Genomic DNA, 115,343 nt, shown 5'->3' with positions numbered 1-115,343 from the left:
CCTTCGCGAGAGCGGCACTGTCCCCAAATGGCGACATCGCGGCGAGAGGTGCGACTGATGGACCGGGCGATCGAACAGAAGCTGATTTCCGCCATCCACAAAGGCGTGGTGGATGCGGCGCAATGGCAGAATTTCGTTGACGGTCTGCGGGATGCGCTGGGCGTGATCCATGCCAACCTCACCTTTCGGCGGACTGACGCGCCACGGTCGGAACTGACGTCCTATGCCAGTGGTGGCCCGATGGAGCACATGAGCGAGTTCTATCTCGGCAGCTATTACCGCAACGATCCGCTGCCCTATTACCGCCTCTTTCCCGGCACGCTGTACACCCTGCAGGATCTGTTCGATCCGGCGGACCATTCGGTCTGGCTGCAGCTTCGGCAGCTGCTTGCGCCATTCGAGGGTACCGACATGCTGATCATGCGAATCTCCGAGCCGGATGGTGCCAATGCCTGGCTCACTGTGATCGGAGCGGAAGGCCCGTTCGAATGCCAGGATCGCGAACTGTTGCAGACGCTTGGTGTTCACCTCCAGATCGCGCTGACAGCCTATGCCAAGCTCGCCGAGGCAGAAGCCCGACTTGCCGCCTATTCGAACGCGATGGACAGGTTGAACGTTGGCATCGTCACCCTTGCCGCGGACGGGCGGATCATCAACGCCGACCCGCTGGTCAACCGCCTGTTGCAAGATGGGCAGATCATCTCGCGTGATCCCCAAGGGCGGTTGGTCATTGCCAATGGCAATGCCGCGCGGTCGTTGACCCTCGCACTCAGGGACTTTGCGCAGGAGCCACGCGGGCGGCCCCGGGCAGTACGGTTGAGCGAGGCGCAGCAGGCCGACATGATGCTGGTGCCGGTGGCGGACAGGCCCGTCACCGGCCGGTTCACGCCGGTCCTGCGCGCCTATGTTCACACCGACCATCTCCCGGCGGCCGACAGCATCGACGGGCTGATGGAAATGTTCCGCTTGACCCGTTCGGAAGCGAAACTTGCCCTGGCCCTGAGCGACGGCCTGACCCTCGCCGAAGCGGCGGAAAGGCTTGGCGTCACGCTGCAAACCGTGCGGACCTACTCCAAGCGCGTGTTCCAGAAGACCGGGACGCGGCGGCAGGCCGAACTGGTCAGGGCCTTGCTGACCAGCACCCTCAGCCTCGCCTGAAATCGCGCCCGGTTCCCCGCGCGCTGCGCTCAGAGCATGCCGCGTTCTTCGGCAGTCTGGGTCTGGGTGTCGAGCCCCAGTTCGCGCAGCACTTCGACGATTGCCGTCGTCGCGCTGGCCACCGCCGGGAACCCGACATAGGGCAGAGTCTGGATCAATGCCTCCTCGATCTCGCGGACGGTAAGGCCATTGGTAATCCCGATGCGGATATGGTTCTTCAGCTCCAGGATCTGGCGCTGAGCGATCAGCACGCCGATCACGACCAGGCTGCGCTGCTTGCGCTCCAGCCCATCGCGCGCCCACACCGAGCCGAAGGCATAGTCGGTGGCAAGCTTGCCGATGGCCGCACCGAACCCGGTGGACTGAATGCCGAGGCGCATCTGCTCCGCGCGTTCCTCACCCATGATTTCGGCAAACAGCTGCAGCCCGCGTTCGGTCACGTCGCTCATGGGACTCTCCCTCGTTGCGCGGGTCAGCCTTGGCTACCCGCCTTGTTCGTTGTCAGGCCAAATAGTCGTGGAAGAAGGCAGCCGCAGCGCCGATGGTCTGCTCGCGGAAGCCCGGCTTGTAGCAATCGAGCTGGTCCATCTTCAGCGAGACCATCCGCTTTGGCTCCCCTGCTTCACGGAAGGCCGTCTGGATCGGCTCGTTGGGATGGTAGACGTCGTGCCCGGTCAGCTGGACGATGCAATAGGCCCGTGGCGCGATCTTGCGCGCGGTATAGCTGGCATCGAACTGCATCACGTGCTCGAAGCTCTCGATCGTCATTTCGGGCGCTGAATGCATCAGCATGTCGCCAGTCTTGGCGTACCATCCCATCACGTCCTCGATCATCGCCGGATCGGCGGGCATCGGGGTGAAGCCATCTTCCGGCGGGGCCGACATCGGCATGGTCGGATCGCCACCCTCCCTGGCCCGCTTGCGCCGGGCCTCGAGCAGGTACTTGCGCACGCCGAGATAGTCGGTCTCGCGGTTCAGGGAGCGGATCCAGTTGTCGCCATCGAGGATCGGTGCTTGGGCCACGCAGGCTCGCACCCGGATATCGTGTGCTGCCACATGCGTCACGATGCCGCCGCCGAAGCTGGTGCCCCAGATCCCGATCCGGCCGGGATCGACACCGGGCTGGGTTTCCAGCCAGTCAATCGCGGCGCGGAAGTCTTCCACTTCCTGCAGCGGGTAGAGCCGACCGCGCGGTTCACCGCCCGAGGTGCCGAAATGCCGGTAGTCGATCGCCAGTGTTACGAAACCGGCCTCGGCAAACAGGCGTCCCTCCTCGACGAGGCTGGTCCGCGCCACGGTAAAGCCATGGCCGATGACGAGCGCGGGATAGCTGCCCGCCGGATCGAAATCTGCGGGCAGGTAAAGGTCACCTTCGCAGGTGATGCCCTTGCTGGTGAACTGGATGGTGCTTGCGGTCATTGTGGAACTCCCGGTGATTGCGATCTTGGCTGGCCACATGGGGCCCGGCCTGAGCGTTCAGGTTCGGATCAGGGCTTGCTGGTGATGCTGGCGAGCTCGGCCTCGTCCATGCCGCCCCAGAACGGCGCCCAGGTCGGAAAGTCCTTTGGCAGGTCGGGCAGTCGGTCCGCCCATTTCTCCCATTGCTGAAAAGGCGGGGCAGGGCGTTCGAGCACGTCGGTCGAATACCAGTGCTTTTCGTGCCGCCGTTCGAAGAACCACTGGCCGTTTCGGCGGACGTAGCGGTCAAAGTAGATGATCGCCATGACCACCCACTTGTCGCCATCCTCATGCTCGGCGCGGCAATAGACGGTACCTGTCGCCGTATCGTCATCGATGAAATCGACGACATGGCCGCAAATCTGGTGGATGGAACGGTAGAACGTGCGCACGCTGGGTTCGATGAAGGTCCTGAGCGCCTCTCGCCCGATGCCCCGGCGGCCGCAGTTCACATCCTCGACGAACAGACTGACCCACGTGTCGATATCGCGCGAGTCGACCGCCAGGGCATAGCGGCACGGCAGTTCGCCAATCGCGATGCGCGCTTCCATCCGCTCCAGTCGGCGTGCGAGTTCGGAAGTGTCGATCATCTGCTGTCTTGTCCCAACAATTATCGGGCGACAGGTAACGCGCGCAAGTGGGGCGCGGCAACCATGACCGGGCATTCCGGACGACAATCGCGTAAGCGATATGCGCAGCGCTTCAGGCCGCCCCCCGGTCGAGGCAGGCCTCCAGTTCATTGAGCCGGAATGCGTAACGCTTGGCCAGCATATCGCGGGCCTTGTCCGGCTCGATCGTCGGCGTCCCGAAGACCGACCATGCGATTGCCGTTCTCCCATCGTCCAGCGCCGCCAGCTGCATCGTGGCGAAAAAGCCTTCGAATGGCAGGGAGGAGCCGCTGATCGGGCGGTAACGGAGGAAGCGGGCAGTGTGGTCAATCGCCTCCAACCGCTCGCGGATTTCGGCCTCTCCGACCATGACGGTCCGCAACGCGCCAGCCTCATTTCCGTCTGCCGAACAGGCGGTGATCGCTTCGCTCCACCGGGACAGGCCGCCGAAATCGCTGATCACCGACCACACCTGATCGGGATCGGCGGTGAGTTCGCGCCGCGCGACGTAAAAGGGTGCGCCGTCGGTCACAGCACGATCCACGCCCGCAGCAGGTGGCGGCGCCGCGCCGGATCGCCTTCATCCTCCCAGCTGGTGCGGGAATGAAGGGTATGGTTGTTGTTGATGAACTGCAGTTCGCCATCGGCAAAGTACATGTCGAGGTGGAATTGCGGATCTTCCGCGATCTCCTCGATCAGGGCCACCATATCGGCCTGTTCGCCGGTCAACTTCGGGGCCATGCCGCGCTTCTGGGCAGCGTCGATCGTATCGGCCTGGAACGACACCCGCAGGTCCGAACCGCGCCAGCGGCAGATCGGCACGTCACGCCAGGGCTTGCCGGTCGCGTCGATCATGTCGAGCGCATCGAACGGGATCGGGGTGAACAGGGCCGCTTCGAGATCAGGCCGGCGGCGCAAGACCTCGGCGATGACCGAGTGCGAGGACACGATTCGCGACAGCCCGCCCCTGGCCACGTTGTGACGGCACAGGAGGCCGACGACATCACCCAGGTCGACATGGAAACGGATCTTGTTGTTGGTCTCGTTGATCCGGATCCTGGGATTGTCGAGGTCCATCGGCACGCCTTCGTCGCGCACGTGGCCAATGATCGTCCCGCGCGAGTTCTGGACCCGCAGCGTGCCCATGTGGGTGCAGATCGTCATGTAGGCGATCATGCTCTCCTCCTCGGTCCATTCCTCCACCGGCAGCCGCTGGACCAGCAGGAACCCGCGCTCGCGGTCGATCAGCTGGCGCCATTCGGCGATGCGCGGCTCCATCAGTGGCATGGGAAGGTCTGCGGCGGTCAGCTGCTCCGCGGTCTTGCCGGGGGGCAGGCCGCGGCGGACCACTTCACGGAACTCGTCGATCTCCGCCGAGGAAAGCACCTCTTGCCAAACCGCGCTGCCCGCCATCTTCGCACCCATCCAGGCAGACGACTGGGCCGACAACCAATCGCGCAGCGCCGCACCGACAGGAGGGATGAAAGCGGAGGTTGCAACATTCATGGTGGAGTGGCCCTCATCCCGAGGTGAACGCGGTAGACGCGGTACCGGCATGCATAGCAGATATGCGCGATTACCGGTTCAAGCGACTCCGCAAGGCCGGATCGGGGCGCTAATCGAGTATCCGATGGCGCCAGACAGGGACTTCCTCACGTGCATACGGTGCTGACATATGCACGCTATTGACGGGCGTGGAGACCAGGCGATGGGCGGGCAGCAGGATGTAATCGTGATCGGCGGCGGGATGGCCGGCTGCGCGGCCGCGCTCGGCGCGGTGGAAGCTGGCGCAACCGTACTGATGCTGGAAAAAGCCACGTCCGGAAAAGGCAGCACCTGGCAGTCGGCCGGCTCTTTCGCCTTTGCCGGGACCGACCTGCAGCGGGCAACCGGGCACGAGGACAGCGCCGACCAGTTGGCGCGCGATCTGATCAAGGCGGGCGGTGGCCGCAACGATTCCGCGCTGGTCAACCGTTTTGCCGAACGGCAGCTGGACACCTACGAATGGCTGCGGCGGCATGGCGTCGATTTTCAGCGCGTGCAGTTGAGCGGCGGGCAGGGCGTACCGCGCAGCCATGCCTGCGATCCCGGTCTCGCCATGGCCGCGCTCGAAGCCAGCCTTGCCGCCCACCCGTCGTTCCGCCGGATCGACAACTGCGGTGCGGAACGGCTTTCCCGCCAGGAAGAAGGCTGGACCGTGACGGCGGACGGCGTGGATTACCGGGCCGCGCAGGTGATCATCGCCAGCGGCGGCTTCTCCCGCTCGCAGCAGCTGATCCAGACCTTTTGCCCCGATCTGCTCGCGGGCACCCCGCTGGGAGGTTTCGCCAATACCGGCGACGGGTTGCTGATGGCGATGGCGGCAGGCTGCGGGCTGGTCGACATGGGCTATGTCAAAGGGACCTTCGGCATGCCCCTGTCGAACTACCCCGAACCCACCCTCACCGCACCGGATGGCATGTTCCTGCTGATGGCGATCTACCGCGGGGCCATGGCGGTCAATCTTGAGGCCAGACGCTTTGTGAACGAGTCGCTGTCCTACAAGGAGATCGGCGGCGCTTGCCTCGCCCAGCCCGGCGGCGTGGCGTTCCAGGTCTTCGATGAAGGCGTGATGGAGCAGGCGCAGCCGATCCCGTCGAACATGAACTTCCGCGAAGCTCTGGCACGGGGCATCGTCAAGACCGCCGATAGCGTGGCCGGACTGGCTGCAACCGTCGGCCTTGACCCCGCCGCGCTCGAGGCATCCGTTGCCCGCTACAACGCCATGGTGGAACAGGGCGAGGATACGGACTTCGGTCGCGCCACGATGGCTGGCAATGTCGGCAAGCCCGCCGCGCTCACCCGCGCGCCATACTATATCCTGCCCTGCGCCGTGGCGGTCACTGGCACATTCTGCGGCATACGGGTTGACGCCGATGGCCGGGTTTTGGATCCTTACGGCGATATACTGTCCGGCCTATTCGCAGCTGGCGAAGTGACCGGGGGGTTTCACGGCGAGAGCTACATGAGCGGCAGCGCACTCGCCAAAGCTGCCGTCTTTGGACGCATCACCGGACAGACAGCTGCGGGCCGAGGGTAACATGCCAAGTTATCTGTCCTGACGGCGCGGTTCCTACTTTATAATGCGAAGCTCATTGCCCTGATGCGCTTTTGCCATGGCGCCTCACCCCTACCAAGAGGCCTTGCGGCAAAGGCTAAGGCGCGACGCAAATGAAGGGTTTGCGCGTATCACGTTGCGGAGAGGTGCGCGGCGGCTTCCGCCTCGGAAATCACTTCGGCATATTTGGCCTGAAGGTCAAATAGGTTGGCTTCGTGCGGGGCGCTGTGGCGGTCGCCGCAGGCATCGCGCACGACAAAGGGCAGGAAGCCGTGCTGGCAGGCATCGAGTGCGGTGGCGCGGATGCAGCCCGAGGTGGAGGTGCCGCAGATCAGCACGGTATCGACGCCGAGCGAGGTGAGCGTGGCGGCGAGGTGCGTGCCGAAGAAGGCCGAGGCATAGCGTTTGGTAATGACCAGATCGTCGCCTTCGGGACTGAGCGAAGGGGGAAACGCGCCGAGCGGGCTGCCGCGCTCGAAGACCCTGAGCGCGGGAACCTTGCGGTAGAACACACCGCCGTCGGCGCCGGCTGGGGCATATTCGACGTTTGTGAAAATCACCGGGATGCGCGCGGTGTGGGCCGCCTCGCGCAGGCGCACTGCGCTGGCGAGGGCGGTTTCGATGCCGGCATAGAGGGGGGAATCGGGCTGCAGGTAGGCTTCGACCAGATCGACGATGACGAGCGCGGGGCGCTGGCCGAAGGGCAGGCGGCCATCGAAGGCGCCTTTGTAGTTCTCGGCGAGATCGTCTGCCCCGCTTCCCATCAGATCACGCCCTTGTCCGCCATCGCAGCGAGCTCCTCGGCGGAAAGGCCGAGCAGCTCGCCATAGATCTCCGCATTGTGCTGCCCGACCACCGCAGGGGCAGGCCGGCGCACGCTGCCGGGCGTGGCGGAGAAGCGCGGGAATGTCGACTGCATCTTGAGCGGGCCGAAGCGTTCGGTCTCCACTTCGATGATTGCGCCGCGCGCCTGGAAGTGCGGATCGGCCAGCATGTCGGGCGCGCGATAGACGCGGCCTGCCGGGATCGAGTGTTCGATCATCAGCGCATCGACCTCGTCCATCGTCAGGGTGCGGGTCCAGGCGTCGATCAGGGCATCGAGCTCGTCCTGGTTCTCGCCGCGGGCGAGGTGGGTGGCATAGCGCGGATCGTCGCCCAGTTCGGGCTGGCCCATGGCGACGGCAAGCCGCTTCCACAGCGAATCCTTGTTTGCGCCGATCATGAATTCGCCATCCTTGCAGCGATAGACGTTGCTGGGGGCGATGCCCTTCAACACCGAGCCCGACCGTTCGCGGATCAGGCCCATGCGGTCGTATTCGGGGACGAGGCCTTCCATCACCTGCAGCACGGATTCATAGAGCGCGGTGTCGATCACCTGGCCTTTGCCGGTGCGTTCGCGCACGTGCAGCGCGGCGAGCACGCCCATGCAGCCATAGGTGGCGGTGAGGGTATCGCCGATGGAGATGCCCATGCGGCTGGGCGGGCGATCGGGTTCGCCGACAATGTACCGCCAGCCGCCCATCGCCTCCCCAATGCCGCCGAAACCGGCGCGGTCGGAATAGGGGCCATCCTGCCCGTAGCCGGACATGCGGGCAATGATCAGGCCGGGGTTTTCCGCCAGCAGCACGTCGGGCCCGAGGCCCCACTTTTCCAGCGTGCCGGGCTTGAAGTTCTCCACCAGAACATCGGCGTGGGCGATCAGGCGCTTCACCAGCGCCTGCCCTTCGGCCACGCGCAGGTTGGCGCTGACCGAGCGCTTGTTGCGCGCGATGACCTCCCACTGGACCTTTTCCGCGCCCTGGCCCCAATCGCGCATGGGATCGCCGGTTACGGGCGGCTCGACCTTGATCACGTCGGCGCCCATGTCGCCCAGCAGCTGGCCGCAGAACGGGCCGGCCAGCAGCTGGCCCAGTTCGACGACGCGGATATCCTTCAATGCACCGTTGTTCACGATCTACTCCGCAGCTTCCTGGGCCGCCAGCACATGCGGCCATTCGGGCTGGATAGGGGCGGGGAGGCCGGTCTCGGCCTCGCACGCCGCGCGCAATGCGACGATCCCGGGGCCGAAGTCAAACAAGGGCAGCGCGCCGCGGCCGTCACGCAGTTTCGCGCGCAGCGCCTCGGTTGCCGCCGGATCGACCACGCCCGTTGAGTCGGCGACAACGCCATAGGCGCGCGCACCTTCGGCAGTGACGAGACGCTGGACAATCTCCTTGCCCACCAGCGCGGGATCGCGATCGAGCGGATCGCCCCAGCCTCCGCCCCCCCAGGTGATGAAATGGAGCTGGTCACCTGCCTCCACAGCGACCTCCTCCACCTTGTTGCCGACAATGGTGGACGTGCCATCGGCTTTCTCCAGCACCTTGCGCGCGCGGGCGCCGGGGTGGCCACCGTTGACGCCCCACGGCGGCACGAACCAGCGATCGTCGTGAATGGAGATGGTGCCGGCGGAGAGGAAGCGGTAGGTCATGTGGATGCCGTTGCCGCCGCGGTGGAGGCCCGCCCCGCCGCTGTCAGGCGCGGTTTCGTAGCGTTCGATGCGCATGGGGAAATAGCGTTCGAGGAATTCGTTGGGCACGTTGGTGAAACCGGGCCACAGTGAGTGCCCATCGGGACCATCGCCCAGCGGACGCCCGGGGATGCCGCCGAAGCCGATCTGGAACAGCTGGAACCACTGGTTGCCCTTGCCCGGGCGCGTGTCGTTGCCTGCATAGAACAAGTGCGGCGAGGAAGAGAAACCGGCAGCGTTGAGAAATTCCGGCGTCTTCTGCCCGAGCAGGCCACCCAGGATATCGAAGATGCGGCCCAGCGCATGGGTGCGGCCCGAAAGCGCGGCGGGGAAGCGCGGCTTCAGCAACGAACCTTCGGGAATGCGCACATCGATCAGATCATAAAAACCGTCATTGAACAGGATCTGCGGATCGAAGACCATGATCATGTAGATGCCGAAGAACATCTTGAACATGTTTTCGTTGAGATAGAAGTTGATCGAGGCCGCCGATTGCGGGTCCGTGCCCGCGAAATCGAGCACAACGCGATCGCCTTCGCGCCACATGGTGCAGCGGATGCGATAAGGGCCATAGCCCATGCCATCGTCGCAGATGTAGTCCTCGAAGCTCACTGGCTCCTCGCTTACCGCCTGGCCGAGCAGCGTCTTCATCGCGCGGTGGTTGCGGGCGAGCAGCTCCTGCGTGGCGGAGTAGTAGACGTCGTCGCCAAAGCGGGTCGCGATCTCGATCACCCGGCGCGCGGCGACGCGGCACGAGGCGATCAGCGCGTTGAGATCCGCCGCGCACCAATCGGGCTTGCGCGTCTGGTGCATGACAAGACGGACGAGGTCTTCGTTGTATTCGCCCTTCTTCCAGATCTTCACGGGCGGGATGCGCACGCCCTCTTCGAAGATCGAATGCGCGTTGATCGGCATCGAGCCGACGACCTTGCCGCCGATGTCGCTTTGGTGCCCGAACATCGAGGTGTAGGCGATCAGGCGCCCGTCCTTGAACACTGGCAGCAACACGAGCCAATCGTTGGAATGGCTGATCGCGCCGCCGACCGAATAGGGATCGGACAGGAAGATCATGTCGCCGTCTTCCAGGGTGCCGTCCCAGTTCTGCAGGAAGCCGTCGATGAAGCTGCCGAACTGGCCGACGATCATCTTGCCCGCAGGATCCGCAATCAGGGGGAAGGCATCACCCTGTTCACGGATGCCGGGCGACATCGCAGTACGCACCAGCGTGGCGTCCATTTCGATGCGCGCATTGCGCAGCGCGTTCTCGATAATGTCGAGCGTGACCGGATCGATTTCGACCCGGGCAAAGGGGACGGCATTGGTCTGGACGATGGTTGCAGGCATGTCGCGTCCTCTCTCAGGCCAGGTCGATCAGGATGTTGCCGACGCGGTCGACCGTGCCGACGCATCCGGATTCGATGAGCGTGGTCGAGTCCATCTCGCAGACGATGGCGGGACCGGGGATCACGTCGCCCGCCAGCAGCTTCGCCCGATCGTAGATGACGGCGGGCATCAGGCGCCCTTCCATCCACACTTCGTGATCGCGGATCCTGGCCGCAGACGGATCGCCGGTGCCGGCGGGCAGTTCCGCCGCGGGCAGATCGAGCGCACGACCGAGCGCGACGGCGCGCAGGTTCACGATCTCGTGCGGGGTGTCCATGTTGAAGGTGAACAGCCGCTTGTGCTCTTCATCGAAGCGGGCGAGGATTCCGGCAATGCCATCGGCGCGCAGAACATCGGGGGTGATGGTCAGCGGCACTTCGAAGGCCTGACCGGCATAGCGCACGTCGACTTCGAATTCGGACGCGATCTCGGCCTCGGGCACGCCATCGGCGATCAGTTCGGCCCGGGTCTGCGCCGCCATTTCATCGAGCACGGCGATGAGTTCTTCGGGAACCGTTTCGGTTGCCAATCGGCTGAACGAACGTGCCGTTTCGGTTCTCATCCGCGTGGTCGCGTCACCCAGCGCGCAGAGCACGCCAGGGCTGACCGGTGACACGGCGGGCCAGGAGCCCATCAGCCGCGCCACGGCGTTGACATGCAGCGGACCCGCGCCGCCGAAGCCCATCAGCGCGAAATCGCGCGGGTCATAGCCCTGCTGGACCGAGATCATCCGCAGGGCGCCGAACATGTTCTCGTTGACGATATCGATGATGCCGCGCGCGGCGGCCATCAAGTCGATGCCCAGCGCATCGGCGACGGTCTGCACCGCCGCCTTGGCGCCTTCGCGATCGAGCTGGAAGGTGCCGCCGAGCAGGTTTTCCGGCAGGTAGCCCAGCACGACATTGGCATCGGTTACGGTGGGGGCCGTGCCGCCTTTTCCATAGGCGACCGGCCCCGGCACCGCCCCTGCGCTCTGCGGCCCGACCCGAAGGGCTCTTGTCAGCTCAGGGACATAGGCGATCGAACCGCCGCCCGCGCCGACCGTCTTCACATCGAGCGCGGAGGCCCGGACGGAGAGGTGGCCCACTTCGGTGGTGCGCTGGCGGCGTGGTTCGAGATTTTCGATCAGCGCGACGTCGGTGCTGGTGCCGCCGACGTCGAGCGTGAGGATGTTGCGGATACCGGCATTGCGGCCCACCCAGATGGCGCCGGTGACGCCGCCGGCGGGGCCGGACATGAGGATGTTGACCGGGTGCTCCTCCGCCTTCTGCGCGCTCATCAGCCCGCCGTCGGACCGCAGCAGCGAAAGCTTGCCGACCATGCCTTCGCCGGCAAGGCGGTTGCGCAGGTTGGCGACGTAGCGGCCGACGACCGGGCGCACCGCGGCGTTGGCGACGGTGGTGAGGGTGCGTTCGTACTCCTGCATTTCGGGCAGGACTTCGTGGCTGAGCGAGACGGGCACGCCGGGCAGGGCTTCGGCGGCGATCTGGCCGATGCGCGCTTCGTGCGCGCCGTTGGCATAGGCGTTGATCAGGCTGACGGTGACGGCTTCGACCCCGTTGCCCTTGAGCACGCCAAGCTGCGCGCGCACGTCAGCCTCGTCGAGCGGGCGCACTTCCTCGCCCTCCGCGCTCATGCGGCCCTTGACGGTCACGGTGTCCTCCAGCGCGGCGAGCGGCTGGGGCTTGGGCCAGATGATCCAGCCGGCAAGGCCACCGGGCACGAAGCTGCGCGCGATCTGCATCACGTCGCGGAAGCCTTCGGTGGTGACGAGGCCGACGCGCGCTCCTTTGCCTTCGAGTACGGCGTTGGTGGCGACGGTGGTGCCGTGTAGGAAGAAATCGATCTGCGATGCGGCGATCCCGGCCTTGCCGCAGATGGCGGTCACGCCGTTGAGGATGCCCTCGGAACTGTCATGCGGGGTGCTGGGCGTCTTGTGCCGCCAGAACGCGCCGGTTTCGGTGTCGAACAGCAGGAGGTCGGTGAAGGTGCCACCCACATCCACGCCCAAACGATAGCCCATCGAACGAAAGCCCCTTCTTTCAAGCCTGCTTCGGGAAGGGCGGCGCCTTGGCCACCATGCCCGGCAATTGCCGATCCATCACGCCGCCCAGCCAGTGATTGGCGGCAACCAGTTCGCTCAACGAAAGCCCGGTGGAAATGCCGGCCCTTTCAAGCATGTAGACGACATCCTCGGTGGAAACGTTGCCCGCCGCGCCCGGGGCAAAGGGGCAGCCGCCCAGGCCACCGATCGCGGCATCGACCGTGCGCGCGCCAGCCGCCACCGCGACCCACACGTTGGCAAGCCCGGTGCCACGGGTGTTGTGGAAATGGACGCGCACCGGGATCGGCGCGATCAGATCACGCACCTTGCCGACCATGCTGGCGACCTGCGCCGGATTGGCGACGCCGATCGTGTCGGCAAGGCCGATCTCGGCCGGCGCGTCGGCGGCCAGCGCCTCGGCCATGGCCAGCACGCGCGCTTCGGCCACTTCGCCTTCGAACGGGCAGCCAAAGGCGGCGGCGATCGTGACCTGCGCGGAAAGTCCGGCCTCGCGCGCGGCGGCAAAGATGCCGCGCGCGGCATCGACCGAGCCGTCGCTGGTCTGACCCTGGTTGGCCATGGCGAAGGTGTCGGTCGCCACGGAAACCGCACCGAGCTGTGCGACGCGGCCGGTGGCAATGGCGCGATCGGCACCGCGCCGGTTCATGACAAGGCCGATGAAGGTAACGTCGTCGCGCGCGGGCAGGCCCGCGCAGACGTCCTCGGCATCGGCCATCTGCGGCACTGCGCGCGGATTGACGAAGCTCGTCGCCTCGATCCGCCGGGCCCCTGCGGCAATCGCCCGCTCGATCAGCGCAAGCTTGTCTGCCGTGGCGATAAGCGCCTTTTCGTTCTGCAACCCGTCCCGAGGGGCAACTTCGACGATCTCGACCGAATTTGTATACATCATTCCGCTGCCTTCGCTTCGTCGACCAAGCCGATGCCGCGGTGTGCGTCGGCATAGGCGTGGTAGGCGCGCAGGATATGGCTGCTCATGATCGCCTCAGCCCAGGCGCCATCGCGCCGCGCGAAGGCTGCAGCCAGTTCCTCATGCTCGCTGTGCGAACGGTGCAAAGCCTCGCGGCTGTAATGATGTGCCGTGCGCCAGACCACCGGCTGTTCAATCAGGGTGCCGAGCAGTGCGGCCAGGCGGCGCGAACCCGCCGTGTCGAGGATCGCGGCGTGAAATTCGCGATTTGCCTCAAGAAAGCCCTCGATATCCGGCTGGGGGCGACGGATTGCGACTTCCAGCGCCCGATTCGATGCGCGGATGCGGTCCAGCGCCTCGGGCGTCATGCGCTCTGCCGCGCGGCGCGCCGCCATCGATTCCAGCCTGGCGCGCAGGTCGAAGGCGTCGGCCACATCGTCGATCGACCAGTCCGCCACGAAGCTGCGCTGGGTATCGGTGCGCAGCACCAGAAGGTCGGTTTCCAGCCGCCGCAAGGCTTCACGCACGGGGGTGCGGGACACGCCGCAGCGCTCGGCCAGGGCCTCCTCGCCCAGCTGCGCCCCGGCCGGCAGTTCGCCGGACAGGATCATGCTGCGGATGGCAGCATAGGCGCGGTCGGAGGCACGCGACATCAAAACACTCCAAGGAACTTGACCAACCCGATTTGTATACAATAGTCTCTCGCCTCATCAAGTCGCATCTCTGCGTTGAGGGCAACAAGGGCGGCGACCGAAGGGGTAAGGCGGCAACGGGACCGGCATCAGGACCCGATCGATCCGCCGTGAACAGGGAGCATACCGATGCGCGTTTCCCAATGGCTTGTTTCGGCATCCGCGGGCGTTCTCGCCCTTTCCGCCATCCCGGCGCTGGCGCAGGAAGCGCCGCAGGCCGACGCCGCAGGCGCTGCCGCGGGCGAGGACACGATCATCGTGACCGCGCGCCGCCAGAACGAGCGGCTGCAGGACGTGCCGGCCTCGGTATCGGTGCTGACGGCGCAGGCGCTGGCCAACACCGGCGCGACGGCGGCGGCGGACTTCGTCAACCTGACCCCCGGCGTAACCATCGTGACCGGCACGGCCGAAGCGGGTGACACGCAGATCAACATCCGCGGCATCAACGGTGCGCGCGACGCGGAAAGCTCGGTCGCGCTGGTGGTGGACGGCATCCTCAAGACCAACACCGCGCAGCTCAACCAGCCGCAGGGCACGCTGCAGCAGGTTGAAATGCTGAAGGGCCCGCAGGGCGCGCTCTATGGCCGCAACGCCGCCGCCGGCGCGATCGTGCTGCAGACGCTGAAGCCGACCGATACGCTGACCGGCGCGGTCAAGGCCTCATACGGCATGTACAACACCATCGAAGGCACGGCGCATGTCGCAGGCCCGCTGGGTGGCGGCGCCGGCTTCGTGCTCTCGGGCTATTACTACAAGACCGACGGCTTCTATCACAACGAGTTCACCAACAATTCCAAGACCATCGACGACAAGGAGAACTGGGCGCTGGATGGCCGGGTGATGTTCGGCCAGGGCAGCCCGACGCAGGTCGACATCAAGGCGCGCTATGCCGAATTCCATGGCGCCTCGCTGCCGTTCAACGCCGCGTTCGCGCTGCCCAACTTCGCGGGCGTGAACCCCGCGTTCTACGAGGACGTGAACAAGCACCAGTTCCACTTCTATAACAACATCCGCGCCACCAATGACCAGAAGAGCTTCGACGCCTCGATCAAGCTGGACCAGGAACTGGGCGACAACCTGAAGCTGGTGGGCTGGGCCCTCTATTCGAACGTCAACCAGGACCTGGTGGCAGACGGCACCTCGGCCGACTTCGCGCGCTATATCAGCGCGGCGGACCCGCGCGTGGCCGGCGCGGTCAATTCCTGCTTCGCCAGCACGGCGGCGCTGACCGGCTATCCCGTCAACCAGCCGGGGTTCATCGGCCAGATCCCAGTGCCGTTCATCTTCGCGCCGGCGACCGGCTCCACCTTCGGGCCCTATAGCCCCACCACCTGCGACGGCACGCAGTACCAGCTGCGCAAGCAGCAGGACTTCTCCACCGAATGGCGCCTGATCGGCGACATGGGGGACATCAACTGGCAGGTCGGTGCCTATTACCTGCACATCAAGCGCACCGTGGGCGTCAGCCTTGGTGCGGATACCGGCAATGGCGTGATCAAGCAGCTCTACAACGCGCCCGACAGCACCAATCCCACCTCGCTGCTGCTGGCGGACCGCTTCAAGACCGACGTGTTCGCCGGGTTCGGCTCGCTCGAGTACAAGCCCAGCCCGCAGTTCGACCTCGGCCTCGCGCTCCGTTATGACGTGGAAAAGCGCAAGAGTTCGTCACTGGTGCCGACCGTGCTCGATCCGTTCACGGGCGGTCCGATCAACCCCGGCCAGGCCTTCGGCACGCTGCAGCCGCAGAAGGCGACGTTCAAGCAGTGGGAGCCCAAGGTCTCGATCAGCTGGAAGCCCACCGACACCCTGAATCTCTACGGCAACTGGGGCATCGGCTTCAAGTCGGGCGGGTTCAACAACCAGGGGTCGGCGGCGCTGATCAAGGCCAACTTCGTGGACTTCATCAACGCCAACGTGAACATCACCGACCGCTACAACAAGGAATGGTCGAGCGCGTTCGAGGCGGGGATCAAGGGCAGCCTGCTGGACGGCAAACTGACCTTCGACCTCGCCGGGTACTACACCCAGGTCCACAACATGCAGTTCTTCGAATTCTTCGTCGGCAGCTTCGGCCTGCTGCGCGTGGTTTCGAACATCGACAAGGTGGACATCAAGGGCGTGGAGCTGAACGTCACCGCCAAGCCCGTGCGCGGGGTAAAGCTGTTCGGATCGTTCAACGTGACCGACAGCGAGATCAAGAAGAACAGTGCGCGTCCCAACACGATCGGCAACAAGAGCCCCTATACCGCAGACTACACGATCAACGCCGGGATCGAGATCGAGCAGCCGCTCAACGACAGCCTGCGCTTCTTCACCCGCACCGATTATCGCCTGACCGGGCCGACATGGTTTTCGAGTGTGCAGAACCAGAGCGGACCCACGCTGTTTTCGGGCCTGCTGCCGATCTCGGCGCTGGGGCTGCCAGCCTTTGTGGGTGATGGGAAGTTCGACCGCACACGCCGCGCCGCCTTTGGCATCGTGAACATGCGCGCAGGAGTGCAGGGTGACCGCTTCTCGGTTTCGGTCTTTGCGGACAACCTGCTCGACAAGGCCTACCTCGCCGAAGTGATCCCGGCGATCGAGTTCGGCGGATCATTCATTTCGCCCGGCGGGCGCCGCCTGGTGGGCGTAGAAATGGGTGCGAAGTTCTGACAGCGGAGGAGTGCGGCATCGGGCTGGCGATGCCGCACTCTTCGCTCAGACCAGGCGGTAGACCTGGATCAGGCGCCCGTTCTCGCCCGGCTTGAGCTGCGCGTTGTATTCGGGCGGCACAGGATAGGTGAGTGTGGCGACGAACACGCCTTCGCGCAGCCAGCCATACTTCTTGCCCGAGACGTTGAAGGTGGGCAGCAGGCGGAACTTGTCCTCGGTGTAGGACAGGCCGACATTGTGGATGATTATCTGCGCGCCGTCGTCGGTCTTGAGGCGATAAAGTGCATCGACCACCCAGACACCATCGGGACGGACCACCGGGAAGTCACCGCCACCCGGAATGACGGTCCCCTTGATGTCGCGCCCGGTGAAGTAGCCGCCGGTGATCGGCCAGACGACATCGCGCTTGCCATCTGCGGCAGTCAGATCGTCCTGCGGGCCCATCGGTTCCGGCTCAGAGCAGACCGGCACGATATCCATCACCCACTCCACGCCAGGCTTGTCATAAAGCCGGGGCTGGCCAGGCGCGGGTGCAGCCGGTCCGGCGGCACCCGCGCCTGACGCGGCGAGGGGAACTGATGCGCCGATCAGACCGAGCGCGTTGCGGCGGGAAATCGTCATGCGGGGGGTCTCCTCTCCATCGTAGCCCACAGTGCCATAGCGGGTTTTGAACTTCCTATCCCATTTGGGATATGCGTGACCTGTGATCACGGGTCTACCCCAAAGTGCCAGATCAGGCTGCGAGCCACTGCGACGGTCTGGCAGGGCAAAAAAAGAACATGAGGAAACAATGACAAAGCCGATCATCTCGCTTGCAGCGACCACCGCTTCAATGGCCATTGCATTGGCGACAGCGCCATCTGCAACCGCGCAGGAAGCCAGCCAGACTGCCGCTGACCGCCCGGTCGACAATGGCGTGGCGATCGGCGAAATCGTGGTGACGGCGACCCGCCGCGCGGAAACGCTGAGCAAAGTTCCGGCATCGGTGACCGCACTGGGGCAGGTTTCGCTCGACCAGCGCGGGATCAAGGACATCTCGGGCGTGGTGCGCCAGACGCCGGGCATCCAGTTCGACCCCAACGGTTTTGGCAACCAGTCCAATATCGCCATCCGCGGCGTCAGCTCCACGGTGGGTGCAGCAACCACCGGCGTCTATATCGACGACACCCCGATCCAGAGCCGCCAGGTTGGCTATTCCACCACCAACGTGTTCCCTGCGGTATTCGACCTGCAGCGCGTGGAAGTGCTGCGCGGCCCGCAGGGCACGCTGTTCGGCGCCGGCTCGCAGGGTGGTACGGTGCGCTTCATCACCACGCAGCCGAGCCTGACCGACACGCGCATCTATGCCCGCGCCGAGGCTTCGAGCACGGACGGCGGCGCGATGTCGGGCGAGTTCGGCGTTTCTGCCACGACGGCGCTGGTGCCGGGCGAGCTGGGCCTGGCGGCCAGCGTGTGGTTCCGCCGCGATGGCGGCTGGGTGGACCGGACCAACGGCAACCCGGCGCTGACCGGCAGCAAGCTGTACGAGAACGTCAACCGCAACGAAACGCAGGTGGGCCGCTTCGCGCTCAAGTGGGCGCCCGTCGACGGCCTCGAGATCACGCCGTCGCTGTTCTACCAGCGCAAGGTGACCAGCGACAGCGACGTGTTCTGGGAAAGCCTGTCCAACCCCGACGAGGGCAGGTTCATCAGCGGCGCACCGCAGGCCAACCCGGACAATGACCGGTTCTACCTGCCGGCGCTCAACATCTCCTATGAGTTCGGCGGTGCGCAGCTGATCAGCAACACGTCGTACTATGTGCGCGACCAGCATGCCGAGATCGACTATTCGACGCTGTGGCCGGCAGTGTTCGGCGGATCGTCGTTCATCGATCCGGCCTATCGCTCCACCGCGTTCATGCGCAACGACCAGCGCACCTTCACGCAGGAAGTGCGCCTGCAATCGACCGCGAAGGACGCGCGACTGAGTTGGGTGGTGGGCGCCTTCTTCTCGAAGTCGGTCCAGCATTTCGAGGAAGACGTGCTCGATCCGGACTTCTCCTCGATCTTCGGCGGCGTCCCGCCCGAACTGATCTTCGGCGTGCCACTGGTGCAGGGCAAGTACTCCCTGTCGGGCTTCGGCCGCGGCTCGGACGAGCAGCTGGCCGGGTTTGCCGAAGGGACCTTCGCCATCACGCCGACGCTGAAGCTGACTGGCGGCCTGCGCGTTTCGCACACCAAGTTCGAGGGCAGCTCGCTGTTCGACGGGCCGGTTTCCGGCTTCCAGCTGCAGACCCCGCAGAAGGTGACCGAAAGCCCGGTGACGCCGAAGGTCTCGGTCAACTGGCAGGCGACGCCGGACATGCTGTTCTATGCCACGGCGGCCAAGGGCTATCGCATCGGCGGCACCAACGCGCCGGTGCCGCTGTCGGTATGCGGGGCCAACCTCAACGGCTATGGCTTCAGCGACGTGCCCGGAACCTACAAGTCGGACACGCTGTGGAGCTATGAAGCGGGGGCCAAGGGCCGGGTGGGCAGCGCGGTGAGCTTTGCCGCAAGCGTGTTCATGATCGACTGGAAGGACATCCAGCAGAACGTGTACCTGCAGAACTGCGGCGCGCAGTTCACCGCCAACCTGGGCAAGGCGAAGAGCAAGGGCTTTGACCTGCAGGGGACGGTGAAGGTGGCGCGCGGCCTGACGCTCGACGGCACGCTCGCCTACACCAATGCGTACCTGACGCAGAACCTTGCCGGCGGCGCTCTGGCAGCGGCGGGCGATCACCTGGAAACGCATCCGTGGACGGCAACCGTTGGTGGCATCTACGAAGCACCGGTGGGCGACAGCTCGACTGTCTATTTCCGTGGGGACTACCAGTACAAGAGCCGGGGCAAGATCACCACGATCACCGACCCGCGCACCAACTCCTATGATCCGAACGCGCTGCGCACGGCACCGCTCAACTTCGCCAGCCTGCGCGCGGGCCTGCGCACCGGCCCGGCGGACATTTCGGTGTTCGTCGACAACCTGACCAACGACCGCGCGATCCTTTCGCGCACGATCGAGGTGACAGGGGTGGGATCGTATCGCAACATCGCATTGCGCCCGCGCACCTTCGGCATCACGCTGCTGGTCCGCCAATAAGAATGACCCGTTCGAGAGAGGTTTTCCCGATGATCCGACGTTCGATCTTCCTGCTGGCGGCCGCGGCCGCAGCGATCACGCAGCCCATGGCACAGGCGGGTGCGCAGACGGCCGCCCCGCACGTGCTGCCCGACGGCAGCGTTCCGCCCGGGGTGAAGGCGGTGCGCCAGCACATGCTGGAGCAGCCGCAGAACATGCTGATCTTCCACAGCATCGACCAGCTGTTCCAGGCGCGACCGGTGCCACGCAGCGGACCGGTGGCGCCCCTGGCACGAACTGACATGGCGCTGCCGGATGCGACCATCGATGGCAAGCCGATGGGGGTGGATGCATGGGAAGACCGAACCTACACCAACGCTTTCCTCGTCATGCGCGATGGCAAGATCCTGCGCGAAAGCTATCGCAACAACACGGACGAGCGCACCCATTACATCTCGTTCTCGATGGCGAAGTCGATCACCTCGATGCTGGTTGGCGCGGCGGTGGCCGAAGGGGCGATCAAGTCCATCGACCAGAAGGCGACAGACTACGTGCCCGAGCTCAAGGGCACCGGCTATGACGGCGTGACCATCCGCCAACTGCTGCAGATGCGGTCTGGTGCGGATTTCGAGGAGCGCTATGACTTCGGCAGCAACCCGAGCCCGGCGGCGAAGATCTTCCTGAACGCGATCGTTGCCAATACCGAGCGGTTTGCCGACACCGCCTTGCACGTGGGTCGCAAGTGGACGCCGGGCAGCCACTTCAACTACTCCACGCTCGATACCTCGATCCTCGGCTGGATCCTGGAGCGTGCAACAAAGGAGCCGCTGGCCACCTTTACCACGCGCGCGCTGTGGCAGCCGATGGGCATGGAATCCTATGGCTTCTGGATGGCCGACGGATCACCGGGCACGGGACGCGAACTGAACGGCATGGGTTATAACGCCACGCTGCGCGACTATGCGCGACTGGGCCAGATGATGCTGGACAACGGCCGCTTCAATGGCCGCCAGATCCTGCCTGCGGACTGGGTGCAGCAGGCGACGACGATCACCTCCAATGCCGACGCCGGGTCCCCGCCGCCACCGGCATCGGTGACCGACCCATTTGCGCGGTCGGGCTATGGCTTCCAATTCTGGACGCTGGACGACACCGGCGCCTACATGGCGCTGGGGCTGCAGGGACAATTCATCTACATCCACCCCGCCACACGCACCGTGATCGTGAAACTAAGCTATTTCCCGCAGGAAGGATCGCCTGAAAGCGGCCGCGCGCTGGACGAGACATTGGCCTACTTCAAGACGCTGGTAAACTGGAAGGGGTGACCTTTCGGAAAGGCCGCGCCGGTCCGTTCAGGATTGGCGCGGCCTTGCCGCGCGCAGGCGCGCGGCAGCCTGTTCGGGCGTGAGATCGCGCTGCGGTTCGGCCAGTAGTTCAAAGCCGACCATGTGCTTGCGCACCGTGGCCGAGCGCAGCAGGGGTGGCAGGATGTGGGCGTGGAGCCGCCAGTGCGCCGTGTCATCCGCCAGTCCGTGCGGCGCGCCGTGCCAGCCCATCGAATAGGGAAAGTCCGTGTCGAACAGCGCATCACAGGTGCGCAGCAGGAGCGGCAGGATTTCGGACAGCGCGCTCCGCTGTGCCGCGTCAAGCTGTTCCAGCCGGCGCACGTTGGCACGAGGCATGAGCAAGGTTTCAAAGGGCCAGACCGCCCAGAACGGCACGAAAGCGACCCAGTGTTCGTTATCGACAATTACGCGGCTTCCATGCTCCAGTTCGGCCTGAAGCACATCGTGGAGCAGCGTGCGCCCGGTGGCGGCATGGTGTGCGCGCTGGCGCTCGTCTTCCCGCAAAACGATCTCGGGAATGAAATCGCCGGCCCAGACCTGCCCGTGCGGGTGCGGGCTTGACGCGCCCATCATTGCGCCCCTGTTTTCGAATATCTGCACATGGGCCCAGCGTGATCCGAGTTCGGCCGACTGGGTACACCAAAGGCCGACCACTTGGCGCATGGCGGGCAGATCCATGCGAGCAAGACTGAGGGCATGATCGGGCGCGAAGCACAGGACGCGCGCCTCACCCCGGGCGGGCATGGCTTCGAACAGGGGATGGGCCATGGGAGCTTCCGCCTGTTCCAGCAGCGCAGGGAAATCGTTGGCGAAGACGAAGGGACCGGCATAGTGGGGGTTGCGAGTGCCATCGGCCCGCAAGTTGCCGGGGCACAGATGGCACGAAGGATCGTGATGCAGCGTCGGCGGCTGTGCAGTGCTGGCGGTTTCCCCCTGCCACGGACGCATGGCGCGATGTGGCGAAACGAGCACCCATTCGCCCGTTAGCAGGTTGCGGCGGCGGTGCGGCGTCTCGGTCAAAGGCATGAGGCCATCTTGCCCGTCACGGAGGCCATGACAAGACGAACTAGATCGGCCTGCCGTGCCGCGCCGGTCTTCGCCAGGACGTGCTTGAGCTGGAGCCGCGCCGTCCCTTGCGTGATTCCGCGGCGGCTGGCGTAGTCCTGAACGGATTCTCCGACAGAGATGGCTGCGGCGAGCCGGGCTTCTGCCGAGGTCAGGCCGAACAGGCAGGCCAACTCTTCCATCGAGGCATCGGGCGGGCGCTCCGGCTCTGCCAGGACAAGCGCCACGGTATCGTCGATCGCGATGGCGGCCCGCTGCAAGCCGACAATCTTGATTTGCAGCGGCATCGCGCCGGGTAGGCCGAGCGTGATTGGCGCCAGCGCGACCTTGCCCTGGAGGCGCTGGCGGACGAGATCGTGAAGGGCCTTCATCACCGGTGCGGCATCGTTCCACAGCCGGTCCTGCCGGATCGAAAGGTGGGGCGAGCGGGCGAAGAGCGCGTTCGCCTCATCGTTGCACCATACCACGTGGAGGTTGGCATCGCAGATCACGGTGGCTGTGCCCACCGCATTGGCTGCGGCGGTGACATGGACCGATGACTCCGTAAGGTCTCGCAACCGCGTGGCGAGACCCACCGCTTGGCGCAGGTGGGGCAGAAAGGCCTGGAAGAACCGCTCCTCCTTGGGCTGGATATCGCGCAGATCGCCTGCCTGGCGATGCAGGATCAAGGTGAAGTGGCGCCGGGAGGCGAGGGGAAAGCTGACCCAGAAGCCAGAGCCCAGACCGATAGCGGCGAGTCCTTGCCGGACTGCGCTCAGCTCTTTGGGCCGGTTGCTGAAAACGCGCAGATCGCTGCTGATCTCAGGCTTCTTGCGCGGACCGACCCCGGTGAATCGGGGGTTGTCCGGTGCGGCGAGCCAGTGATCGTGGGCTGAGGCATTGGCCTGGGAACGGCTGTCACGCGCAAGCCACATCTGTTCGAAGCGATCGGCCCGCGCACGCAGCACCTGCACCGCGGCATTGATCGTGCCGAAGCGGGTGCACAGCTCATCGAGCAGGGGCACCCATGCCTGTTCGCTGTCCGGCGTGCGATAGAGCTGCTCAAGCAGTCCGGCGCCCAAGGTGACGTCCATCGTTATCCCTGCCGTGCCGCGGGTTGCCACGCGACCATGCCGTTGGGCAAGCCGGCCCGCAAGCAGCAAGGACATTGCCAACGCACACCGCTGCCCCTGCGATCGGTTCCAGAGCTGGCCAATTCGGGCCAAGCCATTGCAATCAAGCCTGTGTCCGGTTGCCGGTCGGGTGCCATATGTCGCTCATCGATAACGGAAATCGGATCGTAGTGGGGCGTGTCAATGGTTTCTGATGAAATCTCTTCGCAACCGTGCCACTGTTCCGATCCTGCTTGCGGCCATTGCGCCACCAGCCTTCGCCACAGAGGCGGGTGCCCCGCCGGCCCCCGCACCGGCCCCCGCACCGGCCCCCGCACCGGCCCAGGCTGCCGGCACGCTCACCTTCACACCCGCCGATTTCGCGCGCTTCGCCCCACGCAATGCGCTCGACATGCTCCGCGTCGTGCCCGGCTTCTCGATCCGCGAGGCCGAGGTCGCGCGCGGTCTGGGGCAGGCGAGCGGCAATGTGCTGGTCAACGGGCAAAGGCTGTCCAGTAAGTCGGACGATATCTTCACCCAGCTTTCGCGCATTCCCGCGGCTACGGTGGAGCGGATCGAGCTGGTCGATGCCGCGACGCTGCAGATCCCCGGCTTGTCCGGCCTCGTCGCCAACGTGATTGCGCGGACGGACAGATTTTCCGGCCAGTACCGGTGGGAGCCGCAAGTGCGGCCGCATTATGCTCATCCGCGCTGGTCGAGCGGCGAGATTTCGGTCAGCGGGCGCAGAGGCCGGGTGCAGTACACGGTCAGCCTGGTCAATGATGCCAACCGTGGGGCCGCCGGTGGGCCTACGGTGATCCGCGATGCTTCCGGCCGCGAGGTCGAACGGCGGCACGATGTGTTGACAAGCGATGAGGACAACCCAAAGCTTGCCGCGCGCCTCGTCTTCGATGGTCCCGGTTCCTCGGTGGGTAATCTCAACGCCTCAATCCAGAAGATCTGGTCGCATTACGATGAGCGCTCCGTTCGCACCCGGCCGCCAGCCGATATGCCGTGGGGCGGGCCAGACCGCCGGCGCAGCATTACCGTACGCAACGACACGTGGAATTGGGAACTGGGCGGTGACTATGAATTCGCTCTTGGTCCCGGGCGGCTCAAGCTGATCGGGCTGAACCGGGAAAGTCACGAACCCTATCGCCAGACCGTGATCACCACCTATGCTGACGGAAGCCCCACCGACGGTGACCGCTTTGCGCAGGTGGGTGACACCGCCGAGCGCATTGCTCGGGCCGAATACGGCTGGAAAATGTTGGGTGGCGATTGGCAGCTGGCGGGGGAGGGCGCGTTCAACTCGCTGCGCAACGTCGCGGCAGTGGCCGCGCTGCAGGGCGACGGCACCTTTGCCGAGGAACCGTTTCCAGGCGGCACCGGCGGGGTAAAGGAAGATCGTTATGACAGCAGCCTGTCCTACAGCCGCCCCGTGTCGAAGAAGGTCACGCTCCAGTTCGTCGGCGGGGCGGAATGGTCAACCCTGCGCCAGTCCGGGGAAGGGGGGCTGACCCGTCGCTTCTTCCGGCCAAAGGGCTCGCTCTCGCTGGCGTGGAAGCCCGATCCCCACTTTGACCTCTCGCTCAGGCTGCGCCGCCGCGTGGGTCAGCTTTCGTTCTATGATTTCCTCGCCCGCCGCTTCCTTGACAACGGTAACGCCAATTCCGGCAATGCCGAGCTCGTGCCGCAGCAGGACTGGACGCTCGAGATGGAGGCCAACAGGAACCTCGGTCGCTGGGGCTCCACCAAACTGCGCCTCATCGGGCGGCAGGTGGCAGACTATGTCACCGTTGTGCCCGTGGCCAATGGTGGCGAATCCGTGGGTAACGTGCCTCGGGCGCGGGTGAGGATTCTTGAAAGCAACACGACACTGCAGTTCGAACCCATTGGCTGGAAGGGCGCGAGGCTCGATATTCACCTTCTCTATCAGCACACCCGTCTGAAAGACCCGGTGACCGGGCGGACCATCACCTACAGCGCAATCACCGACAAACTGCTTGAGCTTGACCTGCGCGATGATCTGCCTGGCACAAGCTGGGCGCTTGGCGGCTCGTTCAGCTATTCGCACAATACGCTGGGGTACCGCGTGGGCGAATACGGACGGGATTACGAAGGCCCGGTATTTGCCGGGCTGTATGTCGAGAACAAGGATGTCATGGGCCTTACCGTGCGCCTCACTGCGGACAACCTTCTCAACGCCCGACGGCGCTGGGACCGCGTGGTCTATGCCGGCTCCCGCAACACTGCGCCCATCCTGTTCACGGAAACGCGTGACCAGCTGATCGGGCCAATCTTCACCCTTTCAGTCAAGGGTAGCCTCTAATATATTCAGATAAATATCCGTTAATTTCTTCCTGATGGTTGACTGGTGGGGACATCGCTGGAATGAATGCAATATATGTCGCAACCCAGATGCGCGGCGAAAGGGGATACGCTTGACCGAAGCAGACAAGCCGCGCCCGCCACTGCTACCCGGCCTGATCGTTGGAACTGCCGGGCTGATCGTGCTCGGTGTCCAGCCCCTGCTCTATGGCGCCTATGTCCATCAAGGATTAATCGATGAGGCCCGGCTCGGCTCGCTGGCAGCGGCGGAAATCAGCGCGATCGCATTCGGCAGCGTGGGAGGGATTGCCCTCCTGCGCCGCTGGCCTGCTCGGATCGTAGGCTTGCTTGGACTTGTGTTGCTGGTCTTTGGCAACCTTGCGCCCTTCGCCTTGACACTTTTCATCACGCGCATCGTCGCCGGGGCGGGTGGGGGCGCGCTGGTGTCCATCGCCGCCACGCAAATCGCCGGGCGTGACAATGTCAACGCTGCCAGCGGCGCGTACCTGCTGCTTCAGGCGACCAGCCAGTACGCCGTGCTCCAGGGCTTCTCGCTGTTCGCGCCAGCTGCCTCGGCCATGGCGGTGCAGCAGGCACTCGCAGGGATGGCTGCCGCCGCGGGTCTGTTGCTTCTGCTGGTGCCGCATACACTGCGCCCCCACCAAGAAGAGTGCGGCTCAGGTCTCCCGCCTGGCGGTGGCTGGGTCGCGCTGGCCGCAAGCGCCTTGTTTGTCGGTGGGGCAGTCGGTACCTGGGCCTATTTCGGTGTCTGGCTGGAGGCGGCAGGACTTGCCGGAGATGGGGTTGCGGCACGGCTGACAGCGTCGATGGCGGGCCAGATGATCGGCGCAGTTATTGCAATCGCGCTCGGCACCCGGCGTCATTCCAGCCGACAGGTGATGGCTGCAGGCCTTTTCCTCATCGCCGCACTTGTGCTCCTGCTGCTGCGCGGACCGGATGGTGTGGCTGGCTGGGCGCTGATCGCGGGCTTCGGGGTTGCTTGGATGATCGGCACCCCGGCGCTGTCCGGCCTGCTACTGGAACTTGATCCCACCCGCCGTAGCCTGCCCTATGCCGCATCGGCGCAACTGCTCGGCGCGGCGGTCGTGCCCACGCTCACCGGGGAACTGCTCGCCGCACATGGGCTCGATCTGGTGCTTGCCTGCTCGGCTGTCCTGTTTGCCGCAGCCATCACCACCGTCCTTGGCGGTATGGCGCTGCGACAGACCAGACACCATCGGACTCTGACACCCCCCATTCATAGCGGGCCTTCAGCTGAATCCCAAGTAGGCAGCAATGGAACCGCACCAGCGCCAGGCAACCGTCGATGAACCGTCGTCCGTCCTGCACCATCGGCATCCACATATTGCGCATGTCACCTTCTTCCCACCGACCGGGATCCCGCTTCACGCCCCAGCCAAAGCCCCCGCGGCGCCTCACGTAATGCTCCACATCGAAGCCAATCAGCCGCTCGACCCATTCCTCCATCGCCCCGAACCCGGTGGCAAGGATCACCGCGGGCGGGGAGCTGCCGTCCGCTATCTCCAGCCCGAATTCAGTCGCCGCCCCACCTTCACGCCGAATTCAAGGGCGATACCGTCGCTGCGATCAGACCGGAGGAGCGTCAACCTTGTGATAGCACAGCAAAACCGTTCGCAAGAATTTACTCGTGCTTCCGGTGGGACTGCCGCGGCGGCCACCACCCAATTGGCGTGCCGCTTGCGCAACGGAAACCCGTGTCCGAGCGGGTTCTGCAGCATGACTGACAGAGCACGAGCGCGGCATCCCAGATGCCGCCAATAACCGGTTGCCGCGCCACAATGGCCCTAACTGCGTCAGCACCCCATGCGTCGCCAGCGATCAGCCGGACGGGAGCAGATCGCTCCACATCCCTTCGGGCAGAAACAGTCTGGCGACGGCCGCATCATCGTCCTTGGCAACGGCCCGGGCCAAACGGGCGATCCAGCCGGCTTCATCTGTCACACACACACACACACACACACACTCTCTCTCTCTCTCTCGCGCGCGCGCGCCCTCCCAGGCCTGGCGGCGTGAGGAACGCGCACTTAGCTGGATGCCGAACATGCGCGGGATTTTACAGTTGACTTGGTCTGGCGAGATCGCTGGGGAGAGCGAAGACATGATCATGACATTGATCAGGTTTCTCCGCAGATCGCCACTTTTCAGCGGTCGTCCGGCGCGCTCCACCCAGCCCGCGCCACTGCGCCTTGTTCGATGCCAAGTTGTCCGCAATCAGGGTAGGATGAAGAGGCGCATGCCCCATCAACATCGCCCCTGATAGCTTTCGCCCGCCAGCGGAGGGCCAGTCCGCAGGTTCCCCGCGTCCAAAAACTTCGGCGCCTTGAATAGCTGGTCGATGAGTTGAAGCGCAACTGCCGGTTGAGAAGGTCAGTCTTGAAACCTAACTTCATCGACATAGCGCAGCCTGTGAAAGAGCGATGCGCACGGTGCAAGCGGCAAGGGTGGGAAGCGCAATTCGGCAACCTGGTTGGGTGATCTCAGGCAAATCTCCCTGTCCAGCCAAGTGTCCTCTCGCGGAGCCTCCCTCTCCCCAATACTCCTATGCAACGCCTAACCGGTCAGGAATTATTCGATAAAAATCGGAAAAATACTCTGATCCAGTCTTGCGCTACGTCGAGGATGGAATACAATTGCGCCATGTCTTCCACGCCTGCCTCAACCTCTTTCAACGCCCCCACCCAAGGCCGTAAGCACTTGATCCGCCAGCCTCGTCAGAAGCGCAGCCAACAGAGGTTTGAGGCGATTCTCGATGCGGCCGAGCGACTGTTGATGGTGCAAGAACCGGACGCAATCAGTATCTATACCCTGGCAGAAGAGGCGGAGATCTCGCCCCCGTCTATCTACCACTTCTTTTCAGATGCAGGTCAGGTTTTCATCGCGCTTTCTGAACGTTTTCTAGTCAATTTCGTTGCAGGTTTCGATTGCCCGCCCAGCGGGCCGTTCACTACGTGGCAAGAATTACTCCAGTTGCGCTATCGCGAGGGACTGGAATACTACAACGCCCATGCGCCGGCACGCCGGCTGCTGCTCGGTTCTGGCCTGTCCGCAACCATCCGTGGCCGGGATCTGGAAAACGATCGTCAACTGGCGCAGCGCACGCTGGAAGAGATGCGAAGCCATTTCGTGATGCCCGAAGCGCCGGATATGGTCGAACGCTTCACCGAACTTCTGGTGATCAGCGACGCGCTTTGGGCACTGTCTGTCCACCGCCACGGCACCATTACCGAGGCCTACGAGGAACAGGCCCGCAGGGCGCGTGAGGCCTATTGCCGCACTTTCCTGCCGGAATACTTGCCCACTCGTTTGCCGGAAGACGTCGTGACCTAACCCCATCCCAGACAGAAAGCGTAAGCGGGTCCGAAGATGCTTACCAACGCCAAGGATCAAGTCTTACGCGCCTGCACCGTCCGAGTTATTCCCACCCGCTGCATCGCCGAGGGTGCCTGTATCTGAGATGCAGACGGGACCGTTGGTTCTTTTTCATGTGCAGCTGCGGACCGAAGCTATTCGGCCATAGCGATGAATGGGTCAATGCCGCCGCCGGCCGTCATGGATTTGCCTGCGACAAACCGACCCGGTGCAGATGCCACTCGCCTTCTTCGACGACGATCCGGGTTTCCGCACTTGTTTTGCTCAGGGCGAGGCGATGCCGGACGAGGTCTCTTACGTCCTATTTGGCCCAACATGCTCCCCTTCGCAGTCATGACCGAAGCCGACATTGACTTCGCCATCCCTGACGCGAGCTGTGTTTTTGCCAAGGTGCGCCAATACAGGGGAACCGGAGCCTCACGCCCTTCCGCTCGAACTCATCGCCCATTAACCTCCCTAATTCCTCCCCTGAACGACGCGTCCGCCGCGAAAGTGAAGAGGGTTTGGGTCAAGGGCCGACACATGCTTGGACAGTGCCCTCATCCACTCACTTCGCCGCTTCGTAGACCAGCAGCACCGCCTTGCCCGCCATGTGGCTGTACATGCCATAGCCGGAATTAACAAAGACCTTGCCCTGCCACACCGCCGCGCCGGGGCCACTCATGCTGCCGCCACCCACCATGGTGCCGTCGATTGTCCTCACCGGCTGCGTCGTGTCCACCTGCCACAGTATATTGCCGTTGTCCGCGTCATAGGCGCGCAGCATCCCGTCGAGATGCCCGCCGAAAGCCACGCCGGGGATGGCGGTCACGGCCGATGAAATGCCCGGATCACAGAACCTGCGCCCTCGGCACAGGTCCGGCGCCCGGGCGAACCAAAGCTCCTTGCCGGTCACGGCATCCAGCGCATGCAGTCCCGCGCCGCGCTGCTTTTCGTCATAGACGCGCCCGTCATAGGTATCGGCCATGTCGTTCACCGGCACGAATACGCGCGTGCCTTCGGCCGCCATGCCGAAGTGGACGCCGCCCTGCGTGCCGCCATGGCCCACGCGCGTTTCCCAGCGGATCTTGCCCGTATCAGGATCAAGGCCCCAGGCCTGTCCCGATTTCTGCCCGATCACCAGCGTCCGCGCGCCGCCGCCGGTATCGATCATCAGCGGCGATGCCGCCACGTCATAATCCGGGCCGTTTTCCTTGGGGCACGATCCCAGCCCGATCATGCAGCCCACGTTCCATGCATCGCCCATGGTCAGCTGGGTGTGCCACACCCGCAGCCCGGTCTTCGCATCAACCGCGAACACCGCGTCAGAATTGTCGTCCGCCGGGGTGGAATAGTTCTCGCCTGATCCAAAGTAGACGCGGTTCGTCTTGGCGTCATAGGTCGGGCTGTTCCACACCGGCGCACCGGATGGTCCAAGGATCTGCGCGCCCTCGGCGGTCGTGCCCTGCGGCTTCGGCTCGCCGGAAGTCCACGCGCGCCACGCTTCCTTGCCGGTCTCAGGGTTCAGCGCCACCACCGATCCTCGGAACGAACAGCAGGCGTATTTCGGGTTGCCCGGCTGCACCACTTCCAGCGACGACACCGGCACATAGAGCATGCCGCCACCCAGCGTGGGCGTGCCGGTGATCGTGGCGTCGGCATGGTCGCTCATGCGCTCGGCCCAGATTTCCTGCCCGGTCATCGCATCCAGCGCGTGAACCTTGCCCAGCAGGTCGCCGAAATAGAGCCGTTTGGTTGCTGCATCCGCCACGATCGCGGTGCGCACTTCGGCGCTCAGCCGCGTGGTCCACTTTGTGCAGCCGCTTTCGGGATCGAAGGCATAGACGGTGCCGTCCTGGCTGCCCACGAACAGCGTGCCCCAGCCCAGCGTCGGCTGGGACCGGGCGCGGTTCGCCGCGGGATAGGCGAAGGCCCATTTCAGCTTCAGCTTCGGCACGTCCGCCTTGGCCAGCCCGGCGATACCGGCGGGCACGAAGCGGCGATTGTCGTGGCCCCAGCCGATCGCGGCGGGCGGATCGCTCATGTCGAACTGTGCCGCTGCGCCCTCGCACCGCGGCGGCGGGGCAGGGCGCTGGTACGATGCATAGGGCGTACGGGTCAGGTATTCGGCCACCTGCACCTTCTGCTCCGCCGAAAGGGTTGCTCCCTGCGCCTTCATCACCCCGCTGGTCAGCGCGGTCACGATCGCATCGGGGGCCAGCATGCCGAGGAACGCGGGCGAGGGTGCCTTGGGCACCCCGCCCAGGTGGCAAATCGCGCAGTTCTGCTCCCACAGCGGCCTGCCCGGCGCGGTCTCCGGGTCGATCCGCGGCGTATCGTGCACCTGGAACTCGTCGGTGGACTTGATCCGCTTGGGCGCGGGCGGCGCGGCGTTGAGCCCCACCGAGATCGCCAGCGCCGCCAGCCCGGAAAGCGCCGCAGCGCGGCCGAACGTTATCTTCATCTGCAGCAACCCCGGCTCAACCCAGCGACTTGTAGAACGCGATGCTCATGTCCTCGGCCAGGCACGCCAGGATCGGCGGCACCAGCCTGTCGTGGAAGTCGATGTGCATGTGCGTGTCGAACGCTGCCTCGTCCCTGAACGTCGCCACGCACTGGAACAGGTCGGGGTCCTCTTCCGACTGGAACAGTTCATAGACCAACGCGCCCGGCTCATGCTCGAACACCAGCGCCTTCAGCTCGGTCTGCAGCGCGATCAGTTCCTCGCGCTTCTCGGGTTTCGCGCGCAGCTGCGCGATGAAGCTCTTTCCGGCCATGCCGTTCAACCCTCTCCGGTCTCGATGTCGTACAGCATCTCGCGCGTGTAGGACCCGTCCATGCAGGCGATCATGCGCTCGATCAGCGGCTTGTTGTGCGCATATTCCATGTGCGCCTTGTCCGCCGCCTCGTCGGTGAAGCTTTCATAGACGGCGAACATCCCGGGCTCGGCCAGGCGGTAGAACCTGTAGCCCAGCGTCCCCGGCTCCGACGGGGCGAGCGCCTCCATCTCGCGGGTCAGCGCCACGAACTCCGCCTCCTTGTCCGGCCGGATGCGAAAGCGCGATAGGAAGGTAAAGGCCATGCGTGGTGCTCCGCTCAGTCGGCAAGGGCTTGGTGATAGGCGATCCAGTCCGGCAGCCGCTCGGGGTAGTCGGCCGGCTTCGGCGCGTCATAGGCGTGGTTGCGGTCCGGCCCGCCGAGGATGCCGGGATAGGCCTCGACCGGCACGTAGTAGAGGAAGCCGATCACCCGCTCGGCAAATTTCCATCCCTGCGGCGTGCGGCGATAGCGGTCGTCATAGCGGATCGCCGCGACCATCATCCGCCCCTTGCGCATCAGCTCGGCATGGCCGGCCACGCGCCCCGTCGCCTCGTTCTCGCTCACGAAGTCGATCTGGATGTCGTGCATCACATGGTGGCCCGGCCCGAGCACGGCAAAGCGCCCGTCGAACTGCGCCATGATCGCGTCTACCCCCTCGGCCTGCATCACCCCGTCGTGCGAACGCAGCACCGCGTCGGGCGCGAACAGCGCGCGCACCGCTTCCACCCGGCGGTCGTCGATATCGAAGCTGTAGCGCGCGACCAGCTGGCGAATCTGCGATTCGGCCTCCAGCCTGGCAATCCGCGCCTCAAGATCGGCCATTGCGTGCATTCTCCCGCACGCGGCCTCTTCCGGACCGGTGCCGGCGCATGATAGCCCGGCCATTCTCAAAAACAATCATGAATGTATGGATATACCTGTCCGGACGGGCAGGTCCGGGCCGCCGCCATGCTGCAATGCGGCAAAGACGGTTGCCCCGAAAGGCGCATCAAAAAAACATACATGTCTGCTTGCAATACGATCCGATCCGGCTATCCTCGGGCCAACTCGCAACCATGGCGGGAAATGAGGAGATGGGGATGACGAGCAGTTATCTGCGGTGGTCGGCGGCAATCGGGGCGATGGCTGCGGCAATCACGACAGCACCGGCTTTCGCGGCGGAAGACCAGGCGGCAGCGCCGCAGCAGGCGCAGAGCAGCGCCGACGAACTGACCAGCGACCGCCTGAACGAAATCGTCGTCACCGCCACGCGGCGCGATTCCAACCTGCAGCGCACGCCCGTCGCCGTCTCGGCGGTGGACAGCTCGCTGATCCGCCAGGCCAGCCCGCGCGACATCGGCGATCTCGCCGCCTTCGTGCCGAACTTCTCGGCCAGCACCATCACCAACTTCAACGCCGCCTCGTTCGCCATGCGCGGCGTGGGCCAGACCTCGATCATCGTCTATTTCGAACCGCCGGTCGCCGTGCTGGTGGACGATTTCGTGGTCCCCTCGGTGCAGACCCAGCTGCTCGACACCTTCGACATTTCGCAGGTCGAAGTGCTGCGCGGCCCGCAGGGCACGCTGTTCGGCAAGAACACCACCGGCGGCGCCGTTACCGTCCGCACCAAGCGGCCCGAACTCGGCGTGGTCGGCGTCGATGGCCGCGCCGAAATCGGCAGCTTCGGTACGCGCAAGGTTCAGGTCGCCGGCAACGTGCCGATCTTCGACAACATGGCGCTGCGCCTCGTCGGCGGCATGGAAACCACTGACGGGTTCTACAAGAACGGCGCCTGCTACGGCCCGGTCGGCGGGGTGCCCACCAGCAACTATTTCGGCGTGTCGGGTTGCCTCGATGGCAAGTCGGCCGGGGGCAAGGACGTCGTCAACCTGCGCGCCAAGCTGCTGTGGGAGCCGACCAGCCGTCTGAGCATCCTGGCGCAATACGAATGGCTGCGCGATCGTTCGGAAACGGTCCCCTCGGTCAATGAGAATTCGACCTACACCGGCGACGTTCCGTTCCTCACCGACATTCTCGGCACGATCCGCCAGAACCCCAACAGCTCCGATCCGCTCGACAATGCAGCCGTCACCTATCGCCAGGACGGCCTCATCAAGATGAAGGACGGGCAGCGGATCTCGGTCGACGGGTTCTATGTCAACGCAGACTATGACCTCGACTTCGGCAAGCTGACCTCGGTCACCGGCTGGCGCCGACAGCTCTCGCGCATTCCCAACTCCTATGCCGGCGCGGCGCCGATCGGCAAGGATGGCACGCCGCTTTCGTTCTTCGACGCCACCCGTGACGACAACCGCAAGACGTTCCAGCAGGAACTGCGCTTCGCCACCAACACCGGCACTGCCTTCGATATGGTCGCCGGAGCGTTCTACCAGCGCGAGACCGTCGATTTCTGCGTGGCGCAGCTGCTCGGCTTCCTCGATCTGCAGGGCGTGCCACTGGGCTTGGGCAACTGGAACGATACGCCGTTCATTCTCTGCAATGCACAGCGGTCCAAATCCACGGCGGTCTTTGCCGAGGGCACCTACAAGATCACCCCGGAACTGAGCTTGACCGTGGGCGGTCGGTATACCTGGGAAGACAAGACCTGGTATGGTCGCCAGCAGGTTTTCATCCCCCAGCTGAACGGTGGCTTCGATCCATCTATTGTGGTGAACGAGGCGCTGGACGCCAGTGTGTTCCGCTACCCCGCCAACGTCATCACCTTGCGTAACAAGGCAAACAAGCCCACTTGGCGTGCTACGCTCGGCTATCAGGCAACGCCCGATGTTTACACTTATCTGAACTATTCGCGCGGCTTCAAGGCTGGTGGCTTCAACGACCAGATCGGCGGCTTTGCTGCGTTCACCGATGCGGCAACTGGCGTGATAGACTTTGACGCTTTCCGCGAAGCGGCCCGCGCCACCAAGCCGGAAACCGCGGATTCGTTCGAAGCTGGCATCAAGACCGAACTGCTCGATCACCGCCTGCGCTTCAACCTCACCGGCTTCTACGTGAAGTACAAGGACCTGCAGAAGCAGCTCAACGTGCCGATCGTGGTCAACGGTGCGCCCAACCAGGTCACGCTGTTCGTCAACGCGGCCAGCGCCACGGTTAAGGGGATCGAGGCCGAAGCCACCGCCCGCCTGTTCAAGGGCTTCACCCTGCGCGGCGTGCTGGGCTACCAGGACGGCAAGTACAACAAGTACACCGCCGACGGCGCGGGCTACAATCTCGCCGATGCGCCATTGGATCGCGCGCCGAAGTGGCAGTGGACCGTCGATGGCACCTACGAAGTGCCGCTCGGCTCGGACTTCAAGGTCATCGCCAATGCCTCGGCGGCCTACACCGGCCGGAACCTCAACACGCAGTCGATCACCGATATCGACGGCAACACCTTCCTCAACGCCCGCACGCTGGTCAACGCATCGCTCACCCTCTCGCAGGTGGACGACAAGTACTACGTCAAGGTCATCGGCCGGAACCTCACCGACGCGCGCTACCGCATCGCCTCGCAGAACGTGGCCGGGCTGTGGCTCAACTCGAACTTCGGTGCTCCGCGTTACTTCGGCGCCGAAATCGGCGTGAAGTTCCGCGGCCCCTGATCCGTTCCGGGGGCGTCAACAGGGTCAACAGAAGGGCGGTCGCGCAATCCCTCCCCGCGCGGCCGCCCAATCTTGCCAATGGAAACAGCCATGAACGCCTTGGATCTTTGGGACATTCACATCGGCAAGCGCCACCCGTTCAACGATCGCGCCCCCCGCATCGACAACGGCACCGGCCGCCCCACCCCGGATCGCTATTTCGATCCCGCCTTCGCCGCGCAGGAATGGGACAAGGTCTTCGCCCGTTCGTGGCTGCTCGCGGGTCCTGCTTCCGACATTCCCGAACCCGGCGATTTCATGAAGTTCGATATCGGGCCGGAAAGCTTCATCATCGTGCGGGACAATGATGGCTCGGTCCGCGCGCACTACAACGTCTGCCCCCATCGCGGCAGCCAGCTCGTCACCACCGATCTCGGTTCGCTCGATCGCTTCACCTGCCCGTTCCACAGCTGGAAGTTCGCACTGGACGGCAAATGTGAATCCGTCACCGATGCGGAAACCTTCCGGCCAGAGGTGCTGTGCCACGGCACCGACCTGTCCTCGGTCCGCTGCGAAGTCGCTGCCGGGCTCGTCTTCGTGGCGATGGACCCGGATATCCAGCCGCTCGCCGATTTTCTCGCGCCCATCCTGCCGCAGCTCGAACTCTACGAGATCGACCAGATGTACGTGGTCCAGCACCGCCGGTCTGACTGGGGCTCCAACTGGAAGGGCGGGGTGGATGCCTTTGCCGAGATCTACCACCTCCACGCCGTCCATCCGCAGACCCAGTGCCTGATGGATGATCGCACCCAGATCGACCTCTGGCCCGGCGGCCTCAGCCGCCAGTTCGTCCCCTTCGCCCAGCCCAGCCAGCGCTTCGCCGATCAGGACAGCGTCAACCCCGGCATCCAGATGATGCTGCGCGATGCCGGCCTCGATCCCGCCAGCTACCAGGGCACCGCGCGTGAAACCCGCGCCGCCGTCCAGCAGGCCAAGCGCCGCCGCTCGGACGAACTCGGCCTGCGCTATGAACGCTTCTCGGACAGCCAGCTGTCGGACTCGGTTGTCTACTCGGTCTTCCCCAATGTGCAGATCGGATGCCATCCGGAGGCGGTGTTCCTCCACCGCTTCATCCCGCACCCCACCGATCCCAACCAGTTCACTTATGACACCTGCATCCTCTATCGCCACGTTGATGCGCCGGGCTATTCGGCCCCCGCATGGATGGGCCTCGGCGCCGAAGTCGATCTCTCGGGCCGCACCCGGCCTGAAGTGGTCCACACCGCTCTAGGCGAACCGCCCTGCCTTGGCGAAGTGCTCGATCAGGACAGCGACCTCCTCCCCGTGGTCCAGAAAGGCGCACGCAGCCGCGGTTTCCGCGGCCCCCTGTGGAGCGAACAGGAAGGCCGCCTGCGCCACTTCCACGCCGAGCTGGACCGCTTGATGGGCGCCTGACCCGCGAAGGCATTGCAACCCAGGTTTCCCCTCCCGCCTGCGGGAGGGGCAGGGGTGGGCACTGTATCGAACCCGCAGGCTCTTTCACCGTGGCGCGGTGTCCGACCGGCTGCCCGCGCCACGCCGTTGCCAAGGCCAGCAACCTTCGATCTCGGTCTCCAGCGAAAAGCTCAGGAAGGTGCGGATCAGCACGATGATCGCCAGAAGGCCCACGCTTTCGAAGGTCAGTGGCGCGGTGATCGTGCCAATGATATCCGCGCCCACCAGCAGTTCCAGCCCCAGCAGGATGCCCCTGCCCAGGTTCGCGCGGTATCGCTCATAGGCATCGCGCCAACCCTTGCCGCCCAGCCCTTCGCGCACATAGGTGACGCTGGCCAACCCCACCCCGCCAAGGATGATGCCGACCCCGGCGATCTCCAGCAGCTTGGCCAGCCATTCGATCCAGGCGTGAACGTTGTCCATGCCCGCTCAAACAGGGCGAGGGGCGATGGTTCCGCCGCGCACCTTGCCCTCGCCGAGCTGCTTAGCTATATTTCTGGCTAAGGAGATCGCCGATGGCGCAGTTTTCGGTCCACGATGCCAAGACCAACCTGTCCCGCCTGATTGCCGAGGCGCTGGCAGGCGGGGATGTCGTAATTGCGCGGGGTAATGTGCCCGCCGTCCGGTTGGTTCCGGTAACCCCGCGTGGCCGGCGGCGGTTCGGCGCCCTCAAGGGCAAGATTGCGCTGGATCCCGGCTTTCACGATCCGCTGCCAGACGATGAGCTTGAAGGTTGGAACCTGGGTTGAGGCTCCTGCTCGATACCCACGCGCTCATCTGGTGGCTGGCGGGCGACGAGGCTTTGGGCCAGCGCGCCCGCGCAGCAATCGCCGATGAGGGCAACAGCGTGGCGGTCAGCGCGGCTTCGGCCATGGAAATCGCTACCAAGCATCGCATCGGCAAATTGCCGCAAGCCGCACTGCTGGCGCAGGATTTCGAGGCGATTGTCGCCGATCAGGGTTTCGTCGAACTGGCGATCAGCGTGCGCCATGCGCGGCTCGCGGGCGAAATGAACATCGCCCACAAGGACCCCTTCGACCGCCTCCTGATCGCGCAGGCGCAGGCCGAAGACATGGTCCTCGTCTCCAACGAAGCGCTGTTTGACAGCTTCGCCGTCAACCGCCTCTGGTAAATCCGTTTCAGAACGGCCGGATGGTCAGCCCGTTGTCTATCACCAGTTCGGCCCCGGTGATGTAGCGGCTTTCGTCGCTGGCCAGGAACACCACCATCGCCGCCACGTCCTTGGGATGGCCGGCCGATCCGTGCGGCAGCACCCCGTCGGGAATTTCGTTGGCCTGTCCGGGCCGGCCTTCGGCCTGCTGCACCATCGGCGTCTCGATCGCGCCGGGGTGGATCGAATTGCAGCGGATCTTGTAGCCCTTCACCTGCGCCATCACCGCGACCGACTTGGTCATCGACCGCACCGCGCCCTTGGCCGCCGAATAGGCGAAGTAGATCGGGTAGCCGAGCAGCGCGCCAACCGAGGACATGTTGATGATCGACCCGCCGCCGCTCTTGTTCATCAGCGGGATCGCGTGCTTCATGCCCAGGAACACGCCGTCGGTCATGATCGCGTTGACCCAGCGGAATTTCTCGAGGCTGGTGTCCTCCACGTCGGCGTTGAGCACCACGCCGGCATTGTTGACCAGCACGTGCAGCGCGCCGAACCGTTCCTCGATCGCGGCATAGGTGGCGATCCACTGCTCCTCGCTCGCCACGTCGAGCGCCATTGCAGTGGCGCCGCCGCCGATGCGCTCGGCCACCGCCTGCGCCGCGGCCAGGTTCACGTCGGTCACGATCACCTTGGCGCCCTCGGCAGCCAGCGCTTCACAATCGGCCGCGCCCAGCCCCGATCCGCCGCCGGTGACCAGCGCCACCTTGCCTTCAAGCCGACCCATGTCCTCTCTCCTGCTCTGTGCTTGTCGCGCCTGCGGTCAGGCCGCGCCGTCTTCCGAGAAGTAGTCCGGCATGCCCGCCGGCCAGATCACGCCCCACTGCGCCTGCCCGCCGTCGATGATCATCAGGTCCCCGTTGACGAAGCGCCCTGCGGGACTTGCGAGGTAGGCGATCGCTTCGGCCACATCCCAGGCGTTGCCGCGCATCTTCATCGGGTTGGCCTTGTGGAAGCGGGCGAGGGCTTCCTCCGGATACATGCGGAAGCCCTCGGTCTCGATCACCCCGGGGCCGATGCAGTTGACGCGGATGTTGTAGGGCGCCCATTCGGTGGCGACCGTCTTGGACAGGTAGATCACCCCGGCGCGCGCGGCGCAGGTGTGCGCGGCCTGCGGCATGCCGCGTTCCACGTTGGCCACGATGTTGATCACGTGCCCCGGCTTGCCATCGGCGCGCCACCGCTTCGCGGCCTCCTGCATCATCCACCAGGTGCCGTTGAGGTTGGTGTCGATCACCGCCAGCCAGCCCTTGCGGGTGAAGTCGATGGCGTCCTGCGGAAACTGCCCGCCCGCGTTGTTGACCAGCGTGTCCAGCCCGCCGAACCGATCGTGCACCGCGGCGATCAGGCCTTCGACCGCGTCGGCGTCGCGGATGTTGACCGGCTGGGCCAGGATCTCGCGCCCGGTGGACTCGCGGATCAGGGCGGCGGTGGCTTCCAGCTTGTCCATCGTGCGGCCGCAGATCGCCACGTTCGCGCCCAGCCGCGCCGCCAGCACCGCCGCCGCCTTGCCCATGCCGCTGCCCGCGCCGGTAATCAGGATCGTGTGGCCGGCCAGCAGGTCGTCGCGGAACACGGTCGGCTGGCTGCGCAGCGCCTCTTCGTCCAGCCCCCGCTTCGGACGCCCCGGATCGCCGGGCTCGGGCCGGAAGGTGCGGGGGGTGTGGTGATCGTGGGCGTTCAAAGGTTCTCCCCCTCGGTCGGGCCTGGTTCTATCTTTACGAACCTTACCCTAGTGCGCATTGGTGAAAAAACAAACAGGTTTGATTTTGATTTTAGCGTGCAGACGCATTTTCCGGCGGCTGGCCGCGGCCTTTCGTGAATCGACGCGCTGGAAATGTTGCATTTGGAGAGGGTGTTCGCGCAAACCCGCAGGTGTAAGGTTACGCGGCCGGGGCAAGGCTGCGAATCTGCGCCTCGAGATGGCGCAGCATGGGCTCCACCTGAGCGGGTTCCATTCCCCCGGTCTGCAGCGAAATGGCCATGCCTTCGAGGATGGTCTGCGACAGCGTCATCGCCAGGGCGAAGTTTGGTGAGCCCAGCCATTCGGGAAATAGCTGTTCCGCCTGGGCATTGAACTTGGCGCGGAATTCTTCCTGCAGCGGCGAGAGGATCGAGGCGAGATCGGCATCGGTGCGTGCCGCCACGGCAAGTTCGTGAAAGGCGATGAACGCCGGCTTCTGCAGCTGCCGCCAATAGGTTTCGACGAGGTCGGTGACTTCGTGCTCGGGCCGGTCGGCGGCACGGCGGAAGGCGCGGAGCCGCTTTTCATGCAGCTCTGCAATCGCCGCCTTGATCAGCGCGGTGCCGTTTTCGAAGTGGTGCATCATCGCACCGCGCGAAAGACCAGCTTCCTCTGCCACCTTGGGCGTGGTGGTGTTGGCATAGCCATACTTGACGAGGCAGCGCACCGTGGCGTCGATCAGCCGTGCCCGCGTCTGTGCCGCCTTGGCCGCCTGCAACGTGGGAGCGCGATCCGCAGCGGCGTTGCGCGGTTGCCTTGCGGCGGGCCGGACCGCCCGCGTGCGTGAAAGTGCCATGCCTGTCCTAACCCGAAACCTGCCTGCCAATCCTCCGGCAAGCCACCGCGCCGCTGCTGCGTGCGGATGACCCATCCAGCGCCTTTGCCCCATGGTCGCACAACGCGCAAGAACGACAGTCCACGCCGCGCAGCCAAGGGTGAACAAGGATTAGCATGCCCCGTTAAAAAAGACAGATATGATTGTCTTTTTATCACGTGCATGTATCGTTGTGGAGACAGACTGCTGATCAGGTGAGGACGAGACCCCCCGCCAACCCATACCCGCCAGGGAATGGCTTTGAACGGGCTGGTGCGATTTTGCCGGACCTGCGCGATACAAGACGGACAAAGCCCCGCAGAGGGCCAGACAACAAGGCCCCGCGCATGGGGCGAAGGGGATGAATGAAACAGAGCCAGCAGGGCGCAGCCGGACCGATTCTCACCATGGGCGCGATGATCCGGGCGTCGGCCGCACGGTTCGGATCCCGCCAGGCTGTGGTCTTTCCCGATCGGCGCATCAGCTATGCCGAGCTGGATGCGGCGGCGCGGCGCTGGGCCGCAGCGATGATTGCGCTGGGGGTGCAACCGGGCCAGCACGTGGGCCTGTTCATGCCGACCTGCCCGCAGTTCATCGAGGCCTTCTATGGCATCGCCATGGCCGGCGCGGTGGCGGTGCCGGTGAACGCGCGGTACCAGAGCCATGAGCTGGCCTATTTGTGCAAGGATGCCGATCTGGTGGCGCTGGTGACGGCCGGGCAGGTGGCAGAAACGCTGGACTACCGCGACCGCGTGCGGGCTGCTCTGCCATCGCTTTCGGGACCCTCGCTTGCGCGCTGTGCCGAAGGTAGGGGGCTGCAACTGGACGAAGCGCCGATGCTGCACACGGTGGTTTCGCTCGACGGACCGGGGCAGGGCGCCGACCAGCCCGGCATGCTGCCCGCATCACGCGCACTGGCGCTGGGCGACGGAGTGGATGCAGCAGCGATCGACCGCCGGATCGACGACGTGGACGGCGAGGACATCGCCATGATCCTCTATACCAGCGGCACCACGTCACACCCCAAGGGGGCGATGATCTCGCACCGTGGGCAGGTGGGCAACAGCCGCAATCTGGGCCGCCGCTATGAATGCACCAGCGCCGACAAGGTGTGGTCCCCGCTGCCGATCTTCCACATCGCGGGAATCCTGCCGATGACGATGATCCTCGACCTTGGCGGCACATACATGACAGTGCCGCACTTCGACGCGGGGCAGGCGCTGGAAATGCTTGGCCGCGAAGGGGCCACGATTGCCTATCCCAGCTTTGTGACGATCATGCAGGACCTGATCAACCATCCCACCTTCAAGACCACCGACCTTTCGAAACTGCGGCTGATGAATTCGAACTTTGCGGTGCAGCCCGCCTGGATCAAGGACGCGGTGGTGGCGGCGATGCCGCACACGGTACAGGTGGGCACTTATGGCCTGACCGAGGCGGCGGGCACGGTTTCCACCAGCCGCCTGCACGACAGCTTTGCGGTGCGCACCGGGCGCTGCGGCTATACTCTGGAAGAATGGGAGATGCGCATCGTCGACCCGGAAACGGGCAAGGATTGCGGCACCGACGAGCGTGGCGAGATCGTGCTGCGCAGCCCCAACATGCTGAAAGGATACTACAACGCCCCCGAAAAGACCGCCGAAGCGATCCGTGACGGCTGGTTCCACACCGGTGACATCGGATCGGTGGACGCAGATGGCAACGTGATGTTCCACGGCCGCACGAAGGACATGCTGAAAGTGGGTGGCGAGAACGTGGCCGCTGCCGAGATTGAGACGATGTTGCAGACCCACCCGGCGGTAAAGCTGGCGCAAGTGGTGGGTCTGCCCGACGAGCGATACGTGGAAGTGCCCGCCGCCTTCGTGGAACTGGCAGAAGGGACCAGCGTCAGCGAGGCCGAGCTGATCGCGCACTGCAAGGGGAAGCTGGCAGGCTTCAAGATCCCCCGCCACGTGCGCATAGTGAACGAATGGCCAATGTCGACCTCAAAGATCCAGAAGTTCAAGCTGCGGGACGGCCTTCTGGACGAACTGGGGTTGGGTTGAGGGCAGGGGGCTGCCCGCCCCCAAGGCGCCACCCCCTTCGCGCAGATGACGAGAGGGGGCCAAGCCCGGGCGGGGCGAGGAGTGGGGAGTTTGGTTGCTACGCCAGCGCGCGGTAGACGAAGTTGCGGAAGCGGACCTGGCCTTCACCTGAAGCGAACAGCGCGGGGCGCAGGCTGAGCAGGTTGTCCACCGTGTTGGCATTGTATCCCGAAACCTCGCTGCGCACGCCGTGACGAGTCCAGGCCTTTCCGTCGAGGCTGTAATAGAAAGTCACAATCTGATCGCGGTTCTCGATACGCATGAACATGCGCCGTGCCGGCGGAGCCGGTTCAGGCCAGTAGGACGCATTGCCGCCGCGGTAGCTCGTCATCCTTGAACCGTCGATGCCCATGCCAAGGTAGGCGCGATCGTCAAAGAACAGCAGTAGGCCCCCGGTCACGTTACCTTCAAGCGCGACTTCGACAGTCACTTCGTAGGCGCGATCACCGACCTGCTGGGTCACCACCAGGCCGTTTGACGGGCTTGCCCCCTTTGCTGTCAGCGCCAGCGCGCCATCGGCAATGGCAATCTGCCCCTTGTCTGCAGGGGGGCCGCCATAAAGGCTCCACAACGTGCCAAAGCGATCGGTTTCGAACGAGTCGGAATGCGGCATTCCATGGATCTGGCCATGAAGCTGAGCAGCCCGCGTCGGTTTGGCCAGCGGCTTCGACAAATCGCCGCCGCGCGCACCGAACCAGCCATCTGCCGTCCATTCGATGGGTTCAAGCAGTGTCTGGCGACCGAGCGTGAGATACCCGTTTTCATAGCCGTGGTAGATCATGAACCACTGGCCGCCGGGCCCCTCAACACAGGTTGCGTGGCCGCGCGACCACCACATCTCGCTGCGCGAGAGCGTGCGCTGGATTGGGTTGTGCGGGCAGTTTTCCCAAGGGCCGTGGATCGAGCGCGAGCGCGCGGCGACAATCATGTGGCCGGTGGGCGGGCCGCTGGTTCCCCCCACTGCGTTGACAAGATAGAACCAGCCGTTGCGACGGAACAGCTTGGGACCTTCGGGCGAGAATGCCTCGGTGATCCAGTCATCCGGATAGCGCCAGGCCTTGTAGGCATCTTCGACCGGACCGGCGGTGGCAAGACCATCGGGAGTGAGCGGCACGCGCTTGCCATCATTGAAGAACAGGTAGCGCCGCCCGTCTTCGCCGACGACATGGCCGGGATCGATCAGGCCTCCTATCTTGAGATCGATCGGATCGCTCCACGGGCCTTCCATAGAGGGGGCGTGGATGACGTAAATGTTGGCAAAGCTGGGCAGTTCAGTCGACCAGGACGCCTTCATGAAGGGGATGTAGATGAAATAGCGGCCATCGTGCTTGGCAATATCGACCGCGAATACCGTGCCCAGAGGCTTGGCCAGCGCGGGGCCGAGCGGCCGCCAGTTCACCAGATCGCGCGAATGCCAGATCAGCAGGCCGGGCGCAGAATCGAACGAGGAATGCGTCATGTAGTAATCGTCTCCGTCCTTGAGGACGGAGGGATCGGGATAGTCACCCGAGAGGATAGGGTTCAGGTAGTGCCCATCGCCGAGGTCGGCGATGCGCTGCCCTTCGATTCCCGCGCGCCATTTCGGCGTGGCGGCCGGCGTGCAGGCTTCGCCTTGCGACACGGTTTTCGCCAGCGGGCCGGCAAGTGGGATTGCCATGGAGCCCAAGGCGGCAATCTTCATGGCTTGCCGACGCGATTCCATCAGGGGCACCCTCTCTTTTTTAGAATTCATAATCTAGTTTAATCGAATAACTCATTGCAAGTGGTCATTGTGCACTATCATGAAGAGATAAGGATGATCGTGCGCATGGCCACGACCAAGGTTGTTGACTTCGACGCCGTGGCCGTGCTGCCTTGCCGTCATGAGATGGCCAATGGCAGGTATCGTGCTGGCTGCGGGGCTGGCTATTTCGGGCGCGGGGCATGCGGCGGAGGATGCCGGCTGGCGTGCCGCGGTCGAGGCGTTTGCGGATCAGCATTTCTCCCATCCGGCATGGGGCGCGGCGCACAGCCGGCGCGATTATGCGCTGGCGCGTGAACTGGCGGCGCAGGACAAGGTGGCAGTGGACGACGACGTGCTGTTCGCGGCAGCCTTTCTGCACGATATCGCCGCGTTTGCGCCGTGGGAAAATCCGGATCCAAAAGTAGATCATTCCGACGTGGGCGCGGATGCGTTGGGCCCGGTGCTGGTAAAGCTGGGCTTCCCGGCTGGGAAGATCGAGGCGGTCCGTGCGGCCACGCGCACGCACATGTATTATCGCAAGGCCGAGACGCCTGAGGCGATCTATCTCCACGATGCCGACGCTCTCGACTGGCTGGGCGCGATTGGCGTGGCCCGCATGCTGGCAACGATCGATCCACCAGCGCCGGTGCAGGACCTGAAGAAGGCGGTGGCGGCGATCGAGGCGAACCTTGCCGATGCACCATCAGGTGTGCAGAGCCCGGCCGGCCGGGCGCGATTGCCGGGCATGGTGGCGGAGGCGCGGGATTTTCTGGCCCGGCTCAAGGCGGAATCGGCAGACGGAGATGCGCTCTAGGCAGTGCCACTCATGATGGAACCGCGCCGCTGGCGGTGAGGGCGGCGATCTCTTCGTCCGAATAGCCGGCTTCGGCGAGAATCGCGATGCTGTCTGCCCCCAGCACCGGGCCAGGATCGCCGATTTCGCCTGGGGTGGCGGAAAAGGCGGTGGGAATGCCGGGAAAGCGCAAGGTGCCCATGTCGGTTTCGGCAGACTGCCAGAAACCGGTTTCCACCAGATGCGGATCGTGCAGCAGGCCCTGCAGCGAGGCGATGGGGGTGGCGGGGATCTCGGCGCGACGGAACAGTTCCATCCATTCCGCGCTGGTGCGCGTTTCGAGCACTTGCGCGACCTGAGCCAGCACGGTGGTGATGTTCTCGGATCGGCTGCGCATCGAGGCGAACATCGGATCGTGCGACCAGTCCGGATCACCCAGTTCGCGGAAAAAGGCCTGCCACTGTTTGTCATTGTAGATCATAACGCCGATATGCCCGTCCGCCGTGCGATAGGGCCGGCGTGCGGGCGAAGTGGCGCGCGGGTATTCCGGCGGGCCGAGCGGCGGATCGAACAGCGAACCGCAGATGTGTTCTGTGGCGGCAAAGGAGACAAGCGTCTCGAACATCGGCACCTCCACCTCCTGCCCCACGCCGGTGCGTTCGCGCGCGAAGAGAGCGGCGATCACCGCATAGGCGCCGGTGAGCCCTGCGACCTTGTCGGCGATGACCGTGGCGGCGTAGGTCGGTTCGCCGCCAGACAGGCGGGCCTGCAGATCGACGATGCCGGAGGCAGCCTGGACGATATCGTCATAGGCCGGGTAATCGCGATAGGGACCATTACGGCCATACCCATAGAGGTTGGCGTAGACGATGCGCGGGTTGGCGGCCTGGAGCGCGGCGTAATCGAGCCCGAGGCGGGCGATGGCCTGTGCGCGCATGGAATGGATGAACACGTCTGCCGTCCTGGCAAGGCGCAGGACGGCATCGCGGGCGGACGCCTGCTTGAGATCCAGCGCGAGGCTGCGCTTACCGCGGTTGACGTTGAGGAACATCGCCCCGCGCGATGCATCGGGACCAGGCGGGATGAAGCGCGTCGTATCGCCCGAGGGGCCTTCGATCTTGATGACATCAGCCCCCAGATCAGCGAAGATCTGGGTGGCGTAGGGCCCCATCAGCACACTGGTGCAATCGAGTACGCGCACACCCGCCAACGGCCCTTTGCCGCGGCCACTCATGCCAGGATTCCTTTGCCCATGGATGCCTTCTCTCTCCCCTTGGGGCTCGGCTTTCCGCCGCGCGCGATGGCACCATGGCTGACACTAAAAAAGCATTCAAGCATGTTTTTTTCTTGCGTTGGACCTTGTGGTCAATAGATTGCGCGGCGAAGAAGAAGGATGCGCCGTTCCGTGCCGCGCGAACGGTATGGGCACTGGGCGCGCATGGGGAAACCCGATGTCCTTCGCAACCAAGGTATCGCACGCGCGTGAAAGGGCAAGGCATGGATCTGGGACTGCAGGGCAGGAAGGCGATCGTCGTCGGCGGGGCGCGCGGCATCGGCTATGCCGTGGCCGAAGTGCTGGCCCGAGAAGGTGCCGACGTGGCGCTGAGCGCGCGGGGCGAAGATAGCGTGAAAGACGCGGTCGCATCGCTCTCGCGCTATGGCACGAAGATCGTCGGCAAGCCGGTGAACGTGAAGAAGGCCGAGGACTACAAGACCTGGCTGGAATGGGCGATCAGGGAACTGGACGGTGTGGACGTACTTATCCCGCTGTCCAGCGCGGGCGGCGGGATCGGGAGCGAAAAATACTGGCACAACGCCTTCGAGACCGACGTGATGGGGCCGGTGCGCGCGGTAGATACGGTGATCCCGGTGATGACCGAGCAGAAGCGCGGCTCGATCGTGCTGGTGGCCACGACCAGCGCGCTGGAGGCGATGGGTGGGCCGCAGGCCTACAACGCGATGAAGGCCTCGCTCATCACCTATGGCAAGCAGCTGGCGCTGGCCCACGGCAAGGACGGCATTCGCGTGAACGTGGTTTCGCCCGGACCGGTGGAGTTCGAGGGCGGCAACTGGGACATGATCAAGGGCACGATGGAAAAGTTCTACCAGTCTCAGCTGCGCCAGCAGCCGATAGGGCGGCTGGGCAGGCCGGAGGAAGTGGCGCGGGCGATCGTGTTCCTGGCGAGCGAGGCCGCCAGCTGGTGCAGCGGATCGCACCTGGTGGTGGACGGCGCCTTTACCAACCGGACGCACTTCTGACGTGGCGCATGGTGTGACCTGGGATACCGCACGCATGGACGTGAAGCGTGTGGTCGACGTGATCCGCGTTGCGCCCGAGGACGCCGCAACCGGTACCCCGGTTGACAAGGCGCCCGACCCGCAGCTGGGCACCGACGTGATCCCGGCCGAACGGTACTATTCGCCCGAGTTCATGAAGCTGGAATGGGAGCGGGTGTGGACGAAGGTGTGGCTGCTGGGCGGCCGTGCCGACGACATACCCAACCCCGGGGACTACATCTGTACCGAGATCGGCAAGGAAAGCGTGCTGATAGTGCGCCAGCACGATGGGTCGATCCGCTGCTTTCCCAACGTATGCCTGCATCGTGGCAACCGGCTTCGCCCTGAGGGTATCGGCAAGGCCGAGCATTTCCGCTGCATGTATCACCACTGGACCTATGGCCTGGACGGCGCGATCGAGCGGCTGCCGGACCTGTGCACCTTCAGCCAGGGAGGCCCTCCGGGCATGACGCTGCCGAGCCTGCCGTGCGTGGAATGGAACAGCTTCGTATGGTTTTCGCTGAACCCCGGTGTGGAGCCGTTTGACGATTTCATCGCCCCGCTGAAGCAGCATCTGGAACCCTACCACCCCGAGCGCATGGCGTGGAAGCGCGACGTCACGGTGGAGTGGGATTGCAACTGGAAGGCGTCTGTCGACGCGTTCAACGAAACCTATCACGTGCAGGGCATCCATCCCCAGTTGCTGTGGTACCTGGATGACGTGAACGTGCAGATCGACTGCTATGAACGGCACAACCGCTACCTGATCCCATTCGCCACCATTTCCCCCCGAGTGGCGATGCCGAGCCAGATTCCGCCCGCGATCCACGAGATCATGGTCAAAGCCGGGATGGACCCCGCCGAATACGAGGGGCGGATCAGCGACATCCGCCGCGACGTGCAAGCGTTCAAGCGGAAGCACGGCAAGGCGCAGGGAAAGGATTATTCCGCGCTGAACGACGACCAACTGACCGACGATTATCACTACATGATCTTCCCCAACGTGGCGTTGAACGTGCATGCGGACGACATCCTGATGTTCCGCCAGCGCCCGCACGCCACCGATCCAAACAAGATGCTGTACGATGTGTGGGTGTTCGAGCTGGTGCCCGAGGGCGAACCGTGGCCCGAGCGAGTGAAGCACCGCCGCTTCCGCCACGGCGACCGCAGCATCGGACAGGTGCTGGACCAGGACGCGTATAACCTGCCCACGGTGCAGGCAGGGATGAAGAGTGACAGCTTTCCGGGGCTGTGGATCGGCGAACAGGAGCTGCGCATCCGCCATTTTCACAAGGTTCTGGATGATTACATCTATGGTCCGGGTGGAAAGCAGCCGGAAGATATCTGACAGAATTGCCAGTCCGCCACGATTGGCATGGCAACCATAAAGGCGGCAGGCCGGACTGGCCCGCCGGAGGGAACACCGCCTGCATGCAGGCAGATGCGCCCGAAGGGAGACAAGGACCGATGAATTTCAGTCTGACCGACGACCTGCGCAATCTTCAGGCAGCGGCGCGCGAATTTGCGCAGGCCGAGCTGCCGGTGATCGCGGCGGAGTGCGAGCGCGACAACAAACCGCCTTCGCGTGAGCTGGTGAAGCGATATGCCGAACTCGGCTTTCTGGGCATCAACGTTTCGTCCGGACTGGGCGGGCTGGGCCTGGGCAACATCGAGGCGTTGGTGGTGCTGGAGGAATTTGCCAAGGTTTCCTCGGCCGTCGGTTTTCCGATTTTCGAAAGCAGCGTCGGGCCGGTTCGCGCGATCGAACACTTTGCGCCGGACGCGCTGAGGCGCCGGGTTGTGCCGCAGGTATGCGCAGGTGAGATGATCGTTGCCGTATCCATGTCGGAACCCGATGCAGGCAGCGCGCTGACCGACCTGAAGACCAAGGGCGAGATCAAGGGTGACAAGGTGATCCTGAACGGCACCAAGCGGTGGTGTTCGGGCGGGGGCCATGCCGATGCCTATGTCGTTTATTGCCGCCTGTCGGATACGCCGGGGGCCAAGGGCATCGGCGCGGTACTGGTGGAGAAGGACGCGCCGGGGCTGAGCTTTGGCCCGCCAGAACAGCTGATGGGCTTCCGCGGGGTGCCTTCGGCCGACCTCAACTTCGACGACTGCGAGATTCCTGCCGGCAACGTGATCGTTCCGGCCGGGGGGTTCAAGCAGCTGATGGAAGCGTTCGACCTGGAACGTTGCGGCAACGCCACGATGGCGCTGGGGCAGGCGTCAGGTGCGCTCGAGGACGTGTCCGTCTATGTTCAGGAGCGCAAGCAGTTCGGCAAGCCGATCGTGGAATTCCAGGCTGTGCAGCTGAAACTGGCGGAAATGCACATGAAGGTCGAGGCGGCTCGGCTGCTCATCTGGCGTGCCGCATCCCTGGCACAGGATGGATTGCCCTCGGTCCTCCACAGCTCCACCGGCAAATGCTTTGCCAATACGATTGCACGTGAAGTGACCGGCGACGCGCTGCAATTGATGGGGGCTTATGGATATTCAAAAGATTTCACAATGGAGCGAAGACTTCGTGATAGTTGGGGATGGGGTATTGCAGGCGGGGCAATAGACATTCAGAAGACGAATATCGCAGGTGCCATGTTGGGCCGTCGTTTTGATCAGCGGCGATAACGGGATCAGCCACGCGAGGTGACCGAAATCTGACGGAGGACCAGGCCTTGACCTTCATGGCTGGGGAACGTGTTTTGCACATTATCGGCAGTCCCCGTGGATTGCGATCCCGCTCCACACGGGTGTCGCGGCGGTTGCTGGCGCGACTTGGCGTGAGCGCCGAGGAACTGGATCTCCACGCCACAGATCTGCCGGCGCTCGACGCTGCGGCTATCGAGGGGCGCTATGCGTTGGTCGAGGGGCGCGAAGTTGATCCCATAGTGTGCGATCGCTGGCGTAGGGTGCGTGATACGATAGAACATTTCCTTTCTTTTGACACAGTCTTGTTTAGTGTGCCTATGTGGAACTTCGGTGTGCCATGGCGGCTAAAACAATACATCGACATCATCACCCAACCCGACTTGATGTTCAACGTGGATGGCAATGGCGTGACCGGCCTTGCCGGTGGTCGCAGGGCAATTCTGGTCTGTTCTGGTGCGCTGGACATTCGGCCAGAGGAGCCGGGCGAAGAGATGGATTTCCAGACCAGCTACATGAAGGCGTGGCTGGGCTTCATCGGCATCACAGACGTGCGTATAGTGCAGGTCCGCCCGACCTACGGCACCCCCGCCCGGGTGGAAGAGGCGATGGATATCGCTTTTCAGGAGGTTGACGCACTGGCCGAGTCCCTTTTGCGGGCACCGCGCGTGTAGACAAGATTGGTGCTTTCAAAGGTGACGCACTGCGTACCATCGGCAAGCAGGACGGCGTAGCGGGTTACCGCAGTCCCGCGCGGCTTGCCGCTGCGTGATGGTTCTAGGCGCACGATCTCGCTGGTCACATGGATCGTGTCTCCCGCGCGGACCGCGCGTTTAAGGCGCAGGTTGTCCCAGCCCACGCCGCAGACAAAATCGATATCCCCGTTGATTGCATGGTCCATCTGCCGCCACATCGCCAGCACGTGAATCCCGCTGGCCACGATCTGGCCAAACACCGAGCTGCGTGCGGCTTCGGGATCGGTGTGAAACCACTGCGGATCGTAGGCGCGGGCGAAGGCGAGGATCTCCTCCTCGCTCACGGTGCGCGGGGCCGAGCTGCGCCGCTCGCCGACGATGAGATCCTCGAACGTGCGCCACGGGGTGCCCAGCGGGGAGAGCGCGCCAGTCATCCGCGTTCGATGAACGGCGCGAGCACCGGGGTCACGCGCAGGTGTTCGGGAATGCGCTCCACGCCGATGCGGCGATCCAGCTCTTCGTGCCAGTTGTAGATGCGCCGTTCCTGGTAGTTCAGCGACATGCCGCGAAAGCCCGGGCCCTCGACCGATTCCTGGATCTGGGGCGCGAACTGCAGGTCTTCGTAGAGAATGCGCTCCCAGTTCCTGATCCGCGTTTCCCACAGGGGGTGCGGATTGGCTGCATCGTGTTCGGGCGCCACCCAGCTGGAGACCACGCGCGTGCGGCGCGGGCCCAGTGGCCAGAACTGCAGGATGGGGATGCCGGTGGGGGCGGGCGGCATCACGAAGTTGGGATAGATCTGGTAGCTGACATTGTTCTTCGCCACGAATTCCGAGATCGTGGGGATTTCCGGCATACCCTTGGTCCCGGGATCGACCCAGTCCGGCCGGCGGTTCGGCGTGGCCATGCGGCTGTGCCCATTGGGCCAGAGCGTGACGATCATGGCGCGGTGATCGAGGAAGCGGTCCACGGTGTTTTCGTGGATCGATTTCAGGTGATAGACCTCCAGAAAGGCGTCGAGCAGGACTTTGACATTGCAGTCGGTTTCGTAACTGCGGCTGTCCACCAGGCGCAGCGTGGCAAGCTGCAACTGGTCCAGCTCATCAGCCATCGGGCCGATGTGTTCGATCAGCGGCTGCGCATCCGGGTCGGCATTGAGGAAAATCAGGCTGCCGAGCAGTTCGCACCGCACGGACGCGAGCGCGTGGCAGGCGAAATCGAAATCGGCGGCGAAGTCGCGCCGGTCACGCACCGCCGTCAGCTTGCCATCGAGCGTGTAGGACCAGCCGTGATACCCGCAGACAAAGCCGCGCGCGGTGCCTGCTTCATCCTTCACCAGCGGCCCGCCGCGATGTTGGCAGGTGTTGTAGAACGCCTTGATCTCTCCGGTCAGGGTGCGCGCGACGATCACCGGGCTGCCGAGATTGCGGGTGAGGAACCATGATCCCGGTTCAGGCAGCTGGTCGATGTGTCCGGCATAGAGCCACGCCTTCTTCCACATGCCCTGGTCTTCCAGCGCGAGGAAACCGGGATCGACGTAGCGCCCGCCGGGGATCGAGGGCAGGGCCGGAAAATCCGCCGGTGGAGCATTGCGCTCGCGCTCGTACGCCATGCGCGCAAGATCGTCCTGATGCGCCGTTGACGCGGCCGTGCCGGGCATGAATCGCTCTCCGCATGGTTGTTTACGGGTGCAATTTAAAAACATTCATGTATGCTTGTAAAGCAATGCTTTGGACTGGGTTGAAGTGGCGACTTTACAGGCACTTGCCGTTCATGGCGGAGAGAACGCAGGAGCAGGGCACGTGGATATTCTGGCAGGCATCTTTCACCACGGGCTGATCGTGGACGACATTGCGGTGGCAATGGAGTCCATCGGCCGCGCTGCCGGAGCCAGTTGGGCACCGGTCCGCACGTTCGATCCCCTGCCGGTGTGGACTGCCAACGGCGAACGCGGTGAGGCGCGGCTGAAAGTCACCTATGCCCGACAGGGGCCACTGCGGCTGGAACTGGTGGAGGCCGCGCCCGGCACACCGTATGACCTGCTGCGCGCGATCGACCGATCCCACATCGGCGTGTGGGTGGACAACGTGGGCGAAGGCGTGGAGCAACTGCATGCGCAAGGCTGGCGGTTGCTGGTCGCCGGAGCCTCTGCCCGGCGCGGGAATGGCAGCATGGCTTACATGGTCAGGGACGGCGGACCAGTGATTGAACTGGTGGGCCGTGAACTGGAGCCGATGATGGAGGCGTGGTGGTCGGCTGAAGTCTGATCCTAATTGAAGGCCAGTTCGCCCTGCCGCCGGTCCTTGGGAGCATGGCGCTGGAGAAGGCAGCGCGCCTGGCCGATCAGGGTATAGACCACATGACGGTGGCCGCCACGGTTCTGGTGATCGACGCGATAACCCGCATAGTGCCGGCGCAGCAGCCCGGCGCGGACGAGTTCTGACACCGCGCGACTGAGGTTTGCCTTGCCCGAGACGCGGATGCGATCGCGCACTTCCTGTTGCAGCAACAGTGCGGCTTCGGCCGGATCGCGGGCCAGCCTGCCTTTGCGCTCAAGCTCGTCACGCACGCGTTCAGCCAGCGCGATGCGGCGCGGATCACGCCCGGCCATGGGGGTCAGGCTGTCACACAGCCAGTCGCGCAGCGTCTCGGCGTGGTTGCCGCGCCGCACGAAAGGGCCGGCCTTGCCATCGCCATCGGCCACTTCGGCAATCAGGCTGAGCAGCATGAAGGCATAGCGCGGGCGAGTGCTAGCCTGCGCCACGGTATCGAGCAGGGCAGCCATGTGGCTCTTGCCCACGGCGGTCGACTGGAACGTAGCCTGGAACATCATGGGATGAATCAAGCACAAACCATGAATCCTGTGAATCCCCAATATGCTACGACACGCATTTTGTCAGGGATGACACTTTGCCCGGGGGCAGAGTGTCACCGGCGGCATTCCGGGCTTGGTTGACAGGCGACCTGCGTCCCCGGCACTCTGCGCCCCATGAAACTGATCGGAGTTCTGGGCGGCACGAGCTGGCCTTCGACGATTTTGCCCTATCGCATGTTGAACCAGGAAGCGGAACGGCGGCTTGGCCCCGGCCATTCGGCGCGCATCGCGCTTTACAGCATCGATTACCACGCCATCCTGGCTGCCTACAGGACGGACCGGGATGCGATCCCGGCCTTGCTGCGCCCGGAGATCGACACACTGCTGTCATTCCGGCCGGATTGCTGGATGATCGCCTGCAACACACTGCACGCAACTTATGATCGGCTCGCGCAAGGCCTGGCGCATGCACCTCCATTCTTCCATGCGGTGGAACTTGTGCGGCGCGAGCTGCTGGCGCGGAGTGTGGGCAAGGTGCTTCTGCTGGGGACGCGCTTTACCATGGAGGACGGCTACTTCGCCGATCCGCTGCGCCAGGTGGGCATCGCAGTCCAAATTCCCGCGCTGGCCGAGCGGGAAAGGATCGACACGATCCAGCCGCGGCTGGCGGCAGGCGAGCTGGACCCTGAATTTGCGACCCATTTCCGCGATCTGATAGCCCATCACGCCACACAAGGATGCGAGGCGGTGATCCTGGGCTGCACCGAGCTGCCGCTTGTGATCACGCAGGACATCTGCCCGATCCTTGCGCTGGACCCGCTGGCACTGCAGTGCCGGGCCTGTGTGGACTTTGCGGTTGCCAGCTGAGGTTTTGCCAAGAGCGTGATTGCAGGCGAGGGGCGATGGAGTATCAACGCCATGAAGGCCAACGGAAGGGACGGCATGCAACGGATGATAGCGGTGGCGGGAGCCACGAGTGCCCTGGCCCTTGCTGCCATGCTGGCTCCGAGCCCCGTTTTGGCCCAGTCCGCACAAGGTGACGTTTCACTGACCATCTACAACGCTGATCTGGCGCTGGTGCAGGACACGCGCGAACTGACCCTGCCTGTGGGCACAGCGCGGCAGGAGTTCCCCGACGTATCCGCCGCAATCCGGCCCGAGACGGTGACCCTTTCCGGCAGCGGCGCGGGCGTGGTGGAGCAGAACTTCGATTACGACCTGCTGTCCCCCGACAAGCTGCTGGACAAGGCGGTGGGGCAGACAGTGACGGTGGTGCGCACCAATCCCGCCACGGGCGCGGAAACACGGGAACAGGCGCAGGTGCTGGCCAACAATGGCGGCACGATCGTGCGCATCGGCGACCGAATTGAGGTGCTGGAAAGCTATGGCGCGCGTATCCTGTTTCCCGGCTTGCCGCCCAACCTGCGGGCGCGACCGACGCTGTCGGTGACGCTGCAATCAAGCAGGGCAGGCCCGCGCCCGGTGACGCTGAGCTACCTTTCTGGCGGCATGGGCTGGAAGGCCGACTATGTTGCGCTGTTCGACGAAGCGCAGGGCAGGATGGACCTGCAAGGCTGGATCACGTTGAACAACACCACCGGCACCAGCTTTCCCAACGCGCGGGTGCTGCTGGTGGCGGGGCAGCCGGTGCAGGGTGGCAACGGGTACGACAACGGCATGCGCCGCCCGATGCCGCGCGGCGGGGTGCGGATGACGCCGGGTACCGAAAGCGCCAATCGCGAACGGCTGGGTGATTACTACGTCTATCCGATTGCCGCGCGCACCACGGTGGCCAATGCACAGCAAAAGCAGGTGAGCTTTCTGGATGTGAACGGTGCCCCGGCGAACAAGGGCTACACCTTTCGCAATGGCTGGCTGGGTGCATCGGACGAAGCGCAGAGCGTGGCGACGGTGCTGAACCTGTCCACCTCGCGTGCCGGCGGGCTGGGTGATGCGCTGCCGGCGGGCACAGTGCGCGTGTATATGCGCGATGCCCGGGGGCAGCCGCAGTTCATCGGCGAGAACACGATCGACCACACCCCGATGGGATCTTCACTGTCTATCCGCACGGGCGAGGCCTTTGACGTGAAGGTGCAGCCCACGGTGGAGAAGCGGGAGAGGATCACCGGCGACGAGTGGGAGAAGACCAGCCGATACCGCATCACCGTGAACGGCAAGACCGACGATGTGACGGTGGAAACCAAGCCGACGTTCTGGCGCACGACAATGCATTACAAGGTAACCAACGCGCGGCCCACGCCGGTGAAGGTGGAAGTGGTGCAGGTGGGCCTGGAAAACTGGTGGCAGGATACCCGCGTGCCATCAGAATCGGTCAAGGGCGCGCAGCGGACCGCCGACGAGCGGGTCTGGCTGGTGGACGTGCCCGCCAACGGCGAGACAGTCCTGACGGTCCAGTTCGACACCCGGTATTGAGCCGGGCCGTGCGGCGCAGGCTGATATTGATGGTGGCCGGACTGGCGCTCGCCACCGACGCATGGGCGCAGGAAGCGACAGTGCTCTCCGCCCGGCCCGACGCAGTGGCGATAACGATCTATCGCGCGCCGGACCGCGACGCGGATGCCGCCATCGATCTCGACTGGCTGGGCGGGTATGCGCTGGTGACCGAGACGCGCACCGTGGACATTCCTGCAGGCAGGGCGACGATCCGCTTTGAAGGCGTGGCGGGCGGCATCCTGCCCGAATCCGCACTGCTTTCCGGCCTGCCCACCGGCGTTCGTGAAAAGAACCTCGATGGCGAACTGCTCTCGGCCCGCAATCTCTATGCCCGCGACTTTGGCCGCCCGGTGATCCTGCGCCGCTACAGCGGACACGATGGCAAGGGCACCGTGACCGAGGAACGCGCGGTGATCCGCTCCGGCGCCGATGGTGCGGCGATTCTGCAGACCAAGGCGGGCTTCGAAGTGGCCGATTGCGGGCGTGGGTTCATCGATGAAATCGTCTATCCCGAGCTGCCCCCGGGCCTTTCTGCCAAGCCGACGCTTTCGGTGCAGACCGAAAGCCCGGCGGCACAGCGGGCGACCGTGCGGCTGTCGTACCTCGCATGGGGCTTTGACTGGCAAACGAACTATCTGGTGCGGTATGACCCGGCCCAAGGTACGGCGGACCTGCTAGCCTGGGTGACGCTGGCCAGCAGTGATCCGACATCGTTCGTGGACGCGACCACGGCGGTTGTGGGCGGGGAAGTGAACCGGGAGGATGAGAAGCCTGAACCGCCTTCCGAGAAAGGCGATCTGATCCTGCAGTGTTACCTCAAGTCGCTGCACACTTCGCCGCCGCCGATGGTCGTGGCGCTGCCTCCGATACCTGTACCCATGGCCATGGAAGCGCCAGCGATGGAGATCGTCGTTACCGCGCAACGCCGAAACGCGTCGGTGATGGAACTTGCCACCAAGGTTACCGAGGAAGGGCTGGGCGATCTTAAGCTCTATCGCGTGCCGGTGCCCACAACCGTTGCCTCCAACGCGCAGAAACAGGTGGCGATGCACGATCTGAAGGGTGTTAAGCTGAAGGTGCTGCACACCGCCACGCTTGGTGGGTACGAAATGGAGGCTCAGTCTGCCCAGCTGAAACTGCGCACACGCAACAGCAAGGACAACGGTCTTGGCGTGGCGCTGCCCGGCGGGCCGTTGGCCGTATTCGAACCGCACGATGGAAATGTGCTGTTGGTGGGACGGGGCGGGCTGGGCAACTATGCCGTGAACGAGGATGTGGAAGCAGCGCTGGGATCATCGCCCAATGTAACCCTTTCCGTCCAGGAGACCGGATCGGGCAAGGGCTGGACCGCACTGGATGCGGTTGTGCGCAACGCCAATTCCTGGCCCGTGACGTTCGAGGGCATGCTGGCGCTGAATGACGGAGAAAGAATCGAGAATCCGTCAAAAAGGCTGGGACGCAGATTCGGTCGGCCGGTGTGGACTGTCAGCGTTCCGGCCGGGGGTGAGGTACGGCTGCGTTACAGGGTGCGGAGCGCCGATTGAGGCCTACGCCCGTTACCTTGCCAGCCTGATCCCCGTGAAGGGCCAGCGCGCGCTGGTGGGGAAGAAATTGCGGTAGGTGGGGCGGGCATGGCTGGGTGGAGTGGCTTGGGAGCCACCGCGCAGGACCATCTGGTTGACCATGAACTTGCCATTGTACTCCCCCACAGCGCCGGGCGGAGGGGTGAAACCGGGATATGGGTGATAGGCCGAGGCGGTCCACTGCCAGGCGGTGTCGGCCAGCTGGGCGAGCGGCGTGGCGTGGGCGGCGACTTCCCATTCCGCCTCGGTCGGCAGTCGCGCGCCGGCCCAGCGCGCATAGGCGTCGGCCTCGAAGTAGCTGACGTGGAGGACCGGGGCATTCGGATCGACCGGGTGGCGACCGTTGAGCGAGAAGCGGCTCCAGGCACCTGTGGCATCGTCCCAGTAAAGCGGCGCGCGCCACTGGTCACCTGTCACGATGTCCCACCCTTCGGACAGCCACAGGTCAGGCCGGGCATAGCCGGTGTCTGCCATGAAGGAGGCATATTCGCCATTCGTGACGAGGCGACTGGCGATTGCGAAAGAATCTAGCCAGACGTGGTGACGGGGCTGTTCGTTGTCGAAACAAAACCCTGCGCCGTGATGTCCGATCTCGTAGAGCCCGCTGGGCATTTCGTGCCATGCCAGGGGCAACTGCGCGGATTGGGCGGGGGCCTGCGCAGCATAGGCGGGATGGAGAGGATTGCACGAAAGTACGTGCTGGATGTCCATCAGGATCAGTTCCTGATGCTGCTGTTCGTGCTGACAGCCCAGTTCGACCAGCGAAAACCAGCGGGCTGGATCAACCATGCGCATCAGGCGGTTCATCGCAGCGTCCACGTGGGCGCGGTAAGCAATCACATCATCCAGCGAGGGGCGCGAGAGCAGGCCGCGCCGGCCCCGGGGATGACGTTCGCCGATGCCGACGTAATAGGAATTGAAAAGGACGGCATAAGCGGGATCGCAGGGTTCGTAGCCGGGCAGGTGCGGCGCGAGTAGAAATGCTTCGAAAAACCAGGTCGTGTGGGCGAGATGCCATTTGGCCGGGCTGACATCGGGCATCGATTGGACTTGGCAGTCTTCCGCCGTGAGCGGCGCGACCAGCGCGAGGGTGCGCGCGCGGACAAGCTCGAAGCGTTCCATTGCGGCCACAGAGGCGCAGCTGGATTGTACCGTGGCGGCGGGTTGCGCGTTCAAGGCTGCAGGTCTTTCCCGGCGGCGGACCAGACGTGCAGGCTGAACAGCTCCGCCTTGTCGGTCCACATCGCAAGCGGCTCCCAGCCAGAGGCGCGGGCGAGGAAGCGGGCTTCGGCAGGCGTATACTTATGGCTGTTTTCGGTGTGGATGGTTTCCCCCTGCCGCATGGAGAACCGCTGGCCCGCGGCAGTAAAGGCCACGTCGGAGAGTGCGACGAGGTGCATCTCGATCCTGCCATGGCCATCGTGCCAAACGGCACGGTGTTCGAAGCTGGCGACGGGGATGGTGCCGCCCAGTTCGCGATTGATGCGGTGGAGCAGGTTCAGGTTGAACTGCGCAGTAACCCCGGCGGCATCGTCATACGCGGCTTCAAGCAGGTGGGGGTTCTTGCGGGTGTCGATCCCGATCACGAGGCGCGCATCCGGCCCGAGCGTGGCCCGAAAGGAGCGCAGCAGGTCCACCGCGCCGCGATGATCGAGATTGCCGATGGTGGAGCCGGAGAAGAAACCGGTGAGCGGCCCGGCAAGGGGCGGCAGCTGCAGCGGCTCCGTGAAATCACCCACCACCGGCACCGCGCACAGGCCGGGGATGCGATGGGTAAGCGCTTTGAGCGACTGGACGAGGTAATCGCCCGAGATGTCGATGGCGACATAGGTTCCAGCATCAGTGGCCTGAAGCAGCAGCGGCGTCTTGGCGGCCGAACCGGCGCCGAATTCCACCACGGTTCGACCGCGCCCGGCAAGGCGGGCGAGATCATCCGCATGGTCGGTCAACAGGGCGATCTCGGTGCGCGTCGGGTAGTATTCGGGCAGGCGGGTGATCGCCTCGAACAGTTCGGATCCGCGCATGTCATAGAAGTAGCGCGCGGGAATGGTCTTTCGTGGCTGGGAGAGGCCGCGCAGGACATCGCGGGCGAAAGCACTGTCGGTGCTGCTGCTGCCGGTGCTGCTGCTGTCGGTGGGGGCGAGCGTATCGGTCATGCAGCAGTCCGTTCCGGAGGGAGATGGCAGGGGCGGGGCGGGTTGCGACCGGGCAGGCGACGGCCCTGTCGCGCACGTGACGATCCCCCTGCGCGAAGGCGGGATACTGCGTGAACCTGCTGTGCGCCGGTTGGTTCCATAATGCCTGCGCGAGAGGCTGAGTGCGCAGGATGGCGGCGCAGGGCTTGGCAAGGGCGCATGGCAACGGGTAGGCTGAGCACATGGCAAGCCGGATCTTTCAGGCATGGACCGGGTGCGCCCTGGTGGCGGCAGCGCTGCTTTGCTCGGCGGGGGTCCGTGCTGCCGAAGTGGCGGTCACGTATGATACGGCGTTGCGCTATGGCCGGTTCGTCGTGCCGGGAACCACGGGGTCGCGCACTGTGGCTGCCAGCGGGACGGTGACCGACAGCGGCGTCTTGCCGATTGCGGGATATCCCGTGGGCCCGGGACAGTTCACCGTCAGCTATGACCGGGAATCGAGCAAGGGCGGGCAGACACTTGCCATCGTTATGCTGTTGCAGCTGACCGGAGGGCAAACCGTGACCAGCGGCGGGGTGAGCGGCCGCATAGCGCAGTTCAACACCGATCTGGGCGGGTTGGGATCGCTGCTGCCCGGCGCAACGATGAGCCTGTCACTGGTCAGTTGCCGCACCCAGGTGTGCAGCCGGAGCTTCAGGGTCGGCGGGCGGCTGGAAGTGACCCGCAACTTCGGCGGGGCGACGCTGGCCATTCCGGTTACGTTGACCGCCACGCTGCTTTCGGTGGCGAACTGATGCGGCGGATCGGTGCACTTGCCGCCCTGATCCCGGCGTTGTGGTCGGCCCAGGCGTTCGCGGCGGGGCACGCTGCCAGCGCGGCGGGACAGGCGCAGGCGGAAGTGGTGGCCCCGCTGGTGATGACGCGGCTGTCCGATCTCGACTTCGGGGCGATCTTCGCACCGGTTGCGGCGGGGAGCGTGACGATTTCGACAGATGGCCGGGCCAGCTATGCCGGGGGTGCGCTGGCGGCCTGTGCGGGTGCGGCCTGCAGCGCCGTCCACGCCGCTGCCTTTGCCGTGCGCGGCGAAGCGGGGCGCAGCTATGCCATCACCCTGCCGGCGCGGGTGACCGCCAGCGCGGAAGCCGGGGCGGGGGTGCTGACGGTGGAAAGCCTGACCGTGCGCAGTCGCAACAGCGGCGCCAACGATGGACATGGCCTGATCGACGCGCAGGGCGAGGATGGCTTTGCCGTGGGTGGCACGCTGGTGGTGCCGGCGGGGCTGGGCGCGGGGCACTATCGCGCGACGGTGGACGTGACCATCACATACGGCTGAGTGATTCGCGCCCGAGCGATTCGGGGCAGCACGGGGCAGGGCTGTTGATCGAGTTGGCGCATCTCGACGAACGACTGGTCAAAGGGTTAACTTTAGGACTTTTCCACGCCATCTGAATGGCCAGATTTGGCGCAGGAAAGCCCGGAAACGCGCCAATTCGACATAAGTATCTCCACCTAACCAGCTGTTAACCAGTGCGGCGTATCCAGCCATGGCGACCGGGCTTCCGGCTCGCCGGGAATTGCTGAGCCGAAGGATCCCGCGGGGCTTCCGAACGCTCGAAACAGGGATGAAGATCATGAAGAAGCTTGTTCTGGGCGCCGTTGTCCTCGCTCTCTCGTCCGGCTCGGCCTTTGCCGCTTCGGGCAACACCTCCACCGCCACCGGTGCGGCCTCTGCCGTGGTCGTGGCGCCGATCGTGCTGACGCACACCACGGGCGCGGCGCTGAACTTCGGCCGCTTCACCGTGGGCACCGGCGGCAGCGTGGACGTCAGCGCGGCGGGCGTGGGCTCGGTGGGCAGCGATGTCGGCTTCGTGCCGGGTTCGACCGTTTCGGCCGACGCCTTCACCGTTGCGGGAGATGCCAGCCGCTCGTTCTCGATCACCACGACCGGCGGCTCCGTGACCGCGGGTTCGGTGTCGATGCCGTTCACCACCACGCCTTCGGCCGCCACTGCAACGCTGAGCTCGGGCGGCACGGCCAGCTTCACCGTGGGCGGCACGCTGACCGTGGCGAGCACTGTGACCGCCGGGTCCTACACCGGTTCGTACACCGCAACGGTGACCTACAACTGATCAACCGGCGTCGTCCTGCCGTGGCGTCGATGCCGTGGCAGGACGACGCCACCACCGCCGGCCTTGTCCCAACCAGTTGGACGACTGAAAGACCATGCGTGTTGCGCTTGCCACGATCGCGGTTGTCGCGCTGTTGCCCGAGATGGCGCTCGCCGGCTCTGGTGACCGATCGGCACGGGCCGGGACGGCGCGCGCCTTGGCGGTCAGGCCGATCGTGCTGACGCACACCGCTGGGCGCGCAATCGTGTTCGGGCGGTTCACCTCTGGCACGCTGGGCGGGACGATCAACATAACCAGCGGTGGCACGGTGACGCGAACCGGGGAAGTAAACTTCGTAACCGGGTCGACAACACGGACCGACGCATTTTCCGTTTCGGGTGATCCGGGCCGCGCCTTTGGCATAGTCACCACGAGTGGCACTGTCGTTTCAGGAGCGCGCAGCATGGCATTCACCACTGCGCCTTCGGCATCACGCACCACGATCGCCGCCAACGGCAGGCGAACATTCTCGGTCGGCGGGCGGCTCACCGTGGCAGGCAACCAGGGCGTCGGGTCCTATACCGGCACCTATTTGGCAACCGTCACCTACAACTGACGGCCTTTCCAGACATCGCAGGTGATCCATGCGGACGATCTTCGCAGCAATGGCGCTCGTCCTGCTGACGGCGGGGCAGGCGCAGGCCGGAAGCGGCGACCGTTCCACGCGCAGCGGCAGCGCCACAGCCCGAGTGGTGGCGCCGCTGGTGCTGGTTCATAACAACGGCTTTGTCCTGCGCTTTGGTCGATTTACGGCAGCATCGGCGGGGACGGTGACCGTGCCGAACACCGGCGCCGCCACGACCAGCGGCGGGGTAACCTTCGTGACCGGATCGACAACCGCCACCGATCGTTTCACGGCATTCGGCGATCCCAACCGCCTGATCGGCATCACCACCGGAGCAGGGGCCGTGAGCGCGGGAAGTAACGCCATGACTTTTACGACGGTTCCGATGCTGCCCGCTGGCTATATTCCGTTCACCGGATCGGGATACTTCACCGTGGGTGGCACGCTCAACGTGAATGCCGGGCAGACGCCAGGGTCCTATACCGGAAGTTATACCGTCAACGTTACTTACAACTAGAATTGAGCACGGACTTTCCACGAGCAGCTGCGAGCAATGGGATTGGCGGAGCGAAGGCTCTTCCATATAGGTAATTACACGTAATACCTCATCCCGGGATCGCTGTTCGATGAAGTGCTGTTTTCGCAACCCCTTGTTTCGGGTCATGGTGGGGCTGCTGGTTGGCGGGGGTGCGGTGAGCGGAGCTGCCATGGCGCAGCAGGCGTTACAGGGAGCGGCCGGCACATCAGCCCAGGCCACTGAACCCACAACGCCTGAAAGCGGGACCGAAAGCGGACCCGAAAGCGCGCCGGGAGATGCTCCTGCCGGATCGGTAGGCGGGATGGGTGACGTCAACCTATATCCCAAGCGCGTTGTCATGACCGACCGGGAAAAGACCGCAACGGTGGGGCTGTACAACCGGGCGGCAGCCAGCGGCGACTACGACATTTCGATTTCCGACATGATGATGACCACCGATGGGCAACTGGTGGATCTGGCAGCGGTGACCGATCCGGCGCAAAGCGCCCGGGTGCGCACGGCAAGCGGGATGCTGCGCTGGTCTCCCCGCCGGGTGACATTGCCGGCGAACGAGGCACAGATGGTGCGGATCATGGTGCGCGCGGCGCCGGACCTCCCGCCGGGCGAGTATCGGTCCCATTTCCTCGCGGTTTCAGTGCCGCCGCAGACGGGCGAGCTGACCATCGACGACGCTGCGGGCGGGGCGGGCGGCGCGGTCGGAGGCGTGGGCGTGCAGATCGTGCCCCGCTTTGGCATCTCGATCCCGGTGATCGTGCGGGTGGGCGAGACTACGCTGAACGCAGGCCTGCGCGACATGGCGCTGGAGACCGAAGCTGACAGGCGCAGGACGCTGGCCCTGACGATCACGCGCGAGGGCACACGATCGGCATTTGGGGACATTACCGTAAGTGTGGCGAGCGTGAAAAAGCCCTTGGGCGAAATCAAGGGCATCGGCGTCTACACGGAGATTAGCGAGCGGCGCGCGCACGTGGAAATCGACCCCAAGGCCGATCCGCGCCTCTATGCGAAGGGTGCGCGGCTGATCGTGACCTATACCGATGACGACATGAACCCGGGCAAGGTTCTGGCGCGGCAGGAATTCATCGTGCCGTGACAGGGACCGGAGGGCGGCAGCGGCAACCGGCCCGCAGGCGCACGACCGCGGCAGCCATGCTGGGGCTGGGCGGCGTGCTGGCCGGAGTGAGTGTGTTGCTGCACGACCACGATGCACCACCCCCCCCCGCGCGACGACCCGCCCGAACCCGCCCGGCCCCCGCGACCTGTGCGACCGGGCGAGGAAGCTACACCCCGCCCCGTCTTCGGCAAGGTGGCAGGGCAGATGGAGCCGACCCTGCAGCGCAGGGTGGCGCGAAATGCGGTGGTACGACCGGTCCGCGTCGAGCCAGGGCAAGAGGCGGATCAACGATTTGAGGCGCAGCATGAGGAACTGCGCGACCATGCTGCCGCTGTCCTCTCACCTGCGGCAGTCGCGCTTTTCGAAACGCGAGACAAGGCGCCAGTCATGCCGGACCTCGCACAACCCAATACTGCGCCCGACCCAACGGATCCACCTGCCTCGCCTTTGCCGACAGCGGCGGTGCCAGGCTCTGCAGCCCCGCCCGCTTCGACCCCGGCATCGTTGCGCGCATTGTCGCCAGCGCCCGTCCTCGGCAGCGGTGCCCGGTCCGCGCCGGGACAGGTGGCTGCCGAGCCTGCGAAGGGGGCCAGGGCATCCCCGCCTTCGCGGCATAGGCTTGTTGCCGTGCCCCCACCCACTGACACCGAGCAATGGCAGGCAGGAACGCGGCCTTCGATGGGGCAGGGAATGGAGAATGCCCTGTCAAGTTCATCGATACCGGCGGCGGGGCTGGCGGCTGCGCGCCTGCCACAGCCGGCGTTCGGCCAACGGACCAGACCCGCCCCCTTAGCGGCAGACGCAAATGCGGGCCTGGTGAAGGAGGGCGGGCAGATGGCGGCGGGGTTTGTGACGGCCACGTTCAGCCCTGACGATGAGCTGATCCTTGAGATCGGCACGGCCAGCGGCGGCCCGGGGGATACGATCACAGCTTATGGCACCCGGGCGGGCACCTAACTGCCGGTAGGTGAGCTGGCCCGCCTGCTCGATCTGGCGATCACGGTCAGCGACGATGGCCGCTATGCCTCGGGCTGGGTGCTGGACGAGAAGCATTCCCTGTCGATCAACCTGCGCGAAGGGGTGCTGGTGCATGATGGCAAGGAGTTGGCGCTTTCTCCGCGCGATGCGGCGGCCTTTGACGGCGAGCTTTATCTGCGCGCCGAGCGCTTTGCCGATCTGATGCCACTGACGCTGAAGGTGGACCTGCGGGCGCAGAACGTGACCATCACGACGCTCACCCCGTTTCCTTTCGAACAGCGCGCCGCGCGCGAAGAGGCGCGCAGCCGGCTGAACGCGCGGAAGGACAATCGAGAGAAGCCCCGGTTTGCGCGTGAACCGACGCCATACCGCGCGATCACGGTGCCAGTGGGCGAACTGGAACTGCGCGGCGTTTCCGATCAGAGCTTTGGTGCGCGGGTTGAGGCGGACATCCGCCTGGCAGGCGACCTGGCCTTTCTGACCGCACGCGCATTCGCCAGCGTATCGTCGCAGGAAGGGCTCACTGCCGCGCGGCTTGAGCTGGGCCGGCGCGATCCTGACGCAGGCCTGCTCGGCCCGCTGCAGGCCACCGATTTCCAGATCGGCGATGTCAGCACCACGGCGCTGCCGATCGGCCTGCGCGGCGTCGGCGGGCGCGGCGCGTTTGTGACCAATGCCGCGCTCGACGGCCTGTCGGTGTTCGACAGGCTGGACCTGCGCGGAGATCTGCCTGCCGGATACGAGGCAGAACTCTATCGCAACAATACCCTCATCGGTTCGACGCGCACCGCGGTCAACGGACGGTATGAATTCCTGCAGGTGCCCCTGGAACTGGGCCTGAACGTGTTCCGCCTGGTACTGTATGGTCCGCAAGGGCAGAGGCGGGAAGAAGTGCGCCGGATCAGCGTGGGGGACGGCGCGCTGCCCAAGGGCAAGCTGGTCTATACGCTCGGCATGGCGCAGAAGGACACGCCCCTTTTCGATGTGCGTGGACGCAACTTTGCCCCCGCGCAGGATTTCGGCGCGTTGCGCGGTACTGCCGACGTCCGTTACGGGCTGGCCACGGCGCTGACGGTGCAGGCGGCAGGGGCATGGTATCGCAGCAACGGGCAGGCACACTGGCAGGCGAGTGTAGGCCAGCGCACCAGCATCGCCGGGATCGCCGCTCGGATAGACGGCGCGGTGCAGGGCACGAAAGGCATGCCCGAAACCGCCCGCGCCGTTGTTGGTGCGCTGGGCGGGCGGACGGCGGGGATCGACTGGACGGCCACGCATGGCGAGTACGCCGGCGGCTTCATGGACGAAGTGCGCGCCTTTACTAGCGATCCGCTCCGCCGGGTGACCGAGATCGAGGCAGCCGGTGCAATCCGCTTGGGTGGCGGCGATTTCACCATGCCGATGGCGGCACGATGGCGGCAGATCGCGTTTGCCAATGGCCGCCGGCAGACCGATGGGTCGCTGCGCACATCGCTGCTGGTGGCCCCGCTCTTGATTTCCAACAGTCTGACGCTAGGCCGCAGCAGCGCGCCGGGTGCGGAAGCGGTGACCAACCTTGGCGGAACGTTCGACCTGACCAGCGTGACCGGTTCACGGGTGCAGATGCGCGCCTCGCTCGATTACGGCCTGCGCCCTGGGGCCCAGTTTCAATCAGCCAGCGCGGAGGTGGCGCGCTCGTTCGGACCCGATACGCTGGTCAAGGCGCAGGCGGCGCGCCTGTTTGTTTCCGGGCAGACGCAGTTCGGCCTCTCGGTGGCGCACCGCTTCCGCAATCTGTCTCTGGCGTTCGATGGCACGATGACCGTACCCGGCAACGCCTATGCCGCGGTGCTGCGGCTGGGCTTCAGTTTTGGCCGAAATCCGGCGAACGGGCGGCTCTTCCTGGACCGCCCGGGCCTGGCGGGCGGCGGTGCGATCGCCATGCGGGCCTTCCGCGATGCGAACGGCAATGGGCGCTTCGACCAGGGCGAAGACCCGCTGCCAAAGGTCGCGTTCGGCAACGGCGTGCTGTCGGCCGAAACGGATGACGCGGGCATGGCCCTGATCGGCGGGCTGGGGGACGGGGTACGCACCAGCCTGCGGATAGAGGCGGATTCCCTGCCGGATGTGGCGATGGCGCCTGCGCGGCAGGGTGTGGAGATCGTGCCGCGCGCCGGGCGCATCCATCTCAGCGATTTCGCGGTGGACATGCTGGGCGATGTGGAAGGGACCGCAACGTTCGGCACAGGGGCACGCGCGGTAACCGGGCTGGCGCTGGAACTGGTGGATGACGCAGGACGGACCATCGCACGCACCCGCACTGGATCTGGCGGAAGCTTCTGGTTCGAACAGCTGCATCCAGGAGCCTATCGCCTGCGGCTTGACCCGGGGCAGGCGCGGCGGCTGGCGATCCGGCTTGAACAGGAACCCGAAATCCGCGTGGATGCGCGCGGAGGAGAAACGCGCGTGGTGCTGCGCGTGCAATCCACCGCTATGCCATGATGCCAGCCAGCGGCATGCGGCTGCAAAGGTGGTCGATCACGGCGCGGACACGGGATGGCACCGACGGCGCGGCAGCGTGGACGGCAAAGATGCCAACGTCCTGTGACCCTTCATAGGTAGGGAGAACGCGCCGCAGCGCGCCACCTTGCAGCGCATCGCCTACGTCCCACAGTGAGCGAAGGGCGATGCCACAGCCGCCGAGCGCCAGTTCGCGCACAACCTCACTGGAATTAGTGCGGATGTGGCTTTGGCCATGGTGGATGACAGTGCCTTCGGGTCCGTCAAGCTGCCAGGGCAGCTGGCTTTCGGTTGCGAGAAGGCGGTGGCGGGCAAGATCGGCCAGGGATTGCGGTTCCCCGAACGTGGCGAGATAGGCCGGGGCGGCGCATAGCACGCGGCGGCTTGTACCCAGGCGGTGGCCGAAAAGGCCTGCACCGATCCGTGCGCCAATGCGGATGGCCAGATCGTGGCGACCATCCAGCAGGTCGACGAATTCGTCGGACAGATCAATGGCGAGATCGATCTGCGGATAGCGGGCGAGAAAGCCGGGCAGGTGGGGCACCACGTGCATGCGCCCGAACGACGTGGGCGCGGTGAGGCGCAGTGGCCCGGCCAGGCGATCGCCCCGCCCTGCAATGCGGTCTTCAGTGGCGGCAAGCGTGGCGCGGAGCGGAAGCAGCGCATCGTGCAGGTCCTGCCCCGCAGGGGTGAGCGCGAGACGGCGGGTGGTGCGGTGGATGAGCCGCACACCGATGCGATCCTCAAGCCGGGCAAGGCGCTTGGACAGCGCCGGTGTCGTCAGGCTGCGCAGCCGGGCGGCCGCGGAGATCGAGCCGGCTTCGACAATGGCGAGGAACAGGTCATAGTCTGGATCGAACATTGTTAACCTGTAGGACAAGGTGTGTTGAATTCTTTCCTTCTACCGCACTAAGCGCCGGGCCGCTAGGCTGGTACAGAATCGATGGAGAGTTGCGATGACCGGTTATGTCGACAGGGCGGGGCTGAAGGTTGCGGGCGTCCTGGCGGACTTCGTGGAAAGCCGCGCGCTGCCGGGCACCGGGATCGATGCCGAAGCATTCTGGGTCGGCGCGGCCGATGTCTTCGCCCGCTTTGCCCCGCGCAACCGCGAACTGCTGGCCAAGCGCGATGCGCTGCAGGCGCAGATCGACGCCTGGCACACGGCGCGTGCCGGGAAGCCGCAGGACATCGAAGCCTACAAGGCGTTCCTGACCGAGATCGGCTATCTCGTGCCCGAACCCGCACCGTTCACGGTCTCCCCGAAGAACGTCGACCGCGAGCTGGCCGAAGTGGCCGGGCCGCAGCTGGTGGTGCCGATCCTGAACGCGCGCTTCCTGCTGAATGCCGCCAACGCGCGCTGGGGCAGCCTCTACGATGCGCTCTATGGCACCGACGCCATTCCCGGCGCGCCCGAAGGCAAGGGATACGATCCCAAGCGCGGCGCGCAGGTGATCGCCTGGGCCAAGGCGTTCCTCGACGAGGCCGTGCCGCTGGCCGAGGGCACCTGGACGGAATGGACCGGCGGTGACGTGGCGCTGAAGGACCCGTCGCAACTGGTCGGCCGTGCGGGCGACAACCTGCTGCTGCGCCACAATGGCCTGCACATCGAAGTGGTGATCGATGCCGCGCACCCGATCGGCAAGGACGATCCGGCGCACATGGCCGACGTGCTGATGGAAGCCGCGATCACCGCGATCTGCGATCTGGAGGACTCTGTCGCCGCCGTGGATGCCGAGGACAAGGTGCTGGCCTACACCAACTGGCTCGGCCTGATGCAGGGCAATCTGGAGGACACTTTCGAGAAGGGCGGCCAGACGATGACGCGGCGGCTGAATGCCGACCGCGCCTATACCGCGCCCGATGGGAGCACCTTCACCCTGCCGGGCCGCTCGTTGCTGCTGGTGCGCAATGTGGGCCACCTGATGACGAACCCTGCGGTGCTGCTGCCCGATTGTTCGGAGGCGCCCGAGGGCATCCTTGATGGAATCGTCACCAGCCTTATCGCAATCCATGACCTAAAGCGAGCTGGAGGTTTGCAGAACAGCCGCGCAGGCTCGGTCTATATCGTTAAGCCGAAGATGCACGGTCCCGAGGAATGCGGCTTTGCCAATGACTTGTTCGATGCAGTTGAGGACCTCCTGCAGCTCGACCGGCACACGCTGAAGATCGGGGTGATGGACGAGGAGCGCCGCACCAGCGCCAACCTTGCCGCCTGCATCCACGCGGTGAAGGACCGGGTGATGTTCATCAACACCGGCTTCCTCGACCGCACCGGCGATGAAATGCACACCTCGATGCAGGCGGGGCCGATGCTGCGCAAGGGTGACATGAAGACCGCTTCGTGGATCCTGTCGTACGAGGACCGCAACGTGCAGATCGGCCTGGCCTGCGGGCTCTCGGGCAAATCGCAGATCGGCAAGGGGATGTGGGCGATGCCCGATCGCATGGCCGACATGCTGGTGCAGAAGATCGGCCACCCTAAGACCGGCGCCAATACCGCCTGGGTGCCTTCGCCCACGGCCGCCACGCTCCACGCCACGCACTACCACAAGGTCGATGTCTTCGCCCGGCAGGACGAGCGCCGCGCCGAAGGGATCGCCAGCCTTGATGCGCTGCTGACCATCCCGATCGCAGCGGGCAAGAACTGGTCCGAGGCCGAAGTGCGCGAGGAGATCGAGAACAATGCGCAAGGCATCCTCGGCTATGTCGTGCGCTGGGTCGATCAGGGCGTCGGCTGTTCGAAGGTGCCGGACATCAACGACGTCGGCCTGATGGAAGACCGCGCCACGCTGCGCATTTCCAGCCAGCACATCGCCAACTGGCTGCTGCATGGCGTGGTCACGCCCGAACAGGTCGACGAGGCGCTGCTGCGCATGGCGGCCAAGGTTGACGCCCAGAACGCAGGCGATCCGCTCTATCGCCCGATGGCGAGCGATCCGGCTGGCAGCCTGGCCTTCCAGGCGGCGCGGGCGCTGGTGTTCGATGGCGTTGCCCAGCCCAACGGCTATACCGAGCCGCTGCTCCACGAATTCCGGCAAAAGGTGAAGTCCGCAGGCTGACGGCCTGACCGAACGGACTTCTTTCTCCCCAGGAAGGTCTGCCATGTCGATTGCCATGCCCGCGCCGGATCAGGCGACGCTTGCCAAGCGTGACCGCATTATCGCGGCGATGCGCGCGATCGTGCCCGGCGAAGGCGTGATCGTGGACGAGGCAGCGCTGCGCCCGTGGGAATCCGATGGCCTCACCGCCTATCGCCAGCCGCCAATGCTGGTGGTCCTGCCCGAAACGGTGGAGCAGGTCTCGGCCGTGCTGCGCTGGTGCCATGGCGAAGGCGTGCGGGTGGTGCCGCGCGGATCGGGCACCTCGCTGTCGGGCGGCGCGCTGCCGCTGGCCGATGCGGTGCTGCTGGGCATGGGCAAGTTCAAGCGCGTGCTCGACATCGATTACGAAGATCGCGTCGCAGTGGTGCAGCCGGGCGTTACCAACCTTGCCATCACCCAGGCGGTGGAGGGCAGGGGCCTCTACTATGCGCCCGATCCTTCCAGCCAGATTGCCTGTTCGATCGGCGGCAACGTTGCCGAGAATTCGGGCGGGGTGCATTGCCTGAAGTACGGGCTGACGACCAACAACGTGCTCGGGGTCGAACTGGTGCTGATGGACGGCGAGATCGTGCGCCTGGGCGGCAGGCACCTCGATCCCGGCGGGCTGGACCTGCTTGGCGTGATTGTCGGGTCCGAAGGGCTGCTTGGCGTCGTCACCGAAGTGACCGTGCGCATCCTGCCCAAGCCGGAAACCGCGCGGGCCGTGCTGGTCGGCTTTCCCGATGCCGAACAGGCTGGGGCCTGCGTGGCGCAGGTCATTGCCGAGGGCATAATTCCCGCCGGCATGGAAATGATGGACCAGCCCGCAATCCACGCGGCAGAGGCTTTCGTGAAGGTCGGCTACCCGCTCGATGTCGGCGCGCTGCTGATCGTCGAGGTGGATGGCCCGGCGGCGGAGTGCGATCACCTGATCGAGGAGATCGCCCGCATTGCCGGCACCAACGGCGCAGTCACCACCCGCGTCTCGCAGGATGAGGCCGAGCGCGTGGCCTTCTGGGCCGGACGCAAGGCTGCCTTCCCGGCAGTGGGCCGCATTTCGCCCGACTACTACTGCATGGACGGCACCATCCCGCGCCGCCGCCTGCCCGAAGTGCTGCGGCGGATGGAGGAGCTTTCGCAGAAGTACGGTCTCGGCGTCGCCAACGTGTTCCACGCAGGGGACGGCAACCTGCATCCGCTGATCCTCTATGATGCCAACGTGCCGGGCGAGCTGGACCGGGCGGAGGAATTCGGCAACGACATCCTGCGCCTCTGCGTCGAAGTCGGCGGGGTGCTGACCGGCGAGCACGGCGTCGGCATCGAGAAGCGCGACCTGATGCCCGAGATGTTCACCGAGGCAGACCTCAAGCAGCAGCAGCGCGTGAAATGCGCGTTCGATCCGGCGCTGCTGCTCAATCCCGGCAAGGTCTTCCCGACGCTGCACCGCTGCGCGGAACTGGGCCGCATGCACGTCCACCACGGCGCGCTGCCGCACCCTGAATTGCCCAGATTCTGATGGAGCGCTTCTGATGCTGGAGCCCAGAGACGCGCAGGACCTGCGCCAGATTGTGGCCGATGCGGCTTCGCAGGGGCGCAAGCTGGAGCTGCGCGGCGGCGGCACCCGCGCCGGGTTCGGCGCGCCGCGGGAGGTGGAGGTGGTCTCGCTGCGCCAGATCGCGGGCGTGGTCGATTACGATCCGGCGGAACTGGTGCTCACCGTGCGGCCGGGCACGCCGCTGGCCGACGTTCAGGCGCTGGTCGCGGGCCAAGGGCAGATGCTGGCGTTCGAGCCGTGGGGCGATGCCGATGCGACCATCGGCGGCACCGTGGCAGCGAGCGTGGCAGGCTCGCGCCGCGTGACCGCAGGCAGCGCGCGCGATCACCTGCTCGGCCTCACCGCCATATCGGGCCGGGGCGAAAGCTTCGTCGCCGGAGCCAAGGTGGTGAAGAACGTCACCGGGTACGACCTGCCCAAGCTGATGGCCGGATCGTGGGGACGGCTCGGCGCGATGATCGAACTGACGCTGAAAGTGCTGCCCCGGCCCCGTGTGACAGCGACCATGCTGGCGACCGGCCTGCCACCCCGCGCCGCTCATGCCGCCATGGCCTGCGCGCTGGGCAGCAATGCCGAAGTCTCGGCTGCGGCGCATCTCTCAACGGGGGAAACGCTGTTGCGCGTGGCGGGTTTTGCCCCTTCGGTGGAGGCGCGCTGCATGGCGCTGCCTGCGCTGATGGCGGGGCATTGCCCGTTGCAACGGTTGACCGAGGAAGAGGCCGCGCCGCTGTGGCAGCGGGCGATGACCGGGGCGGAGCTGCAAGGTTCGGTGCGCTGGAAGGTCCACCTGCCACCGGCGCGCGCGCCCGAACTGCTCGAACGGCTCGCCCCGCTCGGCGCCGGGTGGGCGATGGACTGGGGCGGCGGCCTTGTCTGGGTGACGCTGGACGATCCCGGCACACAGGTCCGTGACGCTGCTGCCGCGCTGGGCGGAGAGGCTACGCTGATCGCCGCGCCCCAGGACATGCGCGCCACCGTCCCGGCGCTGCAGCCCCGCGCCGCCGGGGTGATGGCGCTGGAACAGCGCGTGCGCCGCGCGTTTGACCCCGCCGGGGTCTTTGCCACCGGCCGTTTCATGGAGGATGCGGATGCAGACCAGCTTTCCGCCTGAGGCACTCGCCGATCCGGCAATGCGCGCCTCGGAAGAGGTGATCCGCAAGTGCGTGCATTGCGGGTTCTGCACGGCGACCTGCCCGACCTATGTCCTGCTGGGCGACGAACTCGATTCCCCGCGGGGCCGCATCTACCTGATGAAGGACATGCTGGAGAACCGGCGGGAGCCGACTGCCGAAGTGGTCAAGCATGTCGACCGCTGCCTTTCGTGCCTGTCTTGCATGACGACTTGCCCCTCGGGCGTGAACTACATGCACCTGGTTGATCACGCCCGCGCCTATATCCACGAACACTACGAACGTCCGCGCGGCGAACGCTTCTTCAGGCGGTTGCTGGCGGCGGTCCTGCCCTATCCGGAACGCTTTCGCTGGGCTTTGACGTTTGCGCCTTTGGCCAAGCCTTTCGAGCCTTTGCTGCGCAGCATTGGCGCGCTCAAACCGCTCGCGGCGATGCTGGAGCTGGCGCCTGCGCGCGTGCCCGCACCCGCGCCAGCGCAATCGACCCGGCTGCCGCAGGCCAAGGGCCGCGTCGTGCTGTTGCAAGGCTGCGCGGAACCCGTCCTGCGCCCCGAATTCCGTGCCGCCACCGTGCGCCTGCTCAGCCGCTGCGGGCACGATGTCATCTTCGCGCCGGGCGAGGGCTGCTGCGGCGCGCTGGTCCATCACATGGGGCGTGAAGCCGACGCGCTCGATGCAGCGCGCCGCAATGTCGATGCCTGGACGGCGGAGATCGAGGGCAAGGGCCTTGATGCGATCATCGTCACGGCTTCCGGCTGCGGCACCACGATCAAGGACTATGGCTTCATGCTGCGGTCAGATCCCGCCTATGCCGCAAAGGCCGCAAGGGTAAGCGCGCTGGCCATGGACGTGTCGGAATATCTCGCCCGGATCGATCTGCCCGCGTCGGCCCCCAAGGGCGTGACCGTCGCCTATCACCCCGCCTGTTCGCTGCAGCACGGGCAGAAGGTCACCGAAGCGCCGAAGCGCCTGTTGGCCCAGGCTGGTTACACCGTGCGTGTGCCGGCAGAGGCACACCTGTGCTGCGGCTCGGCCGGTACCTACAACATCCTGCAGCCCGAGATTGCCGACCAGCTCGGCACACGCAAGGCCGGCCACATCGCCCGGCTCGATGCCGACGTCGTCGCCACCGGCAACATCGGCTGCACCACCCAGATCGCCCGCTTCTCCGGCCTGCCCGTGGTCCACACCGTCGAACTGCTCGATTGGGCCTGCGGCGGACCAAAGCCTGCCGCCCTCCGTCATCTTCCCCAGGAGTAAACTGATATGTCCCGCATCACCCTCGATCAGGCCCAGGCCATTGTTGCCGCCGCGCTCAAGGAAGGCCGTGCGCTCGGCCTCAAGCCGCTCAGCGTCGCCGTGCTCGATGCCGGTGGCCATCTCGTTGCCTTCGCGCGCGAGGACAACTCTTCCAACCTGCGCCCGCAGATCGCCACGGCCAAGGCTTCGGGCGCGCTGGCGCTTGGCGTATCCTCGCGCGTGATCGGAGAGATGGCGATCGAACGCCCGACCTTCATCAATGCCGCCGCAGGCCTAAACGCCGATGGCATCGTACCCGCTGCCGGCGGCGTACTTATCCGCGATAGTGCGGGTCTGGTTATCGGCGCCGTCGGCGTGACCGGCGATCTTAGCGACAATGACGAAAAAGCCGCGCTGGCTGGTATCGCTGCTTCGGGTCTAGCCAGCTGAGGCAGCCCACGCACGGCGGCGTGGGCTCTAGACCAATACCTACAGGCTATCGCAAATTTAACATAACAATTATTATCCATCCAAGGTCGTGTAAGCGGGTGGAATCTATCAGGTACTGTGCGTCTCGATGCTATCTGAGCCGCACACTTGAAATTGCCCCGCGCCGCAGGGCTGCCACCGACTAGCTTTTGTTGAATGCGAACCGGTTCCCGACTGGCACTTGTGTGGTACAAGTGACTATCCGGCCGGACTGTCCAGCCTTGGGACCGCGCGCTCAATCGGTGCGCGCGGTCAGATCAGCCCAGAAAAGGTCAGCACCGCGTTCTAGCACTTGCTTGCCCAAGTAGGCGGACCAAAAGCTGTCCCCGCCGAACTCGGAACGCCAGGTCCACAGCTTGCGGGTGAGCCGGTGCAGGCAGTATTCGTTGGTAAAGCCGATTGCACCATGCACCTGATGCGCGATCGCGGCGCCTGTCCCAGCCGCACGGTTGGCGCGCAGTTTGGCACTGGCGACTTCAAAACCGCCCGCCCCGCGGCCTAGCCCTTGAGCCGCGCCGACTGCTGCACAATTCGCCGCCGCCGCCTCTCCGGCGAAAGTCGCCAGATTCTGCTGAACAGCCTGAAACTTGGCAAGCGGACGACCGAACTGCTTGCGCTCGTTCACGTAGTCGACCGAGAGAGAGAGCGCGCCATCGAGTGCCCCAGAGATTTGGGCAACGCGGGCGAACGCGCCTAGACGAAAGAGGTCAACCTTCGAATGCTTGGCCGGTGCACCGTCGAACATCCAGACATCGCGCGCTTCGCCTGACAGCGTTTCGCGCGCTTGGCGCAAGCCATCTGCTGTCCGCAGCACCAACGCACCACCATCGAGAGATGGCGCCACAATAAAGCTTGCCCCCTCGCTTGCCACCGCCCCTTTGACGACACCGGTAAAGTGGCCATCAGCGAAACGGCCCTCGCTTGCGCTGGCAATCGTGCCGCGACCTTCCGCACCGTGTGGAGAAGCGATCAAGTTCGCGATCACTGCCTCTACCACCGGCAGGGAAAGCGCATGATAGCCTGCGAGGCGGAAAACCACCCGCGCATCGTCCCAACTACCTCCAAACCCACCCTGAACCTCGGCGACAAGAAGCGAAGGAAGCCCCAGTTCTTCAATTCGATCCCACGCATCGATCACTGCCGCACTGCTGCCCAGTTCGGCAAACAGAGAGTCGACCATGTCGCTCAGCATTTTCTGTTGTTCGCTCATCTCAGGCCCAAACCCCGCGCAATGATGCCTTTGAGGATTTCGCTTGTCCCGCCACGCAGCGAGAACGAAGGCGAGACTTGGAGAAGATGGTTTAGTATCCGCGCGATCGGCGCGGGGTCAGCCATATCCAGATCAATCGCGGCCTGTACCAGCGTTGGCATTGCCTGCTCGAAGCTGTTGCCAAGATCCTTGACGATCGTCGCTTCCAGCGCGGGATCTTGTCCTGCCGCCAGTCTCGCAGCTACCGACGCAGACATCATTCGCAAGGTCCAGAGATCAGCAGTCAAGCGGCCAATCAGACTGCAGACTTCCGCCGAAGCATTCGGCCCCACATGCCGGATCAGTTCGAGCAATAGCGACGTGGATGAGAGATAGCGTTCAGGGCCCGAGCGTTCGAGCGACAGTTCCGCCGTGGCCTGCCGCCAGCCCTGCCCTTCCTCACCCACCAGCGCGGTTTCGGGCAGCTCGACGCTGTCGAAGAAGACCTCGTTGAAATCATGGCCACCGGTAAGATCGATGATCGGCTTGATCGTGACCCCCGGCGCATCCATCGGAATCACAAACTGGCTGAGGCCGACCCCGCGCTCCGAGCCTTCTTCCGATCGAACGAGCGCGATCATGACATGGGCAAAATGCGCACCCGTCGTCCAGACCTTCTGTCCATCGATTACCCAACGGTCGCCTCTGCGCCGGGCAGTGGTCCGCACCGAGGCGAGATCCGAACCGGCATTGGGTTCCGACAGACCGATACAGGAATAGATTTCGCCACGCGCCATCCCCGGTATCCAGCGTTGGCGTTCCTCCTCGGTACCGTAACGCAGCAGCATGCCGCCATGCTGCCGGTCCGCCATCCAGTGCGCACCGACTGGTGCACCAGCGGCCAGCAACTCCTCCAGCACAACATAACGTTCCAGGCTGGACCGCTCATGCCCTCCATAGGCCTTTGGCCAGATCATGCCGATCAGACCCGCTGCGCCCAGCTTTCGGCTGAAGGTCGGATCGGGAACGCACCAGCTGTTGGCACGATAGGCAGGATCAGCTGGTGCGGGATGCCCGGCGATAAGCTCCCTTACCTTGGCCCGTAATGCAGCAGCATTGTCGGGCCAAGGAATGGGGTGGGCGATGAACGTCTGCAAGGTGAAACTCCGGTCTATTGCCGAGTTTCGTCCTGCCCTAACAAGACCGAGTTTTGCAGAGGGCATTTGGTGCCCTCCCCCCTCGGTTACCGAAGAATCACGGCAGTGATGGCCACTGTTCGCGCGTCATTCCCAGCCTATCATGTCTCGCGAAGTGCTTCGAACTGTTCGCCGACGATGCGAAATTCGTCGATCAGGCTGGCCGGAATATGCACGCCGCGCGTCTGGTCACGAATCGTCTCGATGTTGGCGGCAATATCTTCCGCCGTGGCAGGAGCTGGCGCCGGGTTGATCCAGCCCTCCGTAACACCGACGAAGGCCCGTGCCACGCGGCGTCCCATCACCGAATAGAGATCATGTGTGGTCGTGCATGCCTCGCTTGCCATGTAGACAACCGGGGCAACGACATAGGCAGGCACGATCGTGTCTGGGCCGATCTTCATGATATGCGGAAACACTGGGGCCATTTCCTCTGGCTTCATTTCCGACCCCATGCGACTGTCGGCGTTGGGCAAAAGGCCGTTACACAAGATGTTGTGGGGCAGGCCTTCCTGGGCAAGGACGTTCATCAGGCCAATGATACCCCCTTTCGCCGCGCCATATGCCGACTGGGTCTGGTTGCCGAAAGCAGCGACTGCCGAAGCGGTAAACACGATGCGGCCGTAACCGGCCTGCTTCATGTGCGGCCATACCGCCTTGGTGACGTTCCAGGTTCCGAGCAGATGGGTGGCCATCACCGAGTCCCGGTCGGCATCGCTGAATTCGTCGAACCAAAAATTGCGCAAGTTGCCGGCATTGTTGATCAGAGCGTCGATCCGGCCGAAAGAGTCGAGCGCCGTACGGGCAATGGCTTGCCCGCCCTCGGCCGTAGCCACGCTTGCATAGTTGGCAACGGCATTGCCGCCTGCGGCCCGGATCTCGTCAACGACCTTGTCGGCCATTTCCGATGTACCCCCGTCACCCGCGACATTCCCGCCGAGATCGTTGACGACGACGTTGCCACCTCGCCTTGCAATGTCGAGCGCGTAGGCACGTCCAAGTCCTCCGCCAGCACCCGTTACGATAACTGTACGGCCCGTGAAATCGATGCTCATTTTCCCATCTCCCGCATTCGGCGCATTCGCGTGCGCCCTTTCAATCTGCCAGCTTCACCAGATGCTTGCCGATGCCATCCCCCTCCATCATCGCGCGGAACGCATCGGGTGTCGTCTCGAACCCTTCGTGGATCGTCTCGGGTGCCCGCAGCGCGCCTGACACCACCTTGGCCTCAAGCTCACGCAGCGCGGCCGGATAGTCATCCCCATGACGGTAGATGCTGAACGGATGGATGCTGATCCCCTTCATCAGCAAGCTGCGGAAGTTTGCCAGACAGACCGGAGCGTCATCGCCATAATGCTGGATGAGGCCGCATAGGGCGATCCTTGCACTATCGTTCGCCACGGCGAGAACAGGGTCGAGAATTTTCGCTCCGACATTTTCAAAGTGCCGGTCAATGCCATCCGGGCAGGCTGCAGCCAAGCTCATGGCGAAATTGGGTGCGGCATGATCGACCCCGGCTGCCAGCGCGAACAGATCGGCGACACGCCGGGCCTTGTCGCCCCCCGCAATCGCCACGACCCGCGCCCCCGCCTCTCGGGCGAGCTGGCAGGCGACCAAGCCGACCATGCCCGCTGCGGAGCTTACGACGACAGTCTGGCCCGGCTGCGGATCGAGCAGCCTCATTCCGATCATCGCGGTGAAACCGGAGTGTCCTGCTATGCCGAGATAGGCTGACAGCGGCACCACCGGATCAAGCCGCCGCATCTCCGCCGCTGATACGCACTCGCGCTCCTGCCAGCGCGAGAAGCCCAGCACGAGGTCTCCGACGGCATGGTCGGGCGCAGCCGACGCTTCGACTCTCGCAATGACGCGGCTGCGAATACGGCCTTCGGGAAAGCCGCCCGAACGCATCGGCATCATCAGATAGGGGTCGACGGAGATCATGATCGTGCGAATGACAATCTCGCCCTCGCGCGGATCGGGAACGTCAAACGGCTCAAACGCGAAGTCGCTGCGCTCGGGAACCCCGGCGGAGGGCGTGACGAGGCGTATTCCGATTGCCGTGATCACCGTGTCCGATCCCTCGCAACGGTCTCGGGAGCGTTCGCGATTTGCCCGTCCCCTGAGTTGCCCGACATCACGCCCCGGCCTGCATCTCGGCCATCAGCGCCGCACCCAACAGCGGGTTCATATACTCGCGGACTTCATGGATCTTGCCGTCGCGGACAATGACCAGCAAGTGATAGTCATTGGCGTAGATTGCTCCACCGTGGGTTTCCCCACCCCTGGACACCTGCTCGATGCAGACCCGGTCATCCTCTGCCGTAATCCGTCCACGCGTAAGGTGTGGCGGTGTCTTGAACACCGCGCCAAATGCCTGGACTGCGTCGTACATCTGCGTCTTGCTCATTGTGACCCCACCTGCTGCATCCGATGGAAGCCACCAGCCAGCGTCGTTCGTCATCATGGCGAAGGCTTGATCGATCTCGCCGGACGCCATCCTGTCGAGGAATTCGCAGACGACCGCCTTGTTCTCGTCCACGCTCATTGTGCTGCTCCCACCCCCATACCTTCGAGCCTGATCGGAGGCCTCCGAGGATGCATCATGCCGCCTCGTCCGCTTACCACAAGGTAATCCGGCACCGACAGGCGAGTAAACATACTCGTGAATTATGACGCGACCGGTTGCCGGTCATGCGTCGTTGCGCGACGATAGCCGCCCCAGCGCCCCACAAGCGCGACAGTCCCGGGAAAGGATTTACCGATGATGAGCAGAACGTGGCGCATTCACGAAACGAACGGCCCGGATTCGCTCGTCCTTGAAAACCTGCCGATACCCGAGCCCGGTCCCGGTGAAGTTCGCGTCAAGACAAAGGCGATCGGAATGAACCGTTCCGATCTCCTCTGGATCACCGCCGGCTTCTTCACCCCTGTGCTGCCGAGCCGGGTGGGTGCCGAATTCTGCGGCATTGTCGATGCCGTTGGCGAGGGTGTCAACGCGTTCAAGCCAGGTGACCGGGTCAGCAACCTGCCCCACCCCCTGACCTACGCGCATTTCGCGGAACATACGATCGTCACAGCCGAGGCACTGGTGCACACGCCCGCGTGCCTGTCCGATGCCGAAGGCGCAGCGTTCATCTTTACCCATCTCACGCAGATGCTCGGGCTGGTAGAGGCCGCCGGCCTCCGCGCGGGTATGACCGTGCTCGTTTCCGGGGCCACCAGCGCCAACGGCAACAGTGCCGTTCTTCTGGCCAAGTTGATTGGCGCGCAGGTGATTGCCACTAGCCGCAGCAGCGCCGGTCTGGAGCGACTGCTGGCGCTTGGCGCCGACGCCGTGGTAGCCACAAGTGAGGAAAGCCTGTCCGAGCGTGTGGCGTCACTCACCGGCGGCAAGGGTGCTGACGTGGTCTATGACTGCGTCGGAGGCACGATGACGGACGAGATCCTGCAATCCTGTGCGATGAATGCCTATTGGCTGATGTTCGGCTATCTCGATCCCACCCCGGTCACGGTCAACTGGCCTCTATGGTTCTACAAGCAGCCCAAGCTGCACATATTTTCGACACTGCAGTATTCCGGATCGGACGCAATGGGTATGAAGGGCCATCCCTTGATCTTCAGGCGCGCGATCGACGGATTGCTGGCACTTGTCGGCAGCGGCAAACTCGCTGTGCCGATTGGTACGGTGTATCAGGGCATCGAGCAGGTACAGACTGCCTTGCGAACAATGGATGCCAATGCCGGAGGCGGAAAGATCGTCATCACCATCTAGAACTGATCCAAGGCTGGTGGGCGACCGGGACATCCGTTCCGGCCGCCGACTGCATTTCAGATGACGGCGTTCGCGCGCAGTGCCGCGCATTCTTCTGGTGTGAACCCTGCTTCAGCCAGAATTTCATCGTTGTGCTCGCCAATGCTCGGTGGCGAAATGCGATAGTCCGGCGGAGACGCGGACATCCGATAGGGTGAAGCAATCATCCTCATCTCACCAAATTCAGCCGACTGCATCGAAAAGAACATTTTGCGGGCAACAGCATGCTCGTCGCGTTCGATGTCCTCGATGTCATTGATCGGCCCCGCCGAAACCGTGGCTTCGTTCAGTATTCTGACCCATTCACCTCGGGTCTTGCCCTTGAGCGCCTCTGTGACTGCGGCCTTGAGCGCTGGTCGATTGCGCACGCGATCCCCGTTGCGCGCAAAGCGAGGATCGGTAATCCACTCGGGATGATCCAGAATCCTGGCCAAGCGGTCGAATTCACGGTCGTTGAAGGTGGCAACGATGATGTGGCCGTCGTCCACTTCGTAAACGCCATACGGCGCCGCGCTGGGGTGGTCATTGCCCGTGCGGCCAAGCTTCGTGCCTGCGTTCATCCAAGCGGATGCCGAATTCAGCAATGCGGCGGCCTGGGAATCGAACAGGGAGATGTCGATGTGCTGCCCTTCTCCAGTATTGCGGCGATGCTCCAGCGCTGCCAACACGCCGATTACGGCATTCATCCCGGCCAGGGTATCGGCTACCGGTATGCCCACGCGCAACGGCCCAGCTCCTGGTTCTCCGTCCGGGTAGCCAGTCACGCTCATCAGGCCAGCCATCCCCTGAATCAGGAAGTCATACCCTGACCTACCGCTGTAGGGTCCACTCTGGCCGAAACCGGTAATCGAGCAATAGATGAGGCCGGGGTTGATTTCACGCATCTGCTTGTAGCCAAGACCATAACGGTCCAGCGTGCCCGTCCGATAGTTTTCAATCAGGATGTCAGATTCACCTGCCACTCTACGGATCAGTTCCTGGCCTTGCTCCTTGGCAAAATCGACGGACAATGATCGCTTGTTGCGATTGGCCGCGACAAAGTAGGTCGATTCTCCAAGTGAGTTCTCATCCGGTTCGCGCAGCCAGGGCGGGCCAACGCGGCGGCAATCATCACCCTCCCCGCGACGCTCGATCTTGATCACATCCGCGCCGAGATCGCCCAATATCTGACCACCCAACGGCCCGGCGATCACCCGTGTCATGTCGATGACCTTGAGGCCGGCCAACGGCCCGGTCGACACTGGTCGCGTCATCCCTTGTCTCCCTGTTCAATCTGGGTGGGCAAATAGCTGGGCCGGATCATGCTTCGGCTTCGCATAGGGCAAGTTTGGCGGCATTGAGATCAATCCCGCCATACTGCTTTTCGAGCACAAGCAAGCGGCGATAGTAATGGCTGATCACATATTCGTCAGTCACACCATAGCCGCCGTGGATCTGGACACCGTTGCGCGATACAGTCTGCCCCGCCATGCCCGCAACAACCTTGGCCATAGCCACGGACCGCGCCCGTTTGGATGCATCGCCATCGATATCGCGCAGTGCGGCATAGAGCGCGGATCGCGCCTGATAAGCGGCAACGAACATGTCGGCAGCCATATGCTGCACTGCCTGGAACTTGCCGATCGGCTGCCCGAATTGCTGCCGCTCCTTTGCATAACCGGCAGTGATCCGCAGCGCGACCTCCATGGCTCCCACCGCTTGGGCGATCAGGGCAACGCGCGCCCGGTCAAGCGCCTCGTTCAGGATGCGATCTGCTGCTGCGCCCGAGGCAATCAGTCCATCTGACGGCACATGGGCGGACGCAAAGGTCAAGTCAGCCGCCCGGCTACCATCGATCAAGGCATAGGAATTGGTGGCAATCCCTGTGGACTCGCGCGCAACCAGGAACAGGGCAGAGGTGCCCTCCAACTCCGAGGTGACGAGCAGATACCCCGCCGAAGGAGCATCGAAAGCAACGGCCTTCTGGCCATCCAGCATATAGCCATCTTCAATGCGCCGCGCGCTGACACCAATGGTCCCGTTGGTATGGGGCTCTTCGTGGGCCAAGGCGATACGAACCTCGCCAGTGGCAATCCTGCCCAGCCAGTGCGCGCGCCTTTCAGAAACAAGGGCACGATCAAGCACGTGTGCTGCCAGAACCGACGTGCTGATCAGCGGCTCCGTCACCAGCCCTCTGCCCAGCTCGATCATCAGCAGAGCAAGGTCTTCCATCGGACAGCCCAACCCGCCAGCGTCTTCCGGTATTACCAGCGCCATCCAGCCCAGCTCAGCCATCTTGACCCACAACTTCGGGTCGACACCGTCCGTAAGCTTGCGACGTGCATGCCACTGATCGAGCCCCGTTTCAGCCGTGACGAGCCGCTCGGCGCTATCGACGACCATTTGCTGCATTTCGCTGAGTTCAAAATCCATGCTGTCTTCTCAAAGGCCTAGCGCGAGCTTTGCGAGCAGGTTCTTCTGGATTTGCTGCGCGCCACCAAAAATCGTTGCTGCGCGCGTGATGAGCGCACGGCTCGTCCGCCCCTGGTAAAGATCGGGCCAGATCGGGTCAGTCGATGCATCGAGAGATTCCGCGCCATAATCGCGAAGAGACTGTTCGCCCAGAGCATCCACCTGAAGCGCGGTGATGGACTGCTGTATTTCCGAACCCTTTACCTTCAGCACCGAAGCAGCGGCAGTGATTGGAAATCCGGACGATTCTTCCGACAGGACTCGCAACACGGACCATTCGTGCGCTTCGATTTCAGCGGCCAGCACGGCAAGTCGGCCAGACCAAATTGGGTCGTGGATCAGCTGCCGTCCATTGCGCACGACCGTGCGGCCCAACTCGCGCGTTCGGGTCAGTTCGCGTTTGATCCAGAAAATGAACGAGCTGGTGGTTCGTTCGTGATCGAGCAGGAACTTGGCATAGGTCCAGCCCAAGCCTTCCTCGCCCACGAGGTTTTCGGCCGGCACGCGCACATCGTCGAAAAAGACTTCGCACAAATGCGCCTCATTGTTGATTTGGCGGATCTGGCGGATCGTGATCCCGGGCGATCGAAGATCGATCAACAGGCACGAAACGCTGCGTTGCGGTTTGCCTTGCGTGTCGGTCTTGACGAGGCAGAACAGCCAGTCAGCCTCGAACGCGCCGCTCGTCCAGATCTTCGACCCATTGACGATGTACACATCGTCCTCGCGGCGCGCCTGGGTGCGAAGGGAGGCTAGGTCCGAACCTGCATTGGGTTCGGAAAATCCCTGCGCCCAGATTTCTCGTCCATCGCGGATTGGCTGCAGGAAACGATCGCACTGCGCCTTGGATCCGAAGGTATAAAGCACCGGGCCAACCATATGAGACCCGATCCAGTGAAATTCGGGCGCGTCAGCAGCGTACATTTCATCTTCGAAGATGAAGCGCTGCAACGCCGTCCACCCGGTACCACCATGCTCGACGGGCCAAGCCGGGACCGACCAGCCTTCCGCATCGAGGATCGCGAACCAGCGGCGCTGGTCATGCAGATGCGAGGTGTTGGCAAGAAGACGACGGTGGCGGTCGCTGATGTCCCACGGCAGGATCTGTGCGATCCGGCTGCGCACCATCTGACGGAATGCCTCGTCACGTTCGTCGAACCGGAGATTCAAATCGCACCTCTGGATGGGAGCACCTGCTACCGGGCGGACGCGCCCAACCTGCTAAACGGCAGCTAACAAAACACCGGTTGGTGCACCACCTCGAGGGCGTGACTGGCTCCAGAAATCATCGGAGTGATTGACCTTGGCGGCGAACCCAGTGCCGCTTGCCATTCAACGCCATCGGGCGGCAGAAGCACGTTGTGCATCCACCGCCCGATCGGCTTATTCTTCTTTGCGGTGATGGTTGCCTATGCCCGGATGAGTTCCGGTGCAGGCACCCGCGCTTCGTTGAAGTTGATCGCAATCTCTTCCTGCATGATCGCGACGAAGTTGGCCTCATTGTCGCGCAGGACATTGGTCAATCCCGCAATGCCAAGAGCGATGCGCTCCTCGTTGTCGAACTGGGGAAGCCGCATCGCAATCATGCCGCCACCAGGCGTAACCAGATCATAGCTTGCCGCCCAGCCGCGTTCCCGGGCGATATTGACCCACTCCAGTACGCTTGCGAGGCAAACATTGTCCTTTGATTCTGCATTGTGGTGAAGCGCTATACGCTTGATGTCGCTATCAGGCAGATCTGTTAGCAGCGAAATGCCTGTGCCCGAAGACACCAGCGGCCGGCGCGACCCCTTGACCACAAACAGTCGAAGCGGGTCGGTCGCCTGGGCGACATGGATGTATTCCGACCAGATTCTGTTTCGCACGGCGAGCACAACAGCCTGACCAGTACGCCTGTTAACCGCATCGATCAGCCGACTCAGAGTGCCGTCGCTGATCATCGGGCCGTTGATCCAGCTCCCCAGCAAGGCAACACGCGTCGTCGGCCCAAACGCCCGAGTATCGGGGTTGTAGTACAGGTAGCCCAGGATCACCATGCTGCGCAGCAAAAGTGAGGTGCTGGATTGTGGAAATTCAAGAAGTTCAGATACTTCCGACACAAGCGCTTCACGTTTCAGTACGTCGAAGAGCTCGAGGATGCGGAGCACACGGCCTGCAGACTTCACTACGCGGTCGGTTTCCTCATCCTCGCATCCCGCGACGCGAACTTCACCCAGAGCTCGTGACAACCTGGTCAGCTGCATCCTTCTTCTCCCTTGCAGCCGACCCTAACACTTGTTCGGAGGGGGTCAAGCAATCTATCGGAGGGCGCGCTCTTTCCATTGTCATTGTGATAATTGGCACCGCCGCCGTGCTGCGGGCATGACGCGTCCGCAAGTTGCCTTAATGATACGATCGTCAGGCCACTCTGCGTCCCCTTCCCCCCATTCAGGACATGATTTTCGCAATGGAAGATTTCGCCAAAGTCGAACGCCGCGGCAAGGTTGCCATTTTGACCTTCAACCGTCCGGACAGCCTTAATGCGCTTGCCTCGCACGAGGACTGCTTTTCGATTGTAGATGCACTCACTGCACTAGAACGCGACACCAGTGTCAGCGCCATCGTCATCACTGGCAGCGGCCGCGCGTTCAGCGCAGGTGGAAACCTGAAAGCGATGAAACAGCGCGTCGGCATCGGGCGGCTCGCGACCCCCGACGATACCCGCTCCAATTATCGCCGCGGCGTGCACAAGGTGGCCAGAGCGCTGTATGATTGTGAAGTGCCGCTGATCGCCGCAGTCAATGGCCACGCTATCGGGCTCGGACTGGACCTTGCCGCTCTTTGCGACATGCGCATCGCTGCCGACACGGCACGGTTCGCGGCCAGTTTCATCAAAGTCGGGATCGTCCCAGGCGACGGAGGGGCGTGGGCGCTGTCACGCGCAGTAGGCTATGCCAAGGCAGCTGAATTGTTCTTCACCGGCGAATCGTTCGGCCCGGAAGAAGCGGTCGCCATGGGTCTGGTCTCCCGGGTTGTGCCGGCCGGGACGCTGATCGACGAAGCCGTTGCACTGGGCGAAAAGATTGCAGCCAATCCGGCCCGCGCGTTGCGCATGACCAAGCGCCTGCTCCGCGAAGCACAGAATCAGCGGCTATCGGACGTGCTTGAACTGTCTGCTGCGTTTCAGGCGATCGCCCACGAAACACAGGATCATGCCGAAGCGGTCGATGCATTTCTGGAAAAGCGCCCACCGAACTTCACAGGAGCGTGACCGGCGGCACAACATACAGCGCAGGATGCCGCGTGATCCCTGCGAGACAATTAGACTGCGAAATTGGAGAGTGAGATGAGCAACACACTGCAGTCCTATCTCGATGCGATCGGCAAGGGTGCCGCGCTTGAATCGACGACCTGGAACCCGACCGATCCGCAACTGCGTGCAGACCTGCACGACCAGTTCTTCATGAATCTGGTTCAAGGCTATTTCCTCTATCAGGGCGCCAACGCAGAACACCCGGATTTCACGCCCAACTACAACAACATCTTGCGGCTGCAGCCCAACCCGGATGACACCTATGTCCGCACGGAGGTGGATGGAAACGGCGTCTACAGGCTTTCGGGCGAACGGGGGACCATCCGCCTGCTCACCGCGACTCTCGGGCGCAACGTGATCGGCACGACCGAGACACCGGGTGGGCAAACGGCGGAATACGATCTCGACGAGCACTTGACGTTTGCCGAGGACGGCACCTTCGATTGCATCTTCAGCGCGGAACGGCCCGTCGGCTATGATGGGCAGTGGCTGCACATGCCTCCCGAAACCAATGGCTTTCTGATCAGGCGGCGGGCGTATGACTGGGCCAACGAACGCGACCCGCGCCTCGCGATCGAACGACTGGACGTGCCTGCCTTGAAACCACGACCGTCCTGTAGCGAGGTGGAGGCACGGTTGACTGGATTGGCCGAATACGCCGAACGTCATTCCCGCCAATGGCTGCGCTATCAGGATCAGATTCGCGACAAAGGCATCATCAACCGGATCGAGCATCATGGCTTCACTGAACTGGGCGGGATCAGGGTCCAGCAGTACTGGTGGGGCATGTTCCAGCTTGAGCCGGGCGAGGCGCTGATCCTTGAAACGGAAGTGCCTGAAGTCGCACCCTACTGGAACGTCCAGTTGAACGACGAAATCTGGAACACACTGGAATACATGTGGCGGCAGAGCCATCTGAATGGTCATCAGGCCGAACTGGACAGCGACGGAAAGTTCCGTGCGGTCATATCGGTCGAAGACCCTGGCATTCCCAACTGGCTGGATACCGTTGGCAGATTACAGGGCACTCTTGTCGGTCGCTGGTACAAGTGCTCGACCAATCCGGTGCCCAGCATCCGGAAGGTCAAGCTGGCCGAGGTGCGCGATCATCTTCCCTCCGAAACGCCGGTGATCGATGCCCAGGAACGCGACGCCCGGATCCGTGCCCGCGCCCGGGCCTTGCAAATGAGGATCAAGTGGTGACAACCGTGCAAGCCCAGGATCATGCCGCCGAAGCCATCGCTGCAGGCCTGTGCGAGGAGGCATCACGCCGCACCGGCCTTGTTGACTTTGGCCCGGACGATTTCCGCATGCCTTTGGCTATGGTTGCCGCTCATCTGACCTCGCCCCTGCTGTCCGACGTTGGCCGGGCATCCCTTCGCGAGGATCTCGTCGTGGCACTGGTCGGGCGCTTGGTCCGCGAGAACGAGTGGAAAAAGAACCCCGGCTGGCAGGAGCGGAAGATTGACCGCCCTTTGATCATCTGCGGCATTCCGCGCACGGGCACAACCGCTTTGCACAAGCTGCTGTCGGTCGATCCGCAGTTCCAGGGGCTAGAACACTGGCTGACATCATGGCCCATGCCGCGCCCCCAGCGGACAGAATGGCCCCAACAGCAAGGTTATCGCAATGCGGTCGCCGCACTTGAAAAGCTGTTCGAGCTGATCCCCCAGCTCAGGATCTCTCACGAGATCGTGGCGGACGAAGTTGACGAATGCCTAGAGATCCTGCGGCTCGACTTCATCGCCAACCGGTTCCCCTCAATCTATATGTTGCCGGACTACGACGCATGGTTCCAGGCGCAGGACGAGACGCCGCTGTATCGACGACTGGCAGACACCATTCGCCTGATCGGGCTGCATGACAATCGGACCTGGTTGCTGAAGAATCCCGGCCATTTTGGGCACCTCGATGAATTGTTCGAGGCATTTCCGGATGCCCGCGTGGTCATCACGCATCGTGATCCGGTCAAATCGCTCGGTTCGCTGGGTAGCGTCCTGGCGGGTGGGCGCCAGATGTTCTACGCGGACCCGCAGATCGATACCATCGGCCCTCGTGAGCTTACCTATTGGTCCCGGGCGAAGGAGGCGACGGATCGTACCCGTTGCTGGCTGCCGGCCGGTCAAATTCTGGACGTCGATCACCTCGACTTCCACCGCGCCCCTATAGGCACGGTCAGAAAGATATACGATCATTTCGGGCTGACCCTCAGCGACGAGGTTGCAACGTCGATGGAGGCCTGGCTGGCCTCTAATCCAGCCGACAAACATGGCGCCCACAGCTATCGACTTGAAGACTACGGTATTACCGCCGATCGGATTCGGTCACTTCTGGGCGAAGGGTAAATGGCCAGCAGGCATAGTCGCTAGTCAGGAGTGGCTTTGCCTGCTTGCGCATGTCATGGGATGTTTCCCCGGGGAAACATTTTACGGACGAGGTAAAGATCAGGATCATGCAGGACCCGATAGAGGTCGTAACCGCGTTTCTCGCCACTTGGGATTCACCCGAGGGTTGGGAGCGAGGCGTGACGACATTCTTCGCCGATGATGCGGTTTACGAGAATATCGGGATGTCGAAATCCGTCGGGCTTGAGGCAATTCTCGACTTCGTCAGACACTATTCCACCATGACAGGCGGCGGCTGGATTGTCGTTCGTACACACGCCATTGCCAGCTTCGGCAATACGGTTCTGACCGAACGCGTCGATGACATGGTGGATGGAAGGGGCGATGTCCTTATCACCACCCCGGTCATGGGCGCGTTCGATCTGCGTGACGGCAAGATCATCGCCTGGCGCGATTACTTCGACACCTCAGCGATCAATCCGCCGTATGATGGGCCGGGCGCCCTGATCAGGCTGCCCAGCTGAGATCACCGTAGCGGACGAGATGGATGTCGGCATTGCCAAACAGCCCGGCGATGACGAAAAGACGACGGTAATAATGACCGATTGCATACTCCTCGGTCATGCCGATGCCGCCGTGCAACTGGATCGACTGCCGACCGACAAACAATCCAGCGTCGCCAATCATGACCTTGGAGGCAGAAACCCCGCGACGGCGCTGGTCTGCATCGCCTTCTACCAAGGCAGCCAATCCCTGGAAAACCATCGAGCGGGCCAGTTCCAGTTCGACCAGCATGTCCGCCATGCGATGCTGGAGAGCCTGAAAATTACCAATCGGCTGACCGAATTGCTGACGGGTCTTCAGATAGTCGCGCGTCATGAATAGAGCCGTGTCCATGGCTCCAACCGCTTCGGCACAGAGAGTAACGGTGGCGTGGTCGATCCCGGCCTCGATGGCAGACAGTGCCCCGCCTTCTGGCCCGATCAACGTTCCGACCACACCGTCCAGCTTCAGATCGGATACCCGGCTGTTGTCGAGCAGGCGATAGACATTGGCCGAAAGCCCCGCCGCGGCAGGGTCCACCCGGAAAAGCGAGATGTCACCGTCACCCGGTCCGGTACGCGCGGAAACGATCAGCGTGTCAGCCGACGGCGCACCCAAAACGAGCGATTTGGCACCGCTCAACGACCAGCTGCCGTCCGCCTTCGTGGCCTTGGTAGCGACAATGCGCGGATTCCCGCGCGCGTCGGCTTCGCCATGCGCCAAGACCGCCTTGTGCGTGCCTGCCACGATCCCTTCGACCAGCACCTCGCGCCCTTCGAAAGGCCCGAGAGCAGCCAGCGTCTGGAGTGTAAGCACCGCGTTGGCGATGAATGGTTCGACCACGAGCCCCCGGCCCAACCCTTCGGCAATCAGAGCGTTCTCAACTGCTCCGCCGCCAAACCCGCCGGCATCCTCGGAAAGCCCCGCCCCGAACCACCCCAGCTCGGCCATCTTGTTCCAGATTTCTGCACTGATCCCGTCGGCGCTGTCCATGATCGCGCGACGCTTGTCGAAGCCGTAGTCGCGTTCGACAAAGCGGCGGACGCTATCGGATAGAGCTTCCTGTTCGGTGGTGAGATTGAAGTCCATCTTCCTATCCGTCTTTCAGAGTCCGAGGATTGCCTTGGCGATTATGTTGCGCTGGATCTCGTTGCTGCCGCCGTAGATCGTGGTGGTGCGCCGATACATGCACTTGTGCGTGATGCCGTAGCCGTCCTCGATGATGTCGGGTGCGAGGCCGTCATTCTTGACGTGGTCATGGTTGTCAGGGTCGTGGACTACGGCCAAGCCATGATCGCCCAGCGCCTCTGCTGCCAGCTCCGCTGTCCGCTGGCGCAATTCTGCACCCCGGAGTTTCAGCACGGATGCTACAGAATCAAGGCGCGTATCGCCATGGGCGGCATAGAGAACCCGCATGACCGCCCATTTCAGTGCGGTCAGATCGATCGACAACCGCGATAGCTTGGCCTGGAACAGCGGGTCTTCAATCACCGCTCGACCGTTCTTCGTCACCGTACGCGCAATGCGTTCGAGCTGGATCAGGTCACGTTCGGAATGTGGCACCTCGGCCGACATGGTACGCTCGTTGGTCAGCAGGAACTTGGCATAACTCCAACCCCGGCCGGCCTCGCCGATCAGGTTGTTGGCAGGGACGCGAACGTCATCGAAAAAGAACTGATTGACGGTCAGCCCCTCGTCGATCGTGTAGATCGGACGGCGTTCGACACCGGGGGCTTTCAGATCGATCATCAGGAAGGAGATGCCACGCTGCGGCTTTGCGTCCTGATCGGTGCGCACCAAAGTGAACATCATGTCGGCATGCTGGGCGTCAGATGTCCAAATTTTGGTTCCGTTGACGACATACTCGTCTGTGGCCGGATCGTAATCAGCCCGGGTCTTAAGTGATACGAGGTCCGACCCAGCACCCGGTTCGGAAAAGCCCTGCCCCCACCATATGTCGCCAGACAGGATGGGGGGCAGAAACCGTGCCTTCTGCTCTTCGTTACCATAAGTGTAGATCACGGGACCGACCAGCTCTAGCCCCCCCCGATCCAGCACCGGCGCGCCTGCTGCGCGCAGCTCCTCGTGGAAAATGAAGTTCTGGATCGGGGTCCAGCCGGGACCGCCGTATTCTTTTGGCCAATGCGGCGCGGACCAGCCCTTGGCATGCAGGATCTTCATCCATTCACGAATGCCTTCCCGATCGACATGGTAGTCGCGCCATGCTCGCCTCCGGATGTGCTCCGGGAGATTCTCGCGAATCCACGTGCGCACTTCATTGCGGAACTGCAGCATTTGGGGATCGGGCTGGAAATCCATTCGGCACTGTCCTCAACTAAGGTCTGCATCGCATTTATCTGCCAAGTCTGGCCCGTGCCAGCCCGCCCCAGACACATCACATTCGCAATTCTCCCCGGAGTCAGGGCCTGTCCAGATGCGAAACCCTGCTGGCGGGCATCATGTGGATGAATTGGGGACAGTCGCGATTGCGCAACGACACCGCAAGCGTCATGCAAGCGCTCAAGAGCACCAAGGATGTCAGCCCATGCGCATATTCGCCTCGACCCCGCTCTATGTCCAGGGGCCGGGCACGATCGCGAAGGTCGGGGAGATCGCGACCCGCATCGGCAGCCCACCGGCCATTGTCATTGACGCCCTGGTGAGACCGCTGGTTGGTGTAGCGCTGGAAGCGGGCTTTGATGGCACCGTTGCCATTGCAGAATTCGCAGGCGAAGTGACCGATGCCAATATCGCTGCGGTTGCCATGGAAATCGGTCACGCGGGCGTTATCGTTGCGGTGGGCGGTGGCAAGGCCCTAGACGCAGGCAAGGCAGTCGCACTGAAGTTGGGCATCCCGATGATTTCGGTGCCCACCATCGCATCCACTGATGGACCAGCCAGCAGGGGCATCGCAATCTACGACGATGCCCACCGCCTGACGCGCGTTGACCAGATGCCTGCCAATCCCGCCGCCGTGGTTGTGGATACGGCGGTGATCGCCGGAGCTCCCCCCCGGTTCCTGCGCGCTGGAATCGGCGATGCCATAGCCAAGAAGTTCGAGGGAGAAGGCTGCTGGGCGGGGGGAGGCCTGACCAAGCATGGTACGCGCCCGACACACTCCGCCCGCGCCATCGCCAATGCGGCCTATCTCATGCTGCGCGAACATGCGGTGGCAGGAATGGCCGCAGCAGAGCGGAATGAGGTAACCGAGGATCTGGAAGCCACGATCGAGGCGTCGGTGCTGCTGAGCGCGATGGCCTTCGAGAATGGTGGCCTCTCCATCGCCCATTCCACCACCCGCGGGCTCATGACTCTTCGCAATGCGAAGGACCGGTTGCATGGCGAGCATGTCGCCTATGGCACCTTGGTGCAGTTGGCCGTCGATGGTCAACAGGGCGAGGCACTGATGGATCTTGCCGAGTTCCTGCGCGATGTGGGGCTGCCTACGACCCTAGCCGAACTTGGGGTGGTGGATGTTTCCGAAATCGATCTGGACGAGATCGCCGCTGCAATCATGAACAGCCCGCATATCGGCAATGTCGAAAGACCGCTGACGCACAGGGATGTCGTCATTGCGCTGCGTCAGGTCGAATCCCTCGGGTCGCGCTAGCCGGGCACAGATGGGGCCGGCATACCCGGCTGGGCAAAGGTGTTGGGCGCAGTTTCATTCAGGAGAGATGGGTATGGACCTGGGCTTGACAGGCAAGATCGCAGTGGTGACCGGCGCCAGCAACGGCATCGGACGGGCTACGGCCCGCCTGCTGGCGCAGGAAGGGGCGCACGTGGTAATGATGGCGCGCCGTCCTGACGTGCTTGAAGAGGCCCGGGCAGCAATCGCTGCCGAAGGTTCAGTCGAGGCGATAGCAATCGACGTGTGCGACAGCCCTGCCTATGCCACTGCCTTGGAGGAAGTAGCCGCGCGCCACGGTGCCATTCAAATCCTGGTCAACAATGCGGGTGCGGGCCAATTCGCGCCGATCGAGGCATTAAGCGACGAAGCCTTTGCCGAAGCATACAGGCTGAACGTATTCGCCCCTTTCGCTTCCATGCGGACGGTGTTCCCCATCATGGAGCGGCAAGGTGGCGGGGCAATCGTTAACGTCACTTCGATCATGGGTGTGCGGGCCCAGACGATGTCGAGCAGCTATGCTTCGTCAAAAGCTGCGCTCAACCATCTCAATGCCGTGGCCGCGGTCGAAGGCGCACCCAAGGGTATCAGGGTGAACACGCTCCAGGTCGGTTCGATCATGACTGAAGGTACGGAAACCTACCGCCAGGCCCATCCGGCAGAGGCCGCAAGGGTGACCAGCGCCATCCCCCTGGGCCGCTGGGGGCGACCCGAGGAGATTGCGGCCGGCATCGCCTTCCTCGTATCGGCCCCGGCAAGCTTCGTGGCAGGGGCAGTATTGGCCATCGACGGCGCGCTCGCAGTGCAGTTTCCGTATTGAACAGATAGCGCCCCGGCAGCGCATATATGTGATTTACGGACGACGTGGTTGCGCAAGTCCGGGCGTGTCCTAGAGCATCGAGCAAGGAGAGGGCATGGCGGGAGTGGTGTTTCGGTGATCGATCATGACCGGCTGATGGACCGGGCCTTCCCCGACATCTCGTGCAGCTATGGCTGGCGGGAAAGCGCACTCTATGCGCTGGGTCTGGGCATTGGCAGCGACCCGCTTGCCGCCGATGAACTGCGCTTTGTCTACGAGAAGGACATCCAGGCATTACCGAGCATGGCGGTGGTGCTTGGTCATCCAGGCTTCTGGATCAGCGATCCGGCTGTGGGGATAGATTTCCGCCAGGTCGTCCACGGCGAACAATCGCTGGTGGTCCACGCGCCACTTGCCCCCCAGGCCGAGCTGATTGCCAGAAACTCCATCGATGAGATCATCGACAAGGGCCCAGGACGGGGCGCAATCATGCGGGTTCGCCGCGACCTGCATGATGCGGCGACAGGTGCTCTGCAATCGACGCAGGTCATGTCGATGTTCTGTCGTGGTGATGGCGGGTTCGGCGGACCGGCAACCGGACGCCCTCTCCCGACCGTCAATATCCCCGAACGTGCACCTGACCGCTCGGTCATTCGCCCGACACTCGCACAGGCAGCCCTGATCTACCGGCTGAGCGGGGATTACAATCCGCTTCACGCCGACCCTGAAGTGGCCCGCAACGCCGGATTCGCTCGGCCCATCTTCCACGGGCTGGGCACGTATGGCGTTGCCTGTTATGCGTTGATAGCAGCCTGCGCCGGCGGGCAGGCTGCGGCCCTCAAGGCGCTGGATTGCAGGTTTACCTCGCCGGTATTTCCGGGCGAAACACTGCGCACCGACATGTGGGACGAGGATGGCGTCGTGCTGTTCCGCTGCACAGCGCTCGGGCGGGATGCGGTGGTTCTGGACCGTGGCCGCGCCGAATTCATCCAGCCATGACCTTCCGATTGACAGCAGGAGACGGGGCTTGACCCAAGCACCACCGACCGCAACCTATTTCCAGCATCTCGCCGAGGGGCGCTTCATGATCCAGCGCTCGCCCAGCACGGGTGAATGGGTATTCTATCCCCGCATGGTCGCCCCCGTCAGTGGCGCTAACGATCTTGAATGGGTCGAGCCGAGCGGCCTTGGCACAGTCTATGCCGTCACGGTCAAGCGTGCCAAGCCGCCTGCCCCGAACGTCAGCATTGCCATCGTCGAACTGGATGAAGGCCCGCGGATGATGAGCCACGTGCAGGGCATAGAGGCCGATCAGGTCAGGATCGGCATGCGCGTGCGCGCCCGCATCGTCGACGGGCTGGATGACAACAAGATCGTGGTGTTCGAACCGGAGGCAGCGGCATGAGCGCGAAAGACCTGCGCGGCAGGACGGCCTTTGTCGGTGCTGCGACCTTCGGTTGCGGCGAAGCGCCGGGCTATACCGCCATCGAGCTTGCTGCCGAGGCGGGCCGTCGGGCAGTCGACGATGCAGGGCTGAAGCTGTCCGACATCGACGGGCTGTTCATCTGTTTGCCGAACGATTTCCTGTCCGGACTTACGATCGCCGAGTACTTCGGCATCCATCCCAAGATGACGAACAACAGCCGTACTGGCGGCTCGGCGTTTCTCACCCATGCCGAATGGGCCATGCTTGCGCTGGACGCCGGGCTGATCGACTACGCCCTGATCTGCTATGGTTCGAACCAGCGGACCGGGGCTGGCAAGCTGGTCAGCGCGCAGGCACCTTCCCCGTTCGAATTTCCTTACCGGCCGAACAACCCGGTCGCTTCCTATGCGTTGGCAGCATCCCGGCACATGCATCAATACGGCACTACGTCTGAGCAGCTTGCCTCGGTTGCTGTTGCGGCGCGGCAATGGGCCAACCTCAATCCCGAGGCGTTCAAGCAGGGGTCGCTGTCGGTCGAGGACGTGCTCGCCACCCGGCTGGTGGCGGATCCGCTTCACGTGGCCGATTGCTGCCTTGTGACCGATGGCGCTGCGGCTGTGGTGCTGACCCGTGCCGATCGTGCAAAGGATGCGCGGAAGACACCGGTTTCCCTGCTCGGCGCGGCATCGGCGACGTGGCATACGGAAATCGCCCAGCTCGCGGACCTGACCATAACGGCCGCGCGGGAATCGGGCGAGCGCGCTTTTGCCCAGGCAGGCCTGACGCCGAAGGACATCGACGTCGTCGAACTCTATGATGCGTTCACGATCAACACGATCCTGTTTCTGGAGGACCTTGGCTTCTGCCCCAAGGGCGAAGGCGGCAGGTTCGTGTCAAGTGGAGCGATTGGCCCCGGCGGCAGTCTTCCGGTCAACACCAACGGCGGCGGCCTGTCGTTCTGCCATCCCGGCATGTATGGCCTGTTCACGTTGGTAGAAGCAATCCGCCAACTGCGCGGGGAAGCCGGCGAACGTCAGATCGCCGGGGCCAAGCTGGCACTCGCACATGGCAACGGCGGCACGCTTTCCAGTCAGGCGACGTGCATCCTTGGCGTTCCTGAAACGGTCTGAGGCAAGGGAGAGAAAGGTGCCCATCACTCTGCAGATCGAGGCAGGCGTCGCAACGGTCACGCTTGACCGGCCCGAGAAGAAGAACGCGCTGGATCGACCGATGCGGATCGAGCTCCCTCGGGTGTTCGAACAGATTCAGGACGATGTCTCGGTTCGGGCAGTCGTGCTCACAGGTGGCGGCACCGATTTCTGTGCCGGAGCGGACGTAGGCGAGATGGGTGGCGGCGGCATCGCGGATGGAATGGCACGAGTTGAGATTCTCCATCGGATGATGCGCGGGATCATCCATACGGACATCCCGATCATCGCGGCCGTGCGAGGTGTCTGCGTAGGGGTTGGTTGGTCGATGGCGCTCGCCTGTGACTACATCGTGGCTGCCTCTGATACGCGCTTCCAGTTCGCCTTCCGACATATCGGGCTGGCACCGGATGGGGGTGCGGTCCACCTCCTATCCCGGAATCTCGGTCCTATCAGGGCAAAGGCACTCGTCTATTCCGGTCGTTTCGTGTCCGGCGACGAAGCGGCCGCGCTGGGTTTGGTCAGCGAAGTAGTCCCGGCCGACGAGGTTATCACGCGGGCCCGCGCCCTGGCCGGAGAATGGGCCAATGCCGCCACGCTTTCGCTCAAGATGTCGAAGCGACAGTTCGCGGCAGCCGAGACCCAAAGCTACGAGGAAGCACTGGCCGCGGAGATGGTCATGCAGCCGCTGATGGTGCGGTCAGAAGACTTTCGCGAAGGCACCGCTGCCTTCAAGGAAAAACGCAAGGCGCAGTTCAGGGGGCAATGATGGCAGAAGTTCAGCCCGACATCGAATACCAGGCCCACCTTGCCGAGGGGCACTTCATGATCCAGCGCGGCATAGCCAGCGGCGTCCATCACTTCTATCCCCGCGCAATCGAGCCGGGTACTGGTCGTGCTCTGGAATGGGTGGAAGCGTCGGGCAAAGGCAAAGTCCATTCGGTGACCGTGATTAGCCGCAAGCCTCCGCTTGAGCCCTACAATGTCGTACTGGTGGACCTTGCCGAAGGGCCACGCATGATGAGCCGGGTGGATGGGATCGATCCCGCCGCTATTCGCATCGGAATGGCGGTCACCGCGCGCATCGTCGAGGAAGACGAGCGCCAGTTCGTGGTCTTCGTTCCGGCGGAGGAGGCGTGATGACCAGTTCTCCCTTTCCCCGTGGCAAGGTTTCCATCGTTGGTGCGACCACCTTTGGCCAAGGCCGCGCTCCCGGCTTCCAATCCTCTGACCTTGCCGCAATTGCAGCCCGCGACGCCTTGGCCCAAGCAGGCTTGACACCCGCCGATGTGGATGGGCTGTTCTTCTGCCATCCCACGGACACCTTCGGCGGTCTCAGCTTTGCGCAATATCTCGGGATACATCCAACGATCACCGACAACAGTCGGGTCGGCGGATCAGCATTCCAGGCTTATGTTGAACAGGCCACGTTTCTGCTCGATGCGGGCCTGATCGACGTTGCCCTGATTGCCTTCGGCAACAACCAGGCGACGGCTACCGGCAAGTTGGCAACCACGATCTACCCAATGACTTACGAGGCGCCTTACAAGCCGATCAACCCCGTCAGCTCCTATGCCCTCGCCGCTGCCCGACACATGCACCAGTATGGCACCACGCAGGAACAACTGGGTGAAGTAGCGCTGGCGGCACGCAGCTGGGCGCAGATGAATCCGGAGGCATTCAAACGCGACCCGCTGGACATGGAAACCTACATGGCGTCGCGCACGGTCAGCTCTCCGCTAAAGGTGCTGGACTGCTGCCTTGTGACGGATGGCGCTGCGGCAATCGTGCTGACCCGTACCGATCGCGCGCGCGATCTGATTGCCAGGCCGGTCGCAGTGCTTGGTGCAGCATCGGCTACCACTCACCGCGAGATCTCGTGGATGGAGGACCTTACCGTGACAGCAGCCAAGGACAGCGGCGCGAGAGCCTATGCCGCAGCCGGAGTTACGGCCAGCGATATCGACGTGGTGCAGGTCTATGATGCCTTCACCATCAATACGATCCTCTTTCTCGAAGATCTCGGTTTCTGCCCAAAAGGCGAAGGCGGGCGGTTTGTGGAAGGCGGCGCGATCGCACCAGGTGGAAGGCTACCGGTCAACACAAACGGCGGCGGTCTGTCGTGTTGTCATCCGGGCATGTATGGTCTGTTCACCTTGGTCGAAGCCATCCGCCAACTACGCGGCGAATGCGGCACACGCCAGGTTACAGACCCTCATCTGGCGATTGCCCATGGCAATGGCGGCGTGCTTTCGAGTCAGGCGACTGTAATTCTTGGATCGCCTGAAACCATTTGATGCAAACTTCCAAGAACAAGGGGCTCCGACCCCGACAGCAACTGCGGAAAGGCAAGAATGATGAGCAATTCCTACGATGAACAGGGCCGTTCGATCGATTTTTCCAAGTATCCTGAATCGATCAAGCTCGATCTCACCGACAATGTCCTGACCATCACCCTCAACAACCCGGACTATCGCAATGCGATCCGTCCGGACATGGACGAAGCGCTGACCCGCATCTTCTGGGATGCTGACGCCGATCCGGAAGTGCGTGTCATCGTTCTGGCTGGAGCCGGCAAATCATTCTGCGCTGGTGGCGATATCGTTGCGATGCAGGAAGGCGTCGACAACATCAACAACTTCGTCGTAGGCATCAAGAACGGCAAGCGCTTCATGACGGCTATGCTCGACTGCGACAAGCCGATTGTTGCCCGAGTCCACGGCGATGCCGTTGGCCTCGGCGCCACGCTTGCGCTTTTCTGCGACATCTGTGTGGCCTCGGAGAACGCACGTTTTGCAGATCCTCACGTCAAGGTCGGACTGGTTGCGGGTGATGGCGGTGCCGTAATCTGGCCGATGAACGCCGGCTTTGCCGCGGCCAAATACTTTCTGATGACCGGCGACCTGGTCGGCGCGCGCGAAGCACAGGCGATGGGCCTGATCGCAAAGGTAACGACCGAAGAGGATCTTGATGCCGAGGTGAGCCGCATCGTCGACAAGCTGAACAATGGCGCGCTGCAAGCGATCTCCTACACCAAGCATGTGCTGAACATCGGCATTCGCCAGCTGTTCGCATCTTCAGTCGATGCCGGTTTCGCACTGGAAACCGTTTCCAGTCGTCTGCCCGATCACCGCGAAGCAACGACTGCTTTTGTCGAAAAGCGCAAACCCAAGTTCCGGGGCTGAGCCTGTGGCGAATAAGAATGGTGCCCGCGTCGCGCTCGTTTCGGGCGCGGCGCAGGGGATCGGAAGAGCAATCGCATTGCGTCTCGCCCGAGATGGCTGCGACGTGGCCCTTCTTGACCGCGACTTTGAAGGCATCGCTGCGGTTGCAGCCGAAGTTGAAGCAGAAGGTCAACGCGTGTTGGCTTTGAGGACCGATATGCTGGACCGGGAGGCAATCGCGTTGTCGTTTAATCAGGCGACGGAAGGGTTGGGACCGCTCGACATTTTGGTCAACAATGTCGGCCAGAGCGCACGGGAAAATGCAGCGCCGTTCTGGGAGGCAGGTGCCGACCTAGCGGATTTCATGGTCGATATCTGCCTTCGGACGGCAATGGACGCTACGCGCCAGGCCGTGCCAGGGATGCGCGAACGCGGCTATGGCCGGATCGTCAACATCGCTTCAGATTCGGCCTATATCGGCAGCAAGTCATCGGCTGCCTACGCCGCGGCGAAGGCCGGAGTGATTGGCTTCACCCGGTCACTTGCACGAGAGCTGGCGCTGTACGGCATCACCGTCAATGCCATCGCACCTGGCTACATCCGGACGCGTGCGACCGACCTTTTGCCTGCATCCTTCGTGGAAAAGGCAATCAGCGAAACACCTGTGGGCAAGTTGGGCGAGCCAGAGGATATTGCCCATGCAGTGTCGTACTTCGCCAGCGAAGGTGCCGGATACGTTACCGGGCAAAGCCTGATCGTCAATGGCGGCCGCTGGATGAATTGACGGTCGCTAGCATCCGCGGTCGAGCGATTGACCCTTGCATTGTTCCGGGGGAAGCTGGATTGCAATGATTGAAACAGCCATTCACCTTAGTACCGCCGCAGCCCGCACCATGGTCAATGCTGCCATGGCCTGCGCGCAGGATCACGGCTGCTTGGTGGTCGTTGCAGTCGTTGATGCCGGCGGTCATTTGCTGTTGCTGGAACGCGGTACCGGGGCGCCACTGGCCTCGATCGATGTGGCACGGGAGAAGGCGCGCACAGCCGCGCTCTATGGTTTTCCAACTTTTGTAATGGAACAGGCTGCGCGCAGTGTCCCGACTATGGCGGCGTTGCCCAACATGCTGCCGTTCGGGGGTGGCATTCCGACCCGTTCCGATGGGCGGATTACCGGCGCTATCGGCGTTTCGGGCGGCACGACAGAGCAGGACATCGCCTGTGCCGAGGCGGCTATCGCCGCCCTCGTCACAGGTTGATCATTCTGACCTGCCTCACGCGGAAGCGACGACAGCCGCAGAATTCGTAACGGACACTCGCGGGAAGCCCTCACCGAGATAGGCATCGACCCCACGTGGCGGCCTACGACGGGCCGGCCTGTAGAAGGGTGACAAGATCTCGAGCAGATGCTTGAGCGCAGGACGGCCCAACGCCTTCTTCGCCCGCTTTTCGTTTTCGAGCGACTGCGCCAGCTGGTCTGGCGTCATGGTCGACCGGTCCTTGTCCAGCAGCACCTTCGATGCCTTTGCAGTAAAGCCGCCCAAGTGAACCATGGCATACAACAGGCCGTAGATCCGCCAAAAATACCCGGTGACAGGGTTTTTGCAGTATAGTTGATGGAACACGTCGTACATCACGCAGCGGTGTTCGTATTCCTCGGCCAGATGCCACTTCCAGAGGTCAACCACGTTCTGGTCTGCCGTTTCGAAGAATTCGTCCGATTCCTCAAAGATGGCCGTAACCGAAATCGCACTCATCGCTTCGAACCCTTCGCAGTAGGCAAGGCGGAAACGAAGCGACTTGGTCTTCATCCAGTCATCGTAATCCTTGGCAAACGCGGTTTCCAACGGCTTGAGCTCGTCATAGCCGAAGGACCAGAAACGCCGGTTGAATTTCACATGCTGCTTGCAGTGCTCCATCTCCTGCTTGATGAAGATCTCGACGTCTCTCGCCAGTTGCTTGTTGCGCGTGTCCAGCAGCGGCTTTGCCTCGTTCAGGACTTTGACCAGGAACGGTTCAATGTAGGCCGGGACGAAAGAGCCCGCATTCCAGCGCTGTGCGAACTCGTGGTTGTCCGACCAATAGAGCGGCACTTCGCTGTAATCCATCGTGGGTTTGCGAACCTTCATTTTGTGCCTCGAATGTCAAAGGTTTCATTTCCTGCATTGGCAGTTATAGCACTCAAGGTCGGCAAATGCAGTGCCGCGGCATTCACGAGCGTGATATCGGCCAATTCCCCCTGCGCACCAGCATGCGACAGGCTCTATGAGGAGGCACCAAATCGAGCCGGGAAGGTCTTCGTTCATGCCAGCCACCCCATTCGCAATCAGCCTGCCCGAACAGCGCCTCCAGAGCATTCGTGACCGGATCGTCGGATTTGATTGGGATGCATTCCCGGATGCCGGCAACTGGTCGGCAGGGATTGCGAAGGCCGAAATGCGCCGGATCGCAGACTACTGGGTCCACGATTACGACTGGCGAGCGGCAGAGGCCCTGCTCAACACCCAGCCTCACTTTATGGCGGTGGTAGAAGGGATCGGCATCCACTTCCTGCATGTGAAAGGTTCCGCGCCCGGTCGCCGCCCTCCCTTGCTGCTCATCCACGGCTGGCCCGGCTCGTTCCTAGAGTTCGAGCGCTGTATCGAGCGTCTGGCCCATCCCGAGCGCTTCGGAGGAAACGCTGAGGACGGCTTCGATCTGGTGATCCCGTCGCTTCCTGGCTTCGGTCTATCAGGTCGCCCCGCAGCGCCGATCGGACCGCGCGCAATCGCTCGGCTTTTCAACCGGCTAATGACTGAAGTTCTGGGCTACTCACACTACGTTTCCCAAGGGGGAGACTGGGGCAGCGTGATCGCCAGCTGGATCGCGCACGATCAGTCAGAAGCCTGCGTTGCGCTCCATCTCAACATGTGCCTGCTCCAGAACACGAAGGCGACCCCTGAAACAGAAGAGCAGAAGGCCTATCTCGCCCACGTGAACCTGATGCGCATGATCGAAGGCGGCTATGCCCACCAGCAGGGCACGCGGCCACAGACGCTGGGCTTCGCGCTGGCAGACAGCCCCGTGGGTGCCGCGGCCTGGATCCTGGAGAAGTTCGCAGCCTGGTCGGACCTCGACCGGAATGGCAGCGAACCTAGGCTGGAGTCGGTCTATACGCTTGACCAACTTCTGACCAATATCATGCTCTATGTTGGCACCGGAAACATCGTTACTTCGACCTGGATCTACAAGGCCGTTGGCGAAGAGGGTGCCCCTGGACTGGAGCATCGGGTCACCGTACCCACCGGCGTCGCCGCCTTTCCAGACCCCGTGTTCCCGCCGCCACCGCGCTCCTATGCCGAGCAAAGCTTTGCAGTCACCCGCTGGACGCAGATGGCGAAGGGTGGGCATTTCGCAGCGATGGAACAGCCAGAGGCCTTTGCCGACGACCTGCGAGCATTTGTCCTGTCGCTCGGTTGACCGACGATCACATGCGCGATGCTGAACAGCGCAAAATATGAAGCATTCACTTCACCCAGATCATCTGCAAGCATTCCGTAGCAGACCATAAGCGCTGCAACCTTGCGAAGAACAGGAGAGCGGAATGGAGAGCGCGCGAATTCCGGCCCACGTCCCTGAACATCTCGTCAGGGATTTCGATATCTTCACTTTCGTTGGCGAGGACGAGGACGCGCATCGCGCTTGGCACGATCAGGTCAACAACGGGCCGGACCTGTTCTTTACGCCGCACTCCGGCGGATTCTGGGTGATCAACAATGCCGACCTGCTAGAGGCTGCGCTGCCAGACTGGGAACTGTTTTCCTCTGCCCAGGGGATCGGCATCCCCCCCTCCCCTGCCGAGATTCCACCGATGCTTCCGATCGAAGCGGATGATCCCTACCACAAGGCTCTGCGCCGCCCACTGAACCTGGCCCTTTCACCCAAAGGAGTAGTCGAACTGGCCAAGAGTGCGCGCGAACTGACTGTAGGTCTGATCGATACGATTGCCCCGCAGGGGAAGTGCGAATTCGTGCACGATTTTTCGCTCAAGATGCCGATGGAGCTGTTCCTGCGGATTGTCGACATTCCGTCGAACGACCGTGAGTATTTGATCGGGCTCGCCAATACCGCGATCAAGGGCACTGTGGATCAGGAGCGGTTCAGGGCGATGGGGGCGATGAACGCCTATCTTTCCGAATGGATCGACCGCCGTGTTGCCTTGCCCGGCACTGACTTGATGAGCGCGATCGTGAACATGGATGTGGACGGTCGCCCGCTAACCAAGGCTGAGCAGGTCGGCTACATGACAACGGTCATGCTGGGCGGGTTGGATACAGTCGGCGGCATGATGGCCTTGACCACCAGGCATATGGCACTGAACCCCGGTCACCGCCGGTACCTGCGCAACCATCCTGATGTCATTCCCGATGCCATCGAAGAAATCCTGCGCCGTTATGCAATCTCGACTGTCGCACGCTATGTGACACGGGACTCCACATTTGGCGGTATCGATCTGAAGGAAGGGGACAGGATCATGCTGCCCACTCCGCTGCACGGCGTGGACGAAACGCGCTGGGACAATGCACTGGAGGTGCGGCTTGATCGCAAACCCCGCGATCACATGGCTTTTGGCAAGGGGACGCATCGATGTCCTGGGGCGATCCTTGCGCGGGCAGAACTGCGCATCTTTCTGGAAGAATGGCTGAGGCGTATTCCAGATTTCACAATCGATGAGAGCCGGGGCGGCGTAAAATGGGAAACCGGAGCGGTTCTGGGCCTCAAGGCCCTGCCACTGGTGTGGAACGCGAGTTGAAGAGGCTAGAAATGGTAAGGATCACATTCGTCCAGCATGGCGGGGCGGAGCACGAAATCGAGGCAGCGCCAGGCGAGACACTGATGCGTACCGCACTCGACAATGACGTTCCCGGCATTATCGGGGAATGCGGAGGCGAACTGGCCTGTGCGACGTGCCATTGCTACCTCGATCCCACTCTGTTGAAAGACATCGAACCAGCGTCTGCCGACGAATTGGACATGCTACAGGGCGCAATCGACGCCACTGCGGACAGCCGGCTGAGCTGCCAGGTTCTGGTTACCCGCGGCTTTGCAGGCACGCGCATCAGATTGCCGGCCTCGCAGATCTGAAGTTGTAGACATGGGACCGGGCGATTGGGCCAATCCCACCTTGAGCGTTCCCTGCTACCTTACTTGGCGGCTGGTCCCAACAGCATGTTGGAGATGATGTTACGTTGAACCTCGTTGGCTCCGGCATAGATGGTGGAAGGACGTGCCACCATGAAAAGCTTGCGCAAATCCGTGTCGAGACCGCCGATGCCGACAGGCTCGACAAGCCCGGCGCTTTCGTTGCTGACCCGCAGCATTTCGTCCGTAATGTGCTGGAACAGTTCAGTGGCAAGAACCTTCATCATGCTGAGCACCGCATTGTCGACCTCGCCCCGGATCGCCGCATCGGCAACCTGCCGATGAAGGGCTGCAAGATCGTGAAGATCGCATAGCAGCACGGCCACTCTGTCATTGACACCCTGATCATCCCCTAGATCCAGGCCCTGGACCAGTTGCTCGAGCATTTCGAATGACTGGCGCGGAAGAGTCGGTGCGCCATTGGTGATCCGTTCGTCGCCGAGAAGGGCCTTGGCGACAGTCCAGCCCTGATCCAACGCACCGACCAGGTTTTCAGTTGGCACGCACACGTTGTCGAAGAAGACCTCGCACAACTCATCTTCGCCAGCGAGATTCATGATGGGCCTGACGGTGAGCCCGGGCAGGTCCATGTCCGCGAGGATGAAGCTGATTCCGGCCTGCTTTTTCACATCCTTGTTGGTGCGCACCAGCACGAATATGCGATCGGCGAAGGCCGCCAGTGTGGTCCATATCTTTTGGCCGTTGATGATGAAATGTTTGCCATCCTTCACGGCCGTTGTACCCAGGCTGGCAAGATCGGAGCCGGAATTAGGCTCTGAATAACCTTGGCACCACAAGTCATCGCCGTTGAGAATGGCCGGAAGATAGCGCGCTTTCTGCTCCTCGGTTCCGTATTTCATCAATACCGGGGCCAGCAGGGCGCCCCCGCTGTCAAGAACGCGGGCACAGCGATGTGCTTCCATTTCCTCGTTCATGATCAACTGCTTTTCAAGGCTAAGACCAAGGCCGCCGTATTCTTTCGGCCAGCTTGGCGCCCGCCAACCGGCAGCATAGGTCATGCGATGCCAACGGCGTTCATCCTCGCCCGCCAGACGGTGGATGATAGGGATACGCCACTCGTTCGGGAAATTGGCATGCAGCCATTCACGCCACCGAGCCCGGAATGCATCGTGGGAGAGCGCATTGAGATCTTCAGCCATGACGGACATTCCCGCTGCGGTAGGCGACTAGTGCGGCGCGACGGTGGGCCGCAGGGTTGCCAAGCCAGGTTGACCAAGCCAGCGCCGCGTGAACGAACAGGCCGACATCGGCTTCATCAGTATAGCCAAAGGCCCCGTGGTACTGGATTGCCCAGCGGCTCATATCCTGTGCTGCCTGCGAGCAGCGCGCCTTGGCCGCGTGGATAGCAAGATCCACGCCGACACCGCTATCAAGCGCAGTGGCCGCAGCACGCCAACTGGCTGCGGCGAGTTCGATCCCGGCGGAGAGATCGACCATCTGATGGCGAAGTGCCTGAAAATCGGACAAGCGACTGCCAAACTGCAACCGGTCTTTCATATAGCTGGCCGTCATTTGCCAGAGCGCCCCGGCGAGCCCTTCGAGTTGCGCGGAAAGCGCAACAGTCCCGCGGGCCAGTGCCAGTTGGAGCGCGGCTTCGGCGGCCGCACCGCGAAGCAGAACGGCATCATCGGCGATCGCTACCCGGTCAAACACGATATCTGCGGCCAATGTTGCATCGGTGAGCCGGCTCGCAGTGATGGTCACCCCTGCCGCCGTTGGATCGACCAGCACCACGACCGGTCCAGTTGCGGAAACTGCCGCGACGAGCAGGGCCACGCCGGGATGCCAACCGGGCACGTGGACCTTCGTGCCACTCAACATGCCATTCTGAAGACAGGTAACAAATGGCGGCAGGCCTAGAGAACCGCGATTTTCCTGCCAGGCCAAGGTAACGCTGCGTCGGCCCTGCGCCAAGGCAATGCCAAGTTCGGTGGCAGCATCGGTCGTTGCAGCAGAAAGCAGCGTGCCAGCGATCACGGATGAAGCGACGAAGGGTTCCGGCGCAATGCTACGGCCCAGTTCCTCCGCGAGCGTCAGTGCCGGCTCAAGTCCCAATTCCGAGCCGCCTAGCCGTTCCGGGAGCAGCACTCCAGTCCAGCCAAGCTCGCCGAAGCTCGCCCAGGTCGCCGGGTCAAACCCGTCCGACAGCGCACGCACCCTGCGCGCGTGGGGCGCCCCGCCCGCGTCGCCCAGATAGCCTTGCGCGCTGTCCCGCAGCATCTGCTGCAGTTCGTTGTCGACACGCCAGCCCATTGCCTCAGACCGCCATCTGCATGCCGCCGTTCACCGACACGCGCTGGCCGGTGATGAACGAGGCCGCCTCTGACAACAGGAAACAGACTGGTTGCGCCACTTCTTGCGCCGTGCTGAAGCGACCAAGCGGAATTCTAGCCATGTAGGTTTCCCGGAACTTCTCGTTGGTGCGAATGGTCTCGGTCATTGGTGTTTCAACGACGCCAAAGGCGACGCAATTGGCGCGGATGCCGTACTTCGCCCATTCGCGCGCGGTGCTCATGGTTGCTCCCAGTATGCCAGCCTTGGCCGTGGCATAGTTGATCTGCCCAACCGTCCCCTGGATACCCGCATCGGAGGAAATGTTGACGATCGCTCCTGGATTTTCCTCCCCGGCCTTTGCGCGGGCGATCATGTGCCGGCCCACCGCTTGGGTACAAAGAAACGCTCCGGTCAGATGGACGGATATGACCTGGTTCCACTGCTCGATCGTCATCTTGTCGATCATCGCTGTCCGGGTGATTCCCGCATTATTAACCAATCCATGCACCGCACCGAAGGTCTGAACTGCCTGATGGACCAGATTCTGCACTGCAGCTTCGTCGGAAATGTCTGCTGCAACACCGAGGAAGCGCCCTTCCGGGAAGTCAGCTTCAGCCAAGGCGAGCGCGTCAGGGTTCATGTCCGCCACTACAGCGTTCCCCCCCAACGCCACGACAAGTTCCGCGACGGCCCGCCCGATACCCTGGCCCGCGCCTGTCACAATGACCGTTCGGTCGGCGAGCGACATCGGGTTGACCGAGACCTTGTTATCCATGCTGATGCAGATCCCGAAGCGAGACGATGATCGCTAGCGTATAGGATTGCCCCACATGAGCGGCAACGCGGGCCCATCACGAAATCATCATGGTGTTTTCGGTGCGACATCAACCGCCTCCCCGGTTCAGGGCAATCCCAACTGACAATCGTGACCGTGATGATGCGCACCGCGTGCTGATTGCACTGGTCAACTACAGCCCAGCCACCGTAGCGTCCATGCAATCCAACGCGCGGGCAAGCGCGAGAAACAGCGAGGCGACAGTGGAAAATTATTCCGGCAAGTGGCTGAAGAACCCGCAATTCATCAAATTCGAAATGGTTGGCGCCGTGGCGTGCGTCACAATGAATCGACCGCAGAGTCGCAACGCCTTGTCCAACGAACTGCTGCTTGAATTGCGCGATGCTCTGCTGGAAGCCGATGACCGCGAGGATGTCAACGTTGTCCTCCTGGCGGGCGAAGGCAAGGACTTCTGCGCCGGCTATGACCTTGTCGCAGCTTACGGGGTCGATCAGGTCGATCCGGACGGCAACAAGATCAGCTATCGCAAGTCGTCCGCCAATTTTGACAACGACTGCTGGTCGATGGAACGCTTCCAGTCGCTTCCCAACATCATCTACGAAATGCACAAGCCTGTGATCGCCAAGATCCACGGCAACTGCCTCGCTGGCGGTACGGACCTGGCGTTCCGCTGCGACATGCTGGTTGCCTCGGAAACCGCGCGCATCGGATTTCCGGCAACGCGCGCGAACGGTTCACCGCCAGCCCACATGTGGACTTATCACCTGGGACCACAATGGGCCAAGCGGCTGCTGATGACCGGCGACGTACTGCTCGGCCGCGATGCCGCAAAGCTTGGCCTGGTACTGGACGCCGTGCCGGCCGAAGAGCTGGATGACTTCGCGATGGAACTGGCCCAGCGCGTCGCTCTCGTCGATCCGGAACTGAATTCCGCACACAAGCGCATAGTCAACATGTCGCTTGAACAAATGGGCATGATGACAATGCAGCGCCTTGCCGTGGAAATGGATGCGCGCGCCCATCTCGGAACCGGACCGCGCCGCCTCGGATTTCGCAAGGACATGGCAGAGAGCGGCTTCAAGCAGGCACTTGCAAATCGCGATGGTCCGTTCGGAGACGGGATTGTCCGTCTACGTACCGATCGGTGAACGGGGGTCCGCCTCATGCCCGATGCATCACCTTGACGCGACGGATACCCGCAAGCTCCTTATCAAAAAGCGCACCCCGGTTTGCAGCCCAGCCTGATGGCAGCAGGTGGTATGCGGACCGTGCGCCAGTGAGCGGCGCAGCACGTGGATGATAGTTCCATCCGCCCTCCGGCCCTTGGTTGAGACCATGTCAATCCGGCACTAGTCACCAAGGTCACCTCCTTTTGCATGGGCTCAAAATGACCAGCCTCGACATTCTACTGCGCCCCCGTTCAGTCGCCATGATCGGCGCTTCAGGCGATGTCACCCGTATCGGTGGCCGCGCCTTGCGCCATCTGAAGGAGGTGGGATTTGCGGGCGACATTTTCCCGGTGAACCCAGGCCGTGATGAGGTGCAAGGTCTCAAGGCTTACGCCGGCGTAGACGACATCCCGGGACGGATCGACTGTGCCGTGCTTGCCCTGCCGACTGGTGCAGTGCTGCCCGCCATCGAGGCCTGTGCCCGCAAGGGTGTCGGCGGCGCGGTAATATTTAGTGCCGGCTTTGCAGAAATGGGCGAGCAGGGCGTTCTGCTGCAGCAGCGCATGGTCGACATAGCAAATGCTGCCGGAATGCGGTTGTTGGGGCCGAATTGCCTCGGCATGTACAACCTGCATGCGAAGAGCTTCCTGTCCTTCTCCGGCATATTTGACGATGTGAAGGGCACGGCCGGCCGGCTCGGTCTCGTCAGTCAAAGCGGCGGCTATGCCGGCGAAGTCGTTAAGTCGGCGCAGGAAGTGGGACTGAACTTCGGTGTCTGGATCACCACCGGCAACGAAGCCGACGTAGGCCTGGGTGAAGCGATGCATCATATGGCCATGAGCGACGATGTCGACGTTGTGGTAGGCTATATCGAAGGGGTGCGGGACCGGCAGTCGTTCTTCGACGGGCTCGCTGCCGCACATGCCCGGCGCAAGCCCGTCGTCGTGTTGAAGGTGGGGCGGACCGAACAGGGTGCCAAGGCCGCCGCGTCCCACACCGCGTCGCTTGCGGGCTCCGACGTAGTCTACGATGCGGTGTTTGAACGCTACGGAGTTTATCGCGCCCGCACGACCGAAGAAATGCTGGACGTGGCCTATGCCGCGAGCCGTGGCCATTTCCCGCGAGGACGACGTCTCGCAATCTTGACCAATTCGGGAGGGATCGGGGTACAGGCAGCCGATTTTGCCGCGGACGAGGGACTTGCCGTGCCCACAGCGTCTGCCGCGGTTCAGACCCGGCTCATTGAGATCTCGCCCAATGGCGCACCATTCAACCCGATCGACCTTACCGGACAGGTAGCCAACGACCCGCCGATGTATGCACGTGCCATCGATGTGGTGCTTGAATCGGCTGAATTTGACTGCGCCTACGTCAATGTTGGTCTGATCGCCGGATTGCCGTTCATCAAACGCCCTCTGCTCGATAGCCTCAAGGCCGTGGCCAAGCGCTTTGCCGATGTTCCGATGGCAGCGTCGGTGACCGCAGATGCCGAAACGCTGGCCGAATATGGCGAAGCGGGCTTTCTCTGCTACCGGGAGCCTGCCAGAGCAATCAAGACCCTGGCGGCGCTCGCCTCCTTCCCCTTGGCATGGGACCGGGACCTACCCGACGCCAGCGATCTGACAGGTCTGCCGACACTAGAGCGGGGCACCGCGCTTTCCGAGGCGGCGAGCAAAGCAATGCTTGCCGGCATTGGCATCCCTTCTCCGGCTGAGCACCTTGTTCAGGACCCGGCTGACGCAGAGGCAGCGGCCATGTCTATTGGCTGCAACGTCGCGATAAAGGTTGTATCCCCGGATATCCTGCACAAGACCGAAATCGGCGGTGTTGCCCTTGGCATTGACCCGAAGGATGCCGCCGCCACACTCGAAGCAATGGTAGGCAAGGTCACTGCGTCAATGCCAGACGCTCGGATCGAGGGTTATCTGGTTTCGCCGATGATCACCGGCGGGACTGAATGCATAGTTGGCGTCCATACAGATCCCTTGCTCGGTCCGGTCATCATGTTCGGCTTGGGCGGCGTCACCGTCGAGCTTCTGAAAGACGTGACAATGCGCCTTGCCCCCGTCACCGAGGATCAGGCAATGGACATGATCCGTTCAGTCCGCAGCTTTCCACTGCTGGACGGTTTCCGGGGCCGAGCCAAGGCGGATGTCGTGGCGTTGGCGCAGGCAATCAGTGCCCTGTCCCGCCTTGCTGCGGCCAATGCAGAGACTGTGCGTACGATAGAGGTCAATCCGCTGCTCGTGCTTGACAAGGGCAACGGCATTCTGGCCCTGGACGCGGTGATAGAGACCTAAGCGAGGTTCCCCCTTATGTTCGTGATGGCAAATCGACCCATCGTTGGCGCTTTTTCCAGGGAATGGTTGGCACTGCTGTCGCCAGGAAAGCGACACGGGGACATCACATTAATCGGCAGTGCGATGAGGCTCCGGTGAGCAGGCAGCTTCTGACGAATTCTGGAGAAGATTAGAACATGGTCGACCAGATGGTAGCAGCGACCGACCCAGTCGGAAACGCAAAGTCGCCTGACAGCGTTCTTGCTTCCCCCAGTGCTCGGCGTATGCAGGTCATTGACGCGGCGGCCCACGTGTTTTCGCGTTTTGGGTATCATGGCGCAGGGATGAGGGCGATTGCCGAAATGCTCGGCATTAAGGTTGCGAGCCTTTACACCTATTTCCGTTCCAAGGACGAGGCCCTCGAAGTGGTTTGCCGGGCAGGCCTAGAGCAACCCATGACCTCGTTGCGCCTCGCCTGTGAGCAAGAGACCAGGTTCGAAGAGCGTGTTCATCGTTTCCTGGCCGCCCATCACAAGCTCATCGTTCAGAAGAGCGACTATGTATCCGTCTATATGAACGAACGGCGTTATCTTACGCCTGAAGCCACTGTTCGCATCAACGCAGCAGCACGAGAGATGCGCTGCAATTTTGACCGGCTGTTTGACGATGCTCGCGCCGAAGGCAAGATGGATACTGCCATTCCTTCCCGAATGGCCCGCCTTATGTTGATTGGCGTATTACGCAACATCACGCAGTTTTTCCTCGAAGGGCCGGTTGCCGATATCGACAAGCTGGTATGGCAGTCGGGCGAGCATTTCGTGCGTGGCCTAGCGCCACGGCCCGACGCCTGAGCGCAAAACCGCCCACAAGCCCAAGTCTGGCTTTCACTGGCCTCGTATGAAAAAGGGCGCGGCGGATGCCGCGCCCTCATTTGTCGTTTTCAAGATCTTCAGAAACGATAAGTGACCTCTACGCCATAAGCGCGCGGCTCACCAAAATCCGTACGCGCCAGACCGAAGTCATCAAGCGTGGAATTCTTGAAGATCGCGTATTCCTTATCGAGAAGATTGTTGGCCCAAATGCCGATATCAAGCGGCAACGTCTTAATCAGATCGATGCGGGCATTGACGATGGCATACCCTGGAATAGTCGTGTCAACGCTGGCGTCACGATCGTTGGTAAGCACCTTCGAACGGTAATAGGCGTTCAATGTAAACCGCAGTCCGCCGTCATTGCTATTGACGGGTATGGTATAGTTCATCGACACGTTGGCCGTGTGTGCCGGTGTTGAGGACAGCGCTCGACCCGACAGGTTCGTAAGGCCAGATGCATTGCCATATGGTGGTGAATCGAAGCTGTCGTACCTTGCATTGATATAGGTGTAGAACGCTGACAGCTGGAAGTGGTCGGTGAGGTTGTAGGCAAGCTCCAGTTCGCCGCCCCATGTGGTCGAATTGGACGCATTGAACACCGCGATGAACGAGCTGCCAAGCAAGCTCGGTGGCAGGTTGAACCGGGCAATGTCTGCGGCATTGAATGAACCGTTCAGCGAGCGTTGCTGATCCTTGTACTTGGCATAGAACATCGCAGCGTTAGTCCGGATCGGACGACCGAAAAGCAGCCAGTCCTTCTTTAGGCCTGCTTCGAAGTTCATGACCGTTTCCGGCTTGAACGTGGCGTAGGCAACCGGCTGCTGATTGTTGAAGCCACCGGACTGATAGCCTTTGCCCACGTTGACGTAAAACATCGTCCGCGGGTCTGCTTGGTACTGGAACCCGGCGTTGAAGATGAACGAATTGAAGTTCGCCTTCCGCCGCAGCCTGCAATTGGCTGCATCAAACACTTCGCCGGCAGTTGCAAACGCGCCTGTCACGCAAGTCATGTTGGACAATGCGGTGGGCAGGCCCTGAATAGCGAGCTTGCCGATCAATGAAGCGGGATTCACCCCGGCAGCGATGCCCGTGTACTCGTTGGCCAGATAGGTTTGCTTGTTGCTGGTGTAGCGACCACCCAGCAGGAACGTGAACTTGTCGTCCACATGGTAGTTGATCTGCCCAAAGCCGGCGAGAGTCTTGTTGCCGTAGGTGTAGTCGGCCCAACGCGGATTCAACAGGTTCCAGGCAGGGAGGACACCGAAGGGATCGCGATCTCGCCAGTAGTTGAGAACTGAATAGTTCAGCATCTGTCGGGTCGTTTGATTCGACCACAAAGCACCGATCGTATAGTCAAGCCTGTTGTCAAATGCCTTACCAAAGATGTTTATTTCATTCGTGTAAGCATGCGCAGGAACTTTGTTCCACCCCTTCAGGATGGGCGCGTCGACACCGCTGTCGTCCTCCGAGTTCTCGATGTTATCCTTGCGGTACGAGAAAATATTACGAACCGTGACATCACCGATCTCAAGCTCGGTCGTATTGGTAATGCCCCACCAGGTACCCGAAACATAGACCGGCCACAGGCGCGTCGTCGTCTGGTTGCCCTGGCGCTGCTGACGGGCAAAATCACTGATACAGCCAGAATCGTTGGCGGCTGGTGCAATATTCGGGAAGTTAGAGAAATCCCAGGTTCCATACAGTGCACCGCAGGTACCATTGATCTTCGTGATAAGGCCTGCCTGATTGTCCGTCTGATCCTTGGTCTGGTGATACCAGTCGAACATGGTCGTGTTGGTCAGGTTTTCCGTTGGGGTAAGCTTCAGCGAGACACGCAGTGACTGGTTATCTTCCGCCCACAGGTCCTTGGTGGAACGGTTGGCCGCCCCGAAGACCGAATCATAAAAGGCGACGTCCGGATCGTTCGGGTCGATCACGTTCTTCAGCCGGCCGTCGCTCTTGATGTAGCGGCCCGCAATACGCAGCGCAGCGAATTCGCTGATCGGAACATTGATCATTGCCGTCAGGTCCTTGCGGTCCCACCGGCTGTAGCCAACCTTGGTCATGCCCTCAAACTTGTCACTCGGCGCGTTCGGCATGAAAATGATGGCGCCACCAGTCGTGTTCTTGCCGAACAGGGTGCCCTGCGGCCCCTTTAGCACCTGAACCGACTGCATGTCATAGTTCGAGTTCTTGATGGACATTGTCGAGGTCAGAGGAACATAGCCGAGATAAACCGCTACACCTCCCTGCGAACCGGTAATTCCCTGCTGACGCGTGCCGCGAATTGCAAAACCTGGCGCACCGCCCTGCGGTTCGGGATAGTTGACCAAGCCAGGCACGTTGAACTGGATATCGCGGACGCTCTGTATGGTCTTCTGCTGCAGGGCATCGCCGCCTAGCGTGGTGATGGCGATCGGTACGGTTTGCTGCGACTCCGCAGTTTTGCGCGCCGTAACGATGATCTCGCCTATCGTGCCGGCAGATGCTTCCTGTGCACGGGCTCCGGATGTTGCAAGCAGAGCAGACATACTCACACCCGCGATCAACGACAAACGCAACATCTTGGCACCTCCCAATAGGTTTCCGCGTGGAAACTGCACCGGTTTACCCCGGCTTTGAATTGTAGACCGGCGTGCAAAATTGACCCCGTTTGAGGGGTAATCGGCGTCTAAAATTGACCCCACCCTTGGGCATGTTTGAGGCTGTCCGTTTGTGCATACGAACGGCGAGGGCGGGGATGTTGG

The 115,343-nt window shown here is 63.3% G+C and carries 103 protein-coding genes; 57 read left to right on the top strand and 46 right to left on the bottom strand.

Going from position 1 to position 115,343, the window contains the following annotated elements:
• Positions 1-57 precede the first annotated feature (57 nt).
• Complete coding sequence (locus POM99_RS15805) at positions 58-1,158, top strand: helix-turn-helix transcriptional regulator (RefSeq protein ID WP_277279443.1); 1,101 nt, start codon at positions 58-60, stop codon at positions 1,156-1,158.
• Between the two features lie 29 nt (positions 1,159-1,187).
• On the opposite strand, the gene POM99_RS15800 is transcribed toward POM99_RS15805, so the two are convergent.
• The 5 genes from POM99_RS15800 to POM99_RS15780 all read right to left on the bottom strand — a co-directional run bounded on the left by POM99_RS15800 (position 1,188) and on the right by POM99_RS15780 (position 4,730).
• Complete coding sequence (locus tag POM99_RS15800) at positions 1,188-1,607, bottom strand: carboxymuconolactone decarboxylase family protein (protein ID WP_277279442.1); 420 nt, start codon at positions 1,605-1,607, stop codon at positions 1,188-1,190.
• Between the two features lie 52 nt (positions 1,608-1,659).
• Complete coding sequence (locus POM99_RS15795) at positions 1,660-2,616, bottom strand: alpha/beta hydrolase (protein WP_438823022.1); 957 nt, start codon at positions 2,614-2,616, stop codon at positions 1,660-1,662.
• 29 nt (positions 2,617-2,645) lie between these two features.
• Entirely contained in the window at positions 2,646-3,206 is a 561-nt protein-coding gene (locus POM99_RS15790) for a nuclear transport factor 2 family protein (RefSeq protein WP_277279440.1), read from the bottom strand.
• Between the two features lie 112 nt (positions 3,207-3,318).
• Positions 3,319-3,756: an SRPBCC family protein gene (locus tag POM99_RS15785; RefSeq protein ID WP_277279439.1), complete on the bottom strand. Its 438-nt coding sequence runs from the start codon at positions 3,754-3,756 to the stop codon at positions 3,319-3,321.
• Complete coding sequence (locus tag POM99_RS15780; protein ID WP_277279438.1) at positions 3,753-4,730, bottom strand: TauD/TfdA family dioxygenase; 978 nt, start codon at positions 4,728-4,730, stop codon at positions 3,753-3,755. The genes POM99_RS15785 and POM99_RS15780 overlap by 4 nt, the downstream gene beginning before the upstream one ends.
• 169 nt (positions 4,731-4,899) lie before the next feature.
• Between POM99_RS15780 and POM99_RS15775 the strand changes: the two genes are divergently transcribed.
• Positions 4,900-6,303, top strand: coding sequence for an FAD-dependent oxidoreductase (locus tag POM99_RS15775; protein WP_277279437.1), 1,404 nt, complete (start codon positions 4,900-4,902; stop codon positions 6,301-6,303).
• A 149-nt stretch (positions 6,304-6,452) separates the two neighbouring features.
• Here POM99_RS15775 and POM99_RS15770 read toward each other — a convergent pair whose 3' ends face one another.
• The 6 genes from POM99_RS15770 to POM99_RS15745 are packed head-to-tail and all read right to left on the bottom strand — an operon-like array spanning position 6,453 to position 13,838.
• Entirely contained in the window at positions 6,453-7,085 is a 633-nt protein-coding gene (locus tag POM99_RS15770; RefSeq protein ID WP_277279436.1) for an N-carbamoylsarcosine amidohydrolase, read from the bottom strand.
• Positions 7,085-8,275, bottom strand: coding sequence for a CaiB/BaiF CoA transferase family protein (locus POM99_RS15765; RefSeq protein WP_277279454.1), 1,191 nt, complete (start codon positions 8,273-8,275; stop codon positions 7,085-7,087). Before POM99_RS15765 ends, POM99_RS15770 begins: the two co-directional genes overlap by 1 nt.
• Positions 8,276-10,174, bottom strand: coding sequence for a hydantoinase B/oxoprolinase family protein (locus POM99_RS15760; RefSeq protein ID WP_277279435.1), 1,899 nt, complete (start codon positions 10,172-10,174; stop codon positions 8,276-8,278). It lies immediately after the preceding gene.
• Positions 10,175-10,187: 13 nt separating this feature from the next.
• The gene (locus tag POM99_RS15755) at positions 10,188-12,236 is read right to left on the bottom strand and encodes a hydantoinase/oxoprolinase family protein (protein WP_277279434.1); all 2,049 of its coding nucleotides are present in this window, start codon (positions 12,234-12,236) and stop codon (positions 10,188-10,190) included.
• A 19-nt stretch (positions 12,237-12,255) separates the two neighbouring features.
• Positions 12,256-13,164: a hydroxymethylglutaryl-CoA lyase gene (locus tag POM99_RS15750; protein WP_277279453.1), complete on the bottom strand. Its 909-nt coding sequence runs from the start codon at positions 13,162-13,164 to the stop codon at positions 12,256-12,258.
• Positions 13,164-13,838, bottom strand: a complete 675-nt coding sequence (locus POM99_RS15745; protein WP_277279433.1) for a GntR family transcriptional regulator — start codon at positions 13,836-13,838, stop codon at positions 13,164-13,166. Before POM99_RS15745 ends, POM99_RS15750 begins: the two co-directional genes overlap by 1 nt.
• 168 nt (positions 13,839-14,006) lie before the next feature.
• Between POM99_RS15745 and POM99_RS15740 the strand changes: the two genes are divergently transcribed.
• Positions 14,007-16,529: a TonB-dependent receptor gene (locus POM99_RS15740; protein ID WP_277279432.1), complete on the top strand. Its 2,523-nt coding sequence runs from the start codon at positions 14,007-14,009 to the stop codon at positions 16,527-16,529.
• Positions 16,530-16,574: 45 nt separating this feature from the next.
• On the opposite strand, the gene POM99_RS15735 is transcribed toward POM99_RS15740, so the two are convergent.
• On the bottom strand, positions 16,575-17,150 hold the full coding sequence (locus POM99_RS15735; RefSeq protein ID WP_277279431.1) for a DUF3237 domain-containing protein: 576 nt from the start codon (positions 17,148-17,150) through the stop codon (positions 16,575-16,577).
• A gap of 169 nt (positions 17,151-17,319) precedes the next feature.
• Here POM99_RS15735 and POM99_RS15730 point away from each other — a divergent pair, with 169 nt between their 5' ends.
• Positions 17,320-19,650, top strand: coding sequence for a TonB-dependent receptor (locus POM99_RS15730; RefSeq protein WP_277279430.1), 2,331 nt, complete (start codon positions 17,320-17,322; stop codon positions 19,648-19,650).
• Positions 19,651-19,679: 29 nt separating this feature from the next.
• Positions 19,680-20,954 carry a serine hydrolase domain-containing protein gene (locus tag POM99_RS15725; RefSeq protein ID WP_277279429.1) on the top strand — a complete coding sequence of 425 codons (1,275 nt, stop codon included), beginning with the start codon at positions 19,680-19,682 and terminating at the stop codon, positions 20,952-20,954.
• 27 nt (positions 20,955-20,981) lie between these two features.
• Here POM99_RS15725 and POM99_RS15720 read toward each other — a convergent pair whose 3' ends face one another.
• Together POM99_RS15720 and POM99_RS15715 are read right to left on the bottom strand one after the other, a co-directional pair.
• On the bottom strand, positions 20,982-22,001 hold the full coding sequence (locus tag POM99_RS15720) for a UDP-glucose--hexose-1-phosphate uridylyltransferase (protein WP_277279428.1): 1,020 nt from the start codon (positions 21,999-22,001) through the stop codon (positions 20,982-20,984).
• Positions 21,992-23,143, bottom strand: a complete 1,152-nt coding sequence (locus POM99_RS15715; protein ID WP_277279427.1) for a helix-turn-helix transcriptional regulator — start codon at positions 23,141-23,143, stop codon at positions 21,992-21,994. Before POM99_RS15715 ends, POM99_RS15720 begins: the two co-directional genes overlap by 10 nt.
• A 202-nt stretch (positions 23,144-23,345) precedes the next feature.
• Here POM99_RS15715 and POM99_RS15710 point away from each other — a divergent pair, with 202 nt between their 5' ends.
• From POM99_RS15710 to POM99_RS15700, 3 genes are all read left to right on the top strand, one after another.
• Positions 23,346-25,463 carry a TonB-dependent receptor plug domain-containing protein gene (locus tag POM99_RS15710; RefSeq protein WP_277279426.1) on the top strand — a complete coding sequence of 706 codons (2,118 nt, stop codon included), beginning with the start codon at positions 23,346-23,348 and terminating at the stop codon, positions 25,461-25,463.
• Between the two features lie 34 nt (positions 25,464-25,497).
• Positions 25,498-26,793, top strand: a complete 1,296-nt coding sequence (locus POM99_RS15705; protein WP_277279425.1) for an MFS transporter — start codon at positions 25,498-25,500, stop codon at positions 26,791-26,793.
• Between the two features lie 1,405 nt (positions 26,794-28,198).
• Positions 28,199-28,831, top strand: a complete 633-nt coding sequence (locus POM99_RS15700) for a TetR/AcrR family transcriptional regulator (protein ID WP_277279424.1) — start codon at positions 28,199-28,201, stop codon at positions 28,829-28,831.
• A gap of 589 nt (positions 28,832-29,420) precedes the next feature.
• Here POM99_RS15700 and POM99_RS15695 read toward each other — a convergent pair.
• From POM99_RS15695 to POM99_RS15680, 4 genes are read right to left on the bottom strand one after another with little or no spacing between them, the layout of a single operon-like run.
• Complete coding sequence (locus POM99_RS15695; protein ID WP_277279423.1) at positions 29,421-31,316, bottom strand: outer membrane protein assembly factor BamB family protein; 1,896 nt, start codon at positions 31,314-31,316, stop codon at positions 29,421-29,423.
• Between the two features lie 16 nt (positions 31,317-31,332).
• Complete coding sequence (locus POM99_RS15690; RefSeq protein WP_277279422.1) at positions 31,333-31,629, bottom strand: putative quinol monooxygenase; 297 nt, start codon at positions 31,627-31,629, stop codon at positions 31,333-31,335.
• Between the two features lie 5 nt (positions 31,630-31,634).
• Positions 31,635-31,934, bottom strand: coding sequence for a putative quinol monooxygenase (locus tag POM99_RS15685; RefSeq protein ID WP_277279421.1), 300 nt, complete (start codon positions 31,932-31,934; stop codon positions 31,635-31,637).
• A 14-nt stretch (positions 31,935-31,948) separates the two neighbouring features.
• Complete coding sequence (locus POM99_RS15680; protein ID WP_277279420.1) at positions 31,949-32,494, bottom strand: nuclear transport factor 2 family protein; 546 nt, start codon at positions 32,492-32,494, stop codon at positions 31,949-31,951.
• Between the two features lie 257 nt (positions 32,495-32,751).
• Between POM99_RS15680 and POM99_RS15675 the strand changes: the two genes are divergently transcribed.
• A complete protein-coding gene (locus POM99_RS15675) occupies positions 32,752-35,253 on the top strand; it encodes a TonB-dependent receptor (RefSeq protein WP_277279419.1) in 2,502 nt (833 codons plus the stop codon).
• Between the two features lie 90 nt (positions 35,254-35,343).
• Positions 35,344-36,687, top strand: a complete 1,344-nt coding sequence (locus POM99_RS15670; RefSeq protein ID WP_277279418.1) for an aromatic ring-hydroxylating oxygenase subunit alpha — start codon at positions 35,344-35,346, stop codon at positions 36,685-36,687.
• Between the two features lie 84 nt (positions 36,688-36,771).
• Here the strand turns inward: POM99_RS15670 and POM99_RS15665 are convergent, their stop codons facing one another.
• Positions 36,772-37,149 carry a DUF1622 domain-containing protein gene (locus POM99_RS15665; protein WP_277279417.1) on the bottom strand — a complete coding sequence of 126 codons (378 nt, stop codon included), beginning with the start codon at positions 37,147-37,149 and terminating at the stop codon, positions 36,772-36,774.
• A 92-nt stretch (positions 37,150-37,241) separates the two neighbouring features.
• Here POM99_RS15665 and POM99_RS15660 point away from each other — a divergent pair, with 92 nt between their 5' ends.
• Complete coding sequence (locus POM99_RS15660; protein WP_277279416.1) at positions 37,242-37,475, top strand: type II toxin-antitoxin system Phd/YefM family antitoxin; 234 nt, start codon at positions 37,242-37,244, stop codon at positions 37,473-37,475.
• The gene (locus POM99_RS15655) at positions 37,472-37,858 is read left to right on the top strand and encodes a type II toxin-antitoxin system VapC family toxin (RefSeq protein ID WP_277279415.1); all 387 of its coding nucleotides are present in this window, start codon (positions 37,472-37,474) and stop codon (positions 37,856-37,858) included. Before POM99_RS15660 ends, POM99_RS15655 begins: the two co-directional genes overlap by 4 nt.
• A gap of 7 nt (positions 37,859-37,865) precedes the next feature.
• Here the strand turns inward: POM99_RS15655 and POM99_RS15650 are convergent, their stop codons facing one another.
• From POM99_RS15650 to POM99_RS15640, 3 genes are all read right to left on the bottom strand, one after another.
• Positions 37,866-38,624, bottom strand: coding sequence for an SDR family oxidoreductase (locus tag POM99_RS15650; RefSeq protein WP_277279414.1), 759 nt, complete (start codon positions 38,622-38,624; stop codon positions 37,866-37,868).
• A gap of 36 nt (positions 38,625-38,660) precedes the next feature.
• Positions 38,661-39,581 (bottom strand): SDR family oxidoreductase, encoded by a 921-nt coding sequence (locus POM99_RS15645; protein ID WP_277279413.1) that lies wholly within the window; start codon positions 39,579-39,581, stop codon positions 38,661-38,663.
• Positions 39,582-39,780: 199 nt separating this feature from the next.
• Entirely contained in the window at positions 39,781-40,437 is a 657-nt protein-coding gene (locus POM99_RS15640) for a TetR/AcrR family transcriptional regulator (RefSeq protein WP_277279412.1), read from the bottom strand.
• A 383-nt stretch (positions 40,438-40,820) separates the two neighbouring features.
• On the opposite strand from POM99_RS15640, the gene POM99_RS15635 reads away from it, so the two are divergent.
• The gene (locus tag POM99_RS15635; protein WP_277279411.1) at positions 40,821-42,500 is read left to right on the top strand and encodes a class I adenylate-forming enzyme family protein; all 1,680 of its coding nucleotides are present in this window, start codon (positions 40,821-40,823) and stop codon (positions 42,498-42,500) included.
• A gap of 97 nt (positions 42,501-42,597) precedes the next feature.
• Here the strand turns inward: POM99_RS15635 and POM99_RS15630 are convergent, their stop codons facing one another.
• Positions 42,598-44,196, bottom strand: a complete 1,599-nt coding sequence (locus tag POM99_RS15630; RefSeq protein WP_277279410.1) for a family 43 glycosylhydrolase — start codon at positions 44,194-44,196, stop codon at positions 42,598-42,600.
• Positions 44,197-44,413: 217 nt separating this feature from the next.
• Between POM99_RS15630 and POM99_RS15625 the strand changes: the two genes are divergently transcribed.
• Positions 44,414-45,076, top strand: a complete 663-nt coding sequence (locus tag POM99_RS15625) for an HD domain-containing protein (protein WP_277279409.1) — start codon at positions 44,414-44,416, stop codon at positions 45,074-45,076.
• Between the two features lie 10 nt (positions 45,077-45,086).
• Here the strand turns inward: POM99_RS15625 and POM99_RS15620 are convergent, their stop codons facing one another.
• A complete protein-coding gene (locus tag POM99_RS15620) occupies positions 45,087-46,289 on the bottom strand; it encodes a CaiB/BaiF CoA transferase family protein (RefSeq protein ID WP_277279408.1) in 1,203 nt (400 codons plus the stop codon).
• A 263-nt stretch (positions 46,290-46,552) separates the two neighbouring features.
• Here POM99_RS15620 and POM99_RS15615 point away from each other — a divergent pair, with 263 nt between their 5' ends.
• From POM99_RS15615 to POM99_RS15600, 4 genes are all read left to right on the top strand, one after another.
• On the top strand, positions 46,553-47,314 hold the full coding sequence (locus tag POM99_RS15615) for an SDR family NAD(P)-dependent oxidoreductase (protein ID WP_277279407.1): 762 nt from the start codon (positions 46,553-46,555) through the stop codon (positions 47,312-47,314).
• Between the two features lie 34 nt (positions 47,315-47,348).
• Positions 47,349-48,680, top strand: coding sequence for an aromatic ring-hydroxylating oxygenase subunit alpha (locus POM99_RS15610; protein WP_277279406.1), 1,332 nt, complete (start codon positions 47,349-47,351; stop codon positions 48,678-48,680).
• Between the two features lie 119 nt (positions 48,681-48,799).
• The gene (locus POM99_RS15605) at positions 48,800-49,960 is read left to right on the top strand and encodes an acyl-CoA dehydrogenase family protein (RefSeq protein ID WP_277279405.1); all 1,161 of its coding nucleotides are present in this window, start codon (positions 48,800-48,802) and stop codon (positions 49,958-49,960) included.
• 56 nt (positions 49,961-50,016) lie between these two features.
• Positions 50,017-50,652, top strand: coding sequence for an FMN-dependent NADH-azoreductase (locus POM99_RS15600; RefSeq protein ID WP_277279452.1), 636 nt, complete (start codon positions 50,017-50,019; stop codon positions 50,650-50,652).
• On the opposite strand, the gene POM99_RS15595 is transcribed toward POM99_RS15600, so the two are convergent.
• Positions 50,601-51,107 carry a MaoC/PaaZ C-terminal domain-containing protein gene (locus POM99_RS15595; protein WP_277279404.1) on the bottom strand — a complete coding sequence of 169 codons (507 nt, stop codon included), beginning with the start codon at positions 51,105-51,107 and terminating at the stop codon, positions 50,601-50,603. The two genes, POM99_RS15600 and POM99_RS15595, sit on opposite strands and share 52 nt — an antisense overlap.
• Complete coding sequence (locus POM99_RS15590; protein ID WP_277279403.1) at positions 51,104-52,333, bottom strand: aromatic ring-hydroxylating oxygenase subunit alpha; 1,230 nt, start codon at positions 52,331-52,333, stop codon at positions 51,104-51,106. The genes POM99_RS15595 and POM99_RS15590 overlap by 4 nt, the downstream gene beginning before the upstream one ends.
• Before the next feature lie 142 nt (positions 52,334-52,475).
• On the opposite strand from POM99_RS15590, the gene POM99_RS15585 reads away from it, so the two are divergent.
• Positions 52,476-52,940, top strand: coding sequence for a VOC family protein (locus tag POM99_RS15585; RefSeq protein WP_277279402.1), 465 nt, complete (start codon positions 52,476-52,478; stop codon positions 52,938-52,940).
• Between the two features lie 2 nt (positions 52,941-52,942).
• On the opposite strand, the gene POM99_RS15580 is transcribed toward POM99_RS15585, so the two are convergent.
• A complete protein-coding gene (locus tag POM99_RS15580; protein ID WP_277279451.1) occupies positions 52,943-53,503 on the bottom strand; it encodes a hypothetical protein in 561 nt (186 codons plus the stop codon).
• Between the two features lie 159 nt (positions 53,504-53,662).
• On the opposite strand from POM99_RS15580, the gene POM99_RS15575 reads away from it, so the two are divergent.
• The 3 genes from POM99_RS15575 to POM99_RS15565 all read left to right on the top strand — a co-directional run bounded on the left by POM99_RS15575 (position 53,663) and on the right by POM99_RS15565 (position 57,486).
• Positions 53,663-54,355, top strand: coding sequence for an aspartate/glutamate racemase family protein (locus tag POM99_RS15575; RefSeq protein ID WP_277279401.1), 693 nt, complete (start codon positions 53,663-53,665; stop codon positions 54,353-54,355).
• Positions 54,356-54,430: 75 nt separating this feature from the next.
• Complete coding sequence (locus tag POM99_RS15570) at positions 54,431-55,921, top strand: DUF4139 domain-containing protein (RefSeq protein WP_438823021.1); 1,491 nt, start codon at positions 54,431-54,433, stop codon at positions 55,919-55,921.
• A 29-nt stretch (positions 55,922-55,950) separates the two neighbouring features.
• Positions 55,951-57,486: a DUF4139 domain-containing protein gene (locus POM99_RS15565; RefSeq protein ID WP_277279399.1), complete on the top strand. Its 1,536-nt coding sequence runs from the start codon at positions 55,951-55,953 to the stop codon at positions 57,484-57,486.
• Between the two features lie 12 nt (positions 57,487-57,498).
• Here POM99_RS15565 and egtB read toward each other — a convergent pair whose 3' ends face one another.
• Both egtB and egtD read right to left on the bottom strand, forming a co-directional pair.
• Positions 57,499-58,647, bottom strand: coding sequence for an ergothioneine biosynthesis protein EgtB (gene egtB / locus POM99_RS15560; protein WP_277279450.1), 1,149 nt, complete (start codon positions 58,645-58,647; stop codon positions 57,499-57,501).
• A 50-nt stretch (positions 58,648-58,697) separates the two neighbouring features.
• A complete protein-coding gene (egtD, locus tag POM99_RS15555; protein WP_277279398.1) occupies positions 58,698-59,681 on the bottom strand; it encodes an L-histidine N(alpha)-methyltransferase in 984 nt (327 codons plus the stop codon).
• Positions 59,682-59,902: 221 nt separating this feature from the next.
• On the opposite strand from egtD, the gene POM99_RS15550 reads away from it, so the two are divergent.
• The 8 genes from POM99_RS15550 (at position 59,903) to POM99_RS15515 (ending at position 67,501) form a co-directional block, all read left to right on the top strand.
• On the top strand, positions 59,903-60,454 hold the full coding sequence (locus tag POM99_RS15550) for a DUF4402 domain-containing protein (RefSeq protein ID WP_277279397.1): 552 nt from the start codon (positions 59,903-59,905) through the stop codon (positions 60,452-60,454).
• Positions 60,454-60,993 carry a DUF4402 domain-containing protein gene (locus tag POM99_RS15545; protein WP_277279396.1) on the top strand — a complete coding sequence of 180 codons (540 nt, stop codon included), beginning with the start codon at positions 60,454-60,456 and terminating at the stop codon, positions 60,991-60,993. The genes POM99_RS15550 and POM99_RS15545 overlap by 1 nt, the downstream gene beginning before the upstream one ends.
• 298 nt (positions 60,994-61,291) lie before the next feature.
• Positions 61,292-61,789, top strand: a complete 498-nt coding sequence (locus POM99_RS15540; RefSeq protein WP_277279395.1) for a DUF4402 domain-containing protein — start codon at positions 61,292-61,294, stop codon at positions 61,787-61,789.
• A gap of 94 nt (positions 61,790-61,883) precedes the next feature.
• Entirely contained in the window at positions 61,884-62,384 is a 501-nt protein-coding gene (locus POM99_RS15535) for a DUF4402 domain-containing protein (RefSeq protein WP_277279394.1), read from the top strand.
• 28 nt (positions 62,385-62,412) lie between these two features.
• Positions 62,413-62,910: a DUF4402 domain-containing protein gene (locus tag POM99_RS15530; protein WP_277279393.1), complete on the top strand. Its 498-nt coding sequence runs from the start codon at positions 62,413-62,415 to the stop codon at positions 62,908-62,910.
• A gap of 145 nt (positions 62,911-63,055) precedes the next feature.
• Positions 63,056-64,024 (top strand): fimbrial biogenesis chaperone, encoded by a 969-nt coding sequence (locus POM99_RS15525; RefSeq protein WP_277279392.1) that lies wholly within the window; start codon positions 63,056-63,058, stop codon positions 64,022-64,024.
• 855 nt (positions 64,025-64,879) lie between these two features.
• Positions 64,880-65,002: a hypothetical protein gene (locus POM99_RS15520; RefSeq protein ID WP_277279391.1), complete on the top strand. Its 123-nt coding sequence runs from the start codon at positions 64,880-64,882 to the stop codon at positions 65,000-65,002.
• Positions 65,003-65,080: 78 nt separating this feature from the next.
• Positions 65,081-67,501, top strand: coding sequence for a carboxypeptidase-like regulatory domain-containing protein (locus POM99_RS15515; RefSeq protein WP_277279390.1), 2,421 nt, complete (start codon positions 65,081-65,083; stop codon positions 67,499-67,501).
• On the opposite strand, the gene POM99_RS15510 is transcribed toward POM99_RS15515, so the two are convergent.
• Positions 67,491-68,381, bottom strand: coding sequence for a LysR family transcriptional regulator (locus POM99_RS15510; protein WP_277279389.1), 891 nt, complete (start codon positions 68,379-68,381; stop codon positions 67,491-67,493). The two genes, POM99_RS15515 and POM99_RS15510, sit on opposite strands and share 11 nt — an antisense overlap.
• A 94-nt stretch (positions 68,382-68,475) precedes the next feature.
• On the opposite strand from POM99_RS15510, the gene POM99_RS15505 reads away from it, so the two are divergent.
• The 5 genes from POM99_RS15505 to POM99_RS15485 are packed head-to-tail and all read left to right on the top strand — an operon-like array spanning position 68,476 to position 74,973.
• On the top strand, positions 68,476-70,578 hold the full coding sequence (locus POM99_RS15505) for a malate synthase G (protein WP_277279388.1): 2,103 nt from the start codon (positions 68,476-68,478) through the stop codon (positions 70,576-70,578).
• Positions 70,579-70,621: 43 nt separating this feature from the next.
• Complete coding sequence (locus tag POM99_RS15500) at positions 70,622-72,115, top strand: FAD-linked oxidase C-terminal domain-containing protein (RefSeq protein ID WP_277279387.1); 1,494 nt, start codon at positions 70,622-70,624, stop codon at positions 72,113-72,115.
• A gap of 13 nt (positions 72,116-72,128) precedes the next feature.
• Positions 72,129-73,265, top strand: coding sequence for an FAD-binding protein (locus POM99_RS15495; RefSeq protein ID WP_277279386.1), 1,137 nt, complete (start codon positions 72,129-72,131; stop codon positions 73,263-73,265).
• Positions 73,243-74,544 (top strand): glycolate oxidase subunit GlcF, encoded by a 1,302-nt coding sequence (gene glcF, locus POM99_RS15490; protein WP_277279385.1) that lies wholly within the window; start codon positions 73,243-73,245, stop codon positions 74,542-74,544. The genes POM99_RS15495 and glcF overlap by 23 nt, the downstream gene beginning before the upstream one ends.
• Positions 74,545-74,550: 6 nt before the next feature.
• The gene (locus POM99_RS15485) at positions 74,551-74,973 is read left to right on the top strand and encodes a GlcG/HbpS family heme-binding protein (RefSeq protein WP_277279384.1); all 423 of its coding nucleotides are present in this window, start codon (positions 74,551-74,553) and stop codon (positions 74,971-74,973) included.
• A gap of 274 nt (positions 74,974-75,247) precedes the next feature.
• Here the strand turns inward: POM99_RS15485 and POM99_RS15480 are convergent, their stop codons facing one another.
• From POM99_RS15480 to POM99_RS15460, 5 genes are all read right to left on the bottom strand, one after another.
• Positions 75,248-76,222, bottom strand: a complete 975-nt coding sequence (locus POM99_RS15480; protein ID WP_277279383.1) for an acyl-CoA dehydrogenase family protein — start codon at positions 76,220-76,222, stop codon at positions 75,248-75,250.
• Positions 76,219-77,358: an acyl-CoA dehydrogenase family protein gene (locus tag POM99_RS15475; protein ID WP_277279382.1), complete on the bottom strand. Its 1,140-nt coding sequence runs from the start codon at positions 77,356-77,358 to the stop codon at positions 76,219-76,221. Before POM99_RS15475 ends, POM99_RS15480 begins: the two co-directional genes overlap by 4 nt.
• 140 nt (positions 77,359-77,498) lie before the next feature.
• Complete coding sequence (locus POM99_RS15470; protein WP_277279381.1) at positions 77,499-78,452, bottom strand: SDR family NAD(P)-dependent oxidoreductase; 954 nt, start codon at positions 78,450-78,452, stop codon at positions 77,499-77,501.
• A gap of 40 nt (positions 78,453-78,492) precedes the next feature.
• A complete protein-coding gene (locus tag POM99_RS22410; RefSeq protein ID WP_277279380.1) occupies positions 78,493-79,467 on the bottom strand; it encodes an MDR family NADP-dependent oxidoreductase in 975 nt (324 codons plus the stop codon).
• A gap of 67 nt (positions 79,468-79,534) precedes the next feature.
• Entirely contained in the window at positions 79,535-79,945 is a 411-nt protein-coding gene (locus POM99_RS15460) for a nuclear transport factor 2 family protein (RefSeq protein WP_277279379.1), read from the bottom strand.
• Between the two features lie 216 nt (positions 79,946-80,161).
• Here POM99_RS15460 and POM99_RS15455 point away from each other — a divergent pair, with 216 nt between their 5' ends.
• Complete coding sequence (locus POM99_RS15455) at positions 80,162-81,172, top strand: quinone oxidoreductase family protein (protein ID WP_277279378.1); 1,011 nt, start codon at positions 80,162-80,164, stop codon at positions 81,170-81,172.
• 56 nt (positions 81,173-81,228) lie between these two features.
• On the opposite strand, the gene POM99_RS15450 is transcribed toward POM99_RS15455, so the two are convergent.
• The 4 genes from POM99_RS15450 to POM99_RS15435 form a co-directional block, all read right to left on the bottom strand.
• The gene (locus POM99_RS15450; protein ID WP_277279377.1) at positions 81,229-82,464 is read right to left on the bottom strand and encodes a CaiB/BaiF CoA transferase family protein; all 1,236 of its coding nucleotides are present in this window, start codon (positions 82,462-82,464) and stop codon (positions 81,229-81,231) included.
• A 46-nt stretch (positions 82,465-82,510) separates the two neighbouring features.
• Positions 82,511-83,623: an acyl-CoA dehydrogenase family protein gene (locus POM99_RS15445; RefSeq protein ID WP_277279376.1), complete on the bottom strand. Its 1,113-nt coding sequence runs from the start codon at positions 83,621-83,623 to the stop codon at positions 82,511-82,513.
• Positions 83,624-83,632: 9 nt separating this feature from the next.
• Positions 83,633-84,832 carry an acyl-CoA dehydrogenase family protein gene (locus POM99_RS15440; protein ID WP_277279375.1) on the bottom strand — a complete coding sequence of 400 codons (1,200 nt, stop codon included), beginning with the start codon at positions 84,830-84,832 and terminating at the stop codon, positions 83,633-83,635.
• 239 nt (positions 84,833-85,071) lie between these two features.
• Positions 85,072-85,905 (bottom strand): IclR family transcriptional regulator, encoded by an 834-nt coding sequence (locus tag POM99_RS15435; RefSeq protein WP_277279374.1) that lies wholly within the window; start codon positions 85,903-85,905, stop codon positions 85,072-85,074.
• A gap of 191 nt (positions 85,906-86,096) precedes the next feature.
• Here POM99_RS15435 and POM99_RS15430 point away from each other — a divergent pair, with 191 nt between their 5' ends.
• The 4 genes from POM99_RS15430 (at position 86,097) to POM99_RS15415 (ending at position 89,823) form a co-directional block, all read left to right on the top strand.
• The gene (locus POM99_RS15430; protein ID WP_277279373.1) at positions 86,097-86,912 is read left to right on the top strand and encodes a crotonase/enoyl-CoA hydratase family protein; all 816 of its coding nucleotides are present in this window, start codon (positions 86,097-86,099) and stop codon (positions 86,910-86,912) included.
• Between the two features lie 75 nt (positions 86,913-86,987).
• On the top strand, positions 86,988-88,157 hold the full coding sequence (locus POM99_RS15425; RefSeq protein WP_277279372.1) for a DUF1214 domain-containing protein: 1,170 nt from the start codon (positions 86,988-86,990) through the stop codon (positions 88,155-88,157).
• Positions 88,154-89,299 carry a sulfotransferase family protein gene (locus POM99_RS15420; protein WP_277279371.1) on the top strand — a complete coding sequence of 382 codons (1,146 nt, stop codon included), beginning with the start codon at positions 88,154-88,156 and terminating at the stop codon, positions 89,297-89,299. Before POM99_RS15425 ends, POM99_RS15420 begins: the two co-directional genes overlap by 4 nt.
• A gap of 50 nt (positions 89,300-89,349) precedes the next feature.
• On the top strand, positions 89,350-89,823 hold the full coding sequence (locus tag POM99_RS15415) for a limonene-1,2-epoxide hydrolase family protein (protein WP_277279370.1): 474 nt from the start codon (positions 89,350-89,352) through the stop codon (positions 89,821-89,823).
• On the opposite strand, the gene POM99_RS15410 is transcribed toward POM99_RS15415, so the two are convergent.
• Both POM99_RS15410 and POM99_RS15405 read right to left on the bottom strand, forming a co-directional pair.
• Complete coding sequence (locus POM99_RS15410) at positions 89,807-90,931, bottom strand: acyl-CoA dehydrogenase family protein (protein ID WP_277279369.1); 1,125 nt, start codon at positions 90,929-90,931, stop codon at positions 89,807-89,809. The two genes, POM99_RS15415 and POM99_RS15410, sit on opposite strands and share 17 nt — an antisense overlap.
• Positions 90,932-90,946: 15 nt before the next feature.
• Positions 90,947-92,161: an acyl-CoA dehydrogenase family protein gene (locus POM99_RS15405; RefSeq protein ID WP_277279368.1), complete on the bottom strand. Its 1,215-nt coding sequence runs from the start codon at positions 92,159-92,161 to the stop codon at positions 90,947-90,949.
• A gap of 226 nt (positions 92,162-92,387) precedes the next feature.
• On the opposite strand from POM99_RS15405, the gene POM99_RS15400 reads away from it, so the two are divergent.
• The 11 genes from POM99_RS15400 to POM99_RS15350 all read left to right on the top strand — a co-directional run bounded on the left by POM99_RS15400 (position 92,388) and on the right by POM99_RS15350 (position 101,263).
• On the top strand, positions 92,388-93,452 hold the full coding sequence (locus POM99_RS15400) for a glycerol dehydrogenase (RefSeq protein WP_277279367.1): 1,065 nt from the start codon (positions 92,388-92,390) through the stop codon (positions 93,450-93,452).
• 73 nt (positions 93,453-93,525) lie between these two features.
• A complete protein-coding gene (locus POM99_RS15395) occupies positions 93,526-94,290 on the top strand; it encodes an SDR family NAD(P)-dependent oxidoreductase (protein ID WP_277279366.1) in 765 nt (254 codons plus the stop codon).
• Positions 94,291-94,404: 114 nt separating this feature from the next.
• Positions 94,405-95,268 (top strand): MaoC/PaaZ C-terminal domain-containing protein, encoded by an 864-nt coding sequence (locus tag POM99_RS15390; protein ID WP_277279365.1) that lies wholly within the window; start codon positions 94,405-94,407, stop codon positions 95,266-95,268.
• Between the two features lie 28 nt (positions 95,269-95,296).
• Positions 95,297-95,674 (top strand): Zn-ribbon domain-containing OB-fold protein, encoded by a 378-nt coding sequence (locus POM99_RS15385; RefSeq protein ID WP_277279364.1) that lies wholly within the window; start codon positions 95,297-95,299, stop codon positions 95,672-95,674.
• Positions 95,671-96,825, top strand: coding sequence for a thiolase family protein (locus POM99_RS15380; protein ID WP_277279363.1), 1,155 nt, complete (start codon positions 95,671-95,673; stop codon positions 96,823-96,825). Before POM99_RS15385 ends, POM99_RS15380 begins: the two co-directional genes overlap by 4 nt.
• A 16-nt stretch (positions 96,826-96,841) precedes the next feature.
• The gene (locus POM99_RS15375; RefSeq protein ID WP_277279362.1) at positions 96,842-97,612 is read left to right on the top strand and encodes an enoyl-CoA hydratase/isomerase family protein; all 771 of its coding nucleotides are present in this window, start codon (positions 96,842-96,844) and stop codon (positions 97,610-97,612) included.
• Positions 97,612-97,983 carry a Zn-ribbon domain-containing OB-fold protein gene (locus POM99_RS15370; protein ID WP_277279361.1) on the top strand — a complete coding sequence of 124 codons (372 nt, stop codon included), beginning with the start codon at positions 97,612-97,614 and terminating at the stop codon, positions 97,981-97,983. The genes POM99_RS15375 and POM99_RS15370 overlap by 1 nt, the downstream gene beginning before the upstream one ends.
• Positions 97,983-99,140 (top strand): acetyl-CoA acetyltransferase, encoded by a 1,158-nt coding sequence (locus POM99_RS15365; RefSeq protein ID WP_277279360.1) that lies wholly within the window; start codon positions 97,983-97,985, stop codon positions 99,138-99,140. The genes POM99_RS15370 and POM99_RS15365 overlap by 1 nt, the downstream gene beginning before the upstream one ends.
• A gap of 60 nt (positions 99,141-99,200) precedes the next feature.
• Positions 99,201-100,028: an enoyl-CoA hydratase/isomerase family protein gene (locus tag POM99_RS15360; protein WP_277279359.1), complete on the top strand. Its 828-nt coding sequence runs from the start codon at positions 99,201-99,203 to the stop codon at positions 100,026-100,028.
• Between the two features lie 4 nt (positions 100,029-100,032).
• Positions 100,033-100,791: an SDR family NAD(P)-dependent oxidoreductase gene (locus POM99_RS15355; RefSeq protein WP_277279358.1), complete on the top strand. Its 759-nt coding sequence runs from the start codon at positions 100,033-100,035 to the stop codon at positions 100,789-100,791.
• A 64-nt stretch (positions 100,792-100,855) separates the two neighbouring features.
• Positions 100,856-101,263 carry a GlcG/HbpS family heme-binding protein gene (locus POM99_RS15350; RefSeq protein ID WP_277279357.1) on the top strand — a complete coding sequence of 136 codons (408 nt, stop codon included), beginning with the start codon at positions 100,856-100,858 and terminating at the stop codon, positions 101,261-101,263.
• A 15-nt stretch (positions 101,264-101,278) separates the two neighbouring features.
• Here POM99_RS15350 and POM99_RS15345 read toward each other — a convergent pair whose 3' ends face one another.
• A complete protein-coding gene (locus POM99_RS15345; RefSeq protein ID WP_277279356.1) occupies positions 101,279-102,133 on the bottom strand; it encodes a metal-dependent hydrolase in 855 nt (284 codons plus the stop codon).
• Positions 102,134-102,308: 175 nt separating this feature from the next.
• On the opposite strand from POM99_RS15345, the gene POM99_RS15340 reads away from it, so the two are divergent.
• From POM99_RS15340 to POM99_RS15330, 3 genes are all read left to right on the top strand, one after another.
• The gene (locus POM99_RS15340; protein ID WP_277279355.1) at positions 102,309-103,463 is read left to right on the top strand and encodes an epoxide hydrolase family protein; all 1,155 of its coding nucleotides are present in this window, start codon (positions 102,309-102,311) and stop codon (positions 103,461-103,463) included.
• Positions 103,464-103,587: 124 nt separating this feature from the next.
• The gene (locus POM99_RS15335; protein ID WP_277279354.1) at positions 103,588-104,796 is read left to right on the top strand and encodes a cytochrome P450; all 1,209 of its coding nucleotides are present in this window, start codon (positions 103,588-103,590) and stop codon (positions 104,794-104,796) included.
• Positions 104,736-105,128: a 2Fe-2S iron-sulfur cluster-binding protein gene (locus tag POM99_RS15330; RefSeq protein WP_313792142.1), complete on the top strand. Its 393-nt coding sequence runs from the start codon at positions 104,736-104,738 to the stop codon at positions 105,126-105,128. The genes POM99_RS15335 and POM99_RS15330 overlap by 61 nt, the downstream gene beginning before the upstream one ends.
• A 59-nt stretch (positions 105,129-105,187) precedes the next feature.
• On the opposite strand, the gene POM99_RS15325 is transcribed toward POM99_RS15330, so the two are convergent.
• From POM99_RS15325 to POM99_RS15315, 3 genes are read right to left on the bottom strand one after another with little or no spacing between them, the layout of a single operon-like run.
• A complete protein-coding gene (locus POM99_RS15325; protein ID WP_277279352.1) occupies positions 105,188-106,345 on the bottom strand; it encodes an acyl-CoA dehydrogenase family protein in 1,158 nt (385 codons plus the stop codon).
• On the bottom strand, positions 106,338-107,426 hold the full coding sequence (locus POM99_RS15320; RefSeq protein WP_369011642.1) for an acyl-CoA dehydrogenase family protein: 1,089 nt from the start codon (positions 107,424-107,426) through the stop codon (positions 106,338-106,340). The genes POM99_RS15325 and POM99_RS15320 overlap by 8 nt, the downstream gene beginning before the upstream one ends.
• Positions 107,427-107,463: 37 nt before the next feature.
• Complete coding sequence (locus POM99_RS15315; RefSeq protein ID WP_277279350.1) at positions 107,464-108,255, bottom strand: SDR family oxidoreductase; 792 nt, start codon at positions 108,253-108,255, stop codon at positions 107,464-107,466.
• Positions 108,256-108,518: 263 nt separating this feature from the next.
• Between POM99_RS15315 and POM99_RS15310 the strand changes: the two genes are divergently transcribed.
• The 3 genes from POM99_RS15310 (at position 108,519) to POM99_RS15300 (ending at position 112,575) form a co-directional block, all read left to right on the top strand.
• Entirely contained in the window at positions 108,519-109,424 is a 906-nt protein-coding gene (locus tag POM99_RS15310) for a crotonase/enoyl-CoA hydratase family protein (RefSeq protein ID WP_277279449.1), read from the top strand.
• A gap of 239 nt (positions 109,425-109,663) precedes the next feature.
• Positions 109,664-111,745: an acetate--CoA ligase family protein gene (locus tag POM99_RS15305; protein ID WP_277279349.1), complete on the top strand. Its 2,082-nt coding sequence runs from the start codon at positions 109,664-109,666 to the stop codon at positions 111,743-111,745.
• 263 nt (positions 111,746-112,008) lie between these two features.
• A complete protein-coding gene (locus POM99_RS15300) occupies positions 112,009-112,575 on the top strand; it encodes a TetR/AcrR family transcriptional regulator (protein WP_277279348.1) in 567 nt (188 codons plus the stop codon).
• 98 nt (positions 112,576-112,673) lie between these two features.
• Here the strand turns inward: POM99_RS15300 and POM99_RS15295 are convergent, their stop codons facing one another.
• Positions 112,674-115,160, bottom strand: a complete 2,487-nt coding sequence (locus tag POM99_RS15295) for a TonB-dependent receptor (RefSeq protein WP_277279347.1) — start codon at positions 115,158-115,160, stop codon at positions 112,674-112,676.
• Positions 115,161-115,343: the final 183 nt, after the last annotated feature.

It is taken from the genome of Novosphingobium cyanobacteriorum (genome assembly GCF_029436685.1).
In the GTDB taxonomy this organism is placed as follows: Bacteria; Pseudomonadota; Alphaproteobacteria; order Sphingomonadales; family Sphingomonadaceae; genus Novosphingobium; species Novosphingobium cyanobacteriorum.
This window is presented reverse-complemented; position numbering and strand designations above follow the sequence as displayed.

Excerpts from the sequence above, each read along its gene's own strand:
- POM99_RS15745 (WP_277279433.1), bottom strand. The coding sequence starts at position 13,838 with ATGTCGCGTGCCTCCGACCGCGCCTATGCTGCCATCCGCAGCATGATC.
- POM99_RS15710 (WP_277279426.1), top strand. The coding sequence starts at position 23,346 with ATGAAATCTCTTCGCAACCGTGCCACTGTTCCGATCCTGCTTGCGGCC.
- POM99_RS15535 (WP_277279394.1), top strand. The coding sequence starts at position 61,884 with ATGCGTGTTGCGCTTGCCACGATCGCGGTTGTCGCGCTGTTGCCCGAG.
- POM99_RS15675 (WP_277279419.1), top strand. The coding sequence starts at position 32,752 with ATGACGAGCAGTTATCTGCGGTGGTCGGCGGCAATCGGGGCGATGGCT.
- POM99_RS15575 (WP_277279401.1), top strand. The coding sequence starts at position 53,663 with ATGAAACTGATCGGAGTTCTGGGCGGCACGAGCTGGCCTTCGACGATT.
- POM99_RS15600 (WP_277279452.1), top strand. The coding sequence starts at position 50,017 with ATGGCTGGGGAACGTGTTTTGCACATTATCGGCAGTCCCCGTGGATTG.
- POM99_RS15445 (WP_277279376.1), bottom strand. The coding sequence starts at position 83,623 with ATGGATTTTGAACTCAGCGAAATGCAGCAAATGGTCGTCGATAGCGCC.
- POM99_RS15540 (WP_277279395.1), top strand. The coding sequence starts at position 61,292 with ATGAAGAAGCTTGTTCTGGGCGCCGTTGTCCTCGCTCTCTCGTCCGGC.
- POM99_RS15520 (WP_277279391.1), top strand. The coding sequence starts at position 64,880 with ATGGCGGCGGGGTTTGTGACGGCCACGTTCAGCCCTGACGATGAGCTG.
- POM99_RS15670 (WP_277279418.1), top strand. The coding sequence starts at position 35,344 with ATGAACGCCTTGGATCTTTGGGACATTCACATCGGCAAGCGCCACCCG.
- POM99_RS15400 (WP_277279367.1), top strand. The coding sequence starts at position 92,388 with ATGCGCATATTCGCCTCGACCCCGCTCTATGTCCAGGGGCCGGGCACG.
- POM99_RS15320 (WP_369011642.1), bottom strand. The coding sequence starts at position 107,426 with ATGCTGCGGGACAGCGCGCAAGGCTATCTGGGCGACGCGGGCGGGGCG.
- POM99_RS15780 (WP_277279438.1), bottom strand. The coding sequence starts at position 4,730 with ATGAATGTTGCAACCTCCGCTTTCATCCCTCCTGTCGGTGCGGCGCTG.
- POM99_RS15650 (WP_277279414.1), bottom strand. The coding sequence starts at position 38,624 with ATGGGTCGGCTTGAAGGCAAGGTGGCGCTGGTCACCGGCGGCGGATCG.
- POM99_RS15610 (WP_277279406.1), top strand. The coding sequence starts at position 47,349 with ATGGACGTGAAGCGTGTGGTCGACGTGATCCGCGTTGCGCCCGAGGAC.
- POM99_RS15770 (WP_277279436.1), bottom strand. The coding sequence starts at position 7,085 with ATGGGAAGCGGGGCAGACGATCTCGCCGAGAACTACAAAGGCGCCTTC.
- POM99_RS15370 (WP_277279361.1), top strand. The coding sequence starts at position 97,612 with ATGGCAGAAGTTCAGCCCGACATCGAATACCAGGCCCACCTTGCCGAG.
- POM99_RS15345 (WP_277279356.1), bottom strand. The coding sequence starts at position 102,133 with ATGAAGGTTCGCAAACCCACGATGGATTACAGCGAAGTGCCGCTCTAT.
- POM99_RS15380 (WP_277279363.1), top strand. The coding sequence starts at position 95,671 with ATGAGCGCGAAAGACCTGCGCGGCAGGACGGCCTTTGTCGGTGCTGCG.
- POM99_RS15680 (WP_277279420.1), bottom strand. The coding sequence starts at position 32,494 with ATGGCCGATCTTGAGGCGCGGATTGCCAGGCTGGAGGCCGAATCGCAG.
- POM99_RS15415 (WP_277279370.1), top strand. The coding sequence starts at position 89,350 with ATGTCATGGGATGTTTCCCCGGGGAAACATTTTACGGACGAGGTAAAG.
- POM99_RS15325 (WP_277279352.1), bottom strand. The coding sequence starts at position 106,345 with ATGGCTGAAGATCTCAATGCGCTCTCCCACGATGCATTCCGGGCTCGG.
- POM99_RS15450 (WP_277279377.1), bottom strand. The coding sequence starts at position 82,464 with ATGACGCGACCAGTGTCGACCGGGCCGTTGGCCGGCCTCAAGGTCATC.
- POM99_RS15725 (WP_277279429.1), top strand. The coding sequence starts at position 19,680 with ATGATCCGACGTTCGATCTTCCTGCTGGCGGCCGCGGCCGCAGCGATC.
- POM99_RS15525 (WP_277279392.1), top strand. The coding sequence starts at position 63,056 with ATGGTGGGGCTGCTGGTTGGCGGGGGTGCGGTGAGCGGAGCTGCCATG.
- POM99_RS15570 (WP_438823021.1), top strand. The coding sequence starts at position 54,431 with ATGCAACGGATGATAGCGGTGGCGGGAGCCACGAGTGCCCTGGCCCTT.
- egtB (WP_277279450.1), bottom strand. The coding sequence starts at position 58,647 with ATGGAACGCTTCGAGCTTGTCCGCGCGCGCACCCTCGCGCTGGTCGCG.
- POM99_RS15755 (WP_277279434.1), bottom strand. The coding sequence starts at position 12,236 with ATGGGCTATCGTTTGGGCGTGGATGTGGGTGGCACCTTCACCGACCTC.
- POM99_RS15530 (WP_277279393.1), top strand. The coding sequence starts at position 62,413 with ATGCGGACGATCTTCGCAGCAATGGCGCTCGTCCTGCTGACGGCGGGG.
- POM99_RS15300 (WP_277279348.1), top strand. The coding sequence starts at position 112,009 with ATGCAGGTCATTGACGCGGCGGCCCACGTGTTTTCGCGTTTTGGGTAT.
- POM99_RS15640 (WP_277279412.1), bottom strand. The coding sequence starts at position 40,437 with ATGGCACTTTCACGCACGCGGGCGGTCCGGCCCGCCGCAAGGCAACCG.
- POM99_RS15495 (WP_277279386.1), top strand. The coding sequence starts at position 72,129 with ATGCTGGAGCCCAGAGACGCGCAGGACCTGCGCCAGATTGTGGCCGAT.
- POM99_RS15410 (WP_277279369.1), bottom strand. The coding sequence starts at position 90,931 with ATGGACTTCAATCTCACCACCGAACAGGAAGCTCTATCCGATAGCGTC.
- POM99_RS15595 (WP_277279404.1), bottom strand. The coding sequence starts at position 51,107 with ATGACTGGCGCGCTCTCCCCGCTGGGCACCCCGTGGCGCACGTTCGAG.
- POM99_RS15635 (WP_277279411.1), top strand. The coding sequence starts at position 40,821 with ATGAAACAGAGCCAGCAGGGCGCAGCCGGACCGATTCTCACCATGGGC.
- POM99_RS15315 (WP_277279350.1), bottom strand. The coding sequence starts at position 108,255 with ATGGATAACAAGGTCTCGGTCAACCCGATGTCGCTCGCCGACCGAACG.
- POM99_RS15470 (WP_277279381.1), bottom strand. The coding sequence starts at position 78,452 with ATGAGCATCGATTTCACGGGCCGTACAGTTATCGTAACGGGTGCTGGC.
- POM99_RS15565 (WP_277279399.1), top strand. The coding sequence starts at position 55,951 with ATGGTGGCCGGACTGGCGCTCGCCACCGACGCATGGGCGCAGGAAGCG.
- POM99_RS15605 (WP_277279405.1), top strand. The coding sequence starts at position 48,800 with ATGAATTTCAGTCTGACCGACGACCTGCGCAATCTTCAGGCAGCGGCG.
- POM99_RS15335 (WP_277279354.1), top strand. The coding sequence starts at position 103,588 with ATGGAGAGCGCGCGAATTCCGGCCCACGTCCCTGAACATCTCGTCAGG.
- POM99_RS15625 (WP_277279409.1), top strand. The coding sequence starts at position 44,414 with ATGGCAGGTATCGTGCTGGCTGCGGGGCTGGCTATTTCGGGCGCGGGG.
- POM99_RS15405 (WP_277279368.1), bottom strand. The coding sequence starts at position 92,161 with ATGGATTTCCAGCCCGATCCCCAAATGCTGCAGTTCCGCAATGAAGTG.
- POM99_RS15550 (WP_277279397.1), top strand. The coding sequence starts at position 59,903 with ATGGCAAGCCGGATCTTTCAGGCATGGACCGGGTGCGCCCTGGTGGCG.
- egtD (WP_277279398.1), bottom strand. The coding sequence starts at position 59,681 with ATGACCGATACGCTCGCCCCCACCGACAGCAGCAGCACCGGCAGCAGC.
- POM99_RS15730 (WP_277279430.1), top strand. The coding sequence starts at position 17,320 with ATGACAAAGCCGATCATCTCGCTTGCAGCGACCACCGCTTCAATGGCC.
- POM99_RS15330 (WP_313792142.1), top strand. The coding sequence starts at position 104,736 with ATGGGAAACCGGAGCGGTTCTGGGCCTCAAGGCCCTGCCACTGGTGTG.
- POM99_RS15340 (WP_277279355.1), top strand. The coding sequence starts at position 102,309 with ATGCCAGCCACCCCATTCGCAATCAGCCTGCCCGAACAGCGCCTCCAG.
- POM99_RS15295 (WP_277279347.1), bottom strand. The coding sequence starts at position 115,160 with ATGTTGCGTTTGTCGTTGATCGCGGGTGTGAGTATGTCTGCTCTGCTT.
- POM99_RS15500 (WP_277279387.1), top strand. The coding sequence starts at position 70,622 with ATGTCGATTGCCATGCCCGCGCCGGATCAGGCGACGCTTGCCAAGCGT.
- POM99_RS15735 (WP_277279431.1), bottom strand. The coding sequence starts at position 17,150 with ATGACGATTTCCCGCCGCAACGCGCTCGGTCTGATCGGCGCATCAGTT.
- POM99_RS15695 (WP_277279423.1), bottom strand. The coding sequence starts at position 31,316 with ATGAAGATAACGTTCGGCCGCGCTGCGGCGCTTTCCGGGCTGGCGGCG.
- POM99_RS15760 (WP_277279435.1), bottom strand. The coding sequence starts at position 10,174 with ATGCCTGCAACCATCGTCCAGACCAATGCCGTCCCCTTTGCCCGGGTC.
- POM99_RS15395 (WP_277279366.1), top strand. The coding sequence starts at position 93,526 with ATGGACCTGGGCTTGACAGGCAAGATCGCAGTGGTGACCGGCGCCAGC.
- POM99_RS15685 (WP_277279421.1), bottom strand. The coding sequence starts at position 31,934 with ATGGCCTTTACCTTCCTATCGCGCTTTCGCATCCGGCCGGACAAGGAG.
- POM99_RS15510 (WP_277279389.1), bottom strand. The coding sequence starts at position 68,381 with ATGTTCGATCCAGACTATGACCTGTTCCTCGCCATTGTCGAAGCCGGC.
- POM99_RS15480 (WP_277279383.1), bottom strand. The coding sequence starts at position 76,222 with ATGAGCGAACAACAGAAAATGCTGAGCGACATGGTCGACTCTCTGTTT.
- POM99_RS15615 (WP_277279407.1), top strand. The coding sequence starts at position 46,553 with ATGGATCTGGGACTGCAGGGCAGGAAGGCGATCGTCGTCGGCGGGGCG.
- POM99_RS15360 (WP_277279359.1), top strand. The coding sequence starts at position 99,201 with ATGAGCAATTCCTACGATGAACAGGGCCGTTCGATCGATTTTTCCAAG.
- POM99_RS15750 (WP_277279453.1), bottom strand. The coding sequence starts at position 13,164 with ATGTATACAAATTCGGTCGAGATCGTCGAAGTTGCCCCTCGGGACGGG.
- POM99_RS15740 (WP_277279432.1), top strand. The coding sequence starts at position 14,007 with ATGCGCGTTTCCCAATGGCTTGTTTCGGCATCCGCGGGCGTTCTCGCC.
- POM99_RS15660 (WP_277279416.1), top strand. The coding sequence starts at position 37,242 with ATGGCGCAGTTTTCGGTCCACGATGCCAAGACCAACCTGTCCCGCCTG.
- POM99_RS15460 (WP_277279379.1), bottom strand. The coding sequence starts at position 79,945 with ATGAGCGTGGACGAGAACAAGGCGGTCGTCTGCGAATTCCTCGACAGG.
- POM99_RS15665 (WP_277279417.1), bottom strand. The coding sequence starts at position 37,149 with ATGGACAACGTTCACGCCTGGATCGAATGGCTGGCCAAGCTGCTGGAG.
- POM99_RS15455 (WP_277279378.1), top strand. The coding sequence starts at position 80,162 with ATGATGAGCAGAACGTGGCGCATTCACGAAACGAACGGCCCGGATTCG.
- POM99_RS15350 (WP_277279357.1), top strand. The coding sequence starts at position 100,856 with ATGATTGAAACAGCCATTCACCTTAGTACCGCCGCAGCCCGCACCATG.
- POM99_RS15790 (WP_277279440.1), bottom strand. The coding sequence starts at position 3,206 with ATGATCGACACTTCCGAACTCGCACGCCGACTGGAGCGGATGGAAGCG.
- POM99_RS15590 (WP_277279403.1), bottom strand. The coding sequence starts at position 52,333 with ATGCCCGGCACGGCCGCGTCAACGGCGCATCAGGACGATCTTGCGCGC.
- POM99_RS15505 (WP_277279388.1), top strand. The coding sequence starts at position 68,476 with ATGACCGGTTATGTCGACAGGGCGGGGCTGAAGGTTGCGGGCGTCCTG.
- POM99_RS15365 (WP_277279360.1), top strand. The coding sequence starts at position 97,983 with ATGACCAGTTCTCCCTTTCCCCGTGGCAAGGTTTCCATCGTTGGTGCG.
- glcF (WP_277279385.1), top strand. The coding sequence starts at position 73,243 with ATGCAGACCAGCTTTCCGCCTGAGGCACTCGCCGATCCGGCAATGCGC.
- POM99_RS15775 (WP_277279437.1), top strand. The coding sequence starts at position 4,900 with ATGCACGCTATTGACGGGCGTGGAGACCAGGCGATGGGCGGGCAGCAG.
- POM99_RS15620 (WP_277279408.1), bottom strand. The coding sequence starts at position 46,289 with ATGAGTGGCCGCGGCAAAGGGCCGTTGGCGGGTGTGCGCGTACTCGAT.
- POM99_RS15795 (WP_438823022.1), bottom strand. The coding sequence starts at position 2,616 with ATGTGGCCAGCCAAGATCGCAATCACCGGGAGTTCCACAATGACCGCA.
- POM99_RS15425 (WP_277279372.1), top strand. The coding sequence starts at position 86,988 with ATGAGCAACACACTGCAGTCCTATCTCGATGCGATCGGCAAGGGTGCC.
- POM99_RS15430 (WP_277279373.1), top strand. The coding sequence starts at position 86,097 with ATGATTTTCGCAATGGAAGATTTCGCCAAAGTCGAACGCCGCGGCAAG.
- POM99_RS15545 (WP_277279396.1), top strand. The coding sequence starts at position 60,454 with ATGCGGCGGATCGGTGCACTTGCCGCCCTGATCCCGGCGTTGTGGTCG.
- POM99_RS15805 (WP_277279443.1), top strand. The coding sequence starts at position 58 with ATGGACCGGGCGATCGAACAGAAGCTGATTTCCGCCATCCACAAAGGC.
- POM99_RS15720 (WP_277279428.1), bottom strand. The coding sequence starts at position 22,001 with ATGCCTTTGACCGAGACGCCGCACCGCCGCCGCAACCTGCTAACGGGC.
- POM99_RS15630 (WP_277279410.1), bottom strand. The coding sequence starts at position 44,196 with ATGGCAATCCCACTTGCCGGCCCGCTGGCGAAAACCGTGTCGCAAGGC.
- POM99_RS15705 (WP_277279425.1), top strand. The coding sequence starts at position 25,498 with ATGGTTGACTGGTGGGGACATCGCTGGAATGAATGCAATATATGTCGC.
- POM99_RS15435 (WP_277279374.1), bottom strand. The coding sequence starts at position 85,905 with ATGCAGCTGACCAGGTTGTCACGAGCTCTGGGTGAAGTTCGCGTCGCG.
- POM99_RS15485 (WP_277279384.1), top strand. The coding sequence starts at position 74,551 with ATGTCCCGCATCACCCTCGATCAGGCCCAGGCCATTGTTGCCGCCGCG.
- POM99_RS15305 (WP_277279349.1), top strand. The coding sequence starts at position 109,664 with ATGACCAGCCTCGACATTCTACTGCGCCCCCGTTCAGTCGCCATGATC.
- POM99_RS15580 (WP_277279451.1), bottom strand. The coding sequence starts at position 53,503 with ATGTTCCAGGCTACGTTCCAGTCGACCGCCGTGGGCAAGAGCCACATG.
- POM99_RS15690 (WP_277279422.1), bottom strand. The coding sequence starts at position 31,629 with ATGGCCGGAAAGAGCTTCATCGCGCAGCTGCGCGCGAAACCCGAGAAG.
- POM99_RS15800 (WP_277279442.1), bottom strand. The coding sequence starts at position 1,607 with ATGAGCGACGTGACCGAACGCGGGCTGCAGCTGTTTGCCGAAATCATG.